At 59.7% G+C, this 94460-nt stretch carries 90 protein-coding genes and 1 other RNA gene (1 of these 91 cut by a window edge); 35 read left to right on the top strand and 56 right to left on the bottom strand.

From position 1 onward, the window contains the following. Positions 1 to 408: 408 nt before the first annotated feature. Entirely contained in the window at positions 409 to 576 is a 168-nt protein-coding gene (locus BLS87_RS34200; protein WP_167362076.1) for a hypothetical protein, read from the top strand. Between the two features lie 375 nt (positions 577 to 951). Here BLS87_RS34200 and lpxC read toward each other — a convergent pair whose 3' ends face one another. The 18 genes from lpxC to rsmI form a co-directional block, all read right to left on the bottom strand. Further along, on the bottom strand, positions 952 to 1863 hold the full coding sequence (lpxC, locus tag BLS87_RS17655; protein ID WP_062384183.1) for a UDP-3-O-acyl-N-acetylglucosamine deacetylase: 912 nt from the start codon (positions 1861 to 1863) through the stop codon (positions 952 to 954). 112 nt (positions 1864 to 1975) lie between these two features. Further along, complete coding sequence (ftsZ, locus tag BLS87_RS17650; RefSeq protein WP_074753941.1) at positions 1976 to 3166, bottom strand: cell division protein FtsZ; 1191 nt, start codon at positions 3164 to 3166, stop codon at positions 1976 to 1978. Between the two features lie 63 nt (positions 3167 to 3229). Then, complete coding sequence (ftsA, locus tag BLS87_RS17645; RefSeq protein ID WP_074753939.1) at positions 3230 to 4489, bottom strand: cell division protein FtsA; 1260 nt, start codon at positions 4487 to 4489, stop codon at positions 3230 to 3232. Between the two features lie 15 nt (positions 4490 to 4504). Next, the gene (locus BLS87_RS17640; RefSeq protein ID WP_074753937.1) at positions 4505 to 5374 is read right to left on the bottom strand and encodes a cell division protein FtsQ/DivIB; all 870 of its coding nucleotides are present in this window, start codon (positions 5372 to 5374) and stop codon (positions 4505 to 4507) included. Positions 5375 to 5377: 3 nt separating this feature from the next. Then, on the bottom strand, positions 5378 to 6337 hold the full coding sequence (locus BLS87_RS17635) for a D-alanine--D-alanine ligase (protein WP_074753935.1): 960 nt from the start codon (positions 6335 to 6337) through the stop codon (positions 5378 to 5380). Continuing rightward, positions 6334 to 7794: a UDP-N-acetylmuramate--L-alanine ligase gene (murC, locus tag BLS87_RS17630; protein ID WP_074753933.1), complete on the bottom strand. Its 1461-nt coding sequence runs from the start codon at positions 7792 to 7794 to the stop codon at positions 6334 to 6336. The genes BLS87_RS17635 and murC overlap by 4 nt, the downstream gene beginning before the upstream one ends. Beyond that, positions 7787 to 8860 carry an undecaprenyldiphospho-muramoylpentapeptide beta-N-acetylglucosaminyltransferase gene (gene murG, locus BLS87_RS17625; protein WP_074753931.1) on the bottom strand — a complete coding sequence of 358 codons (1074 nt, stop codon included), beginning with the start codon at positions 8858 to 8860 and terminating at the stop codon, positions 7787 to 7789. The genes murC and murG overlap by 8 nt, the downstream gene beginning before the upstream one ends. Then, a complete protein-coding gene (ftsW, locus tag BLS87_RS17620; RefSeq protein ID WP_074753929.1) occupies positions 8847 to 10064 on the bottom strand; it encodes a putative lipid II flippase FtsW in 1218 nt (405 codons plus the stop codon). Before ftsW ends, murG begins: the two co-directional genes overlap by 14 nt. Beyond that, on the bottom strand, positions 10061 to 11407 hold the full coding sequence (gene murD, locus BLS87_RS17615) for a UDP-N-acetylmuramoyl-L-alanine--D-glutamate ligase (RefSeq protein WP_074753927.1): 1347 nt from the start codon (positions 11405 to 11407) through the stop codon (positions 10061 to 10063). The genes ftsW and murD overlap by 4 nt, the downstream gene beginning before the upstream one ends. Positions 11408 to 11413: 6 nt before the next feature. Continuing rightward, a complete protein-coding gene (gene mraY, locus BLS87_RS17610) occupies positions 11414 to 12496 on the bottom strand; it encodes a phospho-N-acetylmuramoyl-pentapeptide-transferase (RefSeq protein ID WP_074753925.1) in 1083 nt (360 codons plus the stop codon). After that, on the bottom strand, positions 12496 to 13866 hold the full coding sequence (locus BLS87_RS17605; protein ID WP_074753923.1) for a UDP-N-acetylmuramoyl-tripeptide--D-alanyl-D-alanine ligase: 1371 nt from the start codon (positions 13864 to 13866) through the stop codon (positions 12496 to 12498). The genes mraY and BLS87_RS17605 overlap by 1 nt, the downstream gene beginning before the upstream one ends. Next, positions 13859 to 15322: a UDP-N-acetylmuramoyl-L-alanyl-D-glutamate--2,6-diaminopimelate ligase gene (locus BLS87_RS17600; RefSeq protein WP_074753921.1), complete on the bottom strand. Its 1464-nt coding sequence runs from the start codon at positions 15320 to 15322 to the stop codon at positions 13859 to 13861. The genes BLS87_RS17605 and BLS87_RS17600 overlap by 8 nt, the downstream gene beginning before the upstream one ends. Then, positions 15322 to 17070, bottom strand: coding sequence for a peptidoglycan D,D-transpeptidase FtsI family protein (locus tag BLS87_RS17595; protein WP_074753919.1), 1749 nt, complete (start codon positions 17068 to 17070; stop codon positions 15322 to 15324). Before BLS87_RS17595 ends, BLS87_RS17600 begins: the two co-directional genes overlap by 1 nt. Then, on the bottom strand, positions 17067 to 17360 hold the full coding sequence (ftsL, locus tag BLS87_RS17590; protein ID WP_074753917.1) for a cell division protein FtsL: 294 nt from the start codon (positions 17358 to 17360) through the stop codon (positions 17067 to 17069). The genes BLS87_RS17595 and ftsL overlap by 4 nt, the downstream gene beginning before the upstream one ends. After that, positions 17357 to 18298 carry a 16S rRNA (cytosine(1402)-N(4))-methyltransferase RsmH gene (rsmH, locus tag BLS87_RS17585; RefSeq protein ID WP_143024413.1) on the bottom strand — a complete coding sequence of 314 codons (942 nt, stop codon included), beginning with the start codon at positions 18296 to 18298 and terminating at the stop codon, positions 17357 to 17359. Before rsmH ends, ftsL begins: the two co-directional genes overlap by 4 nt. Before the next feature lie 2 nt (positions 18299 to 18300). Beyond that, on the bottom strand, positions 18301 to 18756 hold the full coding sequence (gene mraZ / locus BLS87_RS17580) for a division/cell wall cluster transcriptional repressor MraZ (RefSeq protein ID WP_037017349.1): 456 nt from the start codon (positions 18754 to 18756) through the stop codon (positions 18301 to 18303). 307 nt (positions 18757 to 19063) lie between these two features. Next, an RNA gene (rnpB, locus tag BLS87_RS17575) (RNase P RNA component class A) lies at positions 19064 to 19421 on the bottom strand. Positions 19422 to 19508: 87 nt separating this feature from the next. Beyond that, on the bottom strand, positions 19509 to 20414 hold the full coding sequence (gene rsmI, locus BLS87_RS17570) for a 16S rRNA (cytidine(1402)-2'-O)-methyltransferase (protein ID WP_143024409.1): 906 nt from the start codon (positions 20412 to 20414) through the stop codon (positions 19509 to 19511). A 222-nt stretch (positions 20415 to 20636) separates the two neighbouring features. On the opposite strand from rsmI, the gene BLS87_RS17565 reads away from it, so the two are divergent. The 4 genes from BLS87_RS17565 to BLS87_RS17550 all read left to right on the top strand — a co-directional run bounded on the left by BLS87_RS17565 (position 20637) and on the right by BLS87_RS17550 (position 24151). Continuing rightward, complete coding sequence (locus BLS87_RS17565) at positions 20637 to 22451, top strand: penicillin-binding protein activator (RefSeq protein WP_074753913.1); 1815 nt, start codon at positions 20637 to 20639, stop codon at positions 22449 to 22451. After that, positions 22448 to 22822 (top strand): YraN family protein, encoded by a 375-nt coding sequence (locus tag BLS87_RS17560; protein ID WP_083370699.1) that lies wholly within the window; start codon positions 22448 to 22450, stop codon positions 22820 to 22822. Before BLS87_RS17565 ends, BLS87_RS17560 begins: the two co-directional genes overlap by 4 nt. A gap of 160 nt (positions 22823 to 22982) precedes the next feature. Further along, positions 22983 to 23576 (top strand): phosphoheptose isomerase, encoded by a 594-nt coding sequence (locus BLS87_RS17555; RefSeq protein ID WP_074753911.1) that lies wholly within the window; start codon positions 22983 to 22985, stop codon positions 23574 to 23576. Then, the gene (locus BLS87_RS17550) at positions 23573 to 24151 is read left to right on the top strand and encodes a BON domain-containing protein (protein WP_074753909.1); all 579 of its coding nucleotides are present in this window, start codon (positions 23573 to 23575) and stop codon (positions 24149 to 24151) included. Before BLS87_RS17555 ends, BLS87_RS17550 begins: the two co-directional genes overlap by 4 nt. A gap of 168 nt (positions 24152 to 24319) precedes the next feature. Here BLS87_RS17550 and BLS87_RS17545 read toward each other — a convergent pair whose 3' ends face one another. The 7 genes from BLS87_RS17545 to rplM all read right to left on the bottom strand — a co-directional run bounded on the left by BLS87_RS17545 (position 24320) and on the right by rplM (position 29286). Beyond that, on the bottom strand, positions 24320 to 24733 hold the full coding sequence (locus BLS87_RS17545) for a ClpXP protease specificity-enhancing factor (protein ID WP_074753907.1): 414 nt from the start codon (positions 24731 to 24733) through the stop codon (positions 24320 to 24322). An 18-nt stretch (positions 24734 to 24751) separates the two neighbouring features. After that, complete coding sequence (locus tag BLS87_RS17540; RefSeq protein WP_074753905.1) at positions 24752 to 25369, bottom strand: glutathione S-transferase N-terminal domain-containing protein; 618 nt, start codon at positions 25367 to 25369, stop codon at positions 24752 to 24754. 231 nt (positions 25370 to 25600) lie between these two features. Next, entirely contained in the window at positions 25601 to 26383 is a 783-nt protein-coding gene (locus tag BLS87_RS17535) for a cytochrome c1 (RefSeq protein WP_074753903.1), read from the bottom strand. Then, positions 26383 to 27594 carry a cytochrome b gene (locus tag BLS87_RS17530; protein ID WP_074753901.1) on the bottom strand — a complete coding sequence of 404 codons (1212 nt, stop codon included), beginning with the start codon at positions 27592 to 27594 and terminating at the stop codon, positions 26383 to 26385. The genes BLS87_RS17535 and BLS87_RS17530 overlap by 1 nt, the downstream gene beginning before the upstream one ends. Continuing rightward, positions 27594 to 28187, bottom strand: coding sequence for a ubiquinol-cytochrome c reductase iron-sulfur subunit (petA, locus tag BLS87_RS17525; protein ID WP_074753899.1), 594 nt, complete (start codon positions 28185 to 28187; stop codon positions 27594 to 27596). The genes BLS87_RS17530 and petA overlap by 1 nt, the downstream gene beginning before the upstream one ends. Positions 28188 to 28450: 263 nt before the next feature. Further along, positions 28451 to 28843 carry a 30S ribosomal protein S9 gene (gene rpsI, locus BLS87_RS17520; RefSeq protein ID WP_074753897.1) on the bottom strand — a complete coding sequence of 131 codons (393 nt, stop codon included), beginning with the start codon at positions 28841 to 28843 and terminating at the stop codon, positions 28451 to 28453. A 14-nt stretch (positions 28844 to 28857) separates the two neighbouring features. Beyond that, positions 28858 to 29286, bottom strand: coding sequence for a 50S ribosomal protein L13 (rplM, locus tag BLS87_RS17515; RefSeq protein ID WP_019693576.1), 429 nt, complete (start codon positions 29284 to 29286; stop codon positions 28858 to 28860). 240 nt (positions 29287 to 29526) lie between these two features. Here rplM and BLS87_RS17510 point away from each other — a divergent pair, with 240 nt between their 5' ends. Next, positions 29527 to 30564, top strand: a complete 1038-nt coding sequence (locus BLS87_RS17510) for an NADP(H)-dependent aldo-keto reductase (RefSeq protein WP_074753895.1) — start codon at positions 29527 to 29529, stop codon at positions 30562 to 30564. A 151-nt stretch (positions 30565 to 30715) separates the two neighbouring features. Here the strand turns inward: BLS87_RS17510 and BLS87_RS17505 are convergent, their stop codons facing one another. Continuing rightward, positions 30716 to 31852 (bottom strand): acyl-CoA dehydrogenase family protein, encoded by a 1137-nt coding sequence (locus BLS87_RS17505; RefSeq protein WP_074753893.1) that lies wholly within the window; start codon positions 31850 to 31852, stop codon positions 30716 to 30718. Positions 31853 to 32097: 245 nt separating this feature from the next. On the opposite strand from BLS87_RS17505, the gene BLS87_RS17500 reads away from it, so the two are divergent. Then, positions 32098 to 32994: a GlxA family transcriptional regulator gene (locus tag BLS87_RS17500; RefSeq protein ID WP_167362078.1), complete on the top strand. Its 897-nt coding sequence runs from the start codon at positions 32098 to 32100 to the stop codon at positions 32992 to 32994. 160 nt (positions 32995 to 33154) lie between these two features. On the opposite strand, the gene zapE is transcribed toward BLS87_RS17500, so the two are convergent. The 3 genes from zapE to BLS87_RS17485 form a co-directional block, all read right to left on the bottom strand. Next, positions 33155 to 34249, bottom strand: coding sequence for a cell division protein ZapE (gene zapE / locus BLS87_RS17495; protein ID WP_074753889.1), 1095 nt, complete (start codon positions 34247 to 34249; stop codon positions 33155 to 33157). A 66-nt stretch (positions 34250 to 34315) separates the two neighbouring features. Further along, positions 34316 to 35665 carry a tryptophan--tRNA ligase gene (locus BLS87_RS17490; protein ID WP_074753887.1) on the bottom strand — a complete coding sequence of 450 codons (1350 nt, stop codon included), beginning with the start codon at positions 35663 to 35665 and terminating at the stop codon, positions 34316 to 34318. Positions 35666 to 35692: 27 nt separating this feature from the next. Then, a complete protein-coding gene (locus tag BLS87_RS17485) occupies positions 35693 to 36322 on the bottom strand; it encodes an alpha/beta hydrolase (protein WP_074753885.1) in 630 nt (209 codons plus the stop codon). Between the two features lie 145 nt (positions 36323 to 36467). On the opposite strand from BLS87_RS17485, the gene BLS87_RS17480 reads away from it, so the two are divergent. Beyond that, the gene (locus BLS87_RS17480; RefSeq protein ID WP_074753883.1) at positions 36468 to 36905 is read left to right on the top strand and encodes a Z-ring associated ZapG family protein; all 438 of its coding nucleotides are present in this window, start codon (positions 36468 to 36470) and stop codon (positions 36903 to 36905) included. A gap of 826 nt (positions 36906 to 37731) precedes the next feature. Here BLS87_RS17480 and cysN read toward each other — a convergent pair. The 3 genes from cysN to BLS87_RS17465 form a co-directional block, all read right to left on the bottom strand. Next, positions 37732 to 39630, bottom strand: a complete 1899-nt coding sequence (cysN, locus tag BLS87_RS17475) for a sulfate adenylyltransferase subunit CysN (protein WP_074753881.1) — start codon at positions 39628 to 39630, stop codon at positions 37732 to 37734. A 15-nt stretch (positions 39631 to 39645) separates the two neighbouring features. After that, on the bottom strand, positions 39646 to 40563 hold the full coding sequence (cysD, locus tag BLS87_RS17470; protein ID WP_074753879.1) for a sulfate adenylyltransferase subunit CysD: 918 nt from the start codon (positions 40561 to 40563) through the stop codon (positions 39646 to 39648). Between the two features lie 149 nt (positions 40564 to 40712). Further along, entirely contained in the window at positions 40713 to 41471 is a 759-nt protein-coding gene (locus tag BLS87_RS17465; protein WP_074753877.1) for a Nif3-like dinuclear metal center hexameric protein, read from the bottom strand. Between the two features lie 101 nt (positions 41472 to 41572). On the opposite strand from BLS87_RS17465, the gene algW reads away from it, so the two are divergent. Further along, a complete protein-coding gene (gene algW, locus BLS87_RS17460; RefSeq protein WP_074753875.1) occupies positions 41573 to 42733 on the top strand; it encodes a Do family serine endopeptidase AlgW in 1161 nt (386 codons plus the stop codon). A gap of 160 nt (positions 42734 to 42893) precedes the next feature. Here algW and hisC read toward each other — a convergent pair whose 3' ends face one another. The 10 genes from hisC to BLS87_RS17410 all read right to left on the bottom strand — a co-directional run bounded on the left by hisC (position 42894) and on the right by BLS87_RS17410 (position 50912). Further along, positions 42894 to 43946, bottom strand: coding sequence for a histidinol-phosphate transaminase (hisC, locus tag BLS87_RS17455; protein WP_074753873.1), 1053 nt, complete (start codon positions 43944 to 43946; stop codon positions 42894 to 42896). Between the two features lie 2 nt (positions 43947 to 43948). Next, a complete protein-coding gene (gene hisD, locus BLS87_RS17450) occupies positions 43949 to 45277 on the bottom strand; it encodes a histidinol dehydrogenase (RefSeq protein WP_074753871.1) in 1329 nt (442 codons plus the stop codon). A 144-nt stretch (positions 45278 to 45421) separates the two neighbouring features. After that, the gene (gene hisG / locus BLS87_RS17445) at positions 45422 to 46057 is read right to left on the bottom strand and encodes an ATP phosphoribosyltransferase (RefSeq protein ID WP_074753869.1); all 636 of its coding nucleotides are present in this window, start codon (positions 46055 to 46057) and stop codon (positions 45422 to 45424) included. A 171-nt stretch (positions 46058 to 46228) separates the two neighbouring features. Next, complete coding sequence (gene murA, locus BLS87_RS17440) at positions 46229 to 47494, bottom strand: UDP-N-acetylglucosamine 1-carboxyvinyltransferase (protein ID WP_074753963.1); 1266 nt, start codon at positions 47492 to 47494, stop codon at positions 46229 to 46231. A gap of 23 nt (positions 47495 to 47517) precedes the next feature. Next, positions 47518 to 47757 carry a BolA family protein gene (locus BLS87_RS17435; RefSeq protein WP_062384295.1) on the bottom strand — a complete coding sequence of 80 codons (240 nt, stop codon included), beginning with the start codon at positions 47755 to 47757 and terminating at the stop codon, positions 47518 to 47520. A 114-nt stretch (positions 47758 to 47871) separates the two neighbouring features. Then, on the bottom strand, positions 47872 to 48177 hold the full coding sequence (locus BLS87_RS17430; RefSeq protein ID WP_074753867.1) for an STAS domain-containing protein: 306 nt from the start codon (positions 48175 to 48177) through the stop codon (positions 47872 to 47874). Then, on the bottom strand, positions 48174 to 48827 hold the full coding sequence (locus BLS87_RS17425) for an MlaC/ttg2D family ABC transporter substrate-binding protein (protein ID WP_074753865.1): 654 nt from the start codon (positions 48825 to 48827) through the stop codon (positions 48174 to 48176). Before BLS87_RS17425 ends, BLS87_RS17430 begins: the two co-directional genes overlap by 4 nt. An 11-nt stretch (positions 48828 to 48838) precedes the next feature. Continuing rightward, entirely contained in the window at positions 48839 to 49306 is a 468-nt protein-coding gene (gene mlaD / locus BLS87_RS17420) for an outer membrane lipid asymmetry maintenance protein MlaD (protein ID WP_074753864.1), read from the bottom strand. Then, positions 49306 to 50103: a lipid asymmetry maintenance ABC transporter permease subunit MlaE gene (gene mlaE / locus BLS87_RS17415; protein ID WP_074753863.1), complete on the bottom strand. Its 798-nt coding sequence runs from the start codon at positions 50101 to 50103 to the stop codon at positions 49306 to 49308. Before mlaE ends, mlaD begins: the two co-directional genes overlap by 1 nt. After that, positions 50103 to 50912: an ATP-binding cassette domain-containing protein gene (locus BLS87_RS17410; protein ID WP_074753861.1), complete on the bottom strand. Its 810-nt coding sequence runs from the start codon at positions 50910 to 50912 to the stop codon at positions 50103 to 50105. The genes mlaE and BLS87_RS17410 overlap by 1 nt, the downstream gene beginning before the upstream one ends. A 328-nt stretch (positions 50913 to 51240) precedes the next feature. Here BLS87_RS17410 and BLS87_RS17405 point away from each other — a divergent pair, with 328 nt between their 5' ends. The 11 genes from BLS87_RS17405 to BLS87_RS17355 all read left to right on the top strand — a co-directional run bounded on the left by BLS87_RS17405 (position 51241) and on the right by BLS87_RS17355 (position 60043). Beyond that, the gene (locus BLS87_RS17405; protein ID WP_074753859.1) at positions 51241 to 52215 is read left to right on the top strand and encodes a KpsF/GutQ family sugar-phosphate isomerase; all 975 of its coding nucleotides are present in this window, start codon (positions 51241 to 51243) and stop codon (positions 52213 to 52215) included. Beyond that, the gene (locus BLS87_RS17400) at positions 52216 to 52749 is read left to right on the top strand and encodes a KdsC family phosphatase (RefSeq protein WP_074753857.1); all 534 of its coding nucleotides are present in this window, start codon (positions 52216 to 52218) and stop codon (positions 52747 to 52749) included. A gap of 10 nt (positions 52750 to 52759) precedes the next feature. Further along, positions 52760 to 53332, top strand: coding sequence for an LPS export ABC transporter periplasmic protein LptC (lptC, locus tag BLS87_RS17395; RefSeq protein ID WP_074753855.1), 573 nt, complete (start codon positions 52760 to 52762; stop codon positions 53330 to 53332). Then, the gene (lptA, locus tag BLS87_RS17390; protein WP_074753853.1) at positions 53319 to 53867 is read left to right on the top strand and encodes a lipopolysaccharide transport periplasmic protein LptA; all 549 of its coding nucleotides are present in this window, start codon (positions 53319 to 53321) and stop codon (positions 53865 to 53867) included. Before lptC ends, lptA begins: the two co-directional genes overlap by 14 nt. After that, entirely contained in the window at positions 53867 to 54592 is a 726-nt protein-coding gene (gene lptB / locus BLS87_RS17385) for an LPS export ABC transporter ATP-binding protein (protein ID WP_074753851.1), read from the top strand. Before lptA ends, lptB begins: the two co-directional genes overlap by 1 nt. A gap of 188 nt (positions 54593 to 54780) precedes the next feature. Further along, positions 54781 to 56274, top strand: coding sequence for an RNA polymerase factor sigma-54 (locus BLS87_RS17380; RefSeq protein ID WP_074753849.1), 1494 nt, complete (start codon positions 54781 to 54783; stop codon positions 56272 to 56274). Positions 56275 to 56351: 77 nt separating this feature from the next. Beyond that, positions 56352 to 56660, top strand: a complete 309-nt coding sequence (hpf, locus tag BLS87_RS17375; protein WP_062384329.1) for a ribosome hibernation-promoting factor, HPF/YfiA family — start codon at positions 56352 to 56354, stop codon at positions 56658 to 56660. A gap of 12 nt (positions 56661 to 56672) precedes the next feature. Next, entirely contained in the window at positions 56673 to 57137 is a 465-nt protein-coding gene (gene ptsN, locus BLS87_RS17370; RefSeq protein WP_074753847.1) for a PTS IIA-like nitrogen regulatory protein PtsN, read from the top strand. Between the two features lie 2 nt (positions 57138 to 57139). After that, positions 57140 to 57997, top strand: a complete 858-nt coding sequence (gene rapZ / locus BLS87_RS17365; RefSeq protein WP_074753845.1) for an RNase adapter RapZ — start codon at positions 57140 to 57142, stop codon at positions 57995 to 57997. Between the two features lie 16 nt (positions 57998 to 58013). Continuing rightward, positions 58014 to 58286 (top strand): HPr family phosphocarrier protein, encoded by a 273-nt coding sequence (locus tag BLS87_RS17360; RefSeq protein ID WP_074753843.1) that lies wholly within the window; start codon positions 58014 to 58016, stop codon positions 58284 to 58286. A 293-nt stretch (positions 58287 to 58579) separates the two neighbouring features. Continuing rightward, on the top strand, positions 58580 to 60043 hold the full coding sequence (locus BLS87_RS17355; protein WP_074753841.1) for a sensor domain-containing diguanylate cyclase: 1464 nt from the start codon (positions 58580 to 58582) through the stop codon (positions 60041 to 60043). A 66-nt stretch (positions 60044 to 60109) separates the two neighbouring features. Here the strand turns inward: BLS87_RS17355 and BLS87_RS17350 are convergent, their stop codons facing one another. Next, positions 60110 to 60580 carry a PA2169 family four-helix-bundle protein gene (locus BLS87_RS17350; protein ID WP_074753839.1) on the bottom strand — a complete coding sequence of 157 codons (471 nt, stop codon included), beginning with the start codon at positions 60578 to 60580 and terminating at the stop codon, positions 60110 to 60112. A 232-nt stretch (positions 60581 to 60812) separates the two neighbouring features. Here BLS87_RS17350 and BLS87_RS17345 point away from each other — a divergent pair, with 232 nt between their 5' ends. Both BLS87_RS17345 and BLS87_RS17340 read left to right on the top strand, forming a co-directional pair. Continuing rightward, complete coding sequence (locus tag BLS87_RS17345; protein ID WP_074753837.1) at positions 60813 to 61076, top strand: DUF3820 family protein; 264 nt, start codon at positions 60813 to 60815, stop codon at positions 61074 to 61076. A 50-nt stretch (positions 61077 to 61126) separates the two neighbouring features. After that, on the top strand, positions 61127 to 62308 hold the full coding sequence (locus tag BLS87_RS17340) for an aminotransferase class V-fold PLP-dependent enzyme (protein ID WP_074753835.1): 1182 nt from the start codon (positions 61127 to 61129) through the stop codon (positions 62306 to 62308). A 335-nt stretch (positions 62309 to 62643) separates the two neighbouring features. On the opposite strand, the gene BLS87_RS17335 is transcribed toward BLS87_RS17340, so the two are convergent. From BLS87_RS17335 to zwf, 3 genes are read right to left on the bottom strand one after another with little or no spacing between them, the layout of a single operon-like run. Further along, positions 62644 to 63318 carry a bifunctional 4-hydroxy-2-oxoglutarate aldolase/2-dehydro-3-deoxy-phosphogluconate aldolase gene (locus BLS87_RS17335; protein WP_074753833.1) on the bottom strand — a complete coding sequence of 225 codons (675 nt, stop codon included), beginning with the start codon at positions 63316 to 63318 and terminating at the stop codon, positions 62644 to 62646. A gap of 17 nt (positions 63319 to 63335) precedes the next feature. Further along, a complete protein-coding gene (pgl, locus tag BLS87_RS17330) occupies positions 63336 to 64055 on the bottom strand; it encodes a 6-phosphogluconolactonase (RefSeq protein WP_074753831.1) in 720 nt (239 codons plus the stop codon). Further along, on the bottom strand, positions 64042 to 65511 hold the full coding sequence (gene zwf, locus BLS87_RS17325; protein WP_074753829.1) for a glucose-6-phosphate dehydrogenase: 1470 nt from the start codon (positions 65509 to 65511) through the stop codon (positions 64042 to 64044). The genes pgl and zwf overlap by 14 nt, the downstream gene beginning before the upstream one ends. 231 nt (positions 65512 to 65742) lie before the next feature. On the opposite strand from zwf, the gene BLS87_RS17320 reads away from it, so the two are divergent. Then, the gene (locus BLS87_RS17320) at positions 65743 to 66612 is read left to right on the top strand and encodes a MurR/RpiR family transcriptional regulator (protein ID WP_074753827.1); all 870 of its coding nucleotides are present in this window, start codon (positions 65743 to 65745) and stop codon (positions 66610 to 66612) included. A gap of 8 nt (positions 66613 to 66620) precedes the next feature. On the opposite strand, the gene BLS87_RS17315 is transcribed toward BLS87_RS17320, so the two are convergent. The 10 genes from BLS87_RS17315 to edd form a co-directional block, all read right to left on the bottom strand. Next, positions 66621 to 67496 (bottom strand): aldose epimerase family protein, encoded by an 876-nt coding sequence (locus tag BLS87_RS17315; RefSeq protein WP_074753825.1) that lies wholly within the window; start codon positions 67494 to 67496, stop codon positions 66621 to 66623. Positions 67497 to 67701: 205 nt separating this feature from the next. Then, complete coding sequence (locus BLS87_RS17310; RefSeq protein WP_074753823.1) at positions 67702 to 69057, bottom strand: carbohydrate porin; 1356 nt, start codon at positions 69055 to 69057, stop codon at positions 67702 to 67704. Positions 69058 to 69194: 137 nt separating this feature from the next. Continuing rightward, positions 69195 to 70355 carry an ABC transporter ATP-binding protein gene (locus tag BLS87_RS17305; protein WP_074753821.1) on the bottom strand — a complete coding sequence of 387 codons (1161 nt, stop codon included), beginning with the start codon at positions 70353 to 70355 and terminating at the stop codon, positions 69195 to 69197. Positions 70356 to 70357: 2 nt separating this feature from the next. Further along, the gene (locus BLS87_RS17300) at positions 70358 to 71203 is read right to left on the bottom strand and encodes a carbohydrate ABC transporter permease (RefSeq protein WP_062384370.1); all 846 of its coding nucleotides are present in this window, start codon (positions 71201 to 71203) and stop codon (positions 70358 to 70360) included. Continuing rightward, a complete protein-coding gene (locus tag BLS87_RS17295; protein WP_074753819.1) occupies positions 71196 to 72104 on the bottom strand; it encodes a carbohydrate ABC transporter permease in 909 nt (302 codons plus the stop codon). The genes BLS87_RS17300 and BLS87_RS17295 overlap by 8 nt, the downstream gene beginning before the upstream one ends. Positions 72105 to 72254: 150 nt before the next feature. After that, positions 72255 to 73541 (bottom strand): ABC transporter substrate-binding protein, encoded by a 1287-nt coding sequence (locus BLS87_RS17290; RefSeq protein WP_074753817.1) that lies wholly within the window; start codon positions 73539 to 73541, stop codon positions 72255 to 72257. Positions 73542 to 73793: 252 nt separating this feature from the next. Continuing rightward, a complete protein-coding gene (locus BLS87_RS17285) occupies positions 73794 to 75254 on the bottom strand; it encodes an ATP-binding protein (RefSeq protein ID WP_074753815.1) in 1461 nt (486 codons plus the stop codon). A gap of 6 nt (positions 75255 to 75260) precedes the next feature. Continuing rightward, the gene (locus BLS87_RS17280; RefSeq protein ID WP_074753813.1) at positions 75261 to 75998 is read right to left on the bottom strand and encodes a response regulator; all 738 of its coding nucleotides are present in this window, start codon (positions 75996 to 75998) and stop codon (positions 75261 to 75263) included. A gap of 276 nt (positions 75999 to 76274) precedes the next feature. Then, complete coding sequence (locus BLS87_RS17275) at positions 76275 to 77228, bottom strand: glucokinase (protein WP_425262232.1); 954 nt, start codon at positions 77226 to 77228, stop codon at positions 76275 to 76277. Positions 77229 to 77236: 8 nt separating this feature from the next. Further along, entirely contained in the window at positions 77237 to 79063 is a 1827-nt protein-coding gene (gene edd, locus BLS87_RS17270; RefSeq protein ID WP_074753809.1) for a phosphogluconate dehydratase, read from the bottom strand. A 238-nt stretch (positions 79064 to 79301) separates the two neighbouring features. Here edd and gap point away from each other — a divergent pair, with 238 nt between their 5' ends. The 12 genes from gap to gcvT all read left to right on the top strand — a co-directional run. Further along, positions 79302 to 80303: a type I glyceraldehyde-3-phosphate dehydrogenase gene (gene gap / locus BLS87_RS17265; protein ID WP_074753807.1), complete on the top strand. Its 1002-nt coding sequence runs from the start codon at positions 79302 to 79304 to the stop codon at positions 80301 to 80303. A gap of 383 nt (positions 80304 to 80686) precedes the next feature. Continuing rightward, positions 80687 to 81202 carry an RNA polymerase sigma factor gene (locus BLS87_RS17260; RefSeq protein ID WP_074753805.1) on the top strand — a complete coding sequence of 172 codons (516 nt, stop codon included), beginning with the start codon at positions 80687 to 80689 and terminating at the stop codon, positions 81200 to 81202. 97 nt (positions 81203 to 81299) lie between these two features. Beyond that, positions 81300 to 82265: a FecR family protein gene (locus tag BLS87_RS17255; protein WP_074753803.1), complete on the top strand. Its 966-nt coding sequence runs from the start codon at positions 81300 to 81302 to the stop codon at positions 82263 to 82265. Between the two features lie 121 nt (positions 82266 to 82386). Continuing rightward, positions 82387 to 84975 carry a TonB-dependent receptor gene (locus BLS87_RS17250; RefSeq protein ID WP_074753801.1) on the top strand — a complete coding sequence of 863 codons (2589 nt, stop codon included), beginning with the start codon at positions 82387 to 82389 and terminating at the stop codon, positions 84973 to 84975. A gap of 191 nt (positions 84976 to 85166) precedes the next feature. After that, a complete protein-coding gene (locus BLS87_RS17245) occupies positions 85167 to 85766 on the top strand; it encodes a biliverdin-producing heme oxygenase (protein WP_074753799.1) in 600 nt (199 codons plus the stop codon). Positions 85767 to 85862: 96 nt separating this feature from the next. Then, positions 85863 to 86288: a YbaN family protein gene (locus BLS87_RS17240; protein WP_074753797.1), complete on the top strand. Its 426-nt coding sequence runs from the start codon at positions 85863 to 85865 to the stop codon at positions 86286 to 86288. A gap of 60 nt (positions 86289 to 86348) precedes the next feature. Continuing rightward, complete coding sequence (locus BLS87_RS17235) at positions 86349 to 86699, top strand: DUF5064 family protein (RefSeq protein ID WP_074753795.1); 351 nt, start codon at positions 86349 to 86351, stop codon at positions 86697 to 86699. A 91-nt stretch (positions 86700 to 86790) separates the two neighbouring features. Then, on the top strand, positions 86791 to 88299 hold the full coding sequence (locus tag BLS87_RS17230; protein WP_074753793.1) for a sigma-54-dependent transcriptional regulator: 1509 nt from the start codon (positions 86791 to 86793) through the stop codon (positions 88297 to 88299). Positions 88300 to 88566: 267 nt separating this feature from the next. Next, positions 88567 to 88950, top strand: coding sequence for a glycine cleavage system protein GcvH (gene gcvH, locus BLS87_RS17225; RefSeq protein ID WP_074753791.1), 384 nt, complete (start codon positions 88567 to 88569; stop codon positions 88948 to 88950). A gap of 10 nt (positions 88951 to 88960) precedes the next feature. After that, positions 88961 to 91819: an aminomethyl-transferring glycine dehydrogenase gene (gcvP, locus tag BLS87_RS17220; protein ID WP_074753789.1), complete on the top strand. Its 2859-nt coding sequence runs from the start codon at positions 88961 to 88963 to the stop codon at positions 91817 to 91819. Between the two features lie 181 nt (positions 91820 to 92000). Further along, positions 92001 to 93377 carry an L-serine ammonia-lyase gene (locus tag BLS87_RS17215; protein WP_074753787.1) on the top strand — a complete coding sequence of 459 codons (1377 nt, stop codon included), beginning with the start codon at positions 92001 to 92003 and terminating at the stop codon, positions 93375 to 93377. 70 nt (positions 93378 to 93447) lie between these two features. Then, positions 93448 to 94460: the 5' portion of a glycine cleavage system aminomethyltransferase GcvT gene (gcvT, locus tag BLS87_RS17210; RefSeq protein ID WP_074753785.1), read on the top strand. It continues 109 nt past the right edge of the window; only the first 1013 of its 1122 coding nucleotides appear in the window; its start codon is at positions 93448 to 93450; its stop codon lies off the right edge, out of view.

Below are 94460 nucleotides of genomic sequence, written 5' to 3'. Positions count from 1 at the left end.
ATTGTTTAACCAGCTTGAGTTTGAAGGCTGGATCGTACTTCGTCATGGCTGTCCCCTCGGTTGGACTGGGTGTCCAACTTTCGGGGGTCAGTTCACCGGCGAGTTACTTGAAAGGACACCAAGTAACCAAGTGTCCTGGCTCCTGGCTTGGCCCTCCTGCGTCGGGTACCCGCACTCCGACGCCGCTCCGTGGGCCCGCGCCGAACGGGCATCCATGCCCTGACGGCGCTCTCGCGGCATCCATGCCGCTCGACCCACTCCGCGTCGTCTGCGTTTGGCCTGCACCCAAGTCGCGCTTTGTGGTGTCTGGACTGTCGCGTACAAGAGCAACGCTGGCTGGAGCTAACGCTCATCGCCTTCCTGGTGCATCCATCTCCCGCACCTCACCCATAGTTGTAGGAGCGTGGCTTGTCCCGCGATCTGCCGGGAACCGGCAGCAAATCCGGTGCATGCGGTGTGTCAGGTACAACCGGGTTGTCTGGTTTTGCTACCGCTGCGCGGCAGATCGCGGGCAAGCGCGCTCCTACAGGATTCGCGCAGTCGACACTTTTTGCTTTTGCTTTTCTGATGCGATAGTCCAAACACCACCAATCGCGACTTGGGTGCAGGCCAAACGCAGGCGACGCGGAGTGGGCCGAGCGGCATGGATGCCGCGAGAGCGCTGCCAGAACATGGATGTCCGTTCAGCGCGGGCCCACGGAGCGTCGTCGGAGTGCGGGTACCCGACGAAGTCGGGCCAAACCGGGAGCCTGAACCCTTGGCTGCCTCTTGAAACAAAGAGAGGGGTTATCAAGTAACTCGCCGAAGGCGAAACAGGTCTGGCGTTAGCCAGATCCCCTCTGAGAGTCATCGCCGGAAATAGATAATGCACACCCGCCAGCGCCGCCAGAAAACCATAAAAAAGGCCACCCGAAGGTGGCCTTAAATATGAAACCAGAAGAAGAGACGTTTTTACACCGCCGCTACCGGGCGCATGTAGGAGATCGGTGCGGTACTGGCATCTTCGAAGGTCACGACTTCATAAGCATCGCTCTGTGCAATCAAAGCACGCAGCAGACGATTGTTCAGACCGTGTCCCGACTTGAAGCCCTGGTACTCGCCGATCAGGCTATTGCCCAACAGATACAGGTCACCGATGGCATCCAGGATCTTGTGCTTGACGAATTCGTCCTCATAACGCAGGCCGTCTTCGTTCAGCACACCGTCCTTGTCCACGACGATTGCGTTTTCGACGCTGCCGCCCAGAGCAAGATTGTGCTTGCGCAGATACTCGATGTCTTTCATGAAACCGAAAGTACGCGCACGGCTCACTTCTTTTACGAAGGAGGTGCTGGAAAAGTCGACACATGCAGTTTGCGTGCGATTCTTCAGGTACGGGTGGTCGAAATCTATTTCGAAGCCCACCTTGAAACCTTCGAACGGCACGAACTTCGCAAATTTGCCATCTTCTTCAACGCAGACTTCTTTCAGAATCCGGATGAATTTCTTCGGTGCGTCCTGTTCTTCCAGGCCAGCCGATTGAATCAGGAATACGAAGGGACCTGCGCTGCCGTCCATGATTGGAACTTCGGAGGCAGAGAGTTCAACGTAGGCGTTATCGATGCCAAGGCCAGCCATGGCCGACAGCAAGTGTTCAACCGTATCGACCTTCACATCGCCATTGAACAGCGTTGTGGAAAGCGTGGTGTCGCCAACATTCAACGCGTGCGCGTTGATCTGGACGACCGGCTCGAGGTCGGTACGGAAAAACACAATGCCAGCGTTCACAGGTGCAGGTTTGAGGGTCAGGTAAACCTTTTCCCCCGAGTGCAGGCCGATACCTGTGGCACGGATAATATTCTTCAGGGTGCGTTGTTTAATCATGGCATTGGCCGCTTCAGCGCATATCGCGAATTAGTATCAACAAAGGCTGGCGATGATAGCAGACCTCGCCTTTGCTGAACACCAATCACCCTTATACCCCTGATAGAACTCATCAATCAGCCTGACGACGCAGGAAAGCTGGAATGTCCAGGTAATCCAGATCGTCTTGCGGATTCATTTTCGCCGCGGCTGTAGCGCCTGCGTGAGCCTGATTGCGCATCACGGTTGGGCGGTCCAGGTCGCGGTAGTTCACAGAAGGCTGTTCCTGACGGACGGCCTGCTGCTGCACAGGTGCGGCTTGAGCGGTCTGCAGGGTGTTGTCGATGACCTTCACAGGCTTCTCGATTTTTGCGCCCAGGCCAGTGGCAACCACGGTCACGTGCAGCTCGTCGCGCATGTCCGGATCGATAACGGTACCGACCTTGACCATGGCGTGCTCGGAGGCGAACGCTTCGATGATGCTACCCACGTCCGAGTACTCACCCAGAGACAGGTCAGGACCGGCAGTGATGTTGACCAGAATGCCGCGGGCACCTTGCAGGTTCACGTCTTCGAGCAGCGGGTTGCGAATCGCCGCTTCAGTGGCTTCACGCGCACGGTTAGGACCGCTTGCAGCACCGGTACCCATCATCGCCATGCCCATTTCGGACATCACGGTACGCACGTCGGCAAAGTCGACGTTGATCATGCCTGGACGCTTGATGATGTCGGAGATACCGCGAACGGCACCGGCCAGTACATCGTCAGCCTTGGCGAACGCCGACAGCAGGCTGGCGTCTTTGCCCAGGATGGTCAGCAGCTTCTCGTTAGGGATGGTGATCAACGAGTCGACGCTTTCGGACAGCGCGCGGATGCCTTCATCGGCGATCTGCATGCGCTTGCGACCTTCGAACGGGAACGGACGGGTGACCACCGCAACGGTCAGAATGCCCATTTCCTTGGCCACTTCGGCGATGATCGGCGCAGCACCGGTACCGGTACCGCCACCCATGCCGGTGGTGATGAAGACCATGTTGGTGCCCTGCAGAACTTCCGCAATGCGCTCACGATCTTCCAGCGCCGCCTGACGGCCGACTTCCGGGTTGGCACCCGCGCCCAGGCCCTTGGTCACGCCTGTGCCCAATTGCAGGATGGTACGCGCACCGATGTTTTTCAGTGCTTGAGCATCGGTGTTGGCGCAGATGAACTCGACGCCTTCGATGTTGCTCTTGACCATGTGGTTGACTGCGTTGCCGCCGCCACCACCAACGCCGATAACTTTAATTACCGGGCTTTGTGGGATGTTGTCTACGAGCTCGAACATGTTCCCTCTCCTTCAGTTCTCTAGTTTTATGTCGCCTGTTGCCTGCCTACCACTTTTTGAATCTTAGAAATTCCCCTGAACCCAGCGTTTGAGACGCTCAAACACCGGTGCTTTAGGTTCATCGCTATAACTGCTACCGGAGCCGGAAAGGCCGGACAGCGAGATGCCGTCAGACTGCTTTTGCAGTCCGTACAGCAACAGGCCGACGCCGGTGGAGTAGATCGGGTTGCGAACGACGTCCGCGAGCCCTTTGACACTGTGCGGAACGCCCAGGCGGACCGGCATGTGGAAGATCTCTTCCGCCAGTTCCACCGCGCCTTCCATTTTCGACGTACCACCGGTCAGCACGATGCCGGCCGGGATCAGGTCTTCGTAGCCGCTGCGACGCAGTTCGGCCTGGATCAGGGTGAACAGCTCGTCGTAACGAGGTTCAACCACTTCAGCCAGTGCCTGACGCGACAGCTCGCGAGGTGGACGGTCGCCCACGCTCGGGACTTTGATGGTTTCACCGGCACCGGCCAGCTTGGCCAGGGCGCAGGCGTAACGGATCTTGATTTCTTCGGCGTACTGGGTCGGTGTGCGCAACGCCATGGCGATGTCGTTGGTCACCTGATCGCCCGCAATCGGGATCACGGCCGTGTGGCGGATCGCGCCTTCGGTGAAGATCGCGATGTCGGTGGTGCCGCCGCCAATGTCCACCAGGCACACGCCCAGTTCTTTTTCGTCGTCGGTCAGGACCGAATACGCCGACGCCAGCTGCTCAAGAATGATGTCGTCGACTTCCAGACCGCAGCGACGCACACATTTCTCGATGTTCTGCGCCGCATTCACCGCGCAGGTCACGACGTGAACCTTGGCCTCCAGGCGAACACCCGACATGCCCAGAGGCTCGCGAACGCCTTCCTGGTTATCGATGACGTAATCCTGCGGCAGGGTGTGCAGCACGCGCTGGTCAGCCGGAATCGCCACGGCCTGAGCAGCGTCGAGTACACGCTCGAGGTCAGCGGAGCTCACTTCGCGGTCACGGATCGCCACGATGCCGTGGGAGTTGAGGCTGCGAATGTGATTGCCGGCGACACCGACGAACGCCGAGTGAATGCGGCAGCCGGCCATCAGCTGCGCTTCTTCGACGGCGCGCTGAATCGACTGCACGGTGGACTCGATGTTCACCACCACGCCCTTCTTCAGGCCGCGTGAAGGGTGGGTGCCGATACCGACGATTTCCAGCGTGCCATCAGCCGCGACTTCGCCTACCAGCGCCACCACCTTGGAGGTGCCGATATCCAATCCGACGATCATTTTGCCGCTTTGCACGTTTGCCATGGGTCCTGCCTCTTATCAATTCTTCGCGACGGCGGGTTTGTCCGTCGTTGGCGCTGACGCCTGTTCACGCCAACCGACGGCAAGGCCGTTGTTGTAACGCAGGTCGACTCGCGCAATGTTCGTGATCTGTTCTTTCAGCGTTTTTTCGTAGATGGCGATAAAGCGGCGCATCTTCTCAACCAGATTGCCTCGTCCCAGCAACAGCTCCAGGCCTGGGCCCGCACTGCCTGCGCCGGTGGTCAGAAACCAGCTGCCTCGCTCACGCAATTCCAGGCGAGCGATGGAGAACCCCAGCGGGCGCAACATCTGACTCAGCACCTGGTACTGCTGCATCACCTGCTGTTGAGCCCGTTGAGGCCCGAACAACTGCGGAAGGTGTTCGTAGTTGGCCAGTTCACGCGGCGTGAATGCCTGCCCCTGGTTGTTCAGCAGCGCCTGGTCACCCCAGCGCGCAACCGGTAATTGTTCTTCCAGTCGGATCACCACCTGATCCGGCCACACACGGCGGACCTCGGCGTGGGCGATCCATGGCATCTGCTCAAGTTCGGTGCGCATGCCAGCCAGGTCGACGTTGAAGAAGCTGGTCGCCACGTACGGAGCAATGCGTTGCTGAACGGCCTGCTGGCTGATGTAGCTCAGGTCGCCCTGAACGTTGATCCGCGAGATCGGACGGTCGGCGTACGGCAGCAGACGCTGGGCGGCTTCGTACGTGCCGAATCCCAGCACGACCAGCAATACCGGCCACATCAGGCTGCGCAGGAAACCGAAACTCGGCTTGGGCATGCGCGACGAGAGTGGCTCGCGGGCCACCATCCGGCTCGCACCGCGAGGCACTGGCTTACGGCCCGGAGTTGATTGCTGATGACGTAGCGTCGCGCCGTGCATGATTTACCCTCGCACCTGGACACTGTCGGCCAGAATCGCCAACACCAACTGTTTAAAATCGAGCCCGGCGGCTTTCGCGGCCATGGGCACCAGACTGTGGTCGGTCATGCCGGGCACGGTGTTGACTTCCAGCAGCCAGAACTTGCCCTCGGCATCCTGCATCACGTCCGTGCGCGCCCAACCGGCAATACCGACGGCTTCGCACGCGCGAGCCGTCAGTGCCTTGAGTTCCTGTTCTTTGGTTGCATCGAGGCCGCACGGGATCCGGTACTGGGTATCGGATGCCAGGTACTTGGCGTCGTAATCGTAAAAACTGTGGGGAGTCCCCAGACCGATGGGCGGCAATACCTGCCCGCGCAGAGAAGCGACGGTGAACTCGGGACCTTGAATCCATTGTTCGACCAACACTTGCGAATCGTAGGTACTGGCGGCGCTCCACGCGGCGATCAATTCATCGACGCTGGTCACCTTCGCCATACCGATACTGGAACCTTCATGTGCGGGTTTGACGATCAAAGGAAAGCCCAGTTCCGTCGCTGCCGAAATACAATCCGATTCACTGCCAAGCACCGCGTGACGCGGGGTTGGCAGACCCAGGCTCTGCCACACCTGCTTGGTGCGCAGTTTGTCCATTGCCAGTGCCGAAGCCAGCACGCCGCTGCCGGTGTACGGGATTTCCAGGCATTCCAGCAGACCCTGCATGGTGCCGTCTTCGCCGCCACGGCCATGCAGCACGATGAACGCGCGATCCATTTTTTCGCTGACCAGCCGCTGCAGAAAATCGTCACCCACGTCGATACCAAATGCGTCGACGCCCGCGCTCAACAGTGCCTCAAGCACCGCATGGCCGGATTTCAGGGAAACCTCCCGCTCCGCACTCTTGCCACCGAAGAGCACGGCCACGCGACCGAAGCTTTTCGGCTCCAGGGTCGAGAGCAGGGAGATTTGCGCGGCGGCTGTCATTTCAGCTTACCTTCGGTTGAGGCCACGATCGCGCCCGTGAACAATGGGCTCTTGAGCAGTTGCGGTGCGAGACCGCCGATATCACCCGCGCCCTGACACAACAGAATGTCGCCGGCACGCAGCAGCGGCTTGACCAACGGAGCGAGCTCCACGCCACGCTCGATGTAGATCGGGTCGAGCTGTCCACGCTGACGAATGCTGTGCGCCAACTGACGGCTGTCAGCACCTGGAATCGGCTCTTCGCCCGCTGGATAGACTTCCATCAACAGCAGAACGTTGGCGTCGTTGAGCACCTGAACGAAATCGTCGTACAGGTCGCGGGTACGGCTGTAGCGGTGTGGCTGATAGACCATGACCAGACGACGGTCCGGCCAGCCGCCACGCACGGCGTTGATCACCGCGGCGACCTCACGCGGGTGGTGACCGTAGTCGTCGACCAGCATGACGTTGCCGCCTTCGACAGGCAGCTCGCCGTACACCTGGAAGCGACGACCCACACCCTGAAAGCCCGACAGGCCCTGCACGATGGCCTCGTCAGTAATGCCTTCGTCCGTCGCGATGGCGATCGTGGCCAGCGAGTTGAGCACGTTGTGATTGCCCGGCATGTTCACCGACACGTCCAGCGGCTCATGCTCGCGGCGCAGCACGGTGAAATGCGTGCGCATGCCTTCCTGACGCACGTTGATGGCGCGCACGTCCGCGTCTTCGTTGAAGCCATAGGTCATGACCGGACGCTTGACCGACGGCAGAATGTCACGCACCACCGGATCGTCGGTGCACACCACCGCCAGACCGTAGAACGGCAGGTTGTGCAGGAACTCGACGAAGGTTTTCTTCAGTTTGTTGAAGTCGCCTTCGTAGGTCGCCATGTGATCGGCGTCGATGTTGGTGACGACGGCGACCATTGGCTGCAGGTGCAGGAAACTGGCGTCGCTCTCGTCCGCTTCAGCGATCAGGTAACGGCTGGTGCCGAGCTGAGCGTTGGTGCCGGCGGCGTTCAAACGACCGCCGATCACGAACGTCGGGTCCAGGCCACCGGCCGCGAACACCGAAGCGATCAGGCTGGTGGTAGTGGTCTTGCCGTGCGTGCCGGCGACTGCAATACCGTGGCGATAGCGCATCAACTCGGCGAGCATCTCGGCGCGAGGCACCACCGGAATCCGGCGCTCCAGAGCAGTCGCGACTTCCGGGTTGGAGGTGTTCACAGCGCTGGACACCACAAGCACATCGGCAGCCGAAGCATTTTCCGCGCGGTGGCCGATGAAAATCTGAGCGCCAAACGACTCGAGACGCTCGGTCACAGGCGATGCCTTGAGGTCGGAACCGGACACGTCATAGCCCAGGTTCAACAACACTTCGGCGATGCCGCACATGCCCACGCCGCCGATGCCGACGAAATGGATACGACGGATCCGGCGCATTTCCGGTTGTGGCATGGCGCGTTGATTCTCAACCATGGACCACCTCCAGGCAGACATCGACGACAGTGTTGGTGGCGTCCGGCTTGGCCAGTTGGCGAGCCGTGGCGGCCATGCGTTTCAATTGTTCGGGTTGCATCAAAACCTCTTTCAGGCGAGCCGCCATCTCGGCAGCGCCAGTTGTCGCTTGCGGCATCACGAAGGCAGCGCCTTCACGAGCCAGATATTCGGCATTGCGCGACTGGTGATCGTCGATCGCGTGGGGCAAAGGCACCAGCAACGACGGCAAGCCAGCAGCGGCCAGTTCACTGATGGTCAGCGCACCTGCGCGGCACACCACCAGATCCGCCCAGCCATAGGCTTGAGCCATGTCCTTGATGAACGGGGCGACCTGCGCCTCGACACCGGCCGCGCGATACCGCTCGGTGGTGATTTCATCGTGATTCCTGCCCGCCTGATGGAACACCTCAGGGCGCATGTCCACCGGCACTTGCGCCAGCGCTTCCGGCAGCAATTTATTCAGCGGCTCTGCGCCAAGGCTTCCGCCCAGCACCAGCAAACGCGGCTTGCGGCCGACCAGGGCCTGACGCGGTGTTTCGAAAAACAGCTCGGCACGGACTGGATTACCGGTGGTGCGGCGCTTCGCCGACGCAGCGAACGTCTGTGGAAATGCTTCGCACACACGGCTTGCGAACGATGCCAGGCTGCGGTTGGCAGTACCAGCGACGGCGTTCTGCTCATGAATGATCAACGGCACACCCGCCATTTTCGCGGCCAGACCACCAGGGCCGGTGACATAGCCGCCAAAGCCGACCACACACACCGGCTTGAGCTCACGCATGACGCTGCGCGCCTGAAACAGCGACTTGAGCAACATGAACGGTGCCTTGAGCAGGGACAGACGCCCCTTGCCACGCAGGCCGGTGGCGTTGATCAGGTGCAGCTTCAGGCCGGCCGCAGGAACCAGTTCGTTCTCGATACCCCGCGGCGTACCGAGCCAGTGCACGGTGTAACCACGCGCCTGGAATTCCCGCGCGCAGGCCAGCGCCGGGAACACGTGCCCGCCGGTGCCGCCTGCCATGATCAGCACATTACCGACGGCCATGGGTGGGCTCCTCGGCAAAATCGCTTTCATTGAATTCGGCTTCTTCGCTGCCCATGTTGTTGCGCGATTCCCATTCGATGCGCAGCAACAGACCCAGACTGGCGCAACAGATAATCAGCGAGCTGCCGCCATAACTGAGGAACGGCAGGGTCAAGCCTTTGGTCGGCAGCAGACCGACGTTCACACCGATGTTGATCAAGAATTGACCGATCCACAGGAACGCCAGCCCATAGGCGGTGTATGCGGCGAAAAACTGCTTGGCGCGCTCGGCCCACATGCCGATGTACATCGCACGGATACTCACGAACACGAACAGCGCGACGGTGGCCAGGGAGCCGACCACGCCCAGCTCTTCGGCCAGTACCGAGAACACGAAGTCGGTATGCGCCTCAGGCAGGTAGAACTGTTTCTGCACGCTGTTGCCCAGGCCGACGCCGAACCATTCGCCGCGACCGAAGGCGATCAGGGCCTGAGTCAGCTGATACCCCGAACCGAACTGGTCGGACCACGGGTCGGTAAAGGTGATCAGACGCGCCATCCGGTAAGGCTGCGCCTGAACCAGCACGAACACGGCGGCCACGGCGAGCGCCACCATCAGAGCAAAACGGAACAGACCGACGCCGCCGAGGAACAGCATCGCAGCGGCGGCGCCCATCATCACGACGGTGGCACCGAAGTCAGGTTCCATCAGCAACAGGCCGGCCATGGGCAACAGCACGATGAACGGCTTGAAGAAGCCCATCCAGCTCTCGCGCACTTCCTGCTGACGACGAATCAGATAGCCTGCCAGGAAAATGACCACGAATACCTTGGCAATCTCCGAGGGTTGTACGTTGAACATGCCGAAGCCGATCCAGCGCATCGAGCCGTTCACCTCACGCCCGATACCGGGCACGATCACCATGATCAACAGGCCGAAGGCGCCGATGAGCATCAACCAGCCCAGGCGTTGCCAAGTGGCGACAGGCACCATCATGGTCGCCACGCACGCAATCAGCCCCAACACCAGATAGATGAGGTGGCGGGTCATCATGTACAGCGCGTTGCCAGACTGCACCGCAGCCACTTCCGACGACGCGGACGTGATCATCACAAGGCCCAGGCCGAGCAATGCAAGACAGCCGGCAAGCATCGGGAAATCGACGTCTACACCACGACCGCTGATGATCGGCGACGGATAAGGCTTGATCACGCCAAAAATCATGACAAGTCCCCCACGGCCTGAGCGAACAGGCGTCCGCGCTCTTCGAAATTCTTGAACATATCCAGGCTTGCGCAGGCTGGGGACAGCAACACGGCGTCCCCTTCCTGAGCTGATTCGGCAGCACGTTGCACAGCTTCTTCCAATGTTTTGACGCGTATCAATGGCACCGAATCGCCGAAGGTTTCAGCGAGCAGTTCAGCGTCGCGCCCCAAGAGGACAACGGCGCGGCAATGGGTGGCGACCGGCGCTTTGAGCGCAGAAAAATCGGCGCCCTTGCCATCACCACCGGCGATCAGCACCAGCTTGCCGCTGATGTCCGTACCCAAACCCTCGATGGCCGCCAGCGCGGCACCGACGTTGGTCGCCTTGGAATCGTCGTAATAACTGACGCCGTTGAGCTCACGCACCCACTGACAGCGGTGCACCAGGCCTGCGAACGTGCGCAGGCTGGCCAGCATCGCGTCGAGCGGCAGACCGACGGCGTGGCCGAGGGCCAACGCAGCCAGGGCGTTGGCCTGGTTGTGGGCACCACGGATTTTCAATTCACGGACCGGCATCAGGTGTTCGAACTGGAAGGCCAGGTACTTCTCGCCGTTCTCTTCTCGCAGACCGAAGCCGTTGATGTCAGGTGTGTTCAGACCAAAGGTCCAGCAGGGCACGCCCTCACCGATCAATGGGCGCGACAGGGCATCCTGACGATTGACCACGACCTGACGCGCACCCCGGAAGATCCGGTGCTTGGCCAGGTGATAAGCCGGCAGTCCGCTGTAACGGTCCATGTGGTCTTCGCTGACGTTGAGCACGGTGGCGACTTCAGCGCCGAGCTGATCAGTGGTCTCCAGCTGGAAACTCGAGAGTTCCATCACGTACAGCTCAACGTCGTCACTGAGCAGGTCCAGCGCGGGCGTCCCAAGATTGCCGCCGACAGCCACACGCTTACCGGCAGCTATGGCCATCTCGCCCACCAGCGTGGTCACGGTGCTTTTTGCGTTGGAGCCGCTGATGGCCACGATGGGCGCGTTCGCGTTATGCGCGAACAGCTCGATGTCGCCCGACAGCTTCACACCACGAGCGGCAGCCTGCTGCAAGGCCGGTGTCGCCAGCGCCAGACCGGGGCTCACGTACAGCTCGTCGGCGCGGCAGAGAAACTCGACGTCCAGCTCGCCACAACGCACTTCCACCTGCGGGTAGTCACGACGCAGGGTCGCGAGTTCAGGTGGATTCTCACGGGTGTCCGCCACCGCAAACGCCACGCCCCGGTTCGCCAGGAAGCGAACCAGAGACATGCCGCTCTTGCCGAGACCGACAACGATGCGGAAGTGAGAAGAAGCGATCAGCGACACTCTGTTCTACCTCAGTTTCAACGTGGCAAGACCGATCAGCACGAGAATCACCGTGATGATCCAGAAACGGACGATCACGCGGGGCTCGGGCCAGCCTTTGAGCTCAAAGTGGTGGTGGATCGGCGCCATGCGGAAAACGCGGCGGCCGGTCAATTTAAAGGATGCGACCTGAATGACGACTGACAGGGTTTCCATCACGAACACGCCGCCCATGATGAACAGAACGATTTCCTGACGAACGATCACCGCGATGGTGCCAAGGGCTGCGCCCAGCGCCAGCGCGCCCACGTCGCCCATGAAGACTTGAGCGGGATAGGTGTTGAACCAGAGAAAGCCCAGACCCGCACCGATCAACGCGCCGCAGAACACAATCAGCTCGCCTGCGCCCGGCACGTAAGGAATCAGCAGGTACTCGGCGAATTTCACGTTGCCGGACAGGTAGCAGAAAATACCCAGCGCACCACCGACCATCACCGTCGGCAGGATCGCCAGGCCGTCCAGGCCATCGGTCAGGTTCACGGCGTTGCTGGAGCCGACGATCACGAAGTAGGTCAGGACGACAAAACCGATGCCCAACGGAATGCTGAAATCCTTGAGCATCGGGATCAGCAGCGTGGTTTCCACAGGGGATTGCGCAGTCATATAAAGGAAGATCGCAGCACCCAGGCCAAATACCGACTGCCAGAAGTACTTCCAGCGGCTTGGCAAGCCTTTGGAGTTTTTCTCGATCACCTTGCGGTAGTCGTCAACCCAGCCAATGCCACCAAACAACAGGGTCACGATGAGTACGACCCACACGTAACGGTTGCTCAGGTCAGCCCACAGCAGGGTACTGACGCCGATGGCAGACAGAATCAGCGCGCCGCCCATTGTCGGGGTGCCGGATTTGGACAGGTGCGATTGAGGACCGTCGTTACGGACGGATTGGCCGATCTGCTTGTTCTGCAGGGCACGGATCATCCAGGGACCGAGGCAGAGCGACAATGACAGTGCGGTGAGCACGCCAAGGATCCCGCGCAGGGTCAGGTACTGGAAGACCGCGAAGCCTTTGTAGAACTGTTGCAGATACTCGGCCAGCAGCAGCAGCATTAATGTTTCTCCAAGCTAGTAGCACACAGCGCCGCCACGACGTTTTCCATCGCGGCACTGCGGGAACCTTTGATCAAAAGGGTTGTGTTTTTATCTTGCTCGGCGCGCAGCGCCTCGATCAGGTCGGCCTGATTGGCAAAATGGCGCGCATCCTGCCCGAAAGCTTTGACGGCATGGGCCATCAGTGGACCAACGGCATACAGGGCATCAACCTTGCCGGCGGCGTACTCGCCGACGTCACGGTGGCCCTGCTCGGCCCAGTCGCCCAGCTCGCCGATATCGCCCAGCACCAGCACGGTACGGCCCGCGAAGCCGGCGAGAATATCGGTGGCGGCCGCCACGGAACCCGGGTTGGCGTTGTAGGTGTCATCAATGACGCGAACACCGTTGGTCGCCAGTTGCGCAACGGTCCGCCCTTTGACCGGCTGAACGTCGTTGAGCCCGGTCACGATGCCCGGCAGCGACACGTCCAGCGCGTACGCGGCAGCCGCGGCGGCCAGCGCATTGGCAACGTTGTGCGCACCGAGAAGATTCAATTGAACCTGCGCCGAACCGGTTGGCCCGTTCAGCGTGAAGGTCGGGCAGCCGCGGGCATCGATGCCCTGATCCGTGGCGTAGAAGTCCGCCAGGCCGCTGTTGCGAGAAAAGCTCAGCACTTTACGGCCGGCAGCGCGGGCCACCCAGATGTCGAAGGCCTTGTCGTCGCGGTTCAACACCGCAACGCCGCGGGCATCAAGACCTTCGATGATTTCGCCTTTGGCTTGGACGATTTTCTCTGGCCCGCCGAATTCACCGACGTGCGCGGTCCCGGCGTTGGTGAGCACCACGACGTGAGGCTTGGTCAGGCTGACGGTAAAGGCGATTTCGCCGACCCGCGAGGCCCCCAGCTCGATGACCGCCGCGTCAACCGCAGGCGACAGTTCGAGCAAGGTGAGGGGAACACCCAGTTCGTTATTCAGGTTGCCACGGGTTGCCAGCACTGGACCCCGCGTACGCAGAATGCTCGCGAGCATTTCCTTGACCGTGGTTTTCCCGCTGGAACCGGTGATGGCAGCCACCGGCTTGTCTATAAAGGCGTTACGGTTCATCGCGCCCAACTGAGCGAGTGCCTTGCGAGTGTCGCCCACGATCAGTTGTGGCAACGAACTGCCTGGAATTTCGCGCTCGACCAATGCCCCTACCGCACCTTTGGCGGCAACCTGATCGAGGTAGTCGTGGCCGTCGAAACGCGGACCGGTGAGCGCCACGAACACCTGACCCGGAGTGATTGCCCGGCTGTCGATGCTGACGCCGGTAAAGCTGCAATCATCGCCGACCCGACGCGCGTCGAGTGGCAGCAACAGTTCGCTGAACGAAAGTGGCTTAAGCATGTGCAGCCTCCCATGCGTCCAGTGCCTTGGCGGCTTCTTCAAGATCGGAAAACGGATGACGCTGGCCATCGATTTCCTGGTAATCCTCGTGCCCCTTGCCAGCCAGCACGATCACGTCGGCAGCGTGGGCCTGAGCGATGATCTGCGCGATGGCCTGACCACGACCGGCGACGAACGCGACGTTATCCACCGCGCTGAAGCCCGCCCGAATGTCGTCGAAGATACGCACAGGGTCTTCTGTTCTCGGGTTGTCGTCGGTCACCAGGACCTTGTCGGCCAGACGCTCGACCACTTCGGCCATCAACGGGCGTTTGCCGCGATCACGATCGCCCCCGCAGCCGAACAGGCAGGTCAGTTGCCCTTTGGCATGCGGGCGCAATGCTGCGAGTACTTTTTCCAGCGCATCCGGCGTGTGGGCGTAATCAACGACCACCAATGGACGCGACCCGCCGCCCAGACGCTGCATGCGACCAACCGGGCCTTCTAGGCTCGGCAGCACTTTAAGAATGTCGTCCAGCGGGTAATCAAGGCCCATCAACGCGCCGACCGCAGCCAGCACGTTACTCAGGTTGAAGCGACCCAGCAGACTGCTGCGCAGGGCGTGATCGCCTTGCGGCGTCACGAGCGTGGCGCGCACGCCATCGTCATCGAAATGCGCGTCGCGGCAGAACAGATAGGCGCTGCTGTCTTCCTGGCTATACGTGATCAGGCGCGATGCATGAGGCGCGGCTGCCAGCTGGCGGCCGAACGCGTCGTCAAGGTTGATCACGCGGCAACGCAGGTCGTTCCAGGCAAACAGCTTGGCCTTGGCGGCACCATAGGCTTCCATCGTGCCGTGATAATCCAGATGATCACGCGACAGGTTGGTCATGACGGCAACGTCGAATGCCAACGCCGTTACACGACCCTGATCCAGACCGTGCGACGACACTTCCATGGCGATGGCTTTGGCACCCGCCTTTTTCAGGTCGTAGATAGTGGACTGAACGGAAATCGGATCAGGTGTGGTGTGGATACCACTTTTCAAATCGCTGTAGAAACCCGTCCCCAGCGTACCGATCAGCCCGCAATGCTGACCCAGTTTGTCCAGGGCCTGCGCAATCAGTTGAGTGACGCTGGTCTTGCCGTTCGTGCCGGTCACCCCGACCAGGTTCATGGCGCGACTCGGGTCGCCGTAAAAACGGCCGGCGATGTCCGACAGCTGCCCAGCCAGCCCTTTGACCGGAATCATCGGGATATCAGTGATCGGAAGCACCTTGGCGCCTTCGACTTCATAGGCGACAGCGGCGGCACCATGAGCGATGGCGTCGGTAATGTGGTCGCGCCCATCGACCTTCAGACCCGGAATCGCCAGAAACAGATCGCCCGGACGCACCTTACGGCTGTCCAGCGTCAGTTCGCGAATCAACAGGTCGCGATCGCTCTGGGAGAAAATCTTGCTCAAGTTAAAGGACATCAGCCGCGCCCTCCCTTGACTGGAACGGCGGCCGGAGCGGCGTTGGCTTGCTGTTCAGGTGGAATCGGGGCGAGGTTGTCCGGACGCACGTTCATGAGGCGCAATGTGCCCGACATCACTTTGCTGAACACGGGCGCGGAAACCAGGCCCCCGTAGTATCCACCTTTGCTCGGTTCATCAATGACCACCACTATCGCGTAACGCGGGTTGCTCATCGGACCGAACCCGGCGAACAGCGAGCGGTAGGAGTTCTCGGCGTAACCCTTGGTGCCGACCGACGTCTTGCGCGCGGTACCCGACTTGCCTGCCACGTGATAGGAAGGCACACGCGCACGATAAACGCCACGCGGGTCCTCGATCACTTGTTGCAGCATGCCTTGCAGGGTTTTTGCAGTCGCTTCCGGAATTGCCTGGGTCGACTCCGCGGGCTTGTCGGTTTTCAGGATGGTCAGCGGGACGATCTTGCCGTTATTGGCCAGCGCCGAGTAGGCGTGCACCAGTTGCAAAGCAGTGACCGAAAGACCGTAGCCGTATGACAGGGTCGCGGTTTCCGCCTTGCGCCATTCACGGTAGTTCGGGAGGTTGCCCACGCGCTCGCCCGGGAAGCCCAGGCCGGTGTACTGGCCAAGGCCGACACGCTGCATGGCACGGAAAATCGCTTCACCGCCGACGTCGAACGCGACTTTACTCATGCCCACGTTACTGGAGTTGATCAGGATGCCGGTCAGATCGAGGATCGGACCTTCGGTCTTCGTCACGTCACGGATGGTGTATTTACCGATCTGCAACGTGCCCGGATAGACCTCGACCTTGTCGCTGGGCTTCCAGCGGCCACTGTCGAGCGCAGCGGTCATCGAGATCGGTTTCATGGTCGAACCCGGCTCAAACACGTCGATGATCGCGCGGTTACGCATGGCGGCCGGCACCATGGTGCGGCGGTTGTTCGGGTTGTAGGTCGGCTGATTGACCATAGCCAGCACTTCGCCGGTCTTCACGTCCATGATCACCAGGCTGCCGGCCTTCGCGTCATTTTCCTGAATCGCGTTACGCAGTTCGCGGGTCGCCAGATATTGCAGGCGCAGATCAATAGACAAAGCCAAGGTCTTCCCGGCCTTGGCGTTTTTCTTCACTTGCAGGTCTTTGATCAACCTGCCGCGCCGATCCTTGATGACTTGCCGTTTGCCCGGCACCCCCGCGAGCCAGTCGTCATAGGCAAGCTCGACACCTTCGCGACCGTGGTCGTCGAGGTCGGTGAATCCCACCATGTGCGCGGTGACATCACCGGCCGGATAGAAGCGACGGAATTCTTCCTTGCCGTAAACGCCCGGCACTTTCAGATCAAGTACAGACTGTCCCTGCTCCGGGGTAAGCCCGCGAACCAGATAGATGAACTCTTTGGTGGACTGTTCATTCAGACGCTCGGTGAGCGCCTTCGGGTCCTGACCCAGCGCCTGCGCCAGCAGACCCCATTTGCTCTTGTCGGCCTGCATCTCGGACGGGTTGGCCCAGATGGTGGTCACCGGCGTACTCACGGCCAAGGGCTCGCCGTTACGGTCGGTGATCAGACCCCGGTGAGCCGGGATGGAAACAGTGCGCAAGCTGCGTGCGTCGCCCTGCTCGATCAGGAACCGATGATCGATGACCTGCAGGTCGACGATGCGATAGCAGATCGCCAGAACCATGATCGACAAGAGCCCGACCACGACGCGGAACCGCCAAGGATAGAGTGCCCCTTCGAGCTTCATCATGGCGACACCATCCGGATGTCGGCGGCGTTCGGGATACGCATTTTCAGCTGATCGGTCGCCAGCGCTTCGATACGGCTGTGTGCGGTCCAGGTGCTTTGCTCAAGAATCAACCGTCCCCACTCGGCTTGCGCCTTGTCGCGAACGCTGAGCTCGGCGTACAGCGAGTTGAGCAACTGACGATTCCAATGAGCACTGTAGGAAACGGCGATTGCCGACACGAGGACGGCAATGAACAGCAGCATCATGAAGAAGCTGCCGGCCGGCAATGGCTTGAAGAAACCGCGGCTCACCGTAGTTTCTCCGCAATACGCATGACAGCACTGCGCGAACGTGGGTTGGCACGGGTTTCGTCATCAGAGGCAAATTGGGCCTTGCCAATGATTTTGATGCGTGGCTCGAATGCTTGATGACGGATCGGCAGGTTACGCGGCATGTTGTCCGCCTCGCCCTTGACCAGCTTGCGCATGAACAGCTTGACGATGCGGTCTTCCAGCGAATGGAAGCTGATGACGACCAGACGGCCACCAACCTCAAGGTTTTCCAGCGCAGCATCGAGGCCCGCTTCCAGATCGCCCAATTCGTTATTGACGTGAATACGCAGCCCTTGGAATGCGCGGGTCGCCGGGTTCTTGCCTTTTTCCCACGCAGGGTTGGCGACCTTCAGGACCTCAGCGAGGTCAGCGGTGCGTTCGAACGGCTGCGTTTCGCGACGGGCGACCACCGCACCGGCCATGCGCCGGGCGAAGCGCTCTTCGCCGTATTCCTTGAAGACACGCGCGATTTCTTCGGCAGGTGCCGTGTTGACGAACTCTGCCGCGCTGATCCCGCGAGACGGGTCCATGCGCATGTCCAGCGGACCATCATTCATGAAGCTGAAGCCGCGCTCGGGATCGTCCAGCTGCGGTGAGGAAACGCCAAGATCAAGCAGAACGCCGCTCACTTTTCCTGCCAGGCCGCGTTCCAGAGCTTCCGAACCGAGCTCGGCAAAGCTGCGCTGCACAATGACAAAGCGGCCGTCTTCGGCCGCCAGCGCTTGCCCTGTGGCAATCGCTTGAGGATCTTTATCGAACCCGAGAAGCCGGCCATCCGGCCCAAGGTTCTGCAGGATGAGACGACTGTGCCCGCCTCGCCCGAATGTGCCATCCAGATAGCAGCCATCAGCGCGCACCGCGAGAGCCTCGACGGCTTCTTCGAGCAGTACGGTGATGTGGGTAAAGCCGCTATTCATAGTCACAGGATCAAATCACGCAGTTCATCAGGCATCGCGCCCGGTTTTTGAATGGCCGCAAGGTCCGCATCAGCAAGTGCGTTCCAGGCGTCCTCATCCCACAGTTGAAACTTGTTCAGCTGGCCTACCAGCATCACTCGCTTGTCGAGCTTGGCGTACTCACGCAAACGTGGCGGCACCAGAAAACGCCCACTGCCATCCAGCTCCAGATCAACCGCGTTACCGATCAACAGTCGCTGCAGACGGCGGTTTTCTTCACGAAAAGTGGCGAGCTCACGCAATTTGGCTTCGATCAACTCCCATTCCGGGAGTGGATAGATGCACAAGCATGGATCGACGGTATCAATGGTCACGATCAATTGGCCGGCGCTACGCGAATCCAACTCGTCACGGTACCGGCTCGGCATAGCGAGACGGCCCTTTGCATCGAGATTGATTGCGTTTGCACCACGAAACACAGGCGCGATCTCCGAATATTATCTTTTTGCGCTCAAAAAACCCACTTCACGCCACTTTCCGCCACTTGCGCACACTATAGGAATGCGCCCACCACACCGTCAAGGCGACTTCTTAAGGAAAACCCTTACAGGACGGAGATTTAGGAGAGGTAATGCAGGAGTTTTGAAAAAATTCGGAACGGTCCTACAGATAAATCCGAGCCCACTCAAAAAGATAAGGTTCGAAGTTAAAGTGATTTGTGAGGTTTAAGATTTTTTCGGTATTACGAGGAGGTTTCTGCGCGAGAAAAAACAGAGGAAGGAAAAGGTGGAGAGTCGATCTGTAAGCCGGGTTCTGTCGAGGACAGTCATTCCTCTACGATGGCCATCACTGGACATCTTTAGCAACCTACCCGGTTCCAGCGCGGGCCACGCCTTGGAACCCTATTTGGTCTTGCTCCGAGTGGGGTTTACCTAGCCACGAACTGTTGCCAGACGTGCGGTGCGCTCTTACCGCACCTTTTCACCCTTACCGGCACCGAAGTGCTTAGGCGGTTATTTTCTGTGGCACTTTCCGTAGGCTCACGCCCCCCAGGCGTTACCTGGCACTCCGCCCTATGGAGCCCGGACTTTCCTCCCCCCTTCATTGCGGAACAATGAAAGGCAGCGACTGTCCAATCGACTCTCCGCCGCCAAGGTTAATGGCAGGGAGACACAAGAACAAGCTTTAATAAGCCTCTCGCACTTTTGCATGACAGGCCGACGGGGGCCGGTCACTCGCCTTTCTGCTTCTCCAGTGCGACCTGGTACAGCAGATTCTTGCGCACCCCGGTGATCTCGGCAGCCAGCGCAGCCGCACGTTTTAACGGCATTTCCTGCAACAGCAGATCCAGCACGCGTCGGGCCTCGGCTCCGATGACATCTTCGCCTTCCGGCTCGCTCCAGCCCGCCACCAGGACCACGCATTCGCCACGTTGCTGATTGCTGTCGCCTTCGACAAAAGCACGCAGCTCGCCCAACGGCAACCCTTTCAGGGTCTCGAACGTTTTGGTCAGCTCACGCCCCAGCACCGCCGGTCGGTCGGCCCCGAAAATCTCTTCCAGATCCTGCAGACACTCCAGAATCCGATGTGGCGCCTCATAGAAAATCACGGTGCGCGGTTCTTCTTTCAGCAATTCGAGACGCGCCTTGCGCCCCACCGTCTTGGCCGGCAGAAAGCCTTCGAAGATGAACCGGTCGGAGGGCAGACCTGCCGCTGAAAGCGCCGCGATCAGCGCACAGGCGCCGGGAACGGGAACGACCTGAATACCCGCCGCACGCGCCTGGCGCACCAGGTGATAACCGGGGTCGGAAATCAGCGGCGTCCCCGCATCCGAGATCAGCGCCACGTTATCACCCGCCAGCAAACGCGCAATGAATCGGCTGCCCTCGTCACGCTCGTTATGCTCGTGGCAAGCAGCCAGCGGCGTTGCTATGCCGAAATGTTGCATCAGCCGTAATGAATGCCGGGTATCTTCGGCGGCAATCAGGGCCACCTCGCGCAACACCTTAAGGGCACGCACACTCATGTCATCCAGGTTGCCAATTGGCGTGGCCACCACATAAAGCGAGCCTGTAGTGGAATTCAAAGCACCCGGAGCAGTCAAAGCGCACACCTCATGTTCGGTAAAAGCCGGCATTGTACAGGTTCGGGCGAGTCTCACAGGGAGATTGAAAAATGTACGGACACTTGCGCTCACACGTTTCCATGATCGCGTACCGACAGGGAAAACACCTGACTGAAGTGCTTCTTTGCCCTTCAGGACGACCTATATCGCCGCTTTAACGCCTACAACGTCGCGCCCCGGCCAGTGCTTGGGTACACTTCCACGCTAATTTGCTCGAGTATCAGGAACATATACATGATCGCTTGCCTGCGGCTGTTCTCTGCCCTCTGCCTGGCTGCCTTGTTGGCCGCTTGTGCCGGTTCGCCCTCCTCCAGCCTTGGCGAATTGCCACGCACCCCTGACGCCAGCATCGAGCAATTGCTCGAACAAGCTACCGCAGCGAAGTCGCCCGACCAGGCGGCATTGCTCCGACTGACCGCTGCCGACCTCGCCGCGCGCCAGAACAACCCGGGGCGCGCAGCCAGCATTCTCGAGCAGGTCCAGATGGATCAGCTCAAGACTGACAAACAGATCTACGCCAACACCCTGTCCGCCGAACTCGCATTGGGCCGTAGTCAGCCAAAAGCTGCACTGACTGCGCTCAACCATCCGAGCATGCAGCACCTGGGTGAAATGCCGGTCGATCTGCAGACCCGCACCCACACCGTTCGCGCCCGCGCACTGGAAGCCGACGGCCAGACCCTCGCCGCTGCCAGCGAACGTGTCTTCATGGGGCCACTGCTGCAAGGCGATGCCCTGACGGCCAACAACGATGCCATCTGGACACTCGTGGCCGCACTGCCTCCTGAGCAGCTCCAAAGCACGAGCAACGACGACATGGGCGGCTGGTTGAGCCTTGCCCGCGCGGTCAAAGGCGCCGGTACGCTGGAGCAACAACAGGCAGCGATCGACAACTGGAAAGCGCAGAATCCGCAGCACCCTGCCGCGCGTCAGCTGCCGACGCCCCTGGCTCAATTGCGCGACCTTAAAAGCGTGCCGCTGACAAAAATAGCGTTGCTGCTGCCTCAGGACGGCCCGCTCGCCTCTGTCGCCCGCGCCCTGCGTGACGGCTTCATGGCGGCCCATTATCAGGCTCAGCAAGCCGGTCAGAAACCACCGGCCATTGAAGTGTTCGACAGCTCACGCATAACGTCCATGGACGCGTTTTATGCACAGGCCAAAGCGGCTGGCGTGCAAATGGTGGTCGGCCCCCTGGAAAAACCCTTGGTCAAACAGCTGAGCGCTCATCCGCAACTGCCCATTACCACGCTGGCCCTGAACTACAGTGACGCCACCGCACAAGGCCCGGCCGAGCTGTTCCAGTTTGGTCTGGCCGCCGAAGACGAAGCGCGCGAAGTTGCACGCCGTGCCTGGGCAGACGGCAAGCGCAGCGCCGTGGCCATGGTGCCGAAAGGCGAATGGGGTGATCGCGTACTCGATGCCTTCCGTCAAAGCTGGCAGGCCAAGGGCGGTACTTTCCTTGGCGTCGAACGTATCGACCAGCCGGTAGCGTTGGCCCAGCAAGTCGCCGACCTGTTCCAGCTGCGCAACAGCGAAGGTCGCGCACAACGTCTGCAGAGCACCACCGGCGCGCAGATGGCGGCTCAGCCGAGTCGCCGCCAGGACGTCGACTTCATGTTCCTCGCTGCAACGCCGCAGCAAGCCCAGCAGATCAAACCCACCATGGTCTTCCAGTACGCAGGTGACGTGCCCGTCTATGCCACCTCGCACCTGTTTACCAACAGCGGCGACCAGGCGATGTACAACGACCTGGCTGGCGTGCGCTTCTGCGAAACCCCTTGGTTGCTGAATGCTGCCGATCCCCTGCGCCAGCAAGTGACCACGCAGTGGCCTCAAGCGGGCGGCAGCCTGGGACGTCTGTACGCCATGGGCATCGATGCCTATCGCCTGGCGCCTCGCCTGACTCAACTGAAAACACTGCCTGATAGCCGCATCGACGGCCTGTCAGGCAGTCTGGCCATCGGTCAAGGTCAGCGCATCGAGCGTCAACTGCCTTGGGCACAGTTCGTCGACGGCAAGGTCCAGCGCCTGCCGGACACCGCGCCTTGATCCCAGGCAACACGCGTAGAACCGCAGGGCAGGAGGCCGAAGCCTATGCCCTGCGGCACCTTCAAAAACACGGCTTACAGCTGATTACGCAGAACTGGTCATGCAAACGCGGCGAGCTTGATCTGGTCATGCTCGACGGCGATACAGTAGTATTCGTCGAAGTTCGCTATCGGCGCCACGCGGGTTGGGGTGGCGCACTGGAAAGCGTTGACGCTCGCAAGCAGGAAAAGCTCACATTGGCCGCACAATGGTTCCTGCAGCGCGAGTCGAAATGGGCAGACTCACCGTGCCGTTTCGATGTCGTCGCGATCAATGGCGATCCAGGGAACGGGCCTGCATTGAATTGGCTGCAGAACGCCTTCGACAGCTGATAATGCTGCCGATTGCCACCTGCTCCGGCACGCTCGCCGACACACAAACCCACACCGTTTTTTTGCTCTTTGCTTTGCGGGCTGCACAGTTTTGTGCCGGGAAGCCGATGACTGTCTTAGACGTCGCCCCGACCAGCCGCCCCTATTAAGGTTTTCATAGATGGACATGCAATCCCGAATTCGCCAGCTTTTTCAGGCCAGCATCGATACCAAGCAGCAGGCGATGGACGTTCTTGCACCCTACATCGAGCAAGCCAGCCAGGTGATGGTCAACGCCCTGCTCAACGAAGGCAAAATGCTTGCGTGTGGCAACGGCGGTTCGGCTGGCGACGCGCAGCACTTTTCTTCCGAGCTGCTCAACCGTTTCGAGCGTGAGCGACCGAGCCTGCCTGCCATTGCGCTGACCACGGACACGTCTACCATCACCTCGATCGCCAACGATTACAGCTACAACGAAATCTTTTCCAAACAGATCCGCGCCCTCGGCCAACCCGGCGACGTGTTGCTGGCGATCTCCACCAGCGGCAACTCGGCCAACATCATTCAGGCCATCCAGGCCGCACATGATCGGGAAATGATTGTCGTAGCACTGACCGGCCGCGACGGGGGTGACGTCGCGTCGCTGCTGTTGCCCGAAGACGTCGAAATCCGCGTCCCGGCCAAAGTCACTGCACGTATCCAGGAAGTCCACCTGCTGACGATCCACTGTCTCTGCGACTTGATCGACAGCCAATTGTTCGGGAGTGAAGAATGATATCCAAACGTCTCAGCCTGCTGGCCCTGACGCTCTGCCTGGGCATCAGCGGATGCAGCTCGGTGATCAACGCCAGCCGCGAGGCCCCGATCGATGACGATCGCGGCACACGCACCTTCGGCAGCAAGATCGACGATTCGCTGATCGAAACCAAGGTCGCGGTAAACGTCGCCAAGGCCAGCCCTGACCTGGACAACAACTCGCACATCGTCGTGACCAGCTTCAACGGTGTGGTCCTGCTGGCCGGCCAGACACCCCGCGCCGACCTCAAGCAACTGGCCGAACAAACCGCCAGCCAAGTGCAGAAGGTCAAGAAGGTCAACAACGAACTGCAAGTGATCGCGCCTTCCTCAATGCTGGCTCGCAGCAACGATGCCTGGCTGACCAGCAAGATCAAGACCGAGATGCTGACCGACAGCGCCATTCCCGGCTCGCGCATCAAAGTCGTGACTGAGAACGGCATCGTTTACTTGCTGGGCCTGCTGACTCAGGCCGAAGCCACCCGCGCCACCAACCTGGTTCAGGGCGTTTCCGGCGTGCAGAAGATCGTGAAACTGTTTGAGTACATCGACTGAAGCTTCAACACAGATAGGAGCGCGCTTGCCCGCGATTGCGGTCTGGAAGTAACGGATCAGTCACTGGCCCAACGCTGTCGCAGGCAAGCGCGCTCCTACAGTTACAATCGACAACCCATAAAAAAGGCGATCCCGAGGGATCGCCTTTTTTTGTTTACCACGCAGTCACTACTTGACCACTTTCAGACTCGGCCGGCCGCTTGGGCGCGGTGGCTCATCATCCGGTGGCGGCATGTCATCTTCGACGTCCAGGTCTTCATCGTCATCCACGGCAGGTTCCAGATCGAAGACCATGCCCTGACCGTTTTCACGGGCGTAAATACCCATGACCGCGGCAACAGGAACGTACAGGCTGTGTGGAACACCACCAAAACGACCTTCGAAGCTCACGGCATCGTTGTCCATGTGCAGATGACGCACAGCACTCGGCGAAATATTGAGAACGATCTGGCCGTCATTGGCAAAACCTTGCGGGACTTGCACCGCCGGGTATTCGGCATTGACCAGAATGTGCGGCGTGCAATCGTTATCCACGATCCACTCATAAAGCGCGCGGATCAGATAGGGGCGACTGGAGTTCATCGAACGGTTCCTTAGGCCTTAGCGCATGTCGCGTTCGGCAGCAGACAGACTTGCCTGGAATGCCTCACGCGCAAACTGGCGCTCCATATAATCAAGCAGCGGCTTGGCAGGCCGCGGCAACTCGATACCCAGAATCGGCAGGCGCCAGAGTATGGGCAATAGACAGCAGTCGACCAGACTTTGCTCGTCACTGAGGAAAAAAGGTTTTTCCGCAAACAGTGGCGAGACGCCGGTCAGACTTTCGCGCAGCTCCTTGCGCGCCTGCACACGAGCAGCTTCTTTGCTGCGCGGATCCAGAATCAGATCCACCAAACCGCACCAGTCACGCTGGATCCTGTGGATCAGCAAACGGCTGTTGGCGCGTGCGACAGGGTATACCGGCAGTAAAGGTGGATGAGGATAACGCTCATCCAGGTATTCCATGACAACCGTCGACTCGTACAACGCCAGGTCACGATCGACCAGCGTCGGCACGCTGCCATACGGATTCACCTCGATCAGTTTCGCCGGATGGCGACCCTCTACAACATCGATGATCTCGGCGCTGACACCTTTCTCGGCGAGCACAATGCGCACGCGATGGGAATAGTGGTCGGCGGGGTCGGAGTAACAGGCCAACCGATTGGTCACGCCCATGGCGGTCCTCCTCGCTTGTTAAATATATTCAGAAGCAGAAACAACGAACGCGCCCTGAAGGCGCCTCCGGCAACATCCACAATGAGCGGGTGTTCGTCGCGGGCGACAAGATAGCTCATTTACTCAAAGTAAATTCTGCAATCTTTCGCCCGCCACTATACCCGCTCTGCGGTCATTACCCGAACGAGGCTCTCAAGAGCGCGTTACGTCTACAGCCGAACCGACATCCCTTCAGTGCACATCCTTCCAGTATTCGCGTTTGAGCAGGTACGCGAAGATGAACAGGATCGCCAGGTACAAGAGCACGTAAGTGCCGATGCGCTGGTGTTGCAGCTTGACCGGGTTCGCCGAATACGCGAGGAAGGTCACCAGGTTTTTGATCTTTTCGTCGAACTGCTCTTCAGTGAGCGTGCCGGTCTTGGGCACGATCGTCAGCTGATCACAGGCCTCGTGCGTGAGTGGGGAACCTGTCAGCGGGTCATATTGCTTCTTGTCGCCCTCGACCACTTGCACCTGCTTGCAACCGATGATCTGACGCCCCTGCAGGCCGACGAGCACGTTAGGCATACCCACATTGGGGAAAACCTTGTTGTTCACGCCCCAAGGCCGCGCAGGGTCCTCGTAGAACGAGCGCAGATAGCCGTAGAGCCAGTCTGTCCCACGCACCCGCGCAACCAGGGTCAGATCGGGTGGCGCCGCGCCGAACCAGGTCTTGGCATCCGCAGGCTGCATGCCGGCCACCATGTGATCTCCGATCTTGGCGCCCGTGAATACCAGCTTGTCGAGCATCAATTCGTGAGGAATGCCAAGGTCATCCGCGACCCGCTCATAACGCTGGAACTTGGCGCTGTGGCAACCCATGCAGTAGTTCACGAAGGTGCGTGCACCGTCCTGCATGGCAACCTTGTCGGAAACATCGATGTCGACGCTTTCCAGTTCCGGGCCACCGTGTTCGGCAGCGAACGACAACACAGGCAAGGCAGCGAGAATAAAAACAGCCAATAGCTTTTTCATTAGCCAGTCACCCTTTCCGGAACCGGTTTTGTCTTCTCCATGCGCGTGTAGAACGGCATCAGGATGAAGTAGGCGAAGTACACGAACGTACACACCTGTGACAGCAAAGCGCGCCCGGGGCTGGGCGGAAGAACCCCCAGAATCCCGAGAATCACGAAGGCCACGCAAAACAGCAGCAACCAGATCCGGCTGAGCCAGCCTTTGTACCGCATCGACCTGACCGGACTGCGATCAAGCCACGGCAAGACGAACAGCACTGCGATCGCCGCGCCCATGGCCATAACCCCCATGAGCTTGTCCGGGATCGCACGCAAGATCGCGTAGAACGGCGTGAAGTACCAGACCGGCGCGATGTGCTCCGGCGTCTTGAAAGCGTTGGCCTGTTCGAAGTTCGGCTTCTCCAGAAAGTACCCGCCCATTTCCGGAAAGAAGAACACGATCGAGCAGAAAATGAAGAGGAACACCACCACGCCGACGATATCCTTCACCGTGTAATACGGGTGGAAGGCGATGCCGTCGAGCGGCTTGCCGTTTTCGTCCTTGTGCTTCTTGATGTCGATGCCATCAGGGTTGTTGGAACCGACCTCGTGCAGCGCCAGCACGTGCAACACCACCAGCCCGAGAATCACGATAGGCAACGCCACGACGTGCAGGGCGAAGAAGCGGTTCAGGGTGATCCCCGAGATCAGGTAGTCGCCCCGAATCCACTGGGTCAGGTCATTGCCGATGACCGGGATCGCACCGAACAGCGAGATGATGACCTGGGCACCCCAATACGACATCTGCCCCCATGGCAACAGATAACCCATGAACGCTTCGGCCATCAGTGCCAGGTAAATCAACATGCCGAAGATCCACACCAACTCCCGAGGTTTCTGGTAGGAGCCATAGAGCAGGCCACGGAACATGTGCAGGTACACGACGATGAAAAACGCCGACGCGCCGGTGGAGTGCAGCAGGCGCAGGATCGAACCGTACTCGACGTCCCGCATGATGTACTCGACGGACGCGAAAGCCTCCTCCGCCGACGGCGTGTAGCTCATCGTCAACCAGACGCCAGTCACGATCTGGTTCACCAGCACCAACAGCGCCAGCGAGCCGAAGAAGTAGAAGAAGTTGAAGTTCTTGGGAGCGTAATACTTACTGAGGTGATCTTCCCACATGGAGGTCGCAGGGAAGCGCGCATCGATCCAGTCCATGAATTTGCTCATTACGCTTTCTCCTGATCGACACCAATGACGATGATTGAGTCCGACTCGTAGGAATGCGGCGGCACTGGCAGATTCAGCGGTGCAGGTTGCGCTTTGTAAACGCGCCCAGCCAGGTCGTAGTGAGAGCCGTGACAAGGACAGAAGTAACCGCCGACCCAGTCTTTACCGAGGTCAGCGGGCGCGACTTCGGGTCGGAAGGTGGGAGAGCAGCCCAGGTGAGTACAGATTCCGATCAGCAACAACATCTCGGGTTTGATCGAGCGAACCACCGGGTCAACGTAGGCAGGTTGAGTGGAGTTCTTGGACTCCGGATCGGATAGCTGGGCGGTGATCTTGCCCAGGTTCGTGAGGATTTCCGGCGTGCGGTGAACGATGAAGACCGGCTGGCCACGCCATTCGGCAATCATCTGCTGCCCAGGCTCGATCTTGCTGATATTAACTTTCACGGGGGCGCCAGCCGCTTTGGCTTTGGCACTGGGAAACCATGACCCCACGAACGGGACCGCAGCCCCCACCGCTCCTGCAGCGCCGACCACAGACGTGGCCGCGACAAGGAAGCGACGCCGGCCTGCATTCACGCCGTCATTGCTCATTCCGTCCTCTCCCATCAGCTTTTAGAGGCCCGCTTGGTCAGGCTTCTCTTTGAATTATTTTTCTAGCTGTCAAAAAAATCCTGCCGAATGGTAATGACAAGGCCCTGATAGTCGCAAGGGCATTACCTTTTGGCGAAAACGGGAGGCCTTATGGTACGGGGCATCCACGGATGAGTCGTGTCGTCACACCCAATAATAGACGCCCATAAAAAAACGCCCAGTTCCAAGAGGAAACTGAGCGTTCTTTTTGAACGAAAAGCGAATTAACGCTTCGAGTACTGCGGACGCTTACGCGCTTTACGCAGACCGACTTTCTTACGTTCAACTTCGCGAGCATCGCGAGTAACGAAGCCTGCTTTGCGCAGAGCGCCACGCAGCGTTTCGTCGTATTGCATCAGAGCGCGGGTGATACCGTGGCGGATTGCGCCAGCTTGACCACTCACACCACCGCCGATGACAGTGACGTAGATGTCGAATTTTTCGACAGTCTCGGTCAGTTCCAGAGGCTGGCGAACTACCATGCGGGCAGTTTCGCGGCCGAAGAACGTGTCCAGGGAGCGGTTGTTGATGGAGATGTTACCGGTGCCCGGACGCAGGAAAACGCGAGCGGTTGCGGTCTTGCGACGGCCAGTGCCGTAATTTTGAGTCGCCGACATAATGAACTATTCCGTTAAAACTTCAGTTCTTGGGGCTGCTGAGCAGTATGAGGGTGTGCAGCGCCCGCATAGACTTTCAGCTTACGATACATGTCGCGACCCAGCGGGTTCTTAGGCAGCATGCCTTTGACCGCGGTCTCGATCACGCGCTCAGGAGCTTTGGCGATCAGCTTTTCAAAGTTGATCGACTTGATCCCGCCCGGGAAACCGGAGTGAGAGTAGTAGATCTTGTCGGTGGTTTTGGCACCAGTAACGCGGATTTGCTCAGCGTTGATCACGACGATGTAGTCGCCGGTGTCAACGTGCGGAGTGTATTCCGGTTTGTGCTTGCCACGCAGACGGCTCGCGATTTCAGTGGCCAGACGACCCAGGGTCTGACCAGCAGCGTCGACGACGAACCAGTCGCGCTTTACTGTTTCCGGTTTAGCGGTAAAAGTTTTCATTCTTTATAGCCTCAAAGGCCGCCCTGAAAAATAGACGGCGGAGCATACTCATTAGTACGGTCTTTGACAAGTCAAAGGCCGCCGGGCACGAACGCTATAGGGGGCTCGGGTCAGCGCGTTCGATCGCAGCGGTGTCTTGTGTCGCAGGGCATCACTCCCACGGCAAAGAGACGCGGAATTATGCAGATTGCGAAAAAAATTTCAACCTGCTTTTATGGTTCTTTTAAACAGGAGAGCCAGATGGACTATCGCAAACTGGGCAGAACCGACCTCAATGTCAGCGCAATCTGCCTCGGCACGATGACCTGGGGCGAGCAAAACAGCGAGTCCGAGGCCTTCGCTCAGATCGAAAGGGCCAAAGCGGCGGGGATCAATTTCATGGACACGGCCGAGATGTACCCGGTCCCGCCCAAGAAAGAAACCTATGCCAGCACCGAGACCATCATCGGCAACTGGTTCAAAAAGACCGGCGACCGCGCCGACTGGATTCTCGCCAGCAAGATCGCCGGTCCCGGCAACGGCATCGACTACATTCGTGACGGCCAGCTGAAATTCAACCGCGACCATGTAGTTGCCGCCGTCGACGCCAGCCTGAAACGCCTGCAGACCGACTACCTGGACCTGTACCAACTGCATTGGCCGGAGCGCAGCACCAACTTCTTCGGCAAGCTGGGTTACACCCACAGCGACGACGCGTTCACGCCGCTGCTTGAAGTGCTTGAGGCGCTGGACGAACAGGTCAAGGCGGGCAAGATCCGTCACGTCGGCCTCTCCAACGAAACGCCGTGGGGCACCATGAAGTTTCTGGCTGAGTCTGACACTCACGGCCTGACACGCCCGGTGTCGATCCAGAACCCGTACAACTTGCTCAACCGCAGCTTCGAAGTCGGTCTGGCGGAAATCGCGATCCGTGAAGAATGCGGCCTGCTGGCGTATTCACCGATGGCCTTCGGCATGCTGTCCGGCAAGTACGCTGACGGCGCACGACCGGCAAAAGGTCGCCTGAGCCTCTACAGCCGCTTCACCCGCTACTTCAACCCGCAGTCGGAAGCTGCCTGCGCCCGCTACGTCGCTTTGGCCCGTGAACACGGCCTGGACCCGGCACAAATGGCCCTGGCATTCGTCACCAGTCGCCCGTTCGTGACCAGCAACATCATCGGTGCGACGACGCTGGAACAGCTCGAGAGCAACCTGGAGAGCTTCAATCTGGTGTTGTCGGAAGAGGTACTGGCGGGTATTGAGGCGATTCACAAGGATCAGCCGAATCCTGCGCCTTAATCATTTGGCTGACGCTGAATGACACCTGTGGGAGCGAATTCATTCGCGAGAGGCCATTACGGTCGATACACATGTCTCGCCTGACACCCTTTCGCGAATAAATTCGCTCCCACAGGATTTGGTTGGATATAAGCCTTGTGATTAACCCTTCCTACAGCGATCGCGCGATGATCTCTTTCATGATCTCGTTGGTGCCCGCATAAATCCGCTGCACCCGCGCATCCGCCCATGCCCGTGCAATCGGGTACTCCCACATGAAGCCGTAACCCCCATGCAGTTGCACGCACTCGTCGAGCACCTTGCACTGCAGGTCCGTGGACCAATACTTGGCCATCGCGGCCGTCGGCACGTCGAGCTTGCCCTCCAGATGCAACGCCAGGCACTGATCGATGAACGTGCGGCCGATCTGCACTTGCGTGGCGATCTCAGCCAGTTTGAAGCGTGTGTTTTGAAAATCCGCGATGGCTTGCCCGAATGCCTTGCGCTCACGCGTGTAGGTCAACGTCCACTGCAACGCCGCCTCGGCCGACGCAATCGCGCCAATGGCCACCGTGAGACGCTCCTGCGGCAGTTCCTGCATCAGGTAGGCGAACCCCATCCCGGCCTGCCCCAAGAGGTTCTCCTTGGGCACGCGTACGTCCTGGAAGAACAATTCCGACGTGTCTTGCGCCTTCATACCGACTTTTTCCAGACGCTTGCCCTTCTCGAAACCGGGCGTACCCGCCTCGACAAGGAAAAGACTCGTACCCTTGGCGCCAGCCTTGGGATCGGTCTTGGCCACCACGATCACCAGGTCCGCAAGAAAGCCGTTGGTGATGAACGTCTTGGAACCGTTGATCACGTACTCATCGCCCTCCAGCACGGCAGTCGTCTTGACGCCCTGAAGATCGGAGCCTGCGCCCGGCTCAGTCATCGCAATCGCCGTTACCAACTCGCCCGACACCATCTTAGGCAAGTACTTCTGCTTCAGCGCCTCGCTGCCGTAGTGCAGGATGTAAGGCGCAACGATGTCCGAATGCAGGGAAAATCCGATGCCGGTCAGTCCCAACCGGTAGATCTCTTCGATCACCACGGTGGTGTACAGGAAGTCCGCCGCCATGCCGCCGTATTCTTCCGGCAGGTGCGAGCACAACATGCCCTGCTCTCCCGCCTTGTTCCAAAGCGCACGGTCGACATGCCCCTGCTTTTCCCACTGCGCATGAAACGGGGCGGCTTCCTGCTCGAGAAACTTGCGGACGCTGTCACGGAAAAGCTCGTGCTCGGAACTGAAAAGTGTTCTTGGAAGCATGGGACACCTTGGGCTGGAGGGATTGTCGGACAAATCGCTGACAGAGCGTATGCCGGGCAGGATGACGACGACACTGGACACATCCGACAAAAAATAAGACGATCACGCCGTTGCTTGACCACTTTCCCATATAAGAACAACAGATTATGTCTACTCAACACTCCGTGCCGTTGCGGCGCGTCAGCATTCTCGCGATCGACGGAATTTTCGCTTCCACCCTCACCCAAGCCAAAGACTTCTTCCATCTGGCCAGCCTGCGGTACGGCAAACAGTTGGGTCAGGGCCTCAAGCCTGCGTTCGAAACCCGACTGGTCAGCCCGGACGGCCAGCAAGTCCGCAGCTTCAGCGAAGTCGTGTTGCCGGTCGACGGCACGCTGGAAAACGCCGACATCATCATCCTTCCGGCCTTCGTCGAGAACTTCGACACCCTGCGTGCGCGCTATCCGCAGATTCTGCCCTGGCTGCGCGAGCAGCACGCCCGAGGCGCCGTCTTGTGCGGCGAAGCCAGCGGCGTGTTCTGGCTGGCCGAAGCCGGCCTGCTCGATGGCAAGGAGGCGACCACCTACTGGCGCTTCTTCAATGAGTTCGCCGAGCGCTTCCCGAATGTGTTGCTCAATCAGGAAAAACACCTGACCGACGCCGACAACCTGTATTGCGCAGGCGGCACCATCTCGGCGTGCGATCTCTATATCTACCTGATCGAGCGCTTCTGCGGCGCCAACGTGGCACAGACCGTTGCGCGAGACATCCTGTACGAAGTCCAGCGCAGCTACGCACCGGGGCGCATGGGATTTGGCGGGCAGAAACTGCACCAGGACGTGATCATCCTGCAGATCCAGCATTGGCTCGAAGAGCACTTTGCCGACAAATTCCGCTTTGAAGACGTCGCGCGCGAACACGGCATGAGCATTCGCAATTTCATGCGCCGCTTCCAGACCGCGACGGGGGACAAGCCGCTGCATTATCTGCAACGGCTGCGTATTGAAACCGCCAAAGGACTGCTGTCCGGGTCGCGCAAAAGCATCAAGACCATCAGCTACGAAGTCGGCTACGACGACGCCAGCTTCTTCGCACGACTGTTCCGGCAACACACCGACCTGTCCCCGAATCAGTATCGCCAGCAGTTTCAGCAGGCGGCCTGAAACAAAAAAGCCCTGCAGCGATGCAGGGCTTTTTTTTGCGAAACGTGATGGTAGGAGCTGGCTTGCTGGCGAATGCGGTGAGTCTGCACCGGATCCGGGGACTGACACTCCGCGTTCGCCACCGTCGTCACCTCCGGCAGCTCCTACAGGTATTGCGGTGTCAGGGCTTGTGCGCCCGCGACAGGAATTCGTGGGACTGCATTTCCAGCAGGCGACTTAACGTGCGCTGGAACTCGAAGTTCAGGCGGCCGCCGGTGTACAGGTCCTTCAGCTCGACTTCCGCCGAGATGATCAACTTGACGTTGCGGTCGTAGAACTCGTCGACCATGTTGATGAAGCGACGGGCGATGTCGTCGGTGGTGACGCTCATCTGTTCGACGCCGCTGAGCAACACGGCGTGGAAGATCTTGCCGAGTTCGATGTAGTCGTTCTGGCTACGCGGACCGTCGCACAACTCGCGGAAATCGAACCAGGCCACGTCGTCGCACGTACGAATCGCCTTGATCTGACGGTTCTCGATGATCAACACATCGTTTTCCACAGCCTTGGTGCATTCCGGGGTCAGCGCGCGGAAGCTCTTGCGCATGCTGTCCTGAGCCGCTTCGTTCAGCGGGAAGTGGAACAGCTCAGCCTGCTCCAGGTGACGCAGGCGATAGTCCACGCCACTGTCGACGTTGACGATGTCGGTGTTCTGCTTGATCAGCGCGATGGCGGGCAGGAAACGTGCGCGCTGCAGACCGTCCTTGTACAGACCGTCCGGCACGATGTTGGAGGTGGCCACCAGCGTCACGCCGTTCTTGAACAGCTCTTCCATCAGCGTGCCGAGGATCATGGCGTCGGTGATGTCGGACACAAAGAATTCATCGAAACAAATGACCCGGGCTTCACCGGCGAACTGTTTGGCGATCAGGGTCAGCGGGTTCTTCTCACCCTTGAGGTTCTTCATTTCTTCATGCACACGCTTCATGAAGCGGTGGAAGTGCGTGCGCATCTTGTCTTGAAACGGCAGCGCTTCGAAGAAGGTATCGACCAGGTAAGTTTTGCCACGGCCGACGCCACCCCAGAAATACAGGCCTTTGACCACCGTGACTTCTTTCTTGCCGAACAGCTTGCCGAACAGGCCAGGCTTGCTCTCGTGGGCAGCGACCAGATCGTCGTACAGACGCTGGAGGTGACGCACAGCGTTTTCCTGAGCGGCGTCGTGGAAGAATTCAGGTTTCTTGAGGTCGTTCTGGTAGCTTTCTAGGGGGGTCATATTCGTTACGTTAGCTAGGTAGCAAAAACGGGCCGTCACTGTAGCGATGGCCCGTTGCAATGGCAATTAATCCTGTTGCGGCGCCAGCGCCAGCTTCAGGCTCTCGACGGCTGCATCACGGGCGGCGGCATCGGCGAACGCCGGACTGTCCGCAACGCAGGCACCTTCCAGCCATACGGTGAAGGCGTCGCCTTCCGTCCGAATGTCCAGCTCGCCGCCTTGCTGCAGTTGCTTGGTCACCGCGCCGGCAGCCTTGCCGTCGGCGAAAAGACGCGACAGCAGCAATTGCTCGCCATCGGCCGCCAGCAGACGAAAACGGAAGCTGCCGTCGTCTTCACGGAAACTCACGAAGCGCGCACCCTTGCTCGCTTTCTTCTTGGTGGCGGCGACCGTTTGAGTGGTCGTGCGGAAGGAACGCAGGCCAACCGCTTCACGCAGTTCACCCAGGAACGGCGTCGCGATGCGACGGGCTTTCTGCGCACCGGCCTGCAGAATGTCCTCCAGATCGGCCGGACGTTCAATCAGACGATGGTAGTTCTCGCGCGCCTCACCCAACTCGCTGTCGAGCAACTGGAACAGGCGATGCTTGGCGTCGCCCCAGCCCAGGCCCTGGACCAGGTCGCCACGGAATTCGCTGCTCTGTTCTTTGGTAGCGAACGCCTGGTAGAGGGTGAACAGGTGCGAGTTGTCCGGGTCCTTGGCTTCGCCCGGTAGACGGGAGTCGGTGACGATGCGCGAAATCGCGTCCTTCATCTCCTTGGCGCTGCTGAACAGCGGGATGGTGTTGTCGTAGCTCTTCGACATCTTGCGACCGTCAAGGCCCGGCAATGTCGCCACACTCTCTTCGATCAGCGCTTCAGGCATGACGAAGAATTCCTTGCCCTTGCCGAACAGGTGGTTGAAACGCTGGCCAATGTCGCGGGCCATCTCGACGTGCTGAATCTGGTCGCGACCGACCGGCACTTGATGGGCATTGAACATCAGGATGTCAGCGGCCATCAGCACCGGGTAGCTGAACAGGCCCATGGTGATACCGGCGTCCGGGTCTTCACCGGCGTCGACGTTCTTGTCGACCGACGCTTTGTAGGCGTGCGCGCGGTTGAGCAGGCCTTTGGCAGCGACGCAGGTCAACAGCCAGGTTAGCTCGGGGATTTCCGGGATGTCGGACTGGCGATAAAACGTGACACGTTCGACATCAAGGCCGGCCGCCAGCCAGGTCGCGGCGATTTCCAGACGCGAGCGCTGAATGCGCAGCGGGTCATCGCATTTGATCAGCGCGTGGTAGTCGGCCAGGAAGTAGAACGAGTCGGCATCGCTCTGACGGCTGGCGACGATGGCCGGGCGAATGGCGCCCGCGTAGTTGCCCAGGTGTGGCGTGCCGGTGGTGGTGATACCGGTCAGGATACGAGTGGTCATGGCTAGTCGCTTATTTGGGTGCTGCAATCAGTTCGAAAGGCGCGGCAGGACCAGATCCTTGAGGTCGGTCAGCTTGCCGTGGAAAAAGTGCCCGCATTCTGCCACTTTCAGCAGCTCATGGGGGCGCGACAGTGCGTCAGACCAGGCATAGACGAGTTGTGGGTCGACCACTTCGTCGGTTTCAGGCTGAATCACGGTCAACGAACCGTTTTGCGGCAGCGCGCTCGGGTCGGCGATGCGCATGACGGCGGGCGCAACCATGAACAGGTGAGCCAGCGTTTCGCCTTTGGCTTCCAGACGCCCGCCCAGGGTCGCGGCGACGAACCCGCCAAAGGAAAAACCGAACAGCGTCATCGGCAGATCCGGGTGTTTTTCACGCAGCCAGGACGCAGCAGCTTCGGCATCATCGACCTCGCCTTGCCCCATGTCCGAGCTGCCGGCACTGGCGCCAACGCCCCGGTAGTTGAAACGCAGGGTAATATACCCGGCGTCGCGTGCCGTGCGTTGCAGGGTCGAGATCACTTTATTGAGCATCGTGCCGCCCTGAACCGGGTTAGGATGGCAGATCAGCGCCACGCCCTTGGCCCCTTCCAGGTCAAGGTACAGGGCTTCGAGTTGGCCCGCGGGGCCGTCGATGAATACAGGGGTTTCACGCATGAGCAAGAATGAACTCCGTGACCTTCAATTGGGTCGACTCGTCTAGCTGATTGTCTGTGGCTGGCATATTGGCGACGCGTCGCCGCTATACAGCGCAGGTTCGAGCCGTTAACGTAAAGCAAAGCCGTTTATAGAGGAAGGACTCGTGGATTACTCGCTCTTAGTTTGGTTGCTGCCGACTATTGCCCTGATCGCCGGTGTAGCCATCGGTTTTTTCGTGGCGCGTGCGCTGCCCAATGCCGCGCCTAACGGCACTCAGCGCCAGCTGGATGACGTTCAGGAGCGTTTCGACAGGTATCAGAACGAGGTGGTCACTCACTTCAACAGCACGGCTAACCTGGTGCAGAAACTGTCCCAGAGCTATCAGGATGTACAAGAACATCTCGCCGAGGGCGCCAACCGTCTGGCCACCGACGACTTGACCCGCCAACGCCTGCTGGCCGCCCTGCACCCGGATGCACTCCAGGCACCCCGCGACCGCCTGACGCCACCGCGTACCGCCGCCGAGCCACCACGGGACTACGCCCCAAAAATGCCAAACACCCCCGGCATGCTGGATGAGCACTACGGTTTGAAGAAGTAAGCAGAAACACATCGAGAAGCCCGCCGCTGAGATGATCAGCGGCGGGCTTTTTTGTTGGTACGAATCACGGCTGTTTCTGAACAGACATGTCCTACAGACTTATCAGACGCAGCCAACTGCTGATCAAACGGGTCACGCCGTAGCCTTTCCAATCATTTGGAGGGCTAATGAAAGCTATCACCACACTCGTCAGCTGCATCTTGATCGCGGGCTGCGTATCAACAGACTGTGTATCTGACTGCTACTTCGTGGAGCTCAGAAAGTATGACCCTGATCTCGATTACAAGTGCTCGACCGGATCGGTTGATCCAAGATGCGGGGGGCGCGAAGGCACTCTAAAAATGGGCTACTGACCACATCAACACTGCCTGGAGCACCGCGTACCGCCGCCGAGCCATGCCGTGATGGGATGCAGCCGTCTAATTCCCTGATCGTGCCCACGCTCCGCGTGGGTATGCAGCCTGGGACGCTCCGCGTCCGTTGCATTTGGACGCAGAGCGTCCTGGGCGGCATTACCACGCGGAGCGTGGGAACGATCAACACGGAGCCCGCCCCTGAGCAATCAGCGGCGGGCTTTTTTGTGGGATGGAGCAAAGGACCCATGTAGGAGCGCGCTTGCCCGCGAAATGTGATGGGTCAGCAACAAATGTGCTGGCAGAAGAAATGCATTCGCGGGCAAGCGCGCTCCTACAAAAAACCTGATCGTGCCCATCAAAACCGCATTCGCCACCGTCGTAACCTCCGGCAGCTCCCACACAGTGAAGCGAATCGCGTCCGACAAAAAACCCGCCATCAAGGGCGGGTTTGTTGTGAGACCAAACGAGATTTAGATCGCGCCGCGCGCTCGCAGCAGATCCAGCACTTGCTTGACGCTTTCTTCCACGTTCAACGCCTGGGTGTCGATCACCAGATCGGCGTCCAGCGGCACGTCGTACGGGAAGGACTCGCCAGGGATGTTGTCCTTGTCGGCGGCGTACAGGCCTTGTGGGTCGCGTTCACGGCAAACCTGAGGCGAGGCCTGGACGTAGACGGTGATCAGGCGGTCGTCGCCAATCAGCGCCTTGGCGTTCTGACGCCCTGCCGCATCCGGCGCAACGAAGGCAGCCAGGGTCAGCAGACCCGCTTCGTTGAACTGACGCGCCACGTGCGCGGCACGACGCCAGTTCTCGGCGCGACCGGCGCGATCGTGTGGCAGACCTTTGTTCAGGTCGTGACGCAGGTTCTGACCATCAAGGACGAACACCGCACGGCCCATGTCGAACAGTTTGCGCTCGAGGGCGTACGCCAGCGTGCTTTTGCCTGCGCCCGACAGACCACTGAACAGCACGGTTGCCGGCTGCTGGCCGAAACGCTGAGCACGTTCTTCAACGGACACATGGGCCAGCGCACCATGGTGCTGACCTGCACCAGACGAGGTCGGTTTGGCGATGATCATGCCCGCCGCGACGGTGCCGTTGGTCAAACGGTCAATCACGATGAACGCACCGGTGGTGCGATTGCTGTCGTAACCGTCCAGCGCGATCGGCGCATCGAGAGCGATTTTTACGCGGCCGATTTCGTTCAGCTGCAGGGCACTGGCAGCCCCCTCTTCCAGCGTGTTCACGTCGACGCGGTGAGTGATGCTGGCAATCGAGCCCGGCACGTAGGACGTGGCGCGCTTGATGTCGTATTTCTTGCCCGGCAGCATCGGTTCTTCAGCCATCCAGACCAGCATGGCGTCGAAGGAATCCGCTACCTGAGGGAGGTTGTCGGCGTGAACCAACAGGTCACCCCGGGAAATGTCGATTTCGTCTTCCATGGTCAGCGTGACGGCCTGACCAGGCCCCGCGTGCTCCAGCTCACCTTCGAAGGTGACAATGGATTTCACACGGCTGCTCTTGCCCGACGGCAGCACCACGACTTCGTCGCCCTTGCGCACGACACCGCTGGCCAGCGTACCGGCGAAGCCACGGAAGTTCAGGTTCGGGCGGTTGACGTACTGCACCGGGAAGCGCAGGTCGTCGAAGTTGCGGTCGTTGGCAATCTCGACGGTTTCAAGGATCTCCATCAGCGACTTGCCGGTGTACCAAGGCGAACGCTCGCTCTTGTTCACGACGTTGTCGCCCTTGAGGGCCGACATCGGAACGAATTCCATGGAGGTCGGCTTCAGTGAGATACGGTCGGCAAACGTCAGGTAATCGGCCTTGATCTGCTCGAAAATCTTCTCGTCGAAGCCATTGAGGTCCATCTTGTTGATGGCGACCACGATGTGCTTGATGCCCAGCAACGAGGCGATGTAGCTGTGGCGACGGGTCTGGGTCTGCACGCCGTAGCGGGCGTCGACCAGAATGATCGCCAGGTCACAGGTGGACGCACCGGTGGCCATGTTGCGGGTGTACTGCTCATGGCCTGGGGTATCGGCAATGATGAATTTGCGCTTGGCGGTCGAGAAGTAGCGGTAGGCAACATCGATGGTGATGCCCTGCTCGCGCTCGGCCTGAAGACCGTCCACCAACAGCGCCAGATCGACGTCATCGCCAGTCGTGCCGGACTTCTTGGAATCGCGGGTGATGGCTTCCAGGTGATCTTCATAGATCATCTTGGAATCGTGCAGCAGACGCCCGATCAACGTGCTTTTGCCGTCGTCGACGTTGCCACAGGTCAGGAAACGCAGCATTTCCTTGCGTTCGTGCTGGCCCAGATAGGCGAGGATGTCCTCGCTGATCAATTCAGATTGATGCGACATGTTCAGACACCCTAATTAGAAATAACCCTGACGTTTCTTTTCTTCCATCGAGCCTGCGCCATCGTGATCGATGACCCGGCCCTGGCGCTCGGAAGTTCGCGTCAGGAGCATTTCCTGAATGATGTCGGTGAGACTGGTGGCCTCGGACTCGACAGCGCCCGTCAACGGGTAGTCGCCCAGTGTGCGGAAACGGACCTTCTTCTTGACGATGCGCTTTTTGTCTTCATCAGACAGGTGATTACGCAGACGATCATCGTCGATCATGATCCAGGTGCCGTTCATTTCGATGACTTCACGCTCGGCGGCGAAGTACAGCGGAACGATCGGGATGCCTTCGAGGTAGATGTACTGCCAGATGTCCAGCTCGGTCCAGTTGGAGAGCGGGAATACGCGAATCGACTCGCCTTTGTTGACGTTGCCGTTGTACACGTTCCACAGCTCCGGGCGCTGGTTCTTTGGGTCCCAGCGGTGCTTGCTGTCGCGGAAGGAGTACACGCGCTCTTTGGCACGGGACTTCTCTTCGTCACGACGTGCGCCACCGAACGCGGCGTCGAAACCGTGTTTGTCGAGGGCCTGTTTGAGGCCTTCGGTTTTCATGATGTCGGTGTGCTTTGCACTGCCGTGGGTCAGCGGGTTGATACCCTGCGCAACGCCATCCGGGTTCACGTGCACGATCAGGTCAAGGCCCATGTCCTCGACCATCTGATCGCGGAAACGATACATTTCCTGGAATTTCCAGCGGGTGTCGACGTGCATCACCGGGAACGGCAACTTGCCCGGGAAGAACGCCTTGCGCGCCAGGTGCAGCATCACGGCGGAGTCTTTACCGACGGAGTACAGCATCACCGGGTTATCGAACTCGGCGGCGACCTCGCGGATGATGTGGATGCTTTCCGCCTCCAGCTGTTTCAGATGCGTCAGTTTGTCGACCATGGTTACTCACGGGATAACGTACTTTTATGGAGAGCCTGCGGGCTCTATCGAGCGAGGCACTTTATCATGAGGCCTGATTCTAATCAGCGACCCCGATAGATCGAAACGGTATAACCATATAGCTCAGTCTTTGGACACTTCGACCCGCTTCAGATGGGGTTCGGGCAATCGATGAACATGTGCTCCAGCGCAAAGCGCCTCGCCAGATAATCGCCCAGCGCCTGGACACCGTAGCGCTCAGTGGCGTGATGACCGGCCGCAATGAAGCTGATGTCGTTTTCCCGCGCGCTGTGGAACGTCTGCTCGGACGCTTCTCCGCTGAGGTAAAGATCGACGCCCGCCAGCACGGCTTGATCAATGTAGCCCTGCCCGCCTCCCGTGCACCACCCCACCCGACGAATCATTTCACTGCCTTCGATGAGTAACGGCTCGCGGCCCAGCGCCGACTGCACTCGGTGCGCAAAGTCGCGCGGCGTGACAGGCTCGGCCAGCGAACCGACCAGGCCGACAACCTTCGGATTGTCTGGGTCCAGAGGCCCTTCGACGGTGATGTCCAGCTGCCGAGCCAGTTGCACGTTATTGCCCACCTCAGGGTGCAGGTCCAGCGGCAAGTGATAAGCCAGCAGGCTGATGTCGTGCTTGAGCAGCGTCTTCAAACGCCGCTGCTTCATGCCGGTGATGCAGGCGTTCTCGCCTTTCCAGAAATAGCCGTGGTGAACCAGGATCAGGTCGGCGTTGGCCTCGACCGCCGCGTCCAGCAGGGCCTGGCTTGCCGTCACGCCGGACACGATTCGGGTGACCTGCGGCCGGCCTTCGACTTGCAGACCGTTGGGGCAATAGTCCTGCACGCGGGCGCTGCTCAGATAGCGGTCCGCTTCCTCGACCAGAGTGCTCAGAGAAACAGCCATAAAAGTCTCCTAAATATGCAGTTCAGACCGTCCCGGTCCTCGTATAATGCCCGCCATTATGGCGCAGGTACGCTGCGTATTTACCTTCAGGACCTTGTTCAATGTTCAAAGCGCTGCGTTTTCTCGGCTGGCCATTGCTCGCTGGTGTGCTTATCGCTTTACTGATTATCCAGCGGTACCCGCAGTGGGTCGGCCTGCCCAGCCAGGACGTCAACCTGCAGCAAGCCCCTCAAACCGCGTTCATCCAGCAGGGTCCGGTGTCCTACGCCGATGCCGTGAGCAGCGCTGCGCCCGCGGTCGCCAACCTGTACACGACCAAGATGGTCAACAACAAACCCAATCATCCGCTGTTCGAAGACCCTCAGTTCCGTCGTTTCTTCGGTGACAACCTGCCCAAACAGCGTCGCATGGAGTCCAGCCTGGGTTCTGCGGTGATCATGAGCCCGGAAGGCTATCTGCTGACCAACAACCACGTAACCTCCGGCGCGGACCAGATTGTCGTGGCGCTCAAGGACGGCCGTGAAACCATTGCGCGCGTCATCGGCAGCGATCCTGAAACGGACCTCGCGGTGCTGAAGATCGACTTGAAGAACCTGCCGTCCATTACTCTCGGCAGCTCTGACAGCATCCGTATCGGAGACGTTGCGCTGGCCATCGGTAACCCGTTCGGCGTCGGGCAGACCGTGACCATGGGCATCATCAGCGCGACCGGGCGTAACCAGTTGGGCCTCAATACCTACGAAGACTTCATTCAGACCGACGCCGCGATCAACCCGGGCAACTCGGGCGGTGCGCTGGTGGATGCCAATGGCAACCTGACCGGCATCAACACGGCGATCTTCTCCAAATCCGGCGGCTCTCAAGGCATCGGTTTCGCCATCCCGACCAAACTGGCGCTGGAGGTGATGAAGTCGATCATCGAGCACGGTCAGGTGATTAGGGGGTGGCTGGGCATCGAAGTGCAGCCCCTGACGCAAGAACTGGCTGAGTCATTCGGCCTGAAAGACCGCCCAGGCATCGTGGTGGCCGGGATCTTCCGCGACGGCCCGGCGCAGAAAGCCGGTCTGCAGTTGGGCGATGTGATCCTGAGCATCAATGGCGAGCCGGCCGGTGACGGACGCAAGTCGATGAACCAGGTCGCTCGGACCAAACCGACTGACAAGATCGCGATTCAAGTCATGCGTAATGGCAAGGAACTGAAGTTGATGGCGGAAGTAGGACTGCGTCCGCCACAGACGCCAGCGCCTGCGGCTGAGGATTAAGCTTCAGGCATGCAGCGGCGGTGTGCCGGCAACCTGATTTTCGGCTGAACCGCCGCAGCCAACGGTAGGAGCGCGCTTGCCCCCGATCGCGTTCGGTCAGGCAACACACCAGCCATTGACCCAGCGCAATCGCGGGCAAGCGCGCTCCTACAATAAATCGCTACAACGCCCCCAACGCATCCACCAACGCCTGATTCTGCTCTGGCGTGCCGATGGTGATGCGCAGGAATTGCGCGATGCGTTCCTGTTTGAAGTGACGCACGATCACGCCCTGCTCACGCACCTTGGCCGCAAGGCGGGCGGCATCGTGTTTCGGGTGACGGGCGAAGATGAAGTTGGCGGCCGATGGCAGCACTTCAAACCCCTTGCCTTCCAGCTGCCCAACCAACACTTCACGGCTCGCGATCACCTGCTTGCAGGTCTGCTCGAAGTACTCGCGATCATCGAACGCAGCGGCCGCGCCAACGATGGCCATGCGATCCAGCGGATACGAGTTGAAGCTGTTCTTGACCCGCTCCAGCGCCTCGATCAGGTCGGGATGGCCGACCGCCAGCCCGACGCGCAACCCGGCCAGTGAACGGGACTTGGACAGCGTCTGCGTCACCAGCAGGTTCGGGTACTGATCCACCAGACCGATAGCGGTCTCACCGCCGAAGTCGATGTACGCTTCGTCGACGATCACCACCGAATCAGGGTTGGCCTTGAGAATCTGCTCCACTGCCTCCAGCGCCAGCAGGCAGCCAGTCGGGGCGTTGGGGTTCGGGAAGATGATCCCGCCGTTCGGGCGGTTGTAATCCTCGACACGGATCTGAAACTGCGCATCCAGAGGAACCGCTTCGAACTCGACGCCGTAAAGGCCGCAATACACCGGATAAAAACTGTAGCTGATGTCCGGGAACAGCAAGGGCTTATCGTGCTTGAAGAACGCGTTATAGGCGTGAGCCAAGACTTCATCGGAGCCGTTGCCGAGGAACACCCGGTTGGACTCGACACCGTAGTAGCGAGCCACCGCCTGCTTGAGCAGGTCACTGTTTGGATCGGGGTACAGACGCAGGTTGTCGTTCACCTCGGCGCGCATCGCCTCGATGGCCCTCGGCGACGGCCCGTACGGGTTTTCGTTGGTGTTCAGTTTGACCAGTTTGGTCAGCTTGGGTTGTTCGCCCGGCACGTAAGGCACGAGGTCACGGACAAAGGGACTCCAGAACTTGCTCATGCTTACTTGCCTTCCTGTTCGTTGTCGACGATTCGGTATTCAGCGCTGCGTGCGTGAGCCGTCAGCGACTCGCCTCGCGCCAGCACCGAAGCGGTCTTGCCGAGCTCGGACGCACCCTGCTCGGAGCAGAAAATGATCGAGGATCGTTTCTGGAAGTCATAGACACCCAACGGCGAGGAGAAACGCGCCGTGCCCGACGTCGGCAGCACGTGGTTCGGGCCCGCGCAGTAGTCGCCCAGGGCTTCGGAGGTGTGACGGCCCATGAAGATAGCCCCTGCGTGACGAATCTGCGGCAGCCAGGCTTCAGGGTCCGCGACCGACAGTTCCAGGTGTTCCGGGGCAATGCGGTTGGCGACTTCGATGGCCTGAGTCATGTCCGCCACTTTGATCAGCGCGCCGCGACCGTTGATCGAGGTATTGATGATCTCGGCACGCTCCATGGTCGGCATCAACCTGGCAATGCTCGCCGCGACTTTGTCGAGGAACTCGGCATCGGGGCTGACCAGAATCGCCTGGGCGTCTTCGTCGTGCTCGGCCTGGGAGAACAGGTCCATGGCGATCCAGTCCGGGTCGGTCTGGCCGTCGCACACCACTAGGATTTCCGAAGGACCGGCAATCATGTCGATACCGACCTGACCAAACACGTGGCGCTTGGCGGTGGCGACATAGATGTTGCCCGGCCCGACGACCTTGTCGACCTGCGGAACGCTTTCAGTGCCGTAGGCCAGCGCGGCAACGGCCTGAGCGCCACCGATGGTGAACACGCGGTCAACCCCGGCGATACAGGCGGCGGCCAGCACCAGTTCGTTGATCTCACCGCGCGGCGTCGGCACGACCATGACGACTTCGCCCACGCCCGCCACCTTGGCCGGGATCGCGTTCATCAAAACGGATGACGGGTACGACGCCTTTCCGCCCGGCACGTACAAACCGGCGCGGTCCAGAGGCGTCACTTTTTGGCCGAGCACGGTGCCGTCGGCTTCGGTGTAGCTCCAGGAGTCCTGCTTTTGTCGTTCGTGGTAGCTGCGTACGCGGTCGGCGGCTTTTTCCAGCGCCTGACGCTGCGCCGGGGTGATGCGGGTCAGTGCCAGTTCGAGACGCTCACGCGGCAGAATCAGCTCCGCCATCGACGCCACCTGCAGACCGTCGAAGCGCTGGGTGTACTCCACCAACGCTGCATCGCCGCGCTCACGCACGTTCTTGATGATATCCAGCACACGCTGATTGACCGAGTCGTCAGACACACTTTCCCAGCTCAGCAGATGAGCCAGATGTCGTGCGAAATCCGGGTCAGCAGCGTTGAGTCGGCGAATGGTGTTGGAAGTGGTCATAGCGTGGGCCTCAATGATTGGCGTTTTCTCAGATGCCTGGAAAGCAGGGAGCCTAAGCTACCAAGCCATCCGCGTAGGCACCTGAGAAATTTGGCTATGACACGGATAGCTGAGCGCGACATTGTTCAATATCGCGCGAAACAGTCAACCGCGGTGTCGCGACTCCACGGCTGTGCGCAGAGTGTCGATCAGCGACTGGATGCGGGCGTGCTGCATCTTCATCGATGCCTTGTTCACGACGAGGCGCGAGCTGATGTGAGCGATCATTTCCTGTGGCTCGAGGCCGTTGGCACGCAGCGTATTGCCGGTGTCGACGACATCGATGATCTTGTCGGCCAGACCCACCAGCGGCGCGAGCTCCATGGAGCCGTACAGCTTGATGATGTCGACCTGACGGCCCTGCTCGGCGTAATAACGCTTGGCAACGTTGACGAACTTGGTGGCCACACGCAGCCGGCCTTTAGGCTCGGCGGCACCGACGGCGCCCGCCGTCATCAGCTTGCACTTGGCAATCTGCAGGTCCAGCGGCTCGTACAAGCCTTGGCCGCCGTACTCCATCAGGACATCTTTGCCCGCAACGCCAAGGTCTGCCGCGCCATGCTCGACGTAGGTCGGAACATCGGTCGCCCGTACGATCAGCAGGCGAACATCGTCCTGGGTCGTCGGAATGATCAACTTGCGGCTCTTGTCCGGATTCTCGGTCGGCACGATGCCCGCTGCGGCGAGAAGCGGCAAGGTGTCGTCAAGGATTCGGCCCTTGGACAGTGCGATGGTCAACATGGGAAACGTCAGTCCTTATCAGCAAGCGCGTGTCGGGTCGCAATCGGCGCCCGACAACCTTTGAGTCGATACGTCAGGACTCAAAGTGAAACGAATCAAAAGGTCATGCCTTCAATCAGCTGCCTCGCCGTCTGCGCCAGCGCGGCACAGACAGCGAAACGCTCAGGACTGCTAGCCTGGTACGCGACGGATCTTCGCGCCCAGCATCTGCAGTTTTTCTTCGATGCACTCGTAACCACGGTCGATGTGGTAGATACGGTCGATCAGTGTGTCACCTTCAGCGATCAGCGCCGAAATCACCAGACTGGCCGACGCGCGCAGGTCGGTCGCCATGACAGGCGCGCCTTTGAGCTTCGCGCAGCCAGTCACGATTGCAGTGTTGCCTTCGACCTGAATCTGCGCGCCCATGCGGTGCATTTCATACACGTGCATGAAGCGGTTTTCGAAGATGGTTTCGATCACAGCGCCAGTGCCTTCGGCAATGGCATTGAGCGAAATGAACTGGGCTTGCATGTCGGTCGGGAACGCCGGGTACGGCGCGGTGCGCACGTTGACCGCTTTAGGACGCTTGCCGTGCATGTTCAGCTCGATCCAGTCGTCACCGGTGGTGATTTCTGCACCGGCTTCGCGCAGTTTCTCCAGCACAGCTTCCAGAATCGTCGGATCGGTGTCCTTGACCTTGACGCGGCCACCGGTGGCCGCAGCGGCCACCAGGTAAGTACCGGTTTCGATACGGTCAGGCATGACGCGGTAGGTCGCCGAACCCAGACGCTTGACGCCATCAATGGTGATGGTGTCGGTACCGGCGCCGGACACTTTCGCACCCATGGCGTTGAGGAAGTTCGCCAGATCGACGACTTCTGGCTCACGCGCGGCGTTCTGCAGGACGCTGCGACCGTTTGCCAACGCGGCAGCCATCATGATGTTTTCAGTACCGGTCACACTGACGGTATCGAAGAAGAAGTGCGCACCGCGCAAGCCGCCTTCAGGCGCCTTGGCTTTGATATAGCCGCCTTCGACGTCAATGATCGCGCCCATGGCTTCAAGGCCACGGATGTGCAGGTCGACAGGACGCGAACCGATGGCACAACCGCCAGGCAGCGCCACTTCGGCCTCACCAAAACGGGCAACCATAGGGCCCAGCACCAGGATCGACGCACGCATGGTTTTCACCAGTTCGTACGGCGCGACCAGGGTCTTGATGGTACGAGGATCGATTTCGACACTGAGTTTCTCGTCGATGATCGGTTCGATGCCCATGCGACCGAACAGCTCGATCATGGTGGTGATGTCATGCAGGTGCGGCAGATTGGCGACAGTCACGGGACCGTCAGCCAGCAACGTGGCTGCGAGAATCGGCAGGGCAGAGTTCTTCGCCCCGGAAATGCGGATTTCGCCATCAAGACGAATGCCGCCAGTAATAATCAGTTTGTCCATTAGAATCTCGACGCCAATTTGGCTCAGGTGCGCTCGGCCCATGCAGCGCGGCTGAAAAATTTCATGGTGACCGCATGGATGCTGCCATCGGCGATCCATGGGTTCAAATGCGTGTAGATCTGCTGCTGGCGCTTGACCGGACTTAGTGTAGCCAGTTCGTCGCTGATCACGTTCAGCTGGAAGTTGCAGCCTTCGCCTTCAACTTCGACCTGGATTTCTGGCAGCTTACCTTCAAGGAAGCTTTTAACTTCTACGGCCTGCATGCTTAACCTCAATCGGCGCCCTACGCGCGCGGGTCGGCCATCATACAAAAAAGCCCTCTCGTTGCGAACCCTACTTTATAGGAGCCGGACGAGGGGCTTGATCGAAGATGGCAATCAATGTTGTTCGAACAGTTCGGTCAGACCGGATACCTGTGCAATTTCTCGCATGTCCTCGGGCAGCGCGCGAACGCTGACCGATTTGCCGGCCGCCTGGGCATCGCGCATGAACCCCAGCAACAGGGCCAGGCCCACGCTGCTGGATTTTTCGACTGCCGAGCAATCGAGCACCAAAGCCGAGGCATCACTGGCCTTGATCAGCTCGGCGCCCTGCTCACGCAGTGCAGGTCCGGTACGATAATCCAGCACGCCAAACAGCTTCAGTTCGCCGCCGCCGACTGCGGTGATGCACGCGTCACTCATTTAACGACCTTGTCGGGCGAGTTTTCGGTAGCGTCCTTGGCTTTGGCGACTTCACCGGCCCAACCATCAATGGTCTTGTCCAGGTTGTTGCCGTTGCGCTGCATGGCGTCGGTGAACTGATCGCGGAACAGCTTGCCAATGTTGATCCCGTTAATGATCACATTGCGTACCTTCCACTCGTTATTGATGGTCACAAGGGTGTAGGAAACGGGGTAGACCGCTCCGTTATTGCCCTTGACCGACATGTCGACGGAGGTGCGATCAGCGCCCTCTTCCTTGGCCGGGGCAACGGTAATGCCCTGGTTGTTGTACTCAAGCAGCGCGTTGCCATAGAACTGAATCAGGCTGCGCTTGAAATTCTCTTCGAAACGTTGCATCTGCGCAGGCGAAGCATTACGCGAGTACTTCACGGTCATGATGCTTTTGGAAATACCTTCAGCATCGATCACAGGACCGACGATGCCGTTCAAAGCGTCGTAAAACGCCTGCGGATCGGTTTTGTACTTGTCTTTGTTGGCAGCAAGGTCCGCCAGCAGTTGCTTGGTGGTGCGGTCAACCAGGTCATGAGCGGAGGATGCAGGCGCTGCATTGGCGAACAGTGGCAGAGCAGCCAGCAGCACCAGCAAACCACGGCGCAGAATCGAGATCATGAAAAAACTCCTCATTTGGCGTCTTTACCCACGGAATTGAGCAGGAATTTACCGATCAGGTCCTCAAGTACCAACGACGACTGGGTGTCATGAATTGTGCCGCCATCCTTCAACAACTGGTCATCACCACCGACGCTGATGCCGACGTATTTTTCGCCCAGCAAGCCTGCGGTGAGAATAGAAGCCGTGGAATCGGATGGCAGATTATTCACCCGTTTGTCCACTTCCATGGTCACCCGCCCCATGAAGGTATCGTGGTCCAGATCGATTGCAGTGACCTTGCCGATGGTCACACCGGCCATGGTCACCTTCGCTCTGACAGTCAAACCGGCGATATTGTCGAAATTTGCATAAAGTTTATAGCTGTCGTTGGTCGCGCTGGCGCTCAGACCGCTGACCCGCAGGGCGAGCAAGAGCAAAGCCAGGATCCCGGCCAGCAGGAACAGGCCGACACCGGTTTCGAGGGAGCGGTTTTGCATCAGAAGTCTCCAAACATCAAGGCGGTCAAAATAAAGTCCAGGCCCAATACGGCCAAAGAGGCATACACCACGGTCTTGGTCGTGGCGCGACTGATCCCTTCTGAAGTGGGCTCGCAGTCATAGCCTTGAAACACGGCAATCCAGGTGACGACAAAAGCGAAAACGACGCTCTTGATGACACCATTGATGACATCGTTTGGAAAGGACACGCTGTTTTGCATGTTGGCCCAGAAAGAACCTTCATAGACGCCAAGCCAGTCAACCGCCACCCACGATCCACCCCAGATACCCACCACGCTGAAGATGATCGCCAGCACCGGCAGCGAGATAAAGCCGGCCCACAGCCTTGGGGCAACGATGTATTTCAGCGGGTCGACACCAATCATTTCCAGGCTGGACAACTGCTCAGTGGACTTCATGTTGCCGATTTCAGCGGTCAAGGCAGAACCTGCGCGCCCTGCGAACAGCAAGGCAGTGACGACCGGCCCCAATTCGCGCAACAGCGTAAGGGCAACCATTTGCCCGACGGCTTGTTCAGAACCGTACTTGGCGAGGATGCTGAACCCTTGAAGGGCCAGAACCATTCCGATGAACACACCGGAAACGACGATGATCGCCAGCGACATGACGCCCACTGAATAAAGCTGACGCACCAACAACTGGAAGCCGCCACCGATTCCGCCTCGCCCCAGCAAGGCATGAACCAGAAAAATCCCCGAACGTCCCAGTACCGCAACAATATCGATCGCGGAGCGCCCCATCAGGCGAACACGATCCATCAATGACTTTCTGCGCATCAGCGCTTCCCCAAAAGATCTTCGCGATAATCCGGTGCCGGATAGTGAAAAGGCACGGGGCCGTCTGGATCCCCCGTCATGAACTGACGAATGCGCGGATTATCCGACTGCATCAATTCCTGCGGTGTCCCCTGCCCCAGCACCTGACCGTCACCCACCACATACAAGTAGTCGGCAATGCTGGCGGTTTCCGCCAGGTCATGGGAAACGACAACGCTGGTGATACCCAGTGCGTCGTTGAGCAGACGGATCAGCCGAACCAGCACACCCATCGCGATCGGGTCTTGCCCCACGAAGGGTTCGTCGTACATGAGAATCTGCGGATCGAGCGCAATCGCTCGCGCCAGCGCTACACGGCGTTTCATGCCGCCGGACAGTTCATCCGGCATCAATTCGACAGCGCCACGCAAACCCACCGCCTGCAATTTGAGCAGGACGATGTCGCGAATCATGTCTTCAGGCAGTTTGGTATGGACACGCAGCGGGAACGCCACGTTTTCGAAAACGTCGAGATCAGTAAACAGCGCACCGCTCTGAAACAGGACACCCATCTGCTTGCGAGCATCGAAAAGATCACTGCGCGACAGCTCGGGCAGGTTTTGGCCATTGACCCAAACCTCACCGCTACTGGGGCGCAACTGTGCTCCCATCAGGCGCAGCAGGGTGGTTTTACCACTGCCTGACGGCCCCATGATGCCGGTGACTTTGCCCCGGGGGATGCGGATGTCGACATTATTGAAGATGCTGCGCGTACCGCGTTTGAAGGACAAACCCTTCAATTCGACCGCGTAGGCGTTATCGGCACTCATCTAAACTCCTTGCGATGCAGCCTGTCTCTCTCAGATGCCGCGTCCTTGACGAACGACACACTGTCTGGAGGGGCCGAACAAGCGGCGAACTATAACACCGCTCTCCGATGCCGCCAAAGCTCGCGCACGGCAAGTCGTGATAACTCCGTTATATTTCGCAAAGAACGGAAAATTCCTGCACAGCTTACGGCCTGTTTTGGGCAACGCCTGAAGGACGGCCCCGTCAACAAACACAGCGCTATAAACAAACTGCTGCGATGAAGCGTGAGGGTTTTCAACATTGCCGTTATAATCCCCGCCTTTTCACCAGACTGACCCTATTTTCGACATGACCAATGCCCGCGACCTGATTCAATCCGCTCAGTGCACCATCCGCCTTGAAATAGAGGCCGTCGAAGGCCTGCTCGCGCATATCGATGCAGATTTCGTCCGTGCCTGCGAAATGATTCTGGAAAGCCAGGGCCGCGTGGTCGTGGTCGGCATGGGCAAATCAGGACACATCGGCAAAAAGATCGCCGCGACGCTGGCCAGTACGGGCACCCCTGCGTTCTTCGTTCATCCAGCCGAAGCCAGCCATGGCGACATGGGCATGATCACCAGCGCCGACATCATCCTGGCGCTGTCCAATTCGGGCACTACCTCAGAGATCGTGACCCTGCTGCCCCTGATCAAACGCCTGGGCATCAAACTGATCAGCCTGACCGGCAATCCCGAATCCACGCTGGCGAAGGCCGCGGACGTCAGGCTCAATGCCCGTGTGGAAAAAGAAGCCTGCCCGTTGAACCTTGCGCCGACGTCGTCGACGACCGCAGCCTTGGTCATGGGCGATGCCCTGGCGGTTGCGTTGCTCGATGCGCGCGGCTTCACCGCCGAAGACTTTGCGTTCTCCCACCCAGGTGGTGCACTGGGCCGTCGCCTCCTGCTGAAAGTCGAGCATGTGATGCATACGCAAGCCGAACTGCCTCAGGTTGCTCGCGGCACACCGCTGCGCGACTCGCTGATGGAAATGACCCGCAAGGGCCTGGGCATGACCGCCATCGTCGAACCCGACGGTCGCCTCGCCGGGATCTTCACTGACGGTGATTTGCGCCGCACGCTGGACCGTGATGTCGATCTGCGCCAGGCCGTTATCGATGAAGTGATGACCGTGCACGGCAAGACCGTTCGCCCGGAGATGCTCGCCGCCGAGGCGTTGAAAATCATGGAAGACAACAAGATCGGCGCACTGATCGTGGTCGACGAGAACGATCGCCCCATCGGCGCGTTCAACCTTCAAGACCTTCTGCGCGCGGGAGTGATGTAAATGAGCGTCGATATGAATGAACTGATGCAGCGCGGCAAACACATCAAACTGGCGGTCTTCGACGTCGACGGTGTACTCACAGATGGCCGACTGTACTTCCTGGAAGATGGCAGCGAGTTCAAGACATTCAACACACTGGATGGTCAGGGCATCAAAATGCTGATCAACTCCGGTGTCGTCACGGCAATCATCAGCGGACGGAAAACCCCGGTCGTTGAGCGCCGCGCCAAAAACCTGGGCATCGCGCACCTGTACCAGGGACGTGAAGACAAACTGGTGGTACTCGACGAACTCCTCCAGCAACTGCATCTAAGCTATGAGCAGGTCGCCTACCTCGGCGACGATTTGCCTGATCTTCCGGTCATCCGCCGGGTAGGCTTGGGCATGGCCGTCGCCAACGCGGCCGGGTTTGTCCGTCAACATGCGCACGGCACCACACAAGCCAAAGGCGGCGAAGGTGCCGCGCGAGAATTCTGCGAGCTGATCCTGAGCGCTCAGGGCAATCTCGAAGCGGCACACGCCGCCTACTTATAGAAGTGCATTTATGCTGAGCAAACGATTTCGTACGTTTTTGATCTTCGGTGTGCTGGCACTGCTGCTTGCAGCGGCTGGCTACTGGAACATCAGCCCTGAAAGTTTCATGGACCAGCCCAAGGCTGCCGTGGACGAAAGCGCCATCGACTACTATGCGATGAACGCGCACAGCATTCAGTACCTGCCCGATGGCTCGATGCAATACGATATGACCGCTGACAAGGTCGAACACCTGAAGGCCACCGACGTCACCCTGATGACGACCCCGGTCCTGCAGATGTTTCGCGGATCGGAGTTCCCGTGGCATGTTCAGAGCGTGCGCGCCGAAGTGTCGCCGGGCGGGGATCACGTCGAGCTGATCGACAAGGTTCGCATCAATCGCACCGACGAAAAGAACCGAACCACCATCATCACCAGCACACGCATGACTGTCTTCCCCCAGAAGCAATATGCGGAAACCGCGCAACCCGTTAGAATCGACGGCTTTAACGGCGTGAGCACGGGTACGGGTATGAAAGCCTATCTAAAAGAAAGCAGGATACACCTGCTATCGAACGCAAGAGGACAGTATGAGGCTCCTTAAAACCCTCCCTATTTTGCTCGGTCTGGGCGCAGCACTGGGAAGCGTGAGCGCCTGGGCTCTGCCGAACGATCAGGATCAGCCTATCCGCATTCAGGCCGACGACGCCCAGCTGGACGACAAGCAAGGCATCGCCACCTATACCGGTAACGTGATCATCACCCAAGGGTCGATGAAGGTGACCGGCAACACCGTGACCATGACCCGTACGCCTGCAGGCGACATCGACGTCGTGACCTCGGTGGGCAACCTGGCCTACTTCGAGCAGTTGCAGACGGCCGGTGACACCAAACCCGTTCAGGGCTGGGGCGTCACTATTCAGTACCACGCGCCGCAAAACCGCATCGTGCTGATCGACAAGGCCAAGGTGATCGACAAGGACAGCAACGTGACGCAGGGCGAGAAAATCGTCTACGACACCGTCCGCAAACTGGCGAGTGCCGGCCGAGCCACAGGCAGCAAAGTCACCGAATCGCGCCCTCGTGTCGACATGGTGATTCAGCCGAAAAAGAAAACCGACCAGCAGAAGGCCCAGTAATGGCAACGCTGAAAGCCCAACACCTGGCCAAGGCTTACAAAAGCCGCCAGGTCGTGCGAGACGTCAGCCTGTCCATCGACAGCGGCCAGATCGTCGGTCTTCTGGGCCCTAACGGTGCAGGCAAGACCACATGCTTCTACATGATCGTGGGCCTCGTTCAGGCCGATCAGGGGCGCGTGCTGATCGACGACCAGGACGTCAGCCACCAACCGATGCACGGCCGCGCCCGCGCCGGTATCGGCTATTTGCCGCAAGAAGCCTCGATCTTCCGCAAGCTGTCGGTGTCGGACAACATCATGGCCATCCTTGAGACCCGCAAGGAGCTTGATCGCGCCGGACGTCGCAAAGAACTGGAGAGCCTGCTCCAGGAATTCCATATCACGCACATCCGCGACAACCTGGGCATGAGCCTGTCCGGTGGTGAGCGTCGTCGTGTGGAAATCGCCCGCGCACTGGCCACCGCGCCGAAGTTCATCCTGCTCGATGAACCCTTTGCCGGGGTCGACCCGATCTCCGTGGGTGACATCAAGCAGATCATCTACCATCTCAAGGCCAAGGGTATCGGCGTTCTGATCACCGACCACAACGTCCGCGAGACCCTCGACATCTGCGAAACGGCCTACATCGTTAACGATGGGCAACTGATCGCGGAAGGCGATGCTGAAACCATCCTGGCCAACCAGTTGGTCAAAGAAGTGTATCTCGGCCACGAGTTCCGCCTGTAACCGGACGATGACAAGGGGTTGGCCGGCGACCGCAGTGTGCGCCTGACCGCCAACCTCGTTTTAATTGTCATCACACCCTAGGCAAACACTCCGGTTTCAGGCATATAATTTGCTTAAGTTGGCGCCCAGGCGCCCCAGTAGTGGATGGCGCGCATGTGCGCCGGCGAATAAGGTGTTAAGTCTCTGCCATGAAACCTTCGCTAGTCTTGAGAATGGGCCAGCAGCTGACGATGACGCCGCAGCTGCAACAGGCCATCCGCTTACTCCAACTGTCGACGCTGGATCTCCAACAGGAAATTCAGGAGGCACTGGAGTCCAACCCTATGCTCGAGCGCCAGGAAGAAGGCGACGACTTCGATAACGTCGACCCCATGGCCGACAACATCGAGCAAAAGCCCAACCCGGACGTTCAGGAACCGACTTATCAGGAATCCGCACCCACCGTCGACAACCTGGAAGACGGCGAATGGAGCGAGCGCATTCCCAACGAACTGCCTGTCGATACCGCCTGGGAAGACGTTTACCAGACCAGCGCCAGCAGCCTGCCCAGCAACGATGACGACGAATGGGATTTCACCACGCGCACGTCCGTCGGTGAGAGTCTGCAAAGCCATCTGCTCTGGCAGTTGAACCTGGCGCCGATGTCCGACACCGATCGCCTGATCGCTGTCACGCTGATTGATTGCATCAACAACCAAGGCTATCTCGACGAGTCCCTCGAGGAACTGCTGGACGCTTTTGATCCAGAGCTCGATATCGAACTGGACGAGATCGAGGCCGTCCTGCACCGCATTCAGCAATTCGAACCTGCCGGCATTGGTGCTCGCAACCTCAGCGAATGCCTGTTGCTGCAACTGCGTCAGTTACCGGCGAAGACCAAATGGCTCGCGGAAGCTCAACGCCTGGTCAGTGATTACATTGACCTGTTGGGCAGCCGTGACTACGCGCAACTGATGCGCCGCATGAAGCTCAAGGAAGATGATCTGCGCCAGGTCATCGAACTGGTGCAAAGCCTGAACCCGCGTCCAGGGTCCCAGATCGAGTCCACCGAAGCGGAATACGTCGTTCCCGATGTGATCGTGCGCAAGGACAACGAACGCTGGCTGGTCGAGCTCAATCAGGAAGCCGTTCCGCGCCTGCGGGTCAATCCGCAGTACGCTGGCTTTGTGCGTCGTGCCGACACGAGCGCCGACAACACCTTCATGCGCAACCAGTTGCAGGAAGCGCGCTGGTTCATCAAAAGCCTGCAGAGCCGTAACGAAACCCTGATGAAGGTTGCGACCCAGATCGTGGAACATCAGCGTGGTTTCCTTGAGTACGGTGACGAGGCGATGAAACCGCTGGTATTGCACGACATCGCCGAGGCGGTCGGCATGCACGAATCGACGATCTCGCGCGTGACCACGCAAAAGTTCATGCATACCCCGCGCGGTATCTACGAACTGAAATACTTCTTTTCCAGCCACGTCAGCACCTCTGAAGGCGGCGAATGCTCGTCTACCGCCATCCGCGCGATCATCAAAAAACTGGTTGCCGCGGAAAATCAGAAAAAGCCGTTGAGTGACAGCAAGATCGCTGGTTTACTGGAGGCACAAGGCATTCAAGTGGCCCGTCGCACCGTCGCCAAATACCGCGAGTCTCTAGGGATAGCGCCTTCCAGCGAACGCAAGCGATTGATGTAAGGGTCACAGGCCACAGCGTTCCAGTGGCAGGCAACCAAGCCTGCCTCTTAATGCACTGGCAACGAAGGAGAAGCTGTATGCAAGTCAACATCAGTGGACACCAACTGGAAGTGACCAAGCCCCTGCGCGAGTACATCGAGCTGAAGCTGAAAAAGCTCGAAGGGCACTTTGACAAGATTACCAACGTGCAGGTGACGATGGCCGTCGAGAAACTCAAACAGAAGATCGAGGCCACCCTGCATATCCACGGTGGAGAGGTGGTTGCCAATGCGGAGCATGACGACATGTACGCGGCAATCGACCTGCTCACTGACAAGCTAGACAGACAATTGCTCAAGCATAAGGAAAAGCAGCAAAGCATCCTCAAAGGTGCGGCCGCTCGCTGACACTCCCCATCCATGATCCGACTTGAAAACATTCTGACCCCTGGCCGTTCACTCGTGAACGTGCCAGGCGGCAGCAAAAAAGCCGTCCTCGAAGAGATTGCCAAAATGATCGGGCAGCAGGTGCCCGAATTCGACTGGCAAACCGTCTACGAAAGCCTTATTGCCCGCGAGAAGCTGGGTTCTACCGGCTTCGGTAACGGAATCGCGATCCCCCACTGTCGACTCAAAGGCTGCACGTCTCCGGTCAGCGCAGTGCTGCACCTGGAAAAGCCTGTCGATTTCGATGCCATCGACGGCGCCCCGGTGGATCTGCTGTTCGTGTTGCTGGTCCCTGAAGCCGCCACCGATGCACACCTCGAATTGCTCCGGCAGATCGCCAGCATGCTCGACCGCGCCGATGTGCGCGCCAGCCTGCGTAACGCGAAAAGCAGCGACGAACTGTACAACGTCGTGCTCCACGTACAGAACGGGCACTGACCATGCGCATGATCATCGTCAGCGGTCGCTCCGGCTCCGGCAAGAGCACGGCCCTCGATGTTCTGGAAGACAGCGGTTTTTACTGCGTCGACAACCTGCCCGCTGGCCTGCTGCCTGAACTGGCCGAACGCGCACTGATCAACACGGAGCTGGCGGAACCTCTGCTGGCAGTGTCCATCGACGCCCGCAACCTGCCCAGTCATCTGACCCGTTTTCCGCGAATGCTCGAAGAGGTTCGCAGCCGGCACATCCGGTGCGATGTACTGTTTCTGGACGCCGAGGAGTCCACGCTGCTCAAGCGGTTCTCCGAAACCCGTCGTCGTCACCCGCTGAGCAATGCGACACGCTCGCTGGCCGAGGCGATCCGTGACGAGAAAACCTTGCTCGGGCCGATCATCGATCTCGCCGACCTGACCATCGACACGACCCACCTGAACCTCTATCAGCTGCGCGATACGCTCAAGTTACGGCTGCTGAACAAGCCTGAACCGGGTACCGCTTTCCTGATCGAATCGTTTGGCTTCAAACGGGGCATGCCCGTGGACGCGGACCTGGTGTTCGACGTTCGCTGCCTGCCTAACCCGTACTGGAAGCCTGAATTGCGCGAGCAATCCGGGCTTGATAAGCCGGTAGCCGACTACCTGGCCGCGCAGTCAGATGTCGAAGAAATGTTCCAGGACATCTCGTCGTACCTGACCAAGTGGTTGCCGCGGTTCGCCGCCAGCAACCGCGCCTACGTCACCATTGCCATTGGCTGCACCGGCGGACACCACCGCTCCGTCTACCTGACCGAACGCCTGGGTCAGTCCCTGCAACAGTCGCTCAAGAATGTTCAGGTCCGCCACCGCGACCTAAGCTGAAAGGATCCCCATCGCGATGCCCGCTCACCAGATCACCATCATCAACAAGCTGGGCCTGCACGCCCGCGCTGCAGCAAAGTTCGTTGGCGTTGCCGGCAAATACCCCTGCCAGATCAGGGTCGGCCGTAGCCCCGACAGCATGGTCGACGGCAAGAGCATCATGGCCGTCATGATGCTGGCCGCCGGCAAAGGCACCGAGATCCATCTCCTGACGGAAGGTGACGAGGAACAAGCCGCGCTGGACGGCTTGATCGAACTGATCAACAACAGGTTTGACGAGGGCGAGTAATCGCCCTTTTCACCTTTTTGAGCAGCATTTCCTCTCTCGGTCTCTCATCAACCGATTCTGATTCCTACACCTTGAGTGGCAGGAACAAACTTGATCAATTGTCGTGATGGATCTTTAATTCAGCGCCTTGAAACGCCCTTCGCGAATGATCACCCCCGTGCATGAATCAGCCTGGCGGCGACGCTGCCCACCATGCCGCGCGAACGGGAGTAACGGTTGAATCACCACAGAGCTGATCGATGACACTGGCTTACGTACAGACGCCCCAATCCGCCCGGTCCCGCTCGGAAAGAATGTTGATGTCCGGCAGCGTGCTGGCAGTGGTGGCGATTCTGGCGATCGTCACGTCCTTGCTGATTCGCGAATACGGCAACGCGACGGACTCCGCCGTGCGGTCTGCCAATAACGTGGTGCAGCTGATCGATGCCGATGTGCAACGTAATGCCGACCTGTATGACACCTCGCTGCTGGGCATGATCGCAACGTGGCAGCAACCGGAAGTGCTGTCGATCTCCGCGGCTTTGCGCCAGCAGGTGATGTTTGATCGCTCCACCGCAGCCCCGTACAAAGGTGATCTGGTCGTTCTGGATGAAACAGGGACGATCGTTGCCGATTCAGTGTCCGTGATACCCCGCGAGGATAACTTTTCCGACCTCGCCAGCTTCGCCGGGCACCGCGAGGATCCATCCCTTGCGCTGCGAGTGGGCGGGCCCTTCAAAGCGCGCTGGGGCTTCAAGGACTGGCGCATCAGTTTCAGCCGACGCATCCCCTCCCCTGATGGCCGATTTGTCGGCATCGTAGCGGCCTCGATGCGGCTGGCTTACTTCCATCGCTTGTTTCGAGGGCTGGATGTCGGGCAGAAAGGGACCATCAACCTGATCACTGCAGACGGCATCATGCTCGCACGGGAACCCGAGCAGACCGTGCGCACGTACATCGGTCAGGATTTCAGCCAGCGCGCTAACTTTCAGCGCATTCTGAAAGAGGTCAATGGCAGTTTCAGTGCCATCTCGGATCTGGACGGCCAACGGCGAATGTATACGTTTTCTCGGGTGGGCGATCTGCCCTTGATCGTCGTCATCGCGCAGTCGCAGGACGAGGTGTACGCACTCTGGAGACACAACGCGCTGCTCGTGATGGGCGCAACCGGCCTGCTGTGCCTGGGCATTCTGTGGCTGTCCTGGCTGCTGAGCAAACAGCTGCGCCTCAGACACCTTGCTGAACGGGAACTGGCCGAGCTGGCGGCGACTGACGGCCTCACGGGGCTCGCCAATCGGCGTCGCCTGGACATGGTCTTCAAACAGGAATGGGCCCGTAGCATTCGTTCGGACCGGCCGATCTCAGTGCTCATGATCGATGTCGATCATTTCAAGGCTTTCAATGATCGACACGGCCATCACGGCGGGGACATCGCGTTGCGCAATGTCGCGAAAACGCTGGAGACGTGCATCCGCCGTCCCGGCGATGTCGCTGCCCGTTATGGCGGTGAAGAATTCCTGGTGGTGCTGCCCGAAACCGATCTCCCGGGCGCCAGATTGCTTGCCGAGCAGATCAGAAAGGCCATCGAAGCAATACCGCCGCTGAATCAGGACGGGCAGCCGCTGACCGTCAGTATCGGCGTGGCGTCCGCACAACCGAAGGCCGGAGATCAACAGGCTCAGCTGTTCGCCGAGGCGGACCAGGCGCTTTATCACGCCAAACGCAAAGGCCGCAATCGAGTCGAACACATTGGTGAGGGGACGTCCGCTTCCGCCTGAACACACACGGAAGTCAGACATAAAAAAACGCCAGACAAGCTGGCGTTTTTTCAAAATCCCGAGGGATCAGCTGGCGCGACGCACGGAATCACGCAACGCTTTCACTTTGTCGTGGTTCGCCTGCACACCGGTCAGCTGACGCTGAATCAGGCCGGTGACGTTGACCGGCAGATTCTTCTCGACCGCTTTTTGCGAGGCTTCTTTGTAAGCTTTCAGCGCGTGATCTTCACCGCGTTCAACTTCATTCAGCACTGCCTCATCGCTTTTGCCGGTGACAGCAGCTTTCAGTTCGACCCACAGGCGGTGCAGACCGCCAGTGGCGCTGGAGGAGTCATCCGGGTCACCGCCCAGTGCTCGCACTTCGGCTTGGAGCTCCGCAACAGCGGACTTGCACTCGGAGGAACGCGAAAGGAAGTACGCTTTGATTTCAGGGTTCTTGATATCTTCAGCGGCTGTGTGAAAACCTTTCTCGCCGTCAATGCTGGTCTCGATCAGATCATTCAGTACCGAGATCGCTTCTTTATTGATATCTGTCATTTTGCAGTTCCTTTCTGGCAGGTTAATCGAAGAGTTAAAGTGGATAAACACTCGATACAAGAGGTATTGCAGCCGTCGTGCCAGTTTTTTATAAAGATAATATTCTTATTTATCAATCATTTATGAAGTTCAAGACACAGTGACATCTCGCGTTCTGCATGATCTGTAGGTTGGCGTACATGCAGAATGCACGTATCGTTCAAGTTCATTGAAAAAGACCAACGGCGGCGCCATGAATCCCGAGAAACTTAAACTTTTGGTGACGCGAGAAATGCCCTATGGCAAATACAAGGGGCGCCTGCTGGCCGACTTGCCGGGCGATTACCTGAACTGGTTCGCCCGCCAGGGGTTCCCGACGGGAGAGCTGGGGAGCCTGCTGGCGCTGATGCACGAGGTCGATCACAACGGGTTGTCGGGCTTGCTTGATCCGCTGAGGACCCGCCCTCGCGAACCGTTGCGCGAAAGCCCGTTGAAAACGCCTATTCGGTTTACCTGATTTCTTCCCGACGAGCGAGGGACGTGATGAACAGTGTTCAACCTGCTGGAATGGAATCGGCACTCGAACGCGCCCGCGATGAGTCTTTTTGGCGAGACGTTGCGCGCCAATATGACGTGGAGCCGGGCCCGATCAACTTTGAACACGGCTATTTCGGGCGCATGACCCGCGAGGTGCTGAAAACGTACGAAGAGCATCTGGCGTATGTGAACCGCAGCAACTCGGTGTATGTACGCCAGCGCTTCGATACCCAGGACAGCGAACTGATCCGTGCCGATCTGGCGACGCTGATCGGCGTGCCAACTGAAGAGATCGCCCTCACCCGCTGCGCGTCAGAGTCCCTGCAATCGCTGATACGCAACTACAACGGCCTGAAGCCTGGCGACCAGGTGCTGATCAGCGACCTGGATTACAACAGCGTGCAGACCGCGATGCGCTGGCTCGAAAAAACACGCGGCGTAGAAGTGATTGAGATCACCCATGCGCACCCTGCCAGTTACGAGTCCTTGCTGCGGACCTATCGCGACGCCTTCGCGGCTTATCCACGCATCAAGCTGATGGCCCTGACCCACGTCACCCATCGCACGGGACTGGTGATGCCGGTGGAGGCGATTGCACACGCCGCGACAGAGCATGGCATCGATGTGATGCTCGACGGCGCCCATGCGCTGGGTCAGCTGGATTTCAATCTGGCGGAGTTGGGCGTGGCCTTTGCCGGCTTCAATTTGCAGAAATGGATGGGCGCGCCCCTGAGCCTGGGTTTCATTCATGTCAGGAAAGAAAGGCTGTCTGCCATTGACCCGGACATGGGCGACAGACGTTACCCCGTTGACGACATTCTGGGCCTTGCGCCCTACGGCACGCCGAACATTCCGGCGCTGATGACGCTGACCAAGGTGTTGGAAGAACACCGCGCGCTGGGCGGCTCGGCTGTCAAAGGTGCACGTCTGGCGTATCTGCGAGACCTGTGGGTACGCGAAGCGCGCACGATGCAAGGCATTGAAGTCCTCACCCCGGATGATCCGCGCCTCTATTGCGGCATCACCTCGTTTCGCTTCACCCACCACCACGACCAGCCGCTCATGACGCAGAGGCTGCTGGACGAGCACGGGATCTTTGCCGTCGCAAGACAGGGTTCGGCGTGTGGCCCATGCATCCGTATCACGCCTGGCTTTATCACCTCAGCCGACGACGTTGCGCACCTGACCAAGGCATTGCGCGCGCTGGCATGATTCGCTAAGCGCCCCATTAAGCAGGCAAAAAAAAGCGGCCCCCCCACCCGCGTAAGAGGTACCGCCAAAGAGCTTCATGGAAAAGCCAACTAACAAAGGAAGTGCAAAGATACGCGCCCGATCTGGCTCGACTGCGGTACATATTTATAGCCCCCGAAAAAAGAGCAAAAAAAACGGCGCTCCCGACCAAGGAGCACCGTCAAAATAGCCATGCAACAACGACTTCTGTAGCGGCGCCCCAAGGCGCTGAATTCATCATCTGTCGATGATTAGAGCAGCTTCGTCATGAACCGGAGCTGTCGAAGATCAATCCTTGGGGCGTAGACATCATTCAATCAGTCGAACAACGCGATCGCCTCGGCCGTGGCATCGGTGATACGACCCCAATCGCCGCTCTTCACCCATGCGTTGTCGATCATCCAGGTACCGCCCACGCACATCACGTTGGGCTGTGCCATGTAGTTCTTCAGGTTCGCGGCGCTGACGCCGCCCGTTGGGCAAAAGCGCACTTCCGGGAATGGACCGCCCAACGCTTTGATCGCGCCGACGCCGCCGCTGATTTCAGCCGGGAACAGCTTGAAGCGGCGATAGCCCAGCGCATAACCGATCATGATTTCCGACGCGCTGCTGATGCCCGGCAGCAGCGGCAGTTCGCTCTGGGCACCGGCCTCCAGTAGGTCCTGCGTGCTGCCGGGCGTGACGATGAATTGTGAACCGGCTTCTTCCGCGGCCTTGAGCATGTGGCGGTCGAGAATGGTGCCAGCACCGACACTCAGTTCAGGACGCGCATCGCGCAGCATGCGAATGGCCTTGAGGCCGAATTCGGAACGCAGGGTGATTTCCAGCGCGTTCAGGCCGCCTGCCGCCAGCGCATCGGCCAGCGGCAGCACATCCTGTTCGCGTGCAATGGTGATGACCGGCAGAATCTTTGCTTTTTTGCAGAGTTCGTCGATCTGGGCAATCTTGCTCGCCATGCTATTCAACGGCTGTTTCACTTGGGTATTTTCCATGGCGGCTGATCCTTTGCTTATGGGCACCAGTAAATCTCTAAAGACGGGTTAAGGAACGCACGCACCGGCATTTCGGCGAGGTCGTCGCCCGCCAGCGCCTTGCGCAGGGTTTCCAGCTTCGCCTGCCCGGAAATGGACAGGATCGGTGTCGTTGCCGACGCCAACAGGGAACGCGTCATCGTCAGACGCTGATGGGGTATGCTCGGCGCAAGCATGGGCAGGCAGCGACGCGTGCTGTCCAGGTCCAGCGCTTCGGCCAAATTTGGGCTATCAGGGAACAGCGAGGCCGTATGGCCGTCGTCGCCCATGCCCAGGACCAGCACATCGATTTTCGGCAGCTCTTTGAGCGCTTCATCCGTCGCCGCTGCGGCCTCGTCCAGCGTAGTGGTCGGACGATACAGGCTGAAAAAACCGGCCTCTGCTGCGGGCCCCTGAAAGAGGTAGCGCTTAAGCAGGCCGGCATTGCTGTCGGCATGCTCGGTCGGCACCCAGCGCTCATCGGCCAGACTGATGCAGACCTTGGACCACTGAATCGGCTTCTGCGCCAACGCCTGAAAGAATGCCACGGGACTTTTGCCCCCGGACACCACCAACGTTGCGACGCCGTGCGGGTTATGGGCAATGGCCGCCGCAAGACGCTCAGCCACATGGTCGGCCAGCGCGCTGGCCAGCCCTTCAGGGTTATCGAATTCGCGGGTTTTCAGGCCAGCCGGAAATTCAAGTTCACATATCGCCATACCAGGACCTCCCGTCACGAGTAATGAGCGCAATGGAACTCATCGGGCCCCAAGAGCCCGCGGCGTAAGGCTTGGGCGCATCGCCCGCCTTCTTCCAGCCTGCAATCAGCTGGTCGCACCATTGCCACGCATACTCGATCTCATCTTTGCGGACAAACAGGTTTTGATTGCCACGCATGACCTCCAACAACAACCGCTCGTAGGCGTCCGGAATACGGGCGCTGCGGTAAGCGTCGGAGAAGCTCAGTTGCAAGGGATTGCTGCGCAGTTGCATGCCTTTATCCAGCCCCTGATCCTTGGTCATCACTTGCAGCGAAATGCCTTCATCAGGCTGCAGGCGAATGATCAGGCGGTTGCTGATCTGCATCCGCTGTTCAGGGGCAAAGATGTAGTGCGGCGGTTCCTTGAAGTGGATCACGATCTGCGACAGCTTCTGCGGCATGCGTTTGCCGGTGCGCAGATAAAACGGAACCCCCGCCCAACGCCAGTTACGGATATCGGCCCGAATGGCAACAAACGTTTCGGTGTCGCTCTGGGTGTTGGAGTTCTCCTCTTCCAGATAACCGGGAACCGGTTTGCCTTCGCTGTAGCCGGCGATGTACTGCCCGCGCACCACTTGGGTGGCCAGGCGCTCCGGAGTGAACGGCGCCAGTGCCTTGAGCACCTTGACCTTCTCATCGCGGATACTGTCGGCGGACAGGTCGCTGGGCGGGTCCATCGCAATCAGGCACAGCAGCTGCAACAGGTGGTTCTGAATCATGTCGCGCAGCTGGCCCGCCTGGTCGAAATACCCCCAACGCCCCTCGATGCCTACTTTCTCCGCCACCGTAATCTCGACGTGGGAAATGTAGTTCTGGTTCCATTGGGTTTCGAACAGGCTGTTGGCAAACCGCAGCGCGATCAGGTTCTGAACGGTGTCTTTGCCCAGATAGTGGTCGATCCGGTAGACGCGGTTCTCCGGGAAAAACTTGGCGACGGCATCGTTGACCCGACGCGAAGACGCCAGGTCATGACCGATCGGCTTTTCCAGCACCGCGCGCGTGCGATCGGCCAGACCGACCCGCGCCAGGTTTTCGCAGATCCCGCCGTAGACCGAGGCCGGCGTGGCGAAGTACGCGATCATGGTCTGCGCATCGCCCACGGCTTCAGCCAGCGCGACGTAATCATCGCCTCTGAGGAAATCCACGTGCAGGTAGCTCAGGCGCGCTTGAAAACGCTCCACGTGTTCACTCTCGAGCTGAACCTCGGGTACGAAGCGGCGCAGGTTTTTGTCGATGTAGGCCAGATGCTCCTCTGGCGTACCGGGTTCACGCGCCAGGGCAAGGATTCGGGTCTCGGCATGCAGCAGTCCGGCACGGTCCAGCTGGTACAGCGCGGGAAACAGTTTGCGCACCGCCAGGTCGCCCAAGGCGCCGAACAAGGCAAATGTGCACGGTTCAACCGTAATCGAGAGCATAATGTTGGTTCTTTTATCAAGTTAGGCTACAAATACCTTTTTTAAAGGCGTTACTCAAGGCCAAATGTAGTAATAACCACAACATTTCTTGCAAAACCACATTACAGTGGTGATCACCACAGGCCCTCAGTACGATAGGCCACCTTTGCTACAGGCTAAAGGGCCTGATGCACACCTTTTTAATAAAGGCCCTCTAATCAGCCTGTTGCCGCTTCACGAGAAGGACTTTGAATGGACCGCGTACGCAATCTTCTGGAGCAGATCCAGAGTCGTCTTGAAGAATTGAACAAGGCCGAGCGCAAGGTCGCCGAGGTGATCCTGACCAACCCTCAGCAGGCCACGCGCTTCAGCATTGCCGCGCTGGCGCAGGCGGCCAAGGTCAGTGAACCCACCGTCAACCGCTTCTGCCGCTCGTTCGATGTCAGTGGCTATCCCGAACTCAAGCTGCAACTGGCGCAGAGCCTGGCCAGCGGCGCCGCCTACGTCAGCCGCGCGGTTGAAGCCGATGATAATCCGGAAGCCTACACCCGCAAGATTTTCGCCAGCGCCATCGCGTCACTGGACAGTGTCTGTCAGGTGCTCGACCCGAACCTGATCAGCAAGGCCGTTGACCTGTTGATCCAGGCGCGACAGATTCACTTCTTCGGCCTCGGCGCTTCGGCTCCCGTTGCGCTGGACGCGCAGCACAAATTCTTCCGCTTCAATCTGGCGGTCACGGCCCATGCCGATGTGTTGATGCAACGCATGCTGGCGTCGGTGGCGCACACGGGTGAGCTGTTCGTGATCATTTCCTACACCGGCCGCACGCGCGAACTGGTGGAAGTGGCGCGCATCGCACGGGAAAACGGCGCGTCGGTGCTGGGGCTGACCGCCGCCGATTCGCCGCTGGCCAAGGCCAGCACGCTGAGCCTGAACATCCCGCTGCCGGAGGACACCGACATCTATATGCCGATGACCTCACGCATCATCCAGCTGACCGTACTGGACGTGCTCGCCACGGGCATGACCCTGCGCCGGGGCGTGGATTTCCAGCCGCACCTGCGCAAAATCAAGGAAAGCCTCAACGCCAGCCGGTATCCGGCGGATGATGAATTGAATTGAGGGGTTGCCTAATGCACCAGCCTCGCCTGCAAACTCAAGCGAGCCTGCTCCCCCGGTGCCAGGCTCAGGCAGTCGTCGACGCCAGACACGGCCTCTACCCGCAGAAATCCTGTCGCTTCATTGCCCGCTACACCCAGCAAGGGTCGACTGCCCGGATGCCAGACCGCCGTGTTGACGCTGTCGCAGGTGTCAATGTTCAAACGCCGCTGCCAGGCATCGTCGTACAGTTGCAGTGAACCGGCATGCTCGAAGACCCGCTGACAGCTGCCCAGCACTCTCAATTCACCCTTCTGCTCACAGGCACTGCGACTGATCTCGTCGTAACCCTGAACGCCATCCAGGCCCTCCAGCGCAACGTCTGCGATGTCGCTTATACGCCAATAGGCGTGTAAGGCATGACCGAACTGACAGGGTTCGCTGTCCTCGTGTTGCGTCTCCAGACGCAAGTCCATGCTCTGGCCCAATTCGGCATAGAGATCGGCCTGCCAGTCCCATAACGAAAGGCGCCAATGCAGCGAAACGCCAGCATCGTGCTCCTGGCTTTCGATCAGTTTCCAGTCGAGCAGACGCCCCCATCCGTTGGCCGGCCAGCCGCCTTCGCCGGGATGACGCCCGACCCATGGCCAGCACACAGGCACGCCGCCGCGAATCGCCCCGACCTGCGGCCACTGCGCCGCGCACCACAGCCACGGCTTTTGACCGGCCGGTTGAAAGTGCAGGAGTTGCCCACCTTGGCGACTGAACACGGCCTGGCATTGAGGGTGATTGATCACCAGCACGTCACGTTGCTGGTAACGCTCCCACTGAAAAGTCGGCTGAGGTCGGACCGAGGTATAAAAGCGCTGAAGAGGATGCTCCAGCGATTCTGTGTCCCTGATAGCCATTGCAGTTCAAGTCCGGATAGTGGGTTCGATTGTTCTGTGTAAGAGCGCCTGCAACACACAATAAAAAAGGCTCCGAATCCGGAGCGATAACCCCATAAAAAAACGGGCAGCCTGGCTGCCCGTAAAGCACACACGACCCTTGATCGTTTGTGAAGCACATCAGAGAGAGATGTGCGGAGGAGCGGTCCGCACAATCATGTAACGTTTAGAACTTGGTTTGCAGCTTGATACCGGCAACCAGCGCGTTGTCCACGTGGTCGGTACCGCCTGGATGCACGACGTACTGCACGTTAGGACGCACGGTCAGCCAATCGGTAACGTGAACGCCGTAGTAGATCTCCGAGTTGTACTCGGTGGTCTGAATCGGCAGGTAGTTCGGATTATCGAAATCGTCCACACCGTTGACCTGGTTCAAGAGGCGAGCACGATCGCGAACGTTGTCGTTCACATGAATACGCGAAACGCCTACGCCGATGTCGTCTTTTGGACGTGCATCAAACGGACCTTTGAAGACCAGACCGACGTTCTGGAAGTTGTCGACGAAGTTGGTGGCCTTGTCGTGCACGGTGGCGTTGAAGAACACGCTCATGCCACGGGACGAATCGCCACCCACGGTGGTCAATTGCTGCTGAGCCACAAACCACCAGCCGTGTTTGCTGCCGTGTGATTTGAATTCCGCGCCGGTCAGCGCCTGAGGCTGACCATTGACGTCGTCTTTCAAGTCATTGGCGCTTGGGCTGCTGTAGTACCAACCCAGCCGGTATTCGCCCGCCAGCGAGTTGACGGTTGGGGACCAGACCAGTTCCACAGGAACCAGCGTGCCCTTCGCACCGCTACCGCTGAGCTTGAAGCCGTTCCCGGTTTCCAGATACGACGGGTTCTGCTCGTACACACCGACCTGAGCAAACACTTCTGGCGTGATGTTGTATTTCACGCGGACGGCCCACTGGCTGACCGGCCAGTTGTACCAGGTGCTGACATAGTTCGCCGCCTGGGTGCCGCAGAACGTCAGGTTCTGGAAATCGCACGGGAAGCTGCCGAAGTCTTCACCTTCGCCCATACGACCGGCTTTGATATCCAGTGCGCCGTCGAAGTACTTCTGCTTGATCCACATCTGGGTCAGACGCCAGGTCTGACCGCGACCCCAGACTTCCTGCGAGGAGCTGAGTGTGCCGATGCGAGGGTCACCCAGACGGTCGTTGGAGATGTTGTTACCGCTACGCTCGGTGACGGTCAGCTTGAACTCTGCGTCCTTCAGACCGAAGACCTTTTCCAGGTCGATGTAGGTGCCGATTGCAAACTGATCGCTATAGCGCGCGGTCTTGTCGTTGTTGTAGCCGCCCTTGACGTTGGCGCCCATCTCGCCGACGTACTCAAGGTTGAAGTCGTAACCTTTGTCATGGAGCTCTTTGCGCAGACCGCCCCAGTCACCGGTCATATGCTCGTTGGCATTAAACGGTTCAAGTGCGAATGCGGATCCCGACATCGTCAAGGCCCCCAAGACGGACAACCCACCAATCAGCTGAAACTGGTTAAGCGATTTGCCTTTTACCTTCTTCATCCCTTAAATCCTCGTTTTATTGTTATTAGCTCTAAACAGCGTTGTAACCACTTGCCTCGTGTGCCTGACGGGCCGTTTTTACGGCAGAAATCGACCCGTCAGATGTGCTCGTTAACGCAGTGCACCCGCGTGCGGGATCAGTTGCGGTTAAGCCGCGTGACGTTCCCCATGCTCTCAGCGGCCTGCGACTTTCCCAGCGCACCCAGCCGTTCCCCGGTCTTGGCGTCGAACAGCAACACCTTGCTCGGGTCGAACTGCAGGGTCAGGGTTTCACCTACCGCTGGCGCGACATCCGGCGCCAGGCGGCAACAAACCTTGCTCTCGTTCAACGTGACGAATACCAGCGTGTCGGGACCGGTGGGCTCGGTGACCTGCACTTCAGCGCGAAGGGTCGGCATCCCTGCATTTTCACCGGACGCTAACACGATCTGTTCCGGACGAAGGCCCAGAATCACCTCACGGTCTTCAAGCCCTGCATCGCTCATGCTCATCGGCAATTCGCAACGTGCCTGGCCGCTGTCCAGCAACGCCACCAGACGCCCTTCCTTGCGTTGCAGACGCAGCGGAATGAAGTTCATCGGCGGCGAACCGATGAAGCTGGCGACGAACAGGTTGGCCGGATCGTTGTAGATCTGTTTCGGCGTACCGAACTGCTGAATGATGCCGTCCTTCATGACCGCCACTTTGTCGCCCAGGGTCATGGCCTCGATCTGATCGTGGGTCACGTAGACGGTGGTGGTCTTGAGGCGCTGATGCATCAGTTTCATTTCGGTGCGCATCTCGACGCGCAGCTTGGCGTCGAGGTTCGAAAGCGGCTCGTCGAACAGGTAGATTTTCGGACGACGCGCCAGTGCACGGCCCATGGCCACGCGCTGCTGCTGACCACCGGACAGCTGACCCGGTTTGCGGTTGAGCAGGTGTTCGATCTGCAGCAGTTTGGCGACACGTGCGACTTCTTCGTCGATGGCCGATTGGCTCATCTTGCGAATCTTGAGGCCGAACTCGATGTTCTCGCGCACGCTCATGGTCGGGTACAGCGCGTAGGACTGGAACACCATGGCAATGTCGCGATCTTTCGGACTCATGCCGCTGACGTCCTGATCACCGATCATGATCGCGCCGCCAGTAATGTTTTCCAGGCCCGCGATGCAGTTCATCAGGGTCGACTTACCGCAGCCCGAAGGACCGACCAGGATCAGGAACTCACCGTCCTTGATCGACAGTTCGATGTTCTTCAGGGTGTCCGGCAGACCGGCCCCGTAAGTCTTGTTTACATTGCGAAGCTCAAGCGTTGCCATGATTACCCCTTGACTGCGCCGGCTGTCAGCCCGCGCACGAAATACTTGCCTGCGACCACATAGACCAGCAGGGTCGGAAGACCCGCGATCATTGCTGCCGCCATGTCCACGTTGTATTCCTTGACGCCCGTGCTGGTGTTGACCAGGTTGTTCAGCGCCACGGTGATGGGCTGCGAATCGCCGCTGGAAAACACCACACCGAACAGGAAGTCGTTCCAGATCTGCGTGAACTGCCAGATCAGGCAGACCATGATGATCGGGGTCGACATCGGCAGAATGATCCGCCGAAAAATGGTGAAGAAGCCCGCACCGTCCAGACGTGCAGCCTTGACCAGCGCATCGGGAATGCTGACGTAGTAGTTACGGAAGAACAGCGTGGTGAACGCCAGACCGTAGACCACATGGACGAACACCAGGCCGGTCGTGGTGCTGGCCAGGCCCATCTTGCCGAGCGTGAACGACGCTGGCAGCAGCACGGTCTGGAACGGCAGGAAGCAGCCGAACAACAGCAGACCGAAGAACATCTGCGAGCCGCGGAAGCGCCACATCGACAGCACGTAGCCGTTCAACGCACCGATCGCGGTGGAGATCAGCACCGCCGGAACGGTGATCATGATCGAGTTCCAGAAGTAGCCTTTGACGGTGGCCCATGCCTTGATCCAGCCGATACCGGTGACTTCGGTTGGCCAGCTCAGCAGGTTGCCGCTGCCGATGTCTTCGGGCGATTTGAAACTGGTCAGCAACATCACCACCAGCGGAATCAGGTAAATCAGCACCGCGCCGATGAGCACGGCATAGATCGCGATCCGGCTCAGGCTGATGGAAGGTTTGGCGGCGAGACTAGTCATTGCGCTTGGTCCTCAGCTCGGAATACAGGTAAGGCACGAGGATGGCGAGAATCGCACCGAGCATCAGAATCGCACTGGCCGAGCCCATACCCATCTGGCCACGGCTGAAGGTGAACGAGTACATGAACATCGCAGGCAGGTCGGACGAATAACCCGGGCCGCCGGCGGTCATGGCCGCAACAAGGTCGAAACTCTTGATCGCGATGTGCGCCAGGATCATCACCGCACTGAAGAACACCGGACGCAGGCTTGGCAGCACCACTTTCCAGTAGATCTTCGGCATGCTTGCGCCATCGATCTGCGCTGCACGGATGATCGACTGATCAACGCCACGCAGGCCGGCCAGGAACATCGCCATGATGAAGCCCGAGGCCTGCCAGACGGCAGCGATCACCAGGCAGTACACCACGCGGTCAGGGTCGATCAGCCAGTCGAAACGGAAGCCTTCCCAGCCCCAGTCACGCAGCAGTTTGTCCAGGCCCATGCCCGGGTTGAGCAACCATTTCCAGGCCGTACCGGTGACGATCATCGAGAGCGCCATCGGGTACAGGTAAACGGTGCGGATGAAACCTTCGCGGCGGATGCGCTGGTCAAGGAACACCGCCAGCATCACACCGACGACCAGGCTTATGCCGATGAACATGCCACCAAACACCGCCAGGTTCTTGCTCGCGACCCACCAGCGGTCGTTGTCGAACAGCCGTGCGTATTGCGCCAGGCCTACGAACTTGTAGGTCGGCAGGAAAGTCGAGTTGGTGAACGACAGAATGAACGTCCACAGGATATAGCCGTAGAAGCCCACCAATACGATGAACATGCTGGGCGCCAGCACCAGTTTGGGTAGCCAGCGCTGCAGTGCATCGAACGGCGAGGCTTTGCTGAACACAGCAACAGAACTCATGGTGAAATCCAGTACAGAAAAAGAAGATTGCGAACACGCTGCCGGTTGTAGGAGCGCGCTTGCCCGCGATGCGTCAAATCAGACAATGGTCGTTCAATGACACACCGCAATTGCGGGCAAGCGCGCTCCTGCAGACTTTGCTGCTACGCGTTATTTAGCGGACTTGATCGCAGCACCCAGCTTTTTCGCGGCATCGGCCGGATCGGCTTTCGGGTCGTTGATGAAGTTGGTCACGACATCAAAGAATGCGCCTTGAACAGCCAGCGTGGTCGCCATGTTGTGCGCCATGCTTGGTTGCAGGCCGCCGGTCTTGGCGTCCGCCAGGAAGTCTTTGGCAGCCGTCTGGGCGCACGAGTCGAACCCGTACTTGCCCATGTCGGCCAGCATGTCGTTACGAACCGGGATCGAGCCCTTGTTGATGCTGAAGACTTTCTGGAAGTTTTCACCCAGCACAACTTTGGCGATGTCCTGCTGACCGGCAGCCGTGCCTGCGTCTTTCTGCTTGAACACAGCCAGAGAGTCGATGTTGTAGGTGAATGCCTTGTCGGTGCCCGGGAAGGCGACGCACTCGTAGTCCTTGCCGGCGACTTTCTTGGCGGCAGTCCATTCGGACTTGGCCCAGTCACCCATGATCTGCATGCCGGCCTTGCCGTTGATAACCTTGGCGGCTTCCAGGTTCCAGTCCTGGCCTTTGCCGTCGGGATCCATGTAGGTGGCGACTTTCTTGAGCTCGGTGAGCGACTTGACCATTTCCGGACCGGTCAGCGCGCCATTGTCCAGATCGACCAGCGCCTTTTTGTAACCGTCAGCGCCCATCACGGACAGTACGACGGCTTCAAAAACGGTGCTGTCCTGCCAAGGCTGGCCACCATGGGCCAGAGGGATGAAGCCTGCCGCCTTGAGCTTGTCGCCCGCAGCGTAGAACTCTTGGAGGGTGGTCGGGGCTTTTTCGATACCGGCTTTCTTGAAGACTTCCGGGTTGATCCACAGCCAGTTCACGCGGTGGATGTTCACCGGTACGGCCACATAATCACCGTCGTACTTCACGGTATCGGACACTTTCTTGTCGAGCAGGCTGTCCCACTTTTCCTGCTTGGAAACGTCTTTCAGCACGTCAGTGTCGAGCAGGCCGGTAGAGGCCCATTCCTGAATGTCCGGACCTTTGATCTGGGCAACGCCTGGCGGGTTGCCAGCCACAGCGCGGCTCTTCAGAACAGTCATGGCCGTCGAACCGCCACCGCCGGCGACAGCGCCGTCTTTCCAGGTGAAACCGTCTTTTTCAACTTGGGCCTTGAGCACGTCGACAGCCGCTTTTTCGCCACCGGAAGTCCACCAGTGGACGACTTCGACAGTGCCTTTGGAATCAGCGGCCATGGCGCTCAGAGGGAACAACGAGGCGAGAGAAATGAGTGCTGCGAGACGGGAAATCGAATTCATCTATTTGACCTTTATTGTTGTTATGCATGAGCAAGTCTTGGCGCTTGCGCTGCATGGATTCTAAACAAGCGACTTGCACGGACGGTAACGAAGGGACGCGCGGGTGTCACTGGATGGTGACATTCAAGAAACCTTGCGTCTAAACCCGTAGGAGCGCGCTTACCCGCGATTGCGGTGGGTCAAAAACCTTGCTGGTAACTGACCCACCGCAATCGCGGGCAAGCGCGCTCCTACAGTGACCGAGGTCGGCGCTCACTCCACCCCGCGCGGCAGGTGCAGCGTCACCCGCAAACCACCGTCGCGCAGGTTTTGCAGGGTCACTTCGCCGCCGTGACTGTGGGCGATGTTACGGGCGATCCCCAGACCGAGGCCGTAGCCCTGCTGCTGCTTGCCCGCGAGCCGAAAATGCGGCTCGAACACCTGCTCCAGTCGTTGTTCGGGCACACCCGGCCCCTCGTCCTCGACGTGCAGCACGAACGCTTCTGCATCGTCCTCAACGTATAGGTGCGCTTTGTCGCCGTACTTGATGGCGTTGTCGATCAGGTTGCCCATGCAACGCCTCAACGCCAGCGGCTTGCCGTAAAACATCGACATGGCCTTGCCCTTCAATGTCACGCGGCCGCCACCATTAGGGGCCAGGTACGGTTCGATCAGGCAATCGAGTGCGTGATTGAGGTCCACCGGCTCGATGTTTTCGTGAATGTCGGTGTCCTTCACGCACTGCAAAGCACCTTTGACCAGCAGTTCCAGCTCGTCGAGATCGCGGGTGAACTTGACCTGCATTTCCTCGTCTTCCAGCAGTTCCACTCGCAGGCGCAAGCGCGTGATGGGCGTGCGCAGGTCGTGGGAAATGGCGCTGAACAACTGCCCGCGCTCGGTCAGGTAGCGGCTGATGCGATCGCGCATGGTGTTGAACGCACGCGTCACCTCGATCACTTCGCTACCGCCGCCCTCCACCACCGGCTCGACGTCGGCGCCCAGCGACAGGTCTCGCGCAGCACGCGCCAACCGCTTGAGCGGGCCGCTTTGCCAGTGCACCAGCAAGCCGATAAACACCAGCAGGAAGATACTCGTCAGGCCAATGAACCAGACCTGCTGCGACGGCAGGCCTTCCTCTTCGAGCATGGTGTACGGCTCGGGCAAGAGCGACGCAATGTACAGCCATTCCCCCGGTGACAGCTCAATCTGGGTCACCAGAACCGGCGGATTCACTGGTTCCAGCGTCAACGCGTAATGCGCCCATGAACGTGGCAGCTCGTCGAGTTTCAGGCCGCTGTTGAAGATGCGCAGGTCTTCCGGACGCACGAAGCGGACGAGGATGTCCGGGTCAGCGCCCAGATTCTGCCGCAATACCTGACCGACCACGTTGATGACCGCCGACTTGCGCACGGTCGGCTCCAGCACCTGCATGTCCAGCGGACGATCGTTGAGCGATACGAAGAAACGCGTCCCGCCCATGCTGCGCAGTTGATCAAGCACCAAAGGACGAAACGCGACCGGCAGCGAGCGGAAGTAACTGACGCTCGCTGACATGGAATAACCCAGGCTGCGGGCACTGGTGATCAGGCCTTCCATTTGCGTGGCGCGCAGCTGGGAAAGCCAGATCAGGCTGGACAGGGTTTGCGCCAGCAGCACGGCCAGCAAGGTCAACAGCAGCATGCGCCCCAGCAGTGAGCGCGGTACCGGCAGACGACGCTTTTTCTCGGTCACCATTGGCAATCAGTAGCCGTTGCCGGCTTGCGGCAGCACGTTGGCCGCCAGCAGGTAACCACTGCCTCGCACGGTGCGAATCAATCGCGGCGCCTTGCCGGTGTCGCGCAACCGCTGACGCAGGCGGCTCACGGCCATGTCGACGATGCGCTCCAGCGGCATCAGCTCACGACCCCGCGTGGCATTGCCGATGGTGTCGCGGTCGAGGATCTGCTGCGGGTTGTCGAGAAACAATTTGAGCAACGCGAAGTCGGCGCCGGAGAGGATCACCTCTTCACCATCGTTGTGAAACAGTCGGTGGCTGACCATGTCCAGACGCCACTCATCGAACACCAGCACCTCGCCACCCGAACGTTCCTGACCGAATTGGGCGCGGCGCAGCAACGCCTTGATGCGCGCCTGGAGTTCACGCGGGCTGAAGGGCTTGGCCATGTAGTCGTCGGCACCGAGCTCCAGACCGATGACCCGGTCCGCCTCGTCGGAACTGGCAGTGAGCATGATGATCGGGACGTGCGGCTGGCGCGGGTGCTGCCGGACCCAGCGACACAGGCTGAAGCCGTCTTCGTCGGGCAGCATGACGTCGAGAATCAGCAAGTCGCTCGGCTCGTCATTGAACGCCTGACGGAACTGGGCGCCATCGCCGACGGTACGCACCTGAAAGCCAGAGCGGCTCAGGTAGGCTTGCAGCAACTCACGAATCTCCTGGTCATCGTCGACCACCAGAATCGATTTACTGACAGCGTTCACTTTAGTCGTCCTTGTAGGCACTGAAATTGTTGTTATGGGCACAGATAACACAGTGTAGGAGCTGGCTTGCTGGCGATTACGTTCGGGCAGCCACATTGATGCCGCCAGATACGCCTCTATCGCCAGCAAGCCGGCTCCTACAAGGGTTGGGTTGGCTCGCTAAAATGGCGGCGAGCACAATCCACTGTAGGAGCGCGCTTGCCCGCGATGCGTGAGTCCAGACGACACGTCTGTGACTGAAAGGTCGCAAGCGCGCTCCTACAGCATGTTGCGAACTTATCCTTGCGCTGCCAGCGCCTGATCCAACGCCACGCCAGCGCCCATCAAGCCCGGGTACTCGGCCGTCACCAGCCACACCGGCACATCCTTGAAGTAATCCTTCATCAGGCCTTTTTCTGCCAGGGCCTTGTTAAACCCGCTCTGCATGAAAAAGTCGACGAATCGCGGAATCACACCGCCTGCGATATAAACGCCACCACGGCCGCCGACGGTCAACACATTGTTGCCCGCGACACGGCCGAGAAATACGCAGAACTGTTCGAGCACGGCACTCGCCACAGGGTCACCCTTGATCGCCGCCGAGGTGATCGCCGCTGGCGACTTCAACACCGGCTCGACTTCGTCCAGCGCACAGCTGACCTGATACAGCAGCAACAGACCGGCACCGCTCAAAATGGTTTCGGCACTCACATGTTCATGCTCGGCCATCAGCCGCATCCACAACATGGCCTCGCGCGGATTGCCGATCGGCAGGTCGACATGGCCGCCCTCGCCCGGCACTGCGGTCCAGTGGCTTTCGCCGGTGCGGATCAAGGTGCCGACACCCAGGCCGGTGCCCGGACCGATCACCACGCGGGCACCTTTCGGATCGCCCTTGCCGTGACGCACGGTCAGGTACTCGTCGTCACGCAGCCGGGTCATGCCCAGGGCCATGGCCGTGAAGTCGTTGACCATGATCAGGTTGTCGATCTTGAGCGCCGCGCAGAACGCCTGCCGGTTGATCTTCCAGTGGCTGTTGGTGAAGTGGAAATCGTCACCGGTCACAGGCCCGGCGACCGCCAGGCAGATCGAGCCGACATCCCCCAGTTGCAATTCCAGGTCCTGCAGATAAACCAGCAAGGCCTTCTCGGGACTGGCGTAATCGACCGTCGGAAACACCCGGACCGAATGCAACTGGTCGTCTTCCCAAATGGCAAAACGAGCATTTGTGCCGCCGATATCACCCACCATCGCCAATGTCACTTGAGCGTCTCCAGATTCGAAGTAAAGGCGCTGGCGCCCTTCTCTGCCGAGCTGAAGGCCATGCGCATGAAACCGAACAGCTCGCGACCGGTGCCCACGTTGTGGGACAGTCGACCGATTGCCGGCTCTCTGGCGGCCAATTCTGCCGGTTCGACCAGAACTTGCAATGTCCCTTTCACGCCATCTACCCGAATGAGGTCCCCATCACGCACAAGTGCCAATGGGCCACCATCGGAGGCTTCGGGGCACACGTGGATCGCGGCCGGGATTTTGCCCGAGGCGCCGGACATGCGACCGTCAGTGATCAGCGCGACCTTGAAGCCGCGATCCTGCAGCACGCCGAGGAACGGCGTCATCTTATGCAGCTCTGGCATACCGTTGGAGCGTGGCCCCTGAAAACGCATGACCGCGACGAAGTCACACTCCAGCTCGCCAGCCTTGAACGCGTCGGCCAGGTCCTGCTGATCTTCGAACACTTTGGCAGGTGCTTCGACGATCTGATGCTCCAGCGCAACGGCCGACACTTTCATCACGCCGCGCCCCAGGTTGCCTTCCATCACGCGCAGGCCGCCCTCCGGCGAGAACGGACGGGCGATCGGGCGAAGGATGTTTTCGTCCAGGCTTTCGATCGGGCCGTCGCGCCACACCAGTTTGCCGTCATCGAGGAACGGCTCCTGGGTGTAACGACGCAGGCCGCGACCGACCACGGTGTTGACGTCTTCGTGCAACAGCCCGGCATCGAGCAGTTCGCGGATCAGGAACGACATGCCGCCTGCCGCCTGGAAGTGGTTGATGTCGGCTTTGCCGTTTGGATAGACGTGGCTCAGGGTCGGCACGACCTCGGACAAGTCCGCCATGTCCTGCCAGGTCAGCTGAATGCCCGCGCATTGAGCGATGGCCGGCATGTGCAGCGTGTGGTTGGTGGAACCACCCGTCGCGTGCAGGGCAACAATCGAGTTGACCAGCGAACGCTCGTCCACAATCTCACCCAGTGGAATGAATTCGCCGCTTTGTTTGGTCAGACGCGTCACCTGATACGCCGCCTCGCGGGTCAGGGCATCACGCAGCGGTGTGTAAGGATTGACGAAGGAGGCGCCCGGCAAGTGCAGCCCCATGACTTCCATCAACAGCTGGTTGGTGTTCGCGGTGCCGTAGAAGGTGCAGGTGCCCGGGCCGTGGTAGGACTTCATTTCCGAGTCCAGCAGCTCTTCACGGGTGGCCTTGCCTTCGGCATACCGCTGGCGCACGTCGGCTTTTTCCTTGTTGGATATGCCCGAGACCATCGGACCGCCAGGGACGAAGATCGTCGGCAGGTGACCAAAGCGCAGGGACCCCATCAGCAGGCCCGGCACGATTTTGTCGCAGATGCCCAGCATCAACGCCGCGTCGAACATGTTGTGGGACAGCGCGACTGCCGTTGCCATCGCAATGACTTCTCGACTGGCGATACTCAGTTCCATGCCCGGCTCGCCCTGGGTCACGCCGTCGCACATGGCCGGCACGCCGCCCGCGAACTGACCGACCGAGCCGATTTCACGCAGGGCCTTTTTGATCTGTTCCGGGAAGTGTTCGTAGGGCTGATGCGCCGACAGCATGTCGTTGTACGAAGACACGATGGCCACGTTGGCCGCATTCATCATGCGCAGGCTGTTTTTGTCTTCGGTGCCACAGGCCGCAACGCCATGCGCAAAGTTTGCGCATTGCAGCTTGCCACGCATAGGACCGTCGCTCGCCGCGCCCCGGATCAATTGCAGATAGCGCTGACGGGTTTCACGGCTGCGAGCAATCAGCCGTTCGGTTACCTCAAGGACGCGGGGATGCATTGTCATGAACTCCAGGCTAGCGGATGTGGTCACCCGTTCAGGCGCTTACAAAAAACCGTCGTGGAATCATGCCCCCAATGAAACGCTTCAGCAAAGGCTTTGATTTTCAGACAGTTGTGATGGCCTGACGGGTTTCTATTTGTAGATAAAACAAAATACTGCCACTAAAAAGGCTTGTTTTCTATTTTTATGAGAATAATCTTGTAATTCCAACAACAAATTCACTGAGGACGGGTGTATGACTCTCCGCATCGCAATCAATGGCTTTGGCCGAATCGGCCGCAACGTCCTACGCGCACTCTATACCCAAGGCTATCGTCAGGACCTGCAGGTCGTCGCCATCAACGATCTGGGCGACAGCGAGATCAACGCCCACCTTCTCAAATACGACACCGTGCATGGACAGTTCGACGGGACCGTGGAGCACGACAAGGAAAGCCTGACCGTCAATGGTGACCGTATTTCGGTCAGCGCCATCCGCAACCCGGCCGAGCTGCCGTGGAAGTCCGAGAACATTGACGTGGTGTTCGAATGCACCGGTCTGTTCACCGACCGCAACAAGGCCGCGGCCCACATCACCGCAGGCGCCAAGAAGGTCATCATCTCCGCGCCCGCCAAAGGCGCCGACGCCACCGTGGTCTACGGCGTCAACCACGATGTGCTGCGTCAGTCGCACCAGGTGATTTCCAACGCGTCCTGCACCACCAACTGCCTGGCGCCGGTGGCACAGGTATTGAACCGTGAGCTGGGCATCGAAAGCGGTCTGATGACCACGATTCACGCCTACACCAACGACCAGAACCTAATCGACGTCTACCACACCGACCCGTACCGCGCGCGTTCGGCGACCCAGTCGATGATCCCGAGCAAGACCGGCGCGGCCGAAGCCGTGGGTCTGGTGCTGCCTGAACTGGCCGGCAAGCTGACCGGCATGGCGGTACGCGTACCGGTGATCAACGTATCGCTGGTCGACCTGACCATTCAGCTGAAGCGCGATGCAACGGCCGATGAGGTCAACGCGATCATGAAGGAAGCGGCGCAACACTCGAAAATCCTGGGTTACAACACCCTGCCGCTGGTTTCTCACGACTTTAACCACAACCCGCTGTCATCGATCTTCGACGCCAACCACACCAAAGTCAGCGGTCGCCTGCTGAAGGTGCTGGCCTGGTATGACAACGAATGGGGTTTCTCCAACCGCATGCTCGACAACTGCCTGGCGTTGATGAACGCCGAGTAAACACTCCGGCATGGCCCTTTGTAGGAGCGCGCTTGCCCGCGAATGCGGTGGGTCAGGTTCATGTCTGGTGACTGACACACTGCAATCGTCCGGATGCGGCCCAGACCAAGCGCGCTCCTACAGGTATGGCCGCGCTAACCGCAGCTGCATGCCGAACCGAGATGTCTTGTGGGAGCGAGCTTGCTCGCGAATGCTGAAGTCCAGTCACAGCAAATGTGCAGGATGTTTCGGCCTCTTCGTCCGGATGCGGTCCAGAGCAAGCGCGCTCCCACAATAGACAGCCTCGCCGTACTTGCCTTTACATTTTCTTTGCAACTTTCCACCTTGCCAATAAAGCAGATGATAAGCATTATCATTCACTGGATTTCTGGTCGGGTGTCCCCGTGAGTCAGTCTCACTTCAATGATGTTTTTCTCGCACGACGAACGATCCTGCTGCGCACCCTGCAGCGCATGGTCCGCAACCCCAGCACCGCCGAAGACTTGCTGCAGGAAACCTACCTGCGCGTGACCCGTGCGCTGGGTGAACGCGCGATCGCCCACCTTGAGCCGTTCGTTTTCCAGACCGCGCGCAATCTGGCGCTGGATCACTTGCGCGCCCACCGAATCCATTCGCGCACCATCGTCGACGACGCGCCGATTGCCGACATCCATAACGTGGTCGCACCCGACCCTGCCCTGGAGGATGCTGCCCACGCCAATCGTCTGCTGGAAGGCCTGAGCGCCAGCCTGGAAAAACTAACGCCCAGGCAGCAGAAAATCTTCACACTCAGTCGCCTTCAGGGCGCCAGTTACCTGGAGATCGCCGAGCAGTTGGGCGTGTCGGCCAGCACTGTGCAAAAGGAACTCAAGCTGATCATGGCGATTTGCGTCGGTGTCGCAGCCCGACTCGAGCGCTGATGAGAGCGGCTTGATCCATACCATAAGAAACCCGGCGGACCGTCAGCGGCTGTAAGCGCTAAACTTCCGCCCCAAACCGTGTACCCGAGGACGCTCCTTGACGGACTCTCACTCACCTGGCCCCGGTCAGGCGGCCGACGTGCCGAATGACCGCGCCATGGATCAAGCCCTGAACTGGCTGATCGAACTGGACGATGCCAACGTGCAGCAGCACGCCCGTTTTCAGGCGTGGCTGGCGGCCGACCCTGCGCACCGCGAGGCCTTCGCCCAGGCCGAGGCGGTCTGGAATTCGCAGCCCGTGCTGGAAGCGGCCGTTCAGCTGGCTGCACCCAAAAAGCCTTCGAGGCTGCGCCGCCTGCGCCCACATTGGGTGCCCTTGGCCACTGCGGCGGCGTTGTTGCTGGGGCTATTCAATTTCAGCGACCTGCCCTTGCGATTCAAAGCTGACCACTTGACCGTCGCCGGAGAGCGCCAGCGGCTGGAGCTTTCGGACGGTTCGAAGGTGCTACTCAATACCCGATCCGCGTTCTCCAGCGAACTGGATGACCGCCAACGCATCGCGCGTCTGTATCAAGGTGAAGCCTTCTTCGAAGTTCCGACCGCCAAGGGTTTGCCACTGGAAGTCGAAGCCGGTCCGGTGCGCATGAGCGCCAGCAGCACCGCATTCGCCGTCCGCTACCTGGACGGCGTGGCGCAGATTCAGGTCGAGCGCGGCGCGGTGAACGTGCAGGCGACCCAAGGCCAGTCTCAAGTGAGTCTTGGCGCCGGGGACAGCCTGCGGGTCGGGCCAGACGGCGTTGGCCATCGTGAAAAAACCGACCCGAACAAGGATCTGGCCTGGATTCAGGGACGATTGATCTTCGATAACTGCCCGATGAGCGAAGTCCTGGCCGAGTTAAGGCGCTATTACCCGGGCTGGATCGTCAGCGCCAACACCCGACTGGATCAGGTCGCCGTGACCGGCAATTACCGCCTGGACAACCCGATCGACGTGGTGCGCTCACTGGCGCAGATCACTTCGGCACGCCTGCACGAGCTGCCTGCGCTGGTCATTCTGAACTGAGGACAATTATTTTTACGCGATAGCCGTTCGTCGTACGTCTCGTTATAGCCAATGCAAGTGATTCCTATTAACAAAGCACTTGCCAACACTATAAAGACCCGCATGACAGGGAGCGCTATCGATGCCGTCCACGTTCACCCCCGCCACACCCGACTCACCGCGAACCACCCGCCATTTCACCCTCTCGCTGCTGACCGTCGCGGTGTTCACCGCGGGTCTTCACAGCGCGCCCATTGCCGCCGCCGAACAACCGGCACGCGTGGCGGGCAGCTACCCGTTCTCGATCAATCAGCAACCGCTGGTGTCGGCGCTGAACGAATTCAGCAAGATCACGGGCTGGCAGGTCGGCATGGCGTCGGATCTGGCGCAGAACGTGACGTCGCCCGGCGTCAGCGGCACGATGTCCGCAGAAAAAGCGCTGGATCGTCTGCTCGTGGGGAGCAACCTGAACTATCGCAGCCTGGGCAATAACAACGTCGTGCTGGAAAAACGCAGCAGCACCGGCGCCCTGGCGCTGGAGCAAGTGACGGTCAGCGCCACGCGTCAGGCGCAATCGGTGGACTCGGTGCCCAGCACGGTCACGGTGCACGACCGCAAAGCACTGGATCGGCAGAACGTGAACACCATTCGTGATCTGGTGCGCTATGAACCCGGGGTTTCCGTGGGCGGCGCGGGCCAACGTGCGGGCACCAGCGGCTACAACATCCGCGGCATCGACGGCGACCGGATCCTCACGCAGGTCGACGGCGTCGAAGTGCCCGACAACTATTTCTCCGGCCCTTACGCCAACACCCATCGCAACTACGTCGACCCGGAAATCATCAAGCGCGTCGAAATCCTGCGCGGCCCTGCCTCTGCCTTGTACGGCAGCAGCGCGATCGGTGGTGCGGTCAGCTACTACACGCTCGACCCGGAAGACATCATCAAGCCGGGCAAAGACGTCGGTGCTCGCCTGAAAACCGGCTACAGCTCAGCGGACGACAGCTGGTTGAACTCAGCGACGGTGGCAGGCCGTGAAGGCGATTTCGACGGCTTGCTGCACGTCAGCCAGCGCAATGGCCGCGAAACCGAATCCTATGGCGAACACGGCGGCACTGGCCTGAGTCGCACGGCCGCCAACCCGGAAGACGTTCGTGCGACCAACGTGCTGGCCAAGCTGGGCTGGAACTATGGCGACAACGACCGGCTGGCGTTCACCTACGAGAAGTACAAGGACGACACGCACACCAATCAGAAAAGCGCGGTGGGCGGGCCGTTCACAGGTGGCCGTGGGTTCGGTTTCTACCGAGGACGCGAAGGCAACGACGTCATCACCCGTGAACGTTTCGGTCTGGAAAACACCTTCGCGCTGGACAGCCTGCTGGTCGACAACGTCAAGTGGAGCCTGAATTACCAGATCGCCAAAACCGACCAGAACACCATCGAGCGGTATGTGCCGGGCAGCCGCGATGTCTGGCGTACGCGCGATACCACCTACAAAGAGCGCCAGCGGATCTTCGATGCCCAACTGGACAAGGCTTTCAGCATCGCCGACACCGAGCACCTGCTGACCTACGGCACCACGCTCAAACAACAGAAAGTCACCGGCGAACGCAGCGGCACCGCCACCTGCGCCGCCGTGCTTGGCACATGCCGTACCATCGGAGCGACGAGCCCGACGGCGTCCGACAGCCTGGCGCCGAACAGCGACTTCCCGGACCCGACGATCAACACCTACGCACTGTTCGCCCAGGATCAGATCAAATGGGGCGACTGGACCTTCATGCCGGGCGCACGTTACGACTACACCACGCTCAACCCGCACGCCACCGACGAGTTCCTGCGCGCCGTCAGCCTGACCAGCCAGGACCAGTTCAACGATAAAGAGAAGAAATGGCATCGCCTGTCGCCCAAGCTGGGCGTGACGTACGCGATCGACGACGCCTACACCTGGTACGGCCAATACGCCGAAGGCTTCCGCACACCGAGCGCCAAGGCGCTGTATGGCCGCTTCGAGAACCTGAATACCGGTTACATCGTCGAGCCTAACCCGAACCTTGAGCCGGAGAAGAGCAAGAGCTACGAAACCGGTCTGCGTGGGCGTTTCGACGAGGGCTCGTTCGACGTGGCAGTGTTCTACAACAAATACCGCGACTTCATTAATGAAGACGCCATTCAACCGGCGACCTCGACCGAAGCGGTGTTCCAGTCCAACAACATCAAGCACGCCACGATCAAAGGCGTGGAGCTTAAAGGTCGCCTGAACCTGGACAGCTTCGGCGCACCTGAAGGCCTCTATACCCAAGGCTCGTTGGCCTACCTGTACGGCCGCAATGACGACACCGGCCAGCCGATCAACAGCATCAACCCGCTGACCGGCGTGTTCGGTCTGGGTTATGACCACGACAACTACGGCGGCTTGCTGAGCTGGACCTTGGTCAAGCGCAAGACCCGGGTGGACGACACCAACTTCCATGCACCGGACGGTTCGTCGACTCAGTTCAAGACACCCGGCTTTGGTGTGCTGGACCTGACCGGCTTCTACAAAGTGACCGACGACGTGACGGTCAGCGGAGGCCTGTACAACCTGGCCGACAAGAAATACTGGCAGTGGGAGGACGTGCGCGGCTACGACGGCGTCGGTGAAGCGGGCGTAACCGCGCCCGCCAGCCTGGACCGCCTGACCGAGCCGGGGCGCAACGTCGCGATCAATCTGGTGTGGGATATCTAACCCCGTTGGTCACGCACCTGTAGGAGCGCGCTTGCCCGCGAATGCTGAAGTCCAGGCACCGCAAATGTGCCGGATGTACCGGCCTCTTCGCGGGCAAGCGCGCTCCTACAAAAGCAACTGCCGTGTTTTTTTACGTTTTTGCACGCACTCACTCGTCTCGTTAACAAACGCCTTTTTTCCAAGGAAGACACATGCCCCAAGCCCCGATTCGTCGCTCCCAGCGTCTGAACCAGATCACCCACGCCCCGCATGAGCAGCTGGACAAGGCAGTCAAAGCCAACGCGCCGTTCGAAACACTGGCCAGTTACACCCGCTTTCTGAGCGCGCAATATCTGTTTCAGCAGGAGCTCAAGGCGCTCTACACCGATCACCAACTGATCGGACTCATCGCCGACCTCCCCGAGCGTTGCCGTGCGGAACAGGCAAAGGCCGACCTGAATGACCTGAGCACGCCGATTCCCGGCCCTGTCGCCGGCGCGGTCCTCCATCCTCCGCTGGCCGAAGCCTTGGGCTGGCTGTTTGTGTCGGAAGGCTCGAAGCTGGGTGCGGCATTCCTGATCAAACGCGCCGTGGCGCTCAATCTCAGCGAAACTTTTGGCGCTCGTCATCTGGGTGAGCCCGCCGGTGGCCGGGCCGACGGCTGGAAACGCTTCATCCGCCTCCTCGACGATCTGCCGTTTACCGAGGAGCAGGAACGCCAGATCGACACAGGCGCCGTCGCGGCGTTCGAACGTTTCAACGTGCTGCTGGAGCACGCCTATACGTCGGCTGCCCAACCCCAACCCGCCTGAACGCACGCCTTTTGCGCCCTGCGCTGTTAAGCTGGGCGCCTTTTCGAGGAGTGTTATCCCTCGACGCACTTCTTTATCCGGCAGCACCCGAGACTCATGACCAGTCACCCCCAAGGCAGCAAACTGTCCCGTATCCTCTTTGGCATCCTGGCCTACGTCAGCCTCGCCATCGGCATCATCGCGATTTTCATTCCAGGGTTGCCCACCACCGAATTCATCCTGTTGGCTGCTTGGGCCGCGACCAAAAGCTCGCCGCGTTTAAGCGCCTGGCTGGAAAACCACCGCCTGTTCGGCCCCATGTTGAGCAACTGGCGTAACGGCAAGCTCATCGCACGCCGCGCGAAAATCAGCGCGACCGTCACCATGCTGATTTGCGCCGTCATGATGCTGGTGGTGCTCAAACACAACTGGTGGATTTACTTCGCGGTGGCCGGCATGGTGCTGGTCAACCTGTGGATCTGGTCCCGGCCGGAACCGGGTACACAGAACGCTGAATGCCCGGAGTCCACCGGTCAGCGCTGAACCCATGCCTTGGCAGACGGTCTGCTCTTTACTGTCATTGATTTCTGAAGGAGCAGTCACATGTTCGAGCCAGGTCATCTGCACATCGCCCGCCCCGCGTTACAGCCCGACGATGTCGGTTACGACATTCATCTGCGCTACGAAGTCAGCCAGACCGATTCGGATGCCGGCATGCACTTCACGATGGACGGCGACATCAACGGCAAGCCGTTCAATGAAACCTTCGACCTGCCCAAGGATTTGGCGTACAACTTTGCCAGCGAGGCCTCACGCATCGCCGAAAAGCACGGCCTGCCAAAAGACACTGACCTCCATGCGATGGGCGGCCAGTACGACGCCATGTTCGAAGACATCCGCGACAAACTCGACCTCAAGTCGGGCGATGCGGTGAAGCCGGAGCATCTGGAGTAATTCACACGGTCCTGTAGGAGCGCGTTCAAGGAAGCCCGCGAGATTTACTGGCATAATCGCCCCCGTCTTTCGCCTGAATCTCTCCGCCCCCATGCGCATCCACGTTACGTTCATCGACCGCGTCGGCATCACCCAGGAAGTTCTGGCGATCCTCGGCGGGCGGAATCTGAACCTCGATGCGGTGGAAATGGTGCCGCCCAACGTCTATATCGACGCACCGACCCTGAGCCACGACGTCCTCGAAGAGCTCAAGGACCGGCTGTTTCGCGTGCGCGGCGTAGAAGCGATCACCGTGGTCGACATCCTTCCCGGTCAGCGCCGCCACCTGCAGCTGGATGCCCTGCTTGCGGCGATGACCGACCCGGTGCTGGCGCTCGACAGTGCCGGCCATGTACTGCTGGCCAACCCGGCCCTTGTGGCGTTGTACGGCAGAGAACCCGCGGGCGAGTCAATCGGCGAACTGTTCTCCGACCCCGCCCTGCAAACCGCCTTGCTTGAAAACGGCTTTCGGTTGCCCCTGCGCGAGGTCACGTTGAATGGCGAAGCCCTGCTGCTGGATGCCACGCCGATCACTGACGCAGGCGCCCTGCTCACGCTGTACCTGCCCAGTCGCATCGGCGAGCGATTGTCGGCATTGCACCACGATCACGCCGAAGGCTTTGATGCGTTGCTGGGCGATTCCGCACCGATCCGCACGCTGAAAGCCCGCGCCCAACGCGTCGCCGCACTCGACGCGCCGTTGCTGATTCAGGGCGAAACCGGCACCGGTAAAGAGCTGGTCGCCCGCGCCTGTCACGCCGTCAGCGCTCGTAACGGCGCACCGTTTCTGGCGCTCAACTGCGCGGCGCTGCCGGAAAACCTCGCGGAAAGCGAACTCTTCGGCTACGCGCCCGGCGCCTTTACCGGCGCGCAACGGGGCGGCAAGCCCGGGTTGATGGAGCTCGCCAACCAAGGCACGGTGTTTCTCGACGAGATCGGCGAGATGTCGCCGTACTTGCAGGCCAAGCTGCTCAGATTCCTGAACGACGGTAGCTTTCGTCGCGTCGGCGGCGACAAGGAAGTGAAGGTCAACGTGCGCATCCTCAGCGCGACCCATCGCGACCTGGAAAAAATGGTCGCCGAAGGCACCTTCCGTGAAGACCTGTTCTATCGCCTGAATGTACTGAACCTTGAGGTCCCGCCGCTGCGAGCGCGCGGCCAGGACATCCTGTTGCTGGCGCGCTACTTCATGGAACAGGCCTGCACCCAGATTCAGCGCCCGGTGTGTCGCCTCGCGCCAGGCACTTACCCTGCCCTGCTCGGCAACCGCTGGCCGGGCAACGTGCGGCAACTGCAGAACGTGATCTTTCGGGCGGCCGCGATCTGCGAACGCTCGCTGGTGGACATTGGTGATCTCGACATCGCGGGCACTTCAGTGGCCCGCGAAAACGACGGTGAAATCGAAAGCCTGGAAGCCGCCGTCGAAGACTTCGAAAAATCGCTGCTGGAAAAGCTCTACAGCCATTACCCCTCGACCCGCCAACTCGCCGCCCGCTTGCAGACGTCCCACACAGCCATTGCCCATCGATTGCGCAAATACGGGATTTCAACGAAAAGCTGATCTGGCCAGCGGAATGAATTCGATACACCGGAACGATACCGTTACGACCTGCGCACGTCCCCATCCTACAAGGCGTTGATCACACAACACTTTTCAAACCCGGAATATCTGTAGCGATTTCGCTACACCCATCCCTTGCAAAAAATCCCGAAACCTGCCGAGACCCTTGATCTACGGCCTTCGAGCAACCTTGGCCGCAAACTTGCTATGCATCTGCCCATCACGCTCGCGCCATCGACGAGCGATTTTCCATTCAGGGGAGTTTTCATGAGCGATTTGCGTTTTACCGAAGATCACGAGTGGCTGCGTGCCGAAGCAGACGGCAGCGTCACGGTCGGCATCACGGCTTTCGCGCAGGACGCACTGGGTGACGTGGTTTTCGTACAACTCCCTGAGCTGCAGGCCTACGACAAAGGCGCCGAAGCCGCCACCGTTGAATCGGTGAAAGCCGCCAGCGGCGTCTACATGCCGCTCAACGGTGAAGTCGTCGAGGTCAACCCGGCGCTGGACGCCAACCCTGAGCTGGTCAACGAAGACCCGATGGGCCAGGGCTGGTTCTTCCGTTTCATCCCTTCCGACGCCGCCGCTGTCGGCCAACTGCTGGATCAGGACGCTTACGACCGCCTGATCAAAGCCAACGCCGAAGCCTGAGGAACGCGCAATGACTGACCGTATTGAATTGAGCACCGCCAACGAGTTCATCGCCCGTCACATCGGCCCCCGCGCCGACGACGAGAAAGCCATGCTCGCGACCCTGGGTTTTGATTCGCTGGAGGCCCTGAGCGCCAGCGTTATCCCGGAATCCATCAAAGGCACCAGCGTACTGGGCCTGTCTGCCGGTCAAAGCGAAGCTGACGCCCTGGCTGACATCAAAGCCATCGCCGGCAAGAACCAACTGTTCAAGACCTTTATCGGCCAGGGTTACTACAACACCCACACGCCGGCGCCGATCTTGCGCAACCTGTTGGAAAACCCGGCCTGGTACACCGCTTACACCCCGTATCAGCCAGAAATTTCCCAAGGTCGCCTGGAGTCGCTGCTGAACTTCCAGACGCTGATCAGCGACCTGACCGGCCTGCCGATCGCCAACGCGTCGCTGCTGGACGAAGCCACCGCCGCCGCCGAAGCCATGACCTTCTGCAAACGCCTGAGCAAGAACAAAGGCAGTCACAAATTCTTCGCCTCCGCGCATTGCCATCCACAGACCCTTGACGTGCTGCGTACCCGCGCCGAGCCGCTGGGCATTGAGGTGGTCGTGGCGGACGAAAGCCAACTGACCGACGTCAGCGAATTCTTCGGCGCCCTGCTGCAATACCCGGCGAGCAATGGCGACCTGTTCGACTATCGCGAACTGGTTGAACGCTTCCACGCCGCCAATGCCCTGGTGGCCGTCGCGGCCGATCTGCTGGCCCTGACCCTGCTAACGCCGCCGGGCGAGTTCGGCGCGGACGTCGCCATCGGCAGCGCGCAACGCTTCGGTGTGCCGCTGGGCTTCGGTGGACCGCACGCGGCTTATTTCTCCACCAAAGATGCCTACAAGCGTGACATGCCGGGCCGTCTGGTCGGTGTGTCCATCGACCGCTTCGGCAAGACCGCGCTGCGTCTGGCCATGCAGACCCGCGAACAACACATCCGTCGTGAGAAAGCGACCAGCAACATCTGCACCGCGCAGGTGCTGCTCGCCAACATCGCCAGCATGTACGCCGTTTACCACGGCCCGCGCGGCCTGACCCGCATCGCCAACCGCGTGCATCACCTGACCGCGATTCTCGCCCAAGGCCTGAGCCAGCTGGGTCTGGACGTCGAACAAGCCTTCTTCTTCGACAGCATCACGCTCAACACCGGCGCCAAAACCGCCGACCTGCATGCCAAGGCGCGCGCTCAGCAGATCAACCTACGTGAAGTCGACGCTCAACGTCTGGGCCTGTCGCTGGACGAGACCACTCAGCAAGCAGACGTCGAAACGCTGTGGACACTGTTCGCCGCCGAAGGCCAGGCCCTGCCTGACTTCGCCGCACTGGCCGCCAGCGTCGAAGCGCGCCTGCCTGCCGAATTGAAGCGCCAGTCGGCCATCCTCAGCCATCCGGTATTCAATCGTTACCACTCCGAAACCGAGCTGATGCGCTACCTGCGTCGCCTGGCTGACAAGGACCTGGCGCTGGACCGCACCATGATCCCGCTGGGCTCGTGCACCATGAAGCTCAACGCCGCCAGCGAAATGATCCCGGTCACCTGGGCCGAATTCGGCAACCTGCACCCGTTCGCGCCTGCAGAACAAAGCGCCGGCTACCAACAGCTGACCGACGAACTGGAAGCGATGCTCTGTGCTGCTACCGGTTACGACGCCATCTCCCTGCAACCGAACGCCGGCTCGCAAGGCGAGTATGCCGGTCTGCTGGCCATCCGTGCGTATCACCAGAGCCGTGGCGATGACCGCCGCGACATCTGCCTGATTCCGTCCTCCGCCCACGGCACCAACCCGGCCACCGCCAACATGGCCGGCATGCGCGTCGTGGTGACCGCGTGCGATGCGCGCGGCAACGTCGACATCGAGGACCTGCGCGCCAAAGCCATCGAGCACCGCGAACACCTCGCCGCCCTGATGATCACCTACCCGTCGACCCACGGCGTGTTCGAGGAAGGCATCCGCGAGATCTGCGGCATCGTCCACGACAACGGCGGTCAGGTTTACATCGACGGCGCCAACATGAACGCGATGGTCGGCCTGTGCGCACCGGGCAAATTCGGTGGTGACGTTTCTCACCTGAACCTGCACAAGACCTTCTGCATTCCACACGGCGGCGGCGGCCCGGGCGTTGGCCCGATCGGCGTGAAATCCCACCTGGCGCCGTTCCTGCCGGGCCACGGCAAGATGGAACGCAAGGAAGGCGCGGTCTGCGCGGCACCGTTCGGCAGCGCGAGCATCCTGCCGATCACCTGGATGTACATCCGCATGATGGGCGGCGAAGGCCTGAAACGCGCTTCGCAGTTGGCGATTCTCAACGCCAACTACATCTCCCGCCGTCTTGAAGAGCACTATCCTGTGCTGTACACCGGCAGCAGCAATCTGGTGGCGCACGAATGCATCCTCGACCTGCGTCCGCTGAAAGAAACCAGCGGCATCAGCGTCGATGACGTTGCCAAGCGCCTGATCGACTTCGGCTTCCATGCACCGACCATGTCGTTCCCGGTAGCGGGCACGCTGATGATCGAGCCGACCGAAAGCGAATCCAAAGAAGAACTGGACCGCTTCTGTGACGCGATGATCAAGATCCGCGAAGAAATCCGCGCGGTGGAAAGCGGCGCGCTGCATAAAGACGACAACCCGCTCAAAAATGCCCCGCACACGGCGGCCGAACTGGTCGGCGAGTGGAGCCACCCGTACAGCCGCGAGCAGGCGGTGTACCCGGTCGCTTCGCTGGTCGAAGGCAAATACTGGCCACCGGTCGGTCGCGTCGACAACGTGTTTGGTGACCGCAATCTGATCTGCGCGTGCCCGTCGATCGAAGATTACGCATAACCCGCAGTCCCGAGCGCTCCAATGTGTTTGCATAGAGCGCTCATCCCTGCAGGCGCCGGCTAGCTGGCGAATGCGTTCGGACAGACATCTCAAGGTTGTCTGACCTGACCCATTCGCCAGCAAGCCGGCTCCTACAGGGACCTTATTCATCACGATAATAAGAATTCCCCGGAGCCCAATCATGTCCCTGAGCGTGTTCGACCTGTTCAAGATAGGCATTGGTCCCTCCAGCTCTCACACCGTGGGCCCGATGCGTGCCGCCGCACGGTTCGTCGAAGGTCTGCGCCGTGACGACCTCCTTTCCACCACCGCCTGCGTCAAGGTCGAGCTTTACGGCTCGCTCGGCGCCACCGGCAAAGGCCACGGCAGCGACAAGGCCGTGTTGCTGGGCCTGGAAGGCGAACACCCGGACACCGTCGACACCGAACACGTCGCCGAACGCCTGCAGCGCATTCGCAGCAGCGAACGTATCAATCTGCTCGGCGAACACAGCATCACGTTCATCGAGAAGCAGCACCTGGCGATGATCCGCAAGCCACTGGCCTATCACCCCAACGGCATGATCTTCCGCGCCTTTGACGAAGCAGGCCTGCAGATTCGCAGCCGCGAGTACTACTCCGTCGGTGGCGGCTTTGTGGTGGACGAGGACGCGGCCGGTGCCGACCGCATCGTCGAGGACAGCACGCCGCTGCCCTACCCGTTCACGACCGGCAAAGCGTTGATGGCCCATTGCGCGAGCACGGGCCTGTCGGTCAGCCAGATCATGCTGGCGAACGAAACGGCCTGGCGCCCCGAAGCCGAAACCCGCGAAGGCCTGTTGAAGATCTGGCAGGTCATGCAGGACTGCGTCGAGGCAGGCTGTCGCAACGAAGGCATTCTGCCGGGTGGCCTGAAGGTCAAACGGCGTGCAGCAGCCCTGCACCGTCAGCTCTGCAAGAACCCGGAAGCGGCACTGCGCGATGCATTGTCGGTGCTGGACTGGGTCAACCTGTACGCCTTGGCAGTCAACGAAGAAAACGCCAATGGCGGACGCGTGGTGACAGCGCCCACCAACGGCGCGGCGGGGATCATCCCTGCGGTGTTGCATTACTACATGCGCTTCATCACCGGGGCCAACGAGGACGGCGTGATCCGTTTTCTGCTGACCGCTGCCGCCATCGGCATTCTTTATAAAGAGAATGCATCGATTTCAGGCGCGGAAGTCGGCTGTCAGGGCGAAGTCGGGGTGGCCTGCTCCATGGCGGCCGGCGCGCTCTGCGAGGTGCTGGGCGGCAACGTGCAGCAGGTGGAGAACGCTGCGGAAATCGGCATGGAGCACAACCTCGGACTGACCTGCGACCCGATTGGCGGCCTGGTTCAGGTGCCCTGCATCGAGCGCAACGCCATGGGCTCGGTCAAGGCCATCAATGCGGTGCGCATGGCCCTGCGCGGTGACGGACAGCATTTCGTCTCGCTGGACAAAGTCATTCGCACCATGCGCCAGACCGGCGCCGACATGAAAAGCAAATACAAGGAAACAGCCCGTGGCGGGCTGGCCGTGAACATTATCGAGTGCTGATATCAGCCTATATTCATCGCGCTACGCGCCCCTTGGGCCGGAGCATGGAAACGCATTCAAGGAGTCATCGATGTCCACAGAACTGTTGAAAACCCCACTCAACGCCCTGCATCGCGAACTGGGCGCCAAGATGGTTGAATTCGCGGGCTACGACATGCCTGTGCAATACCCGCTAGGCGTGATGAAAGAGCATCTGCACACCCGCGAACAGGCAGGCCTGTTCGATGTGTCGCACATGGGCCAGATCCTTCTGACCGGTCCGGGCGCCGCCAAGGCACTGGAAACCCTGGTGCCTGTGGACATCATCGACCTGCCGGTGGGCATGCAACGCTATGCCATGTTCACCAACGAAACAGGCGGCATTCTCGATGACCTGATGGTCGCCAACCTGGGCAATGATCAGTTGATGCTGGTGGTCAACGCCGCCTGCAAGAACGAAGACCTCGCCCACCTGCAAAAACACATCGGCAGCCAGTGCGAGATCAAGCCCCTGTTCGAAGAGCGCGCACTGCTCGCCCTGCAAGGGCCTCAGGCCGTGACCGCACTGGCTCGTCTGGCGCCAGCCGTCGCCCACATGACCTTCATGCAATACACCTCGACGCAGATCGACGGCATTGACTGCTTCGTCAGCCGCTCGGGTTACACCGGCGAGGATGGCTACGAAATCTCCGTCCCTGCAGACCAGGCCGACGCGCTGGCCCGTCGCCTGCTGGCTGAACCTGAAGTTGCGGCAATCGGCCTCGGCGCGCGTGATTCGCTGCGCCTGGAAGCCGGCCTTTGCCTGTACGGCCACGACATGAACACCGAAACCACGCCGATCCAGGCCAGCTTGCTGTGGGCGATTTCCAAAGTGCGTCGTGCCGATGGCGCCCGTGCCGGTGGTTTCCCTGGCGCCGAGCACGTCTTCGCTCAGCACCAAAGCGGTGCAGCGCGCAAGCGTGTCGGGTTGTTACCGCAGGAGCGCACCCCGGTGCGTGAAGGCGCAGAAATCGTCGACGCCAATGACACGATCATCGGCACGGTTTGCAGCGGCGGCTTCGGCCCGACGCTCGGGTCCCCTCTGGCCATGGGCTACGTGGATGC

Source organism: Pseudomonas abietaniphila (genome assembly GCF_900100795.1).
Classification (GTDB): domain Bacteria; phylum Pseudomonadota; class Gammaproteobacteria; order Pseudomonadales; family Pseudomonadaceae; genus Aquipseudomonas; species Aquipseudomonas abietaniphila.
Note: the sequence above shows the minus strand (reverse complement) of the source record. Positions and strands in the feature narration are given on the sequence as shown.

Coding starts and splice junctions, on each gene's coding strand:
- lpxC (WP_062384183.1), bottom strand. CDS start 1,863: ATGATTAAACAACGCACCCTGAAGAATATTATCCGTGCCACAGGTATC.
- ftsZ (WP_074753941.1), bottom strand. CDS start 3,166: ATGTTCGAGCTCGTAGACAACATCCCACAAAGCCCGGTAATTAAAGTT.
- ftsA (WP_074753939.1), bottom strand. CDS start 4,489: ATGGCAAACGTGCAAAGCGGCAAAATGATCGTCGGATTGGATATCGGC.
- BLS87_RS17640 (WP_074753937.1), bottom strand. CDS start 5,374: ATGCACGGCGCGACGCTACGTCATCAGCAATCAACTCCGGGCCGTAAG.
- BLS87_RS17635 (WP_074753935.1), bottom strand. CDS start 6,337: ATGACAGCCGCCGCGCAAATCTCCCTGCTCTCGACCCTGGAGCCGAAA.
- murC (WP_074753933.1), bottom strand. CDS start 7,794: ATGGTTGAGAATCAACGCGCCATGCCACAACCGGAAATGCGCCGGATC.
- murG (WP_074753931.1), bottom strand. CDS start 8,860: ATGGCCGTCGGTAATGTGCTGATCATGGCAGGCGGCACCGGCGGGCAC.
- ftsW (WP_074753929.1), bottom strand. CDS start 10,064: ATGATTTTTGGCGTGATCAAGCCTTATCCGTCGCCGATCATCAGCGGT.
- mraY (WP_074753925.1), bottom strand. CDS start 12,496: ATGCTGCTGCTGCTGGCCGAGTATCTGCAACAGTTCTACAAAGGCTTC.
- BLS87_RS17605 (WP_074753923.1), bottom strand. CDS start 13,866: ATGCTTAAGCCACTTTCGTTCAGCGAACTGTTGCTGCCACTCGACGCG.
- BLS87_RS17600 (WP_074753921.1), bottom strand. CDS start 15,322: ATGTCCTTTAACTTGAGCAAGATTTTCTCCCAGAGCGATCGCGACCTG.
- BLS87_RS17595 (WP_074753919.1), bottom strand. CDS start 17,070: ATGATGAAGCTCGAAGGGGCACTCTATCCTTGGCGGTTCCGCGTCGTG.
- rsmH (WP_143024413.1), bottom strand. CDS start 18,298: ATGAATAGCGGCTTTACCCACATCACCGTACTGCTCGAAGAAGCCGTC.
- rsmI (WP_143024409.1), bottom strand. CDS start 20,414: ATGCCGGCTTTTACCGAACATGAGGTGTGCGCTTTGACTGCTCCGGGT.
- BLS87_RS17565 (WP_074753913.1), top strand. CDS start 20,637: ATGATCGCTTGCCTGCGGCTGTTCTCTGCCCTCTGCCTGGCTGCCTTG.
- BLS87_RS17555 (WP_074753911.1), top strand. CDS start 22,983: ATGGACATGCAATCCCGAATTCGCCAGCTTTTTCAGGCCAGCATCGAT.
- BLS87_RS17550 (WP_074753909.1), top strand. CDS start 23,573: ATGATATCCAAACGTCTCAGCCTGCTGGCCCTGACGCTCTGCCTGGGC.
- BLS87_RS17545 (WP_074753907.1), bottom strand. CDS start 24,733: ATGAACTCCAGTCGCCCCTATCTGATCCGCGCGCTTTATGAGTGGATC.
- BLS87_RS17540 (WP_074753905.1), bottom strand. CDS start 25,369: ATGGGCGTGACCAATCGGTTGGCCTGTTACTCCGACCCCGCCGACCAC.
- BLS87_RS17535 (WP_074753903.1), bottom strand. CDS start 26,383: ATGAAAAAGCTATTGGCTGTTTTTATTCTCGCTGCCTTGCCTGTGTTG.
- BLS87_RS17530 (WP_074753901.1), bottom strand. CDS start 27,594: ATGAGCAAATTCATGGACTGGATCGATGCGCGCTTCCCTGCGACCTCC.
- petA (WP_074753899.1), bottom strand. CDS start 28,187: ATGAGCAATGACGGCGTGAATGCAGGCCGGCGTCGCTTCCTTGTCGCG.
- rpsI (WP_074753897.1), bottom strand. CDS start 28,843: ATGTCGGCGACTCAAAATTACGGCACTGGCCGTCGCAAGACCGCAACC.
- rplM (WP_019693576.1), bottom strand. CDS start 29,286: ATGAAAACTTTTACCGCTAAACCGGAAACAGTAAAGCGCGACTGGTTC.
- BLS87_RS17510 (WP_074753895.1), top strand. CDS start 29,527: ATGGACTATCGCAAACTGGGCAGAACCGACCTCAATGTCAGCGCAATC.
- BLS87_RS17505 (WP_074753893.1), bottom strand. CDS start 31,852: ATGCTTCCAAGAACACTTTTCAGTTCCGAGCACGAGCTTTTCCGTGAC.
- zapE (WP_074753889.1), bottom strand. CDS start 34,249: ATGACCCCCCTAGAAAGCTACCAGAACGACCTCAAGAAACCTGAATTC.
- BLS87_RS17490 (WP_074753887.1), bottom strand. CDS start 35,665: ATGACCACTCGTATCCTGACCGGTATCACCACCACCGGCACGCCACAC.
- BLS87_RS17485 (WP_074753885.1), bottom strand. CDS start 36,322: ATGCGTGAAACCCCTGTATTCATCGACGGCCCCGCGGGCCAACTCGAA.
- cysN (WP_074753881.1), bottom strand. CDS start 39,630: ATGTCGCATCAATCTGAATTGATCAGCGAGGACATCCTCGCCTATCTG.
- cysD (WP_074753879.1), bottom strand. CDS start 40,563: ATGGTCGACAAACTGACGCATCTGAAACAGCTGGAGGCGGAAAGCATC.
- BLS87_RS17465 (WP_074753877.1), bottom strand. CDS start 41,471: ATGGCTGTTTCTCTGAGCACTCTGGTCGAGGAAGCGGACCGCTATCTG.
- algW (WP_074753875.1), top strand. CDS start 41,573: ATGTTCAAAGCGCTGCGTTTTCTCGGCTGGCCATTGCTCGCTGGTGTG.
- hisC (WP_074753873.1), bottom strand. CDS start 43,946: ATGAGCAAGTTCTGGAGTCCCTTTGTCCGTGACCTCGTGCCTTACGTG.
- hisD (WP_074753871.1), bottom strand. CDS start 45,277: ATGACCACTTCCAACACCATTCGCCGACTCAACGCTGCTGACCCGGAT.
- hisG (WP_074753869.1), bottom strand. CDS start 46,057: ATGTTGACCATCGCACTGTCCAAGGGCCGAATCCTTGACGACACCTTG.
- murA (WP_074753963.1), bottom strand. CDS start 47,494: ATGGACAAACTGATTATTACTGGCGGCATTCGTCTTGATGGCGAAATC.
- BLS87_RS17435 (WP_062384295.1), bottom strand. CDS start 47,757: ATGCAGGCCGTAGAAGTTAAAAGCTTCCTTGAAGGTAAGCTGCCAGAA.
- BLS87_RS17430 (WP_074753867.1), bottom strand. CDS start 48,177: ATGAGTGACGCGTGCATCACCGCAGTCGGCGGCGGCGAACTGAAGCTG.
- BLS87_RS17425 (WP_074753865.1), bottom strand. CDS start 48,827: ATGATCTCGATTCTGCGCCGTGGTTTGCTGGTGCTGCTGGCTGCTCTG.
- mlaD (WP_074753864.1), bottom strand. CDS start 49,306: ATGCAAAACCGCTCCCTCGAAACCGGTGTCGGCCTGTTCCTGCTGGCC.
- mlaE (WP_074753863.1), bottom strand. CDS start 50,103: ATGCGCAGAAAGTCATTGATGGATCGTGTTCGCCTGATGGGGCGCTCC.
- BLS87_RS17410 (WP_074753861.1), bottom strand. CDS start 50,912: ATGAGTGCCGATAACGCCTACGCGGTCGAATTGAAGGGTTTGTCCTTC.
- BLS87_RS17405 (WP_074753859.1), top strand. CDS start 51,241: ATGACCAATGCCCGCGACCTGATTCAATCCGCTCAGTGCACCATCCGC.
- BLS87_RS17400 (WP_074753857.1), top strand. CDS start 52,216: ATGAGCGTCGATATGAATGAACTGATGCAGCGCGGCAAACACATCAAA.
- lptC (WP_074753855.1), top strand. CDS start 52,760: ATGCTGAGCAAACGATTTCGTACGTTTTTGATCTTCGGTGTGCTGGCA.
- lptA (WP_074753853.1), top strand. CDS start 53,319: ATGAGGCTCCTTAAAACCCTCCCTATTTTGCTCGGTCTGGGCGCAGCA.
- lptB (WP_074753851.1), top strand. CDS start 53,867: ATGGCAACGCTGAAAGCCCAACACCTGGCCAAGGCTTACAAAAGCCGC.
- BLS87_RS17380 (WP_074753849.1), top strand. CDS start 54,781: ATGAAACCTTCGCTAGTCTTGAGAATGGGCCAGCAGCTGACGATGACG.
- hpf (WP_062384329.1), top strand. CDS start 56,352: ATGCAAGTCAACATCAGTGGACACCAACTGGAAGTGACCAAGCCCCTG.
- ptsN (WP_074753847.1), top strand. CDS start 56,673: ATGATCCGACTTGAAAACATTCTGACCCCTGGCCGTTCACTCGTGAAC.
- rapZ (WP_074753845.1), top strand. CDS start 57,140: ATGCGCATGATCATCGTCAGCGGTCGCTCCGGCTCCGGCAAGAGCACG.
- BLS87_RS17360 (WP_074753843.1), top strand. CDS start 58,014: ATGCCCGCTCACCAGATCACCATCATCAACAAGCTGGGCCTGCACGCC.
- BLS87_RS17355 (WP_074753841.1), top strand. CDS start 58,580: ATGTTGATGTCCGGCAGCGTGCTGGCAGTGGTGGCGATTCTGGCGATC.
- BLS87_RS17350 (WP_074753839.1), bottom strand. CDS start 60,580: ATGACAGATATCAATAAAGAAGCGATCTCGGTACTGAATGATCTGATC.
- BLS87_RS17345 (WP_074753837.1), top strand. CDS start 60,813: ATGAATCCCGAGAAACTTAAACTTTTGGTGACGCGAGAAATGCCCTAT.
- BLS87_RS17340 (WP_074753835.1), top strand. CDS start 61,127: ATGGAATCGGCACTCGAACGCGCCCGCGATGAGTCTTTTTGGCGAGAC.
- BLS87_RS17335 (WP_074753833.1), bottom strand. CDS start 63,318: ATGGAAAATACCCAAGTGAAACAGCCGTTGAATAGCATGGCGAGCAAG.
- pgl (WP_074753831.1), bottom strand. CDS start 64,055: ATGGCGATATGTGAACTTGAATTTCCGGCTGGCCTGAAAACCCGCGAA.
- zwf (WP_074753829.1), bottom strand. CDS start 65,511: ATGCTCTCGATTACGGTTGAACCGTGCACATTTGCCTTGTTCGGCGCC.
- BLS87_RS17320 (WP_074753827.1), top strand. CDS start 65,743: ATGGACCGCGTACGCAATCTTCTGGAGCAGATCCAGAGTCGTCTTGAA.
- BLS87_RS17315 (WP_074753825.1), bottom strand. CDS start 67,496: ATGGCTATCAGGGACACAGAATCGCTGGAGCATCCTCTTCAGCGCTTT.
- BLS87_RS17310 (WP_074753823.1), bottom strand. CDS start 69,057: ATGAAGAAGGTAAAAGGCAAATCGCTTAACCAGTTTCAGCTGATTGGT.
- BLS87_RS17305 (WP_074753821.1), bottom strand. CDS start 70,355: ATGGCAACGCTTGAGCTTCGCAATGTAAACAAGACTTACGGGGCCGGT.
- BLS87_RS17300 (WP_062384370.1), bottom strand. CDS start 71,203: ATGACTAGTCTCGCCGCCAAACCTTCCATCAGCCTGAGCCGGATCGCG.
- BLS87_RS17295 (WP_074753819.1), bottom strand. CDS start 72,104: ATGAGTTCTGTTGCTGTGTTCAGCAAAGCCTCGCCGTTCGATGCACTG.
- BLS87_RS17290 (WP_074753817.1), bottom strand. CDS start 73,541: ATGAATTCGATTTCCCGTCTCGCAGCACTCATTTCTCTCGCCTCGTTG.
- BLS87_RS17285 (WP_074753815.1), bottom strand. CDS start 75,254: ATGGTGACCGAGAAAAAGCGTCGTCTGCCGGTACCGCGCTCACTGCTG.
- BLS87_RS17275 (WP_425262232.1), bottom strand. CDS start 77,228: ATGGTGGGTGATATCGGCGGCACAAATGCTCGTTTTGCCATTTGGGAA.
- edd (WP_074753809.1), bottom strand. CDS start 79,063: ATGCATCCCCGCGTCCTTGAGGTAACCGAACGGCTGATTGCTCGCAGC.
- gap (WP_074753807.1), top strand. CDS start 79,302: ATGACTCTCCGCATCGCAATCAATGGCTTTGGCCGAATCGGCCGCAAC.
- BLS87_RS17250 (WP_074753801.1), top strand. CDS start 82,387: ATGCCGTCCACGTTCACCCCCGCCACACCCGACTCACCGCGAACCACC.
- BLS87_RS17245 (WP_074753799.1), top strand. CDS start 85,167: ATGCCCCAAGCCCCGATTCGTCGCTCCCAGCGTCTGAACCAGATCACC.
- BLS87_RS17240 (WP_074753797.1), top strand. CDS start 85,863: ATGACCAGTCACCCCCAAGGCAGCAAACTGTCCCGTATCCTCTTTGGC.
- BLS87_RS17235 (WP_074753795.1), top strand. CDS start 86,349: ATGTTCGAGCCAGGTCATCTGCACATCGCCCGCCCCGCGTTACAGCCC.
- BLS87_RS17230 (WP_074753793.1), top strand. CDS start 86,791: ATGCGCATCCACGTTACGTTCATCGACCGCGTCGGCATCACCCAGGAA.
- gcvH (WP_074753791.1), top strand. CDS start 88,567: ATGAGCGATTTGCGTTTTACCGAAGATCACGAGTGGCTGCGTGCCGAA.
- gcvP (WP_074753789.1), top strand. CDS start 88,961: ATGACTGACCGTATTGAATTGAGCACCGCCAACGAGTTCATCGCCCGT.
- BLS87_RS17215 (WP_074753787.1), top strand. CDS start 92,001: ATGTCCCTGAGCGTGTTCGACCTGTTCAAGATAGGCATTGGTCCCTCC.